We start from the raw sequence: 115343 nt of genomic DNA, 5'->3' as shown, positions 1-115343 counted from the left end.
CCAGAACTGTTCCCGTGTCTCGATCGACAGGCCGGACAGGAACTCGTCCGGGAGCAAGCCCGCGTAGGCCGCTTGCCAGGAGCCTACGTGGACCGCCGCTATGCCGGGCGCGTCCTCCGGGGTCGCGGGGCGGATCGCGAGTTCGGGCACCATTCCTCCAGCGGCTCGGCGACGAATCAACCGCTGGCAGTTCAGCACACCAGCCCGCGAGGGCGCATGCGGTTTACCGAAGTGGCCACAAAGGACAGTCGACGGCGCGGAGACGGGCAAAGGCGTCGAAAGGCGACCCGGAGCAGGCGAGTGTGTTCGGGCAAGGGTTCCGGGACTTCAGGCATCACCGTCGCGCCCCGGCGGCCCCCTGGGCGGCCAGCCGATAGCCTCGGCAGATTGGCGGATCAGGCTCCGCTCTTCGTCATGCCCGCGCGTACCAGGAAATGGGACAAACCGATGACCAACCCGTTGATCGCGCCGGTGAAGGACTCCACGACCGCGATGTCCGGGATTCCTCTGCTGGAGGACGCGACCGGCCTCAAGACCGCGATCGAGAGCAAGAATTGGGCGGCCGTCGCGATCGGGGCGGTGGGGACCGCGCTCGACGTGCTCACCGCGGTGATGGATCCGTTCGGTGCGATTTTCGCCGCGGGCGTCGGGTGGTTGATGGAGCATGTCGGGCCGCTCAAGGAGGCACTCGACGCGCTCACCGGCAAGGCGGACGAGATCCACTCGCAGGCGGAGACCTGGACAAATGTCGCCAAGGAACTCGAGAGCGTTTCGACTGAACTGACCCAGCTGGTCAAGAAGGATCTCCAGGACTGGCAAGGCGAAGCGGCCGACACCTACCGCAAGAAGGCCGAGGACACCTCCGCGCTGATCGGCAGTGCGCAGAAGGGCAGCGAGGGCGCGGCGAGCGGTGTCAAGACCGCGGGCGAGATCGTGGCGGCGGTCCGGTCGCTGGTGCGGGACACGATCGCGGATCTGGTCGGGCACCTGATCTCGTGGGCGTTGCAGGTGGTGTTCACGCTCGGGATCGGGATGGCGTGGGTGGTCCCGCAGGTCGTCACGGCCGTCGCGAAGACCACCTCGACCATCGCCAAGGTGACCTCGAAGCTGGTCAAGGCGCTCAAATCGCTGATCCCGCTGCTGAAGAAGGCCGGGACGCTGTTCGAAGACGCCGGGAAGGCGCTGAAGGGGCTCAAGAGCGGCAAGAGCGCCCCGGCGCCGAAGCCCAAGGACATCAACACCAAGTCCAGGTCCGTCTCCAAAGACGAGAGCACCACAGCGTCCGGCGACCACAGCGGGACCACGCACCCGTCCGGAGAGCACGGCGGCGGACCTCACCAGAACGAGCGGAGCCTGGACCAGGAAGGCACCCCCCACGGCGGGCCGGGCGGGACGGACGGGCACACGTCGGCGTCGGGGGCCCGCGGCGGGCAGGGCGGGGCCCGGTCGCTGGACAAACAGGGCGAGAACTCGCGCTCCATCGACAATATCTGCACCACCGGCGACCCGATCGACGTCGCGAGCGGGCAGATGGTGATGACCGAGACCGACGCGGCGTTCCGCAGCGCGCTGCCGATGGTCTTCGAGCGCGCGCACTTCTCCGCGTTCCGTGCGGGCGGCTGGCTCGGCGGGGCCTGGGTGTCCACTTTGGACGAACGCGTCGAGGTGTACGACGACCAGGTGTGGTTCGCCGCCTCCGACGGCATCGTCCAGGTCTTCCCGCGTCCGCACGGCGAAGAATGGGTGGCCGCCGAGCACGGGCCCGCGCGGTTTCTCGCCCAGGAGCCCGGCGGCGGGTTCGTCCTCGAAGACCGGGAGCGGCAGCGGATCCTCACCTTCGAGCGCGGCAGCCAGCAGGTCCGGCCGATCCGCTCGATCGCCGACCGCAACGACGAGCACATCTACTTCGAGCGCGACCCGCGCGGCACGCCGGTCGCGATCCGGCACAGCGGCGGCTACCGGATCAACATCGCCACCGAGGACGGGCTCGTCACCGGGCTGTCGACGGTCACCGGCGACGGCACCGAGGTGCAACTGGTCCGCTACGGCTACGTCAACGGCAACCTCACCGAGGTCACCAACGAATCCGGGCTCCCGTTCCGGTACGTCTACGACCGCGCGGGCCGGATCGAGGCGTGGTCCGACCGCAACGGCGAGTGGTACCGCTTCCACTACGACGAGACCGGCCGGGTCGTGCGCACCGAGGGCTCGGGCGACTGCCTCACCGTCACGATGGAGTACGACCTGGTCAACCTGGTCACCCACGTCGTCGATTCGCTCGGCCACCGCACCGCCTTCCACCTCAACGAATCCGGTCAGCTCCTCCGTGAGGTCAACGCGCTCGGCGCCTCGCGCAGCTACGAATGGGACTCCCGCGACCGGCTGCTCAGCGAGACCGACGAGCTCGGCCGGACGCAGCGCTACCGCTACGACGGGCTGAACAACCTGATCGGCATGCACCGGCCCGACGGCACGGAATGGTCCGTCGAACGCGACGAGTTCGGCAAGCCGGTGCACCTGGTCGAAGCTCCGGGCGTCGAAACCCGTTGGGAATACGACGAACGCGGCAACGTCACCCGGTTCGTCGAACCCGGCGGCGGCGCCACCGTCTACACCTACGACGAGTGGGGCCACCTCGCGTCGGTCACCGATCCGGCGGGCGTGAAGCTGACCGTGGTGTCCGACGACGCGGGCAACCCGATCACGGTGACCGACCCGCACGGCGCGACGACTGCGTACCGCTACGACTGTTTCGGCAGGCTCTTCTCGACCGTCGACCCGACCGGCGCGGTCGAGGAATTCGGTTACACCGTCAACGGTTCGCTCGCCTGGCACCGCCGCGCGGACGGATCGACGGACGAATGGCATTACGACGGCGAGGGCAACAACCGCCTGCACGCCGACGCGTCCTCCGCGATCACCCAGCAGGAAGTGACGCACTTCGACCTGATCTCGGCCGAGATCCGGCCCGACGGCACCCGGCTCGAATACTCCTACGACACCGAACTGCGGCTGACCGGCGTCACCAACGAACACGGCCAGGTCTGGCGCTACGAGTACGACCCGGCCGGAAACCTCGTCCGCGAAACCGATTTCGGCGGCGCGGCCTCGACCTACCGCTACAACGCGGCGGGCGAGCTCACCGAGATCCGCAGCCAGTCCGGCGACGTCGTGACCATGAGCCGCGACCTGCGCGGCAACCTCGTGGAGGAGGTCGTCGAAGGGCCGTCCGGGACCGTGCGCACCCGGTTCGAGCACGACGTCCTCGGCCAGCTCGCCGCGGTCGACGACGGGACCACCCGCGTCGAGTACACGCGGGACGCGGCCGGTCGCGTGATCGCCGAGACGGTCAACGGGCGCACTCTCCGTTCCGAGTACGACAACGCGGGCAATCTGGTCCGGCGGCGGACGCCGTCCGGGGCGGAAAGCGTGTGGGAGTACAGCGAAGCAGGCGAACTCGCCGCGATGCACGCCTCGGGCCGGACCACGCGCTTCGAGTACGACCCGGCGGGCCGCGAGGTCCGGCGCACATTCGGCAAGGGCGCGGCGATCCTGCGCGCCTGGGACCCCGCCGGGCAGCTTTCCGGGCAGGCCGTGCAGGCCGCGTCCGGCGAACTGGGCCGCGACCGGCGCTACCACTACCGCCCCGACGGGCTGCCCGCCCGGATCGACGACCAGACGTCCGGCTCGCGCTGGTTCACCCTCGACGTCCGCGGCCGGGTCACCTCGGTCCGCGCGGAGGGCTGGAGCGAGCAGTACGCCTACGACGCGACCGGACGGCTCGTCGACGCCGCCTGGCCCGCGCCGGAAGAGGAGGACCGGCTCGGCAGGCGCGCGGGCCCGGCTTCGGTGATCACCGAGGCGGGCGGCGTCCGCTACACCTACGACGACGCCGGCCGGATGCGCACCCGCCAGCACGAGGACGGGCGGACCTGGGAGTACACCTGGGGTCCGCTCGAGCGGCTGGTCGCGGTCGAGGTCCCGGACGGCACCTCGTGGCGCTACGCCTACGACCCGATCGGCCGCCGGATCCGCAAGGAGCACTTCGCCGCCGACGGGAACACCTCGCTCGAACGCGTCGACTTCGTCTGGGACGGCGACACTCTGGTCGAGGAAACCCGTTCCGTCGACGGCGCTTCCGAAACGACCGTGTGGGACTACGAACTCGACAGCTTCCGGCCGCTGCTGCAGCGCCGCCGCCCGGTCTCGAAAGACTCGCAGGACAAGATCGACGCGCAGTTCTTCGCCATCGTCGCCGAACCCTCCGGAACGCCGACCGAACTGCTCGACGACCAGGGCGAGATCGTCTGGCACGCCCGCACCAGCCTGTTCGGCCTGGTGGTCGACGCGGCCGGGGAAACCGGCATCCCGCTGCGCTTTCAAGGCCAGTACTTCGACGCGGAGACCGGCCTGCACTACAACCTGCACCGCTACTACGACCCGGCGCTCGCCCGCTACGTCAGCCCGGACCCGATCGGGCTGGCCGGCGGACCGGACCCGCACGCCTACGTCAGCAACCCGCACGTCCTGGTCGACCCGCTCGGCCTCGCGGGCAGCAACTGCACGAGCCGCAGCCCCAGCCCCGACCCGTACGACCGCGGGCCGAGCCTCACTCCGGATCCGCAGGGCCGTTCCCGGAAGCAGTCGCCGGGCGGGACGGTTTACGTGGAGCACAAGAAATCCGGGAAGAAGAACCGGCGGAAGGACTACGGGTACACCAACCTGTCGCACAGCAGCGGGAAGATGCGGCCGATCTTCCAGCGCAACGCGGTGTCGCCGCCGCCCTCGTTCAAGAAGCGGGGCGAGGACACCAAGTGGTACATGGACTCGAACCGGCGCTATTACACCCGGGACTACCAGGGAAAGCCGACCGGCATCGTCAAGGGTCACAGCAACCTCGTCATGGGGCACAACCCCTCGGCCAGCGCGCACTGGAACAAAACGGGCTACAAGAGCACCTACCCGCAGAACAAGTCGCACAACGAAGACCCCAATTCCTTCGGCTGGCTCGAGAAGCGCGCTGATTCCGACAAGAGCGGCGGCAAGGAGCAAAAGTACCGGGACGCGACCCCGAGCAACGGCGCCAACCGGCAATGGTGGGACCCGAAGGCCCCCAACTACCGCGGCAACCCGGTCGCGGAATACCGGCCGGAGGTCAAGAAGGTCCAGCCGAGCAGCGGGAGCGGCGGTTACGGCGGCGGAGGTTATTCCGGCGGCAGCGGGCACACGAGCTACTCGAGCGGGCATGCCGGGCCGTCGTCGAGTTCGGCGCCTTATGTCCAAACTGTTCATCCGCCGGGTTATTCAAGCGGCGGCCACTACACCAGCGGTGGCGCCTACGGCAGCAGCGGCCACTACAGCAGCGGCGGCTACGGCGGCAGCAGCAGCCATTATTCCGGCGGCGGCAGCCATTCCGGCGGTTATGGCGGCAGCAGTCATTCCGGCGGATCCAGCGGCGTCTATGGCAGCAGCGGGAGAAACGGCACCCAATACGTCTACGGACCCAGCACCGGCAGCCATTCCAGCAGCGGCGGCTATGGCCATTCCGGAGGCGGCGGTTACCCCAGCGGTGGCCATTCCGGCGGGAGCTACGGCACTTACGGCGGCAGCAGCCACTCCGGCGGATCCAGCGGCGTCTATGGCAGCAGTGGAAGAAACGGCACCCAATACGTCTACGGGCCCAGCGGTGGTGGCCATTCCAGTGGCAGCCACAGCGGCGGCGGCAGCTACACCGGCGGCGGTTACAGCGGCGGCCACTCCGGCGGAAACCGGCACGGCTACGACTCGGACGACGACCTCTACGACGCCTGAGCGACCAGCCTGACCAGACACCACCGTCAGCACGGCGAAGGGGCCGGGACAAGAAGTCCCGGCCCCTTCGCCGTCAGCCCGCGCCGTACGAAGTAGCCGACAGCGCGTCAGCTCTTCTCCAGGTACTCCGCCCGCTCCAGGTCGACCACGTCGGCCACCATCTGCGCCAGCCCCGGCAGCGAAGCCAGCTCCGGATCGCCCGTCACGATCTCCTGGGCCTGCTCCCGCGCCTCGGTGATCACGTCCTCGTCGCGCAGCAACGACAACAGCTTCAGCCCAGAACGCTTGCCCGACTGCGCCGCACCGAGAATGTCGCCCTCGCGGCGCAGTTCCAAGTCCAACCGGGACAGTTCGAAACCGTCCGTGGTGGACTCGACGGCGGCCAGCCGTTCGCGGGTGGAAGTCCCGTCCAGGGTTTCCGTGACCAGCAAGCACAACCCGGGCACACTCCCCCGCCCGACGCGGCCGCGCAGCTGGTGCAGCTGGCTCACGCCGAAGCGGTCGGCGTCGAGGATGACCATCGCCGTCGCGTTGGGGACGTTCACGCCGACCTCGACCACGGTCGTCGCGACCAGGACCTCGACCTTCCCCGCGCCGAACGCCTGCATGACGGCGTCCTTCTCGTCGGTCGGCATCCGGCCGTGCAGGGCGGCGATCTTCAAGCCCTTCAACGCGCCGTTGGCGAGATCCGGCGCGACGTCCAGCACCGCGAGCGGCGGCCGTTTGTCGCTCTTGTCCGACGGCGGCTCGTCGCCGATGCGCGGGCACACGACGTACGCCTGATGCCCCTTGCCGACTTCCTCGCTGACCCGCTGCCACACCCGATCGAACCACGCGGGCTTCTCCGCGACCGGCACGACCGTCGTCTTGATCGGCGAACGGCCGACCGGCATTTCGCGCAGCGCCGAGATTTCCAGGTCGCCGTAGACCGTCATGGCGACCGTGCGCGGAATCGGCGTCGCCGTCATGACCAGCACGTGCGGGCTCGTCGAATCGGCACCGCGCGAGCGCAGCGCATCCCGCTGCTCCACGCCGAACCGGTGCTGTTCGTCCACGACCACGAGCCCGAGGTCGGCGAACTGCACGGTGTCCTGGATCAGCGCGTGCGTGCCGACGACGATGCCCGCCTCGCCGCTTACCGTCTCCAGCAACGCTTTCTTGCGTTCCTTCGCGCCCATCGACCCGGTGAGCAGCGTGATCCGGGTGGCGTTCTCCGCGGCGCCAAGCTCGCCCGCCATCCCGATGTCACCGAGCATTTCGCGCAGCGAGCGGGCGTGCTGTGCGGCCAAAACCTCGGTCGGCGCGAGCATCGCCGCCTGCCGTCCGGAGTCGACGGCCTGCAGCATCGCCCGCAACGCGACCACCGTCTTGCCGGAACCGACTTCGCCCTGCAGCAGCCGGTTCATCGGGTGCTCGGACGACATGTCGGCGGCGATCTCGTCACCGATCGCACGCTGTCCCGCGGTGAGGTCGAAGGGCAGCCGCTTGTCGAACGCGTCGAGGAGTCCGCCGTCGATGTGCGGGCTCGCCTTCGCCGGACGCGACACAGCGGAATGCCGTCGCTGCGCGAAAATCAGCTGCACGGCCATCGCTTCGTCCCACTTGAGCCGGTGCCGCGACGACTCCAGGTGCGCCCAGTCCTCCGGCCGGTGGATGCCGCGCAACGCCCGCTCGAGGCCGGGCAGCCCGTGCCGCTTGAGCAGTTCGTCGGGCATCGGGTCGTCGCCGACCTCCAGCACGTCCAGCACCTGCCGCACGCATTTGGCGATCGACCAGGTCGGCATGCCTTGCGCCGCCGGGTAGACCGGGATGATCTCGGCGAGGAAGTTGTCGACCGCCTCGACCTCGCGTTCGGCGTCGAGCAGCTCGTACTCCGGGTTGGCCAGCTGCAGCGTGTCCCGGAACGCGGTGACCTTGCCCGCGAACAGCCCGGTCTTGCCGGGGGCCAGGTCCTTCTCGCGCCACGCCTGGTTGAAGAACGCGCACGCGAGCCGCCGCTTGCCGTCGGTGATCACCATGTCGAGGATGGTGCCGTTGCGGGATTTCATCCGGCGCTTGCTGATCTTCTCGATCCGCGCCAGCACGGTCGCGTGCTCGCCGAGCTCCAGCCCGGCGATGTCGGTCAGCTCGCCGCGTTCGGCGTAGCGGCGCGGATAGTGGCGCAGCAGATCGGAAACCGTCTCGATGTCGAGCGAGCTCGAGAGCGCTTTCGCCGTTTTCGCGCCCAGCAGCAGCGGGAGCTTGTCGCGAAGCCCGGCCATGATTATTCGACCCCCATCAGCAGCACAGCGTCGCTTTGACCGCCGGCGTAACTCGTCAACTCCACCTCAGGGTGCTCCAGCCGCAGTTGCTCGGCGAGCTCCGCGGCCACCCTCGGCGGAGCGTCCGCCCCGCTCAGGACGGTGACCAGCTCGCCGCCGAGCGCCAGCATCCGGTTGAGCACGCTGACCGCGGCCGCGACGAGATTCGTCGCCGACGCCGGGGCGGGTTCGATCAGCACCACCTCGTCGTCGACCAGACCGATCACGTCGCCGGACTGGGCCCGGCCCACCCAGGTTAGCGACTCTTCGCGGGCGATCCGCAGCTCGCCACGCCTGGTCGCGCCCGCCGCCTCGGCCATCGCGACGACGTCGTCGTTGACCCGGCGCTCGCCGTCGTGCACCGCGAGCGCGGCCAGCACCTGCACCGGCGACGAGCACGGGATCACCACGACGTCGCGCTCGCCCGCCATCGGATGCCCGGCCGCGGCGTCGGCTGCCGCGGTGAGGTCCGGCCCGCCCGGCAGCACGCTCAGGTGCTGCCCGGCCGCCTCGTTGAACAGCCCGATCATGTCCTCGACGCTGGGCAGTTCGCCGTCCGGCACCGCCAGCACGGCGAGGCCCTCCGCCCGCAGCAGTTCGGCGAGCCCGCCGCCGCGCACCACCGCGACCACCGACCGGTCGATCCCGCCGCCAGGTTCGATCGGCGTCGGCGTGAGCAGCGGTTCGACCCGGATCCGCCGCGGCCTGCCCAGCTGCAGCCCGGCCTCGATGGCCGCGCCGATGTCCGCGCAATGGACGTGGACGGCGTGGCTGCCCGAACCGTCGCCCGCCACAGTGACGCTGTCGCCGAACCCGCTCAGTTCCTTCCGCAACGCCGGCAGCCGGGCCTCGTCGACCTCGTCCAGCAAGTACATGACCTCCCACGCGTACGGCACCTGCTCGGGCAGCGAAGCGACGGCCTGCAGGTCGTGCCCGGGTTCCTCGGTTTCGCCGGTGATCACGCCGGCCAGCGCGTCGAGGACCGCGACCAGGCCGCGTCCCCCGGCGTCGACGACTCCGGCCTTGGCCAGCGCGGGCAGCTGCTTGGGCGTCTCCTCCAGCGCCGCCGCGGCCACGGCGACGACCTCGCGCGCGACCTCGGACAGCGTCCGCGTCGTCCCTCGGACAGAGGCGGCCACGGCGTGCAGGACAGTCAGCATCGTCCCGGCGACCGGCCTGCTGACCGCGCCCGTGGCGACCTGGTCCGCGTGCCCGAGCGCGGCGGCGAGACCGGCGCCGTCGAGGTCCCCGCCGTCCGCCGCCCAGTCGGCCATCCCGCGCACGACCTGGGAAAGGATCACGCCCGAGTTGCCGCGCGCGTGCGCGACCGCCCCGCGTGCCAGGACAGCCAGCGCCTCGGCGGCGTCGGCCGGTTCCGCGCTGGTGAGCGCCTCGTGCGCGCCAGCCATCGTGTACAGCAGGTTGGAGCCGGTATCGGAGTCCGCGACCGGGTAGACGTTGATGCCGTCGATGGCCGTGCGCAGCCTGTCCAAACTGCGCACAGAAGCCGCCGCCCAGCCCGACACCGCCGCCGCGTCCAGCACCCGCACCCCGTAACCTCCTAGCCGGTCCCCGCGAGGGTAACGACCCCGCGGCAAGGGCCCCGAGACCACTCGTTACTATGGTCGAGTTGCCTGGCAAGTTCAGGCGCGCATTCTTTGTCCCATATCCAGAGGAGTTCGACGTGGCTGCCGTGTGCGACGTCTGTGGCAAGGGACCCGGCTTCGGCAAGTCGGTCTCGCACTCCCACCGGCGTACCAACCGCCGGTGGAACCCGAACATCCAGGTTGTGCACGCGAAGGTCGGCGTGTCCCAGCGCAAGCGCCTGAACGCCTGCACCTCGTGCATCAAGGCCGGCAAGGTCGTGCGCGGCTGAGTCGGAAAACGAACGGTGGCGAGTGCTCGCGGAGAGCGCTCGCCATTTTCGTTTTCCGGGTGTCTTCCGGGGGTCGAACCCCCGGGCCCCCGCCAGGGGGCAAGCCCCCTGGACCCCCGCGTTGGGTCACCTTGAGGTCGAGAACTTGAGTTGGGACTCGAGAAAGGGGCGAGTGCTTCGGCACTCGCCCCTTTTTCGTCACCTCAGGAAGCCCGCCAGAACCTCCCGCAAGGACTCCGGCGCGTTCAGCACGCCGTGGTCCTGCCCCGGGATCTCCTCGTACCGCCCATGCGCGACGGCAGCCGCAACGGCCTTGGCAGAGGACGCCATCCACGCCTCCCCCGCGCCGCCCGACAGCGACAGCACCGGGACGGTGATCGCGGCCAGTCGGTCCGTCGGCAGGTGGTTGCCGCGGCCGCAGACGGTCAGGTCGTAGGGCAGCGTGTGCGCCAGCCCGACGAACCAGCCCCACACCGGCGCGGCCTTCATCGAGTCCACGATCTCCGAAGGGGTCCCGGTGCCCTCGACCAGGAACAGCTCGACCGCGCCGTCCCGGTCGCCGTCGGCGAGGGCGGCGCTCACCCGGTCGACCAGGTCTTCGGCGGGACGCGGGCGGTCGTCGCCGATGAACGGCGGTTCGTACACCGACACCTTCGTGATCGGCAGGCCGCGCGCCGCCGCTTCCAGGGCCAGGATCGCGCCGGACGAGTGGCCGAACACCGCGGCTGACCCGCCGACGGCCTCGATCAGCACCTCGAGGTCGTCGATCTCGCGCTCGACCGCGTAGACCGGGGCGTTGCCGCTGTCACCGCGGCCTCGCCGGTCGTAGGCGATCGCGGTGAACCCGGCGTCGGCCAGCACCGCGGCCAAGCCGGCGACGGTCGTGCGGTCGTTCACCGCACCGCCGATCAGCAGCACCGGCGAACCCGAGCCGTAGGTGTCGAAGGCGATCGGGGTGCCGTCGGCGGACGTGACGGTGGCGGTCATGGCGTTCCTCCAGGGTTTCAGTCGTTCCTTACCCTGGTGGTCGGCGCCGGACGCCGGAACTGGACACGCCGCGTCAGGGAAGTTTCCAGTCGAGCGGTTCCGCGCCCTGCTGGGTCAGCAGCTGGTTCGCCCGGCTGAACGGACGCGACCCGAAGAACCCGTTGCGCGCCGAGAGCGGGCTCGGGTGCGCCGATTCGATGCACGGCACGTCGCCGAGCATCGGCCGCAGGTTCCGCGCGTTGCGGCCCCACAGGATCGCCACCAGCGGTCCGCCGCGCGCGGCGAGCGCCTTGATCGCCTGCTCGGTGACCTGTTCCCAGCCCTTGCCCTGATGCGAGTTCGACTTGTGCGGCTGCACGGTCAGCGACCGGTTCAGCAGCAGCACGCCCTGCTCCGCCCACGGGGTCAGGTCGCCGTTGGCGGGCGTCGGGTGGCCGAGGTCCTCGCAGTACTCCTGGTAGATGTTGATCAGGCTCTTCGGGATCGGCCGCACGTCCGGGGCCACCGAGAAGCTCAGCCCGACCGCGTGCCCGGGCGTCGGGTACGGGTCCTGGCCGACGATCAGCACGCGGACGTCGTCGAACGGCTGCTTGAACGCGCGCAGCACGTGCTCGCCCGCGGGGAGGTAGGTGCGGCCCGCGGCGATCTCGGCGCGGAGGAATTCCCCCATCGCGGATACCTGCGGGGCCACTGGTTCAAGGGCCTTCGCCCAGCCGGCTTCGACGATTTCGTCCAGCGGTCGTCCAGTCACGGCCCGCGAGCCTAGCGGCACGTGCCCGAGGTCACTGTGGCGGGTCCAGCCTGCGCAACTCGGCGCGGAACCGGGCCCCGCGCCGGACATAGGAATCCACCACCGAAGCGATCTGGTCTTGCGAAAACGACTTGTTCGGCCGCGTTTTCGCCGGAACCCCCAGCGCGATCTCGCCGGTGCCGACCGTCGAATCGTAGGAAAGCACCGCGCCCGCGCCGACCATGCCGCCGTCCTCGATGACGCTTCCGTTCAGCACCACCGAACCCGACGCGATCAGGCAGCCGGTGCCGATCTTCGCGCCCTCGATGTGCACCGCGTGCCCGACCGCCGACGACGGGCCGATGATCGTCGGATGCCGCGCGGTGCAGTGGACGACGCACCCGTCCTGCACGTTCGAACGTTCGCCGATCTCGATGTACCCGTGGTCGCCGCGCAGCACCGTCTGCGGCCAGACCGACGCGCGCGGTCCGATCCGGACATCGCCGATCACCGTGGCGTCGGGATGGACGTAGGCGTCCGGGTGGATGGTCGGGACCAGGTCGCCGAGCGCGTAGATGGCCAAAGCCGCCTCCGGGGCAGAGTCGTCAGAGTGGTCGGTCGCGGTCGAGATCCTTGCCGTAGTACCGGCTTTCGGGCATGTCGCCGTAATAACCGAAAGCCGGGATCTCGACGTAACCCGACGAACGGTAGAGGGCGATCGCCTCCGGCTGCTCGGTGCCCGTCTCCAGCACGACGCGACGACGTCCGGCGGCGACCGCGGTGCGTTCCAGTTCGGCGAGCATCGCGCGGGCGAACCCGCGGCCGCGCGCGGATTCGATCACGTACATCCGTTTCAGCTCGACGTCGCCGGGCCGGAACGTCGGCGCGGGACCGTCGTGCGCGCGCCACGCGCCGGACGCCACCGGCGAGTTGTCCAGGTAGCCGACCAGAAACAGGCCCCGCGGCGGCGCGAACTCCGCGGGGTCCATCGGGGTCTCGTCCTCGGAGCCGTAGCGGCGCACGTACTCCAGCTGCACCTCGGCCATCAGCTTGGCGGCGTCGGGATGGTCGAAGGCGACGACACGGATGTCCACGAGATCAGCCTAATGAAGGATCACTGCTGCCAGTGCTCCCAGCCGCCTTGCTGGTCGAACTCCTTGCCGTCCACAGTGACCCCGGAGCCGGGCATGGTGACCACGCCGATCTTGCGCCAGCCCTCGGGCAGGTCGTCGAACGGCGGGAACGTCGCGACCAGCGCGTGGTCCTCGCCGCCGGTCAGCACCCACTGCAGCGGGTCCGCGCCCAGCGCGCTGCCGACTTCCTTCAGCCGCGTCGACACTTCAAGCAACGCGGTCTGCACGTCGAGCCCGACTTCGGAAGCCGCGGCCAGGTGCGCGAGATCGGCGAGCAGGCCGTCGGAGACGTCCATCATCGCCGTCGCCCCGGCGAGCGCGGCCTGCGGACCGGCCGCGTACGGCGGTTCCGGGCAGCGCTGCGCGTTCACCACTCCGACCGGCGACCGGAATCCGCGCCGCAGCACCGCGAGCCCGGCGGCGGCCCAGCCGAGCCGTCCGCACACCGCGAGCACGTCTCCGGGGCGCGCGCCGGAGCGGGTCACCGGTTCGCGGTCTTCGAGGTCGCCCAATGCGGTGACGCTGATCACGAGCTGGTCCGCGCTCACGAGATCGCCGCCGGACACCCCGATGCCCGCCGTCTTCGCCTCGGCCCACATCCCGTCCATGATCTCGGTCACGACCCGCGCCGGGGTGTCGGCCGGGCACGCGAGCCCGACGACCACCGACGTCGGTTTCGCCCCCATCGCCGCGATGTCGGACAGATTCACCGCGACCGCCTTGCGCCCGGCCTGTTCCGGGCTCGACCAGTCGAGCCGGAAATGCACGCCGTGCACCAGCACGTCGGTCGTCACGACCACGCGGCCGTCCGGCGCGGCGAGAACCGCCGCGTCGTCGCCGGGGCCCAGCAATGTCGACGCGGGCTGCTCGCGTCCTTCGGTGACCCGCCGGATCAGGCCGAACTCGCCTGTCGCGGCCACCGAGTGCTCGTCCGGTGACACCGGTCACCTCCTGTTTCCCTCGCCTGTGTCGGATCGGCCACCGACTATCGGATCCCCTAGGTTTTTCCCAGGGCTGGCGCTACGTTCCCTACACCGTCTACACCGTTCCTACCTCGACTCACTCGCAACCGACGAAAGGGCACGCCGTGGTCCACGCATACATCCTCATCCAGACCGAGGTCGGCAAGGCGGCCGCGGTGGCTGCGGAGATCGCCGGGGTCCCGGGCGTGACCAGCTCCGAGGACGTCACCGGCCCGTACGACGTGATCGTGCGCGCCGCCGCGGACACAGTGGACCAGCTCGGCCAGCTCGTCGTCGCCCGCGTGCAGAACGTGGAAGGGATCACGCGCACGCTGACCTGCCCGGTCGTCCACCTCTGACGCGTGGTCCACTGATGCGGTGGCAGACACCGACACCGGGGCTCCGCCGAAGGTCGTCCTCGTCACCGCGTCGTTGCTCGTGGCCGCTTTGGCGGTCGCGGTCGCGGTCGTCGCGCTGACGAAGAGCTCCTCCGGACAGCCCGGCCCGAACCAGCCCCTCGCCCTCGTTTCCGTTCCCGCGCCGCAGGCCGGGTCGCCGGACTGCGCGAAGCTGATCGCGGGGGTCCCGGCCACGCTCACCTCGAACGGCAAGGAACTGTCGCCGCGCACGCTCGCCGAGCCCGCGCCGAAGGCCACCGTCGCGTGGGGCGAACCGGATCCGGTCGTGCTGCGCTGCGGCCTCGAACGCCCGCCGGACCTCACCCAGACCTCGCCGCTGCGCGTGGTCGACAAGGTGCAGTGGCTGCAGGTCGAGCAGGGCGATTCGGCCACCTGGTACGCGGTCGACCGGCCGGTCTACCTGGCGCTGACCGTGCCGAAGAGCGCGGGAACGGGTCCGCTGCAGACCATTTCGGACGCCATCGCGGCGAAGCTGCCGGTCAAGCCCTTGAAGTTCTAGCCGCGATCGTCTCCAGCGATTCGCCGGTGGTGCGCGGCCCGAGCACCGCGACGTCGATCATCAGCAGCACCATCGCGCCCGCGACCACGGCGAACATCGTCGTCGCGCCCGCCGAATGCAGGACCGGCAGCAGCACGAACGGCATCGCGGCCGTCGCCAGCCGGGACAGCGCGTAGGCCGAACCGGCCGCGGTTCCGCGCAGCGACGTCGGGAACAGTTCGCCCTGGTAGGTGTGGAAGGCGTTGGAGAACACGTTGCTCGCCGCGGTGTAGCAGAACCCGAACACCGCGATCAGCACGCCGGCGGTGGCGTAGCCGAAGGCCAGCCCGAACACCGCCATCGCCGCCGCGCTCGCGACGATCAGCCACTTGCGTTCCAGCCGTTCGATGATCGGGATGGACAGCGCGGAGCCGATCGGATAGCCGAGGAAGGTCAGCGCGGCGAAGGTCAGCGAGCTGACGAGGCCGAAACCCTTGGCCGCCAGCACAATCGGCACCAGCGAGCCGAAACCGTAGTAGCCGAACGACTGCAGCAGCTGGAACACGTACAGCATCGCCGTGCGGCGGAACCACGGCGGACGCAGCAATGCCGACGCGCGCACCGGTTCGGGCGCGGGCGGTTCCGGCTCCGGTTCGGGCAACGGCTGCGGCGCGCTCGCTTCGAGCTTGCGCACGATCTCGTCTGCTTCGCCGATTCTGCCTTGTGCGGCAAGCCAACGCGGCGATTCCGGCAGCGTGAACCGCAGCGCCCACACGATCGCCGCGCCCAGCGCGCCGATGATGAACAGCCAGCGCCAGCCGTCGATGCCGAGCGGCGCGTGGCCGACGAGCGCGCGGGCGAGGAATCCGGCGGCCGGAACACCGCAGAAGCCGATCGTGTAAGCCCACGCCGTCGCGCGACCACGAGCGCGGGCGGGCAGCAGGTCGGCGAGATAAGCGTCGGCGACCGGCAGTTCCGCGCCGATGCCGATCCCGGCGATGAACCGGCAGATCACCAGCATCCACACGTCGGTGCTGAACGCGCCGAGCAGCGTGAACACCGAGTACAGGCCCAGCGTGAGCAGGAACGCGCGCCGCCGGCCGAACCGGTCGGCCAGCCTGCCGAGGAACACCGCGCCCACGAACGCGCCGACGAACGCCGACGCCAGGACGTACTTCAGCGTCGTCGGGGTGACGCCGAACTCCTTGGTGAGGACGGTGCTGATGGTGGCGGCGAGGAACAGGTCGTAGAGGTCGAAGAAGGTGGCGATGCCGACCACTGCCACGAAGTACCGGTGCCGCCGGGTGACCGGGAGCCGGTCGAGGCGGGAGGCGATCTGCACGCGCTGGGGTCCGTCCGGTCGATCGTCAGCGCAGGCCGGTGCCCCGGGCGAGCGCGGTGTCGATCAGCGTCGACAGCAACGTCGGGTAATCCACCCCGGTCACCTCCCACATCTTCGGGTAGGCGGACTTCGTGGTGAAGCCGGGCATCGTGTTGACCTCGTTGATCACCAGGTCGCCCTCCTCGGTCACGAAGAAGTCGACGCGGGCGAGGCCCTGGCAGTCGAGCGCGCGGAACGCCTCGACGGCCATCGCGCGCAGCCGGTCGGTGAGCGCGTCGTCCAGTTTGGCCGGGATGTCCAGCTCGGCGTCCTCGCCGAGGTACTTGGTTTCGAAGTCGTACCAGGCGTCCTCGCCCTCGGCGAGCACCCGGATCTCCGCCGGGAGCGACGCCTCGACGCGGCCGTCCGGGAATTCCAGCACGCCGCATTCGACCTCGCGCCCGCGCACCGCCGCCTCGACGAGCACCTTCGGGTCGGTGCGCCGGGCCAGTTCGATCGCGGCGTCCAGGTCGGCCCAGTCGGCGACGCGGGAGATGCCGACCGACGAACCGGCGCGCGAGGGCTTCACGAACACCGGCAGGCCAAGGCGTTCGCGGTCCTGTTCGGCCAAAGTGGACTGTCCGCGGCGCAGCGCGGCGTAGGTGCCGACCGGCAGCCCTTCCGCGGCGAGCAGCTTCTTCGCGTATTCCTTGTCCATCGCCGCCGCGCTGGCGAGCACGCCGGGGCCGACGTACGGGATGTCGGCGAGTTCGAGCAGGCCCTGGATGGTGCCGTCCTCGCCGAAGGCGCCGTGCAGCACCGGGAAGACGACGTCGACGGCGCCGAGCACCTCGGTGGCCTGGCCCGGGTCGACCGTGCGCAGCTCGTGGCTGGTCGGGTCGCCGGCGAGCACGAGCGCGCGGCCGGACTCGACCGTCGGCAGCTCGCGGCCCTGGATGCTGAGCTGCTTCGGGTCGCCGGTGCCGAGCACCCAGCCGCCGCTCGGCGTGACGCCGACCGGGAGCACCTCGAAGCGATCCGGATCCAGGTTCGAGATCACACTGCCCGCGGACAGGCACGAAATGGTGTGCTCGCTGCTGCGGCCACCGAACACGACCGCGACCCGGATCTTTTCAGCGCTCATAGCCGGTCACCGTACCGGGTGAGCATCGCCAACAGCGCGTGCCGGGGGTGTCCGCGCTGGTCGCGAGGGTCGAGCCGCTGGTCGGCGACGCGACGAGGCCAGCGCGAACCACGTCACCCCGCGGACCACCAGGAACGCCATCCCGGCCAGCACCAGGACGGTGAAGTCCGGCAGCGTCTGGAACGCCACGTCCACCGGCAGCCAGCCGCCGTAGCTGAGCATGCCGACACCGACGAACACCGCCGCGTACAGCACTGCTGCCGCCACCAGATGTCCGATCAACGGGCGCACGGCCACTCGACCGAAACCCTTGTCGCGCACCAGATCCGGCAGCTTCCGGGCACGACGAACCTGTCGGCGGGTCGCCAAAACCATCGCAAGCAGGACTAGGAGAGCGAGACCATCGATGACGCCATAAGTCAGCAGGAAGCCGTTGCCGATTTCCGGGGCCGGTGCGCCCGCGAGCATCGCGAGGGTGTGGTGGAACGGTGCGCCGTTGTCCAGCAGGACCGGGTTGCGCGAGGTCAGCACCACCAGGCCGACGTGGCGGTCCGGCAGGTATCCCAGGTTGGCGTGGTAGCGGGTCAGGTCGCCGTCGTGCTGGACGACCGGCTGGCCGTTGAGGGTGCCGGTTCCCCAGCCGAATCCGTAGTGGTCGATGCCGTCGATCGCGTGGTCTTCACCGGTCGGGACCGCCGCGCTGTGCATCAGCCGCAGGCTTTCGGCGGACAGCGGCCGGGTGCCGCGGTAGGCGCCGGTCATCTGGAAGGTCAGGTAGTGGCTGAGGTCCTCGGCGGTCGAGACCAGGTAGCCGTCCGGCAGCGCGCCGGGGAAATCCGGCGTTTCGATTGGCACGTTCAGCCCGAACAGCACCGATGAGCCCTCGATCAGGCCCTCGCGGCGGGCGTCGGCGAGGGTGGTGAAGGTGCGGGTCATGCCGAGCGGGGCGAGGACGTGCGCCTTGAGGTAGTCGGCGTAGCCCTGGCCGGAGACCTGCTCGACCATCAGGCCCAGCGTTGCGTAGTTCTTGTTGCAGTAGTGGAAAACCGTGCCGGGCCGGGACACCGGGACGACGTCGGCGAGTGCGCGGACACGCTGCTCCAGCGTGGTTTCCGGCTCGTAGAGGTCGACGGTGCCCGCTTCGGTCGGCAGGCCGCTGGTCTGGTTCAGCAGTTGCCGCACGGTGATCGGGTCGTTCGACCCGGCGGTGCGGAACCACGGCAGGTAGGCGGTGATCGGCGTGTCCAGGCCGACTTTGCCCGCTTCGACGAGCTGCATGACGGCCAGCGCGGTGAACGATTTGCTCAGCGAGCCAAGGAGAAACGGAGACTGCGGCGTCACGTCGGAGCCGACCGCGCCCGTCGTCACCGTGCCGTCCGCGGCCACCAGCGCGTATGACGACGGCGGGCCACCGGCCAGTTCTTCGCGCAAGTGCGACACCGCAGTGTCTTGTGTTTGTGCCGAGGCCGGTGCGGCGAACACCGCCAACGTCACAGCCGCGATCGCTGCCGCCGCCCACCGAATCCGCCGAGTCATCCCGCGCTCCTCCGTGCTCCGAACTGATCGGCAAAAGCCTCGCCGAGCAGCGGATCCCGCACCATGAAGCTGACCGGCGGACCAAAGGTAGGGCTGGCCCCCCGGAGTCGGCTCCAGGTCAGCGGAGAAGGTCGACCAGCGTCGGCACCGCGGCCATCAACGCCTCCCGCGAGCAGCCCGCGTACCCCAGTGCGATGCCGTGCATCGTCGGCGTTCCGGCGAAATGCCGGGCCAACCCGTCGAGCCGGATCGAGTGCTTTTCCGCCGCGGCGATCAGCTGCGCCTCCGCCTCGGCGCTTTCCGTCGGCACCACCAGGTGCGCACCGGCGTCGTCGCCGACGAACGGGATCCCGGCGTTCGACAGCGCGGCCACCAAAACCGTCCGGCGTTCGGCCATTTCCCGGCGCAGCTTTCGCAGGTGCCGTCCCAGATCGCCGGTACGCGCCAGCTCGACCAGCACCCGCTGCCCCGCTGGCGACGGACGCGTGCCGGTGAGATCCCGGTACGCCAGCACGGAATCCGCGACGGCGGCGGGCGCGACGAGCCAGCCCGCGCCGAGCGTCGGCGTGAGGATTTTGCTGGTGGTCCCGAGGTGCACGACGACGTCCGGGGCGAGCGCGGCCAGCATCGGCAGCGGGGCGACGTCGAAGCGCAACTCGCCGTCGTAGTCGTCCTCGATGACCAGCATGCCTTCCGCGCGAGCGCGTTCCACGAGCTGCACACGCCGGGCCGCGCTCATCCGGCTGCCCATCGGGTACTGATGCGCGGGCGAGCAGTAAACCGCGCGCGCCCCGGCGGGAATCGCGTCCGGACGCAGGCCTTCCTCGTCCACCGGCACCCCCACGACGGTGAGCCCGGCCTGTCGGAACGCTTGCACCGCACGCTGATAACCCGGTTCCTCGAAGGCAACGACCGCGCCTCGACGCAACACCGCGGCGGCAAGCTCCACGACAGCCGCAGTGGTACCGCCGGTCGCCAGCACCGAGCCCGCCGCCAGACCGCGGTGGCGCAGCAGGTGTTCCGACACGGTCGCGCGATATTCCGGCAGCCCGGCGCGGTGCGCGCGCGTGAGCGGCTCGGGATCGGCAGCTGCCCGCCAAGCCCGTCGCCACGCCGCGCGGTCGAGCCCGCCAGCCCACGGCGCGCCTGGCGTGAGGTCGAGCACCGGACTCGGTTCCGGCTCCGCGAGCAGCGAACCAGGCACCGTGACCGACGCGGCGGCGCGGGTCGGCGGAGTCGTCACGTACGTACCGGAGCCGTGCCGTCCGGCGATCCAGCCCTCCGCGTGAAGCTGCTCGTATGCAGCGGAAGTGACTGTGCGCGAGACACCGAGCCGTTCAGCCAGCGCGCGCGTGGACGGCAGCCGGTCGCCGCCGCGGAGATGTCCGCCAGCCGCGGCTTCGCGCAGCGCGTCGGCCAGCTGCACGGCCAGCGGAGTGGCCGCGTCGCGGTCGAGACTCACCGGCAGGGCGGTGTCGGCGTAGGACACGGCGGACCTCCGATACAGCGAAGTGGACTTCTCAAGTGTAGAAGAAGTGGACATTCAACGTAGCCACTTGCCCGCCGCACACTGAACGCATGAGCAGCCTTTCGCCCACCGAACGCACCACGCTCGGCCGCAAACGCCACCGCGCCGCCAGCGAGCGCGCCGCGCTGCACGCAGTGCTCGACGAGGCGCTGATCTGCCACCTCGGCGTGGTCCGCGACGGCGTCCCGCTGGTGCTGCCCACCGGATACGGCCGCGACGGCGACACCCTGTACTTGCATGGTTCCACGGGCGCGGCCAGTCTGCGAGCCGCCGCCGGGGAAACGGGCGTCTGCGTGACGGTCACCCTGCTCGACGGCATCGTCTATTGCCGCTCGGTGAACAACCACTCGGTGAACTACCGCAGCGCGGTGATCCTCGGCAAGGCCCGCCTGGTGACCGACCCGGACGAGAAGATGCGCGGCCTGCACGTGCTCACCGACCACCTCTCCCCCGGTTCGTGGGAACACGCTCGCGCGGTGAACAAGAAGGAGTTCGCGGCGGTTTCGGTCATCGCGCTCGATCTGGCTGAAGCGTCGGTGAAGCTCCGCGCCGAAGGACCGGACGACGAACCCGAGGACGTCACCGCGAACGCCGCTTGGGCTGGGGTCTTGCCGGTGCGCACGGTCTTCGGCGAACCGGAACCCTCCGCTGACCTGCCAGCAGACTGGACCGTGCCCGAACACGTCGCCGCACGCGTCACGAAGACAGCGGCAACCGCACCGTGAACACCGTCCGCCCGGGGCTGCTGTCCAGCGAAACCGTCCCGCCGTGCTCCACCACCAGCGAATGCACCACCGACAACCCCAGCCCGGTGCCCCCAGCGGCTCGGGTGCGGGAGTTGTCGACGCGATAGAACCGGTCGAAAATCCGCTGCTGGTCCTCCAGCGAAATCCCCGGCCCAGCATCAGTGACGGTGGCAACGGCCATCCCGTCCGCCACCGTCACCGCCAGCTGGACCGGCGTTCCCTCGCCCGTGTGCACGGCCGCGTTCGCGAGCAAATTGTCCAGAACTTGCCGTAGCCGCGCCGGATCCGCGTGCAGCACCACCGGTTCCTCCGGAATCGACACCGTCAGCGGATACCCCGGACGACCAGCCCGGAAAGCGTCCGCGGCCGCCGCGGCGACCTCGGTGAGATCCATTCGCTGCGGGCGCACCGGCGGTTCGACATCCCGCGCGTCAAGACGGGCGAGGAGCAGCAAATCGTCCACCAGCACGCTCATCCGCGCGGTCTCGGCCCGGATCTTCTCCAGGTGTGCCTCGCGCTCCTCAGGCTCATTCGCGGCGGCGTAACGGAAAAGATCGGCATAGCCGCGGATCGACGTCAACGGCGTTCGCAGTTCATGCGAGGCATCAGCGACAAACCGGCGCAGCCGATCGTTCGCCTCGGTGCGCGCGGCCAGCGAAGACTCGATGTGGCTCAACATCACATTGAACGCCGTCCGCAACTCCTCGACCTCCGCACCGCCGCCAGTGCCGGACGCGCGCACCGGCAAATCCGCGGTTGCGGTGAGGTCGTGCGAAGCGATGTCATGCGCGGTACCGGCCATGTCCGACAACGGCCGCAATCCGCGTCGCAGCACCACTCGACCGGCGACGACGAGAATCGCCAGCGCGATCAGGAACGCGATCACTTCGATCAACATCAACTGCTGCACAGTGTTGTCGAGGTCGGCTTGCGGCGCGGCGCTCAGCAACACCGTGCCGGTCCCGTTCTGCGAAGTCTCCACCGGACAGGCCCGCACGCGGTAAGAACCCTGTCCCGGCAAGGCGATCGTGCGGAACTGGTCGCCGCCGGTCGCTTCTTCGGCCACCTGCGCCAGCGGCCGGACGTCGTTCGGCAACGTGCTGCCCGGCTGCGGGACGGCATGCCCTTCCCGGACGTCGAAAACCGCCGAATACCAGGAGTAGACGACTTCCGGGTTGTCCTTCGACTCGCGCAGATGCGGCACCTGCGCGACCTGGCTGGTCTTGAGCTGCTCGTCGAGCCGCCGGTTGAGGTAGTCGTGCATCAGCTCGACGGTCAGCGCGCCGACGATCGCGAACACCACCAGCGAAAGCGCGCCCAGCCCGAACGCCAGCCGGGTGCCCAGCCTCGAGGCGCGCCAAGCCCGGTACCACCGGCGAGCCGAGCGCCCGATCCGGTTCACCGGTCCGCCTGTCGCACGGAGTACCCGACGCCGCGCACAGTGTGGATCAGCGGTTCGGCCTCCGCGTCGAGCTTGCGCCGCAACCGCGAGATCGCGAGTTCGACCACATTGGACCGTCCGCCGAAGTCGTACTCCCACACGTGGTCGAGAATCTGCGCCTTCGTGAGCACCGCCGGCGAGCGTCGCATCAGGTAGCGCAGCAGCTCGTACTCGGTCGGCGTCAGTTCGGCGAGCTGACCACCGCGGCGGACTTCGTGCGTCTCCTCGTCCAACGTGAGATCGCCCACCTGCAGCACTACCGTGCGGGCGTCCGGCTTTTCCGACGTCCGCCGCAGCACCGCGCGCAGCCGCGCCATCAGCTCCTCGACGGAGAACGGCTTGACGAGGTAATCGTCACCCCCACGGGTGAGGCCGGCGATACGGTCGGCGGTCGCGTCCTTCGCCGTCAGGAAAACCACCGGGACCTCGTCGTGTTTCTCGCGCAGCTTGTCGAGCACGGTGAAACCGTCGAAATCCGGCAGCATGAGGTCGAGTACGACGATGTCGGGAGCGAACTCCGCGGCGCGCGCGAGCGCGTCGGCGCCGGACCCGGCCGTCACGGCCTGCCAGCCCTCGTAACGGGCGACGGTCGCGACCAGGTCGGCGATGTGCGGCTCGTCGTCCACGACGAGCAGCCGCACCGGGTTCGGGTTCTCCACCCCGCCATCCTCCGCGACGTCCGCGCGGGCGCGCGAGCCGAACCCCCGGCTGACAGCCACTCGACAGGTTCGCCGCCGCGGCGAAGATCCGGAAACCTGTCGCGCGCATCGGGCATTCCGGGCAGACTCCGAACCGGCATCCGCCCCCGAGCCCAAGGAATCCGATGACTTCTTACGTGGACAACATCACCGTCGACTGCGCCGACCCGTGGGAGCTGGCCCAGTTCTGGACCCAGGTGACCGGCCGCCCGGTCGGCGAGGGCGACAAACCGGGCGAGGAGGAGATCGGCGTCACGCTCGACTCCGGCGTCACCCTGCTGTTCATCGCCGTGCCGGAGCCCAAGACGATCAAGAACCGGCTGCACGTCTGCCTGAAGCCGGACAACGGGACCCGCGACGAAGAGGTCGAGCGGCTGCTCAAAATCGGCGCGACGCTGCATTCCGACCATCGTCGCGAGAACGGCAGCGGCTGGGTCGTCCTGCAGGACCCGGAAGGCAACGAGTTCTGCGTGCAGCGCAGCGTGGCGGAGACGGCGTGACGGATTCGTTCGAGATCAACCGCGCCAACTGGGACGACCGGGCGCCGATCCACGCGCGCTCGGCGTACTACGAGTTCGACAAGTTCAAGGCCGATCCCGCGCACCTGAGCCAGATCGTCCGCTTCGACCAGCCGCGCCTCGGCGACGTTTCCGGGCTGCGCGCCGTGCACCTGCAGTGCCACATCGGCACGGACACGCTGTCGCTGCACCGGCTCGGCGCCAAGGTCTCTGGTCTGGACCTTTCCCCGGCGTCGCTCGCCGAGGCGCGCAAGCTCGCGGACGCCGCCGGCGCTGACATCGACTACCACGAGGCGAACGTCTACGACGCGGTGAAAGTGTTCGGCGAGAACGCGTTCGACCTGGTGTACACCGGAATCGGCGCGCTCTGCTGGCTGCCGAAGATCGCGCCGTGGGCGGAGGTCGTCGCGCGCTTGCTGCGGCCGGGCGGACGGCTGTTCCTGCGCGAAGGCCACCCGATGCTGTGGACGCTCGACGAAGAATCCGAACGCGCGTGGCCGAAGTACGACTACTTCGAGCACGACGAACCGCTCGTGTTCAGCGACGACACCACCTACGTCGACACCGACGAAACGGTGCACACGACGACCACGCACAGCTGGAACCATTCGCTCGGCGAGATCGTCACCGCGCTGCTCGACCAGGACCTGGTCCTGACCGGGCTGACCGAGCACGACACCGCGGCGTGGAACGCGCTGCCGAACGAAATGGAAGAGGCCGGGGGCGGCGAATGGCGGCTGCGCGACAACCCGCGCCGGATCGCCGCCAGCTACACCTTGCAGGCGCGGCGGCCCGCATAGAGTGCGGGCATGACTCGCATCGCCGTCGCCGCGCTGGGCGGCACCATCTCGATGGCTCCCGGACGTTCGATCGAAGACGGCGTGGTGCCGCGGCTGAGCGCCGAGGACCTGCTGGGAGACCTCGGTTCCCGGCTGCCGATGGAGGTCTCCGCGGCGACGCTCGCCGGGGTCTCGAGTTCGTCGATGGACTACGCGACGCTCGCGCGGACGCGGCAGTGGGGCGTCGAGCAGATCGAGGCGGGCGCGGACGGTCTCGTGGTGGTGCAGGGCACGGACACGCTGGAGGAAACGGCGTACCTGTTCGACCTCACGTGGCCGTCCGACGCGCCGGTGGTGGTCACCGGCGCGATGCGAAACCCGAGCCTGCCCAGCCCGGACGGACAGGCGAACATCCTCGCCGCGCTCACCGTCGCCGCCGATCCGCGCAGCCGCGGCCGGGGCGCGCTGGTCGCGTTCAACGACGACGTGCACGCGGCGCGGTGGGTGCGGAAGACGCATTCCAGCCACGTCGAAACGTTTTCGTCGCGGCCCGCGGGTCCGCTCGGCATGGTCGCCGAGGGAGCGGTGCATTACTTCCACCCGTCGCCGCCGCGCCTGCCGGTGCTGCCCGGAGCCGAGAATGTCGATCTCGTTCCGCTGCTGGAATCCGGCCTCGACGATTCGGGCGAACTGCTGTCGATGGTTCTCAAGGGCGGTGCGCGCGGCGTCGTGGTCGCCGCCAATGGCGTCGGGCACGTATCGACGGGCACGGCGGACGTGATCGCGGCCGCGGAGGTGCCGGTTGTCGTCGCTTCCAGGACCGGCGCGGGCCCGACTTTCCGCAGCACGTACGGGTTTCACGGCTCCGAATCGAGCCTGATCCGGATGGGCGCGACGATGGCCGGGTGGCTGTGCCCGCGGAAATCGCGGATCCTGCTGCAGGTTCTGCTGGCCGCGGGCGTCGGCCGGGAGGAGATCGAACGGCAGTTCAGGCTGCGCGGCGACCTCGACCGCTGATCACACCCGGGTCGGACCGTCCACCGGATTCGCCTGGTACGACCGCATCTGCCGGCCGCCCTGGCGGTAGACGTGCACGCTGATCGCCGGGTCCGGGCCGTCGTTGCGCACCTCGTGCACGTAGCCCGGCCCGAACACCCGAGACTGCCCGGCGGACAGCCCGTGCACCTCGGTCACCGCGCGCCCGCCCGGGGCACGCCGCGCGACGGTTTCGGTCAGCCGCCCGGACACGACGGTGAACGCGCCGGTCGCGAAGGCGTGGTCGTGCAGGTCGGTGTACTGGCCGGGAAGCCAGCTGAGCAGCCAGATCTCCTGGTCCGCAGTGCGTTCGACCAGCGCCGAGAACCGCTCGTCGGGGTCGTAGCGCAGCAGGCTGCCCCAGCGTTCCCGGTCGGCGGCCACGTCGACGGCGACGCGGACCGGGTGGCGCAGGGCGGGGTTCTCGGGACGCAGCAGGGTGTTGTCCGGAACGGCGAACATGAAAGAAAGTCCTCACGGGAAGAAGATGGGTGTCGAGCTGGGCCGGGCTGGGTTCACCGACAACAGCGACACGACATGCCCATGACGGGGCGGAGGTCGGCAGACCCCGGCCGCATCGTCATCTCGCACGTCAGCATGCCGCACAGAGAACCAGCCCTGGACCGCCCGGTCAACCCGTCCCACCCCCTGGACCGCGCCTGGCGAGGGCGGGTTCACACCCTGGCGCTCTGCGGGTTCGGGTTGTGCGGTCTTCAGCCGGGACCGGGCGGCCTCGCACTCCCGGCCAACGTCCGTGAAGGGCTCCCTGAGGGAATCAGATTCCCTCAGGGAGCCCTTCACGGACCTCGATACCGCGCGCCAGGCCCATCGACGGCGAGGGTCCCGCGCACTGCCGACGCCACCCTCACTGCGGAGAAGACCCCAATGTGGCATTGGGTGCGTCCCACGCACCCAATGTGGCGTTCGGTGCGTCAGATGCACCCAATGCCACATTGGGGCGCTTCCCACCGCAGGCAGTCAGCGCGGTGTCCGCCCTAACCGGCGTAGGCACTCACGAGGCTCAACTCCACTCCGGCTTCCGCGACCGTCCGAGCAGTTCCGCGCCCGCCTGCCGCGGGTCGACGCCCTCGTGGCACACCCGGAACATCGCGTCCGTGATCGGCATGTCGACCCCGGCCCGCTGCGCCAGTTCGCGGATCGACGAGCACGACGCGACGCCCTCCGCGACCTGGCCGCCGGTCGCCGCCTGCGCCTCGGCCAGCGTTTCGCCGCGGCCGAGCCGTTCGCCGAAGGTGCGGTTGCGCGACAACGGCGACGAGCACGTCGCGACCAGGTCGCCGAGCCCGGCGAGACCGGCGAAGGTCAGCGGGTCCGCGCCGAGTTTCGCGCCGAGCCGCGCCATTTCGGCGAGACCGCGCGTGATGAGCGTCGCCGTCGTGTTCGCGCCCAGGCCCATTCCGGCGGCCATCCCGCAGCTGAGCGCGATCACGTTCTTGCACGCGCCGCCCAGCTCGCAGCCCACCACGTCGGTGTTGGTGTAGGGCCGGAAATACTGGTTCGACGTCGCCTGCTGCACCGCTTTCGCCCGCTCGTGATCGGCGCACGCGAGCACCGCGGCGGCAGGCTGTCCGTCGGCGATCTCGCGGGCCAGGTTCGGCCCGGACACCACCACGATCTCGCCCGGATCGACGCGGGCGAGTTCGGCGATCACCTCGCTCATCCGCTTGAGCGTGCCCAGTTCGACGCCCTTGGCCAGGCTGACCAGGATCGCCTCGGGCGGCAGCAGCGGCTGCCAGCCGGTCAGATTCGCCCGCAGGCTCTGGCTCGGCACCCCGAGCACCACCGCCTGCGCGCCGTCCAAAGCCGCGGCCGCGTCGGCCGTCGCGGTGATCCGCTCCGGCAACGACGTCCCCGGCAGATACGACTCGTTGGTGTGCCGCTCCCGGATCTCCTCCGCGACGCTTTCCCGGCGCGCCCACATCGTGACGTCCCGGCCCGCGTCGCCGAGCACCTTCGCGAACGCGGTGCCCCACGAACCCGCGCCGAGCACGGTGACCCGTTGCACGTCAGCGGCGAAACCCGCCATCAGGCACCGTCCTCCGGCTTCTTCGGCTCCGACGCGGCGTCGGTCTCCGGCTTCTTCACCGGCGGTTCCTCCTGCCGGATCTCCGCCAGCAGCCGGGTCACCTCGTCCATCAGCACGGCGGTGACCTCGCGCAGCATCGAGGCGCTGCGCGGGTTCCCGCCCCGGTACGCGGACAGGTCGATCGGGTCGCCGACCAGGTGCGTCACCGTCTTGCGCGGGAACGGCGTGAACTTCTTGGTGTAGCCGTTGAAGATCTTGTTCGTGCCCCAGCGCGCGATCGGGATCACCGGCACGTCGTTCTGCAGCGCCAGCCGCGCCGCGCCGCTGTAGGCCTCCTTCGGCCAGCCCAGCGGGTCCTTCGTGATGGTGCCCTCGGGGTAGATCACGATGACCTTGCCCTCCTCGAGCGCCTGGTGCGCGGCCTTGAGGCTGTCGCCGGCCGCGCTCGACCCGCGCGCCACCGGGATCTGCCCCGACCCGGTCACGATCCGGCCGAAGACCGGCACGTCCTTCAGGCTCGCCTTGAGGAAGAACCGCGGCACCCGCTTCTGCCGGTGCACGAACACCGCGTCGACCGCCGGGTCCAGGTGCGAGATGTGGTTCATGACCAGCACCGCGGGCCCTTGCCGGGGGATTTTCTCCGCGCCGAGGTACACCCGCTTGCCGATCGCGGTCAGCGGGTAGAACGCGGCGGCGGCCAGCCCCACCCAGAATCCGCCCTTCTCACGCCGTGCCACAGTTCTCCTCCTCGGGTCGCCTCTGCTCCGGTTGATCCTGCCGCCCGCCGGTTCGCGCAGTCCAGGGAGGGTGCGCTCACGCACGCGTCCGGCGGGTTTCGGGTAAAGATGGACAGGTGGACGCAGACCTGGTCATGCCGATGAAACCGCCGCGCACGGGCAAGTCCCGGCTGCGCGGGGCGGTCGCCGAGCACCGGCACGCGGAACTGGTGCTCGCGCTGGCCTGCGACACGCTGGCCGCGGTCACCTCGGTCGCCGGGGTCCGGCGCGTGCTCGTCGTCACCGCCGATCCGGCCGCGCTGTCCGAATTGGCCGGTCTCGGCGTCGAACTGGTCGCCGAGCCCGCGGGCGGCGGGCTCAACGAAGCGCTACGGCACGGCGCGGAACTGCTGCGCGTGGACGCGCCGGACGGAGTAGTCGGCGCGCTCCAAGCGGATCTCCCCGCGTTGCGCGCGGTGGATTTGGAGCAGGCGCTGACCGAAGCCGCGGGCCGCCGCGCGGTGGTGTTCGACAGGCAGGGCACCGGGACCACGCTGTTGCTGTCCGCGCCGGGAAAACCGCTCGACCCGCGGTTCGGCGCCGGCTCCGCGGAACTGCATCGCGCGTCCGGTGCGATTCCGCTCACCCAAGCGCTGCCGTCGCTGCGCAGCGACGTCGACACCGAGGATGATCTCCGCCACGCCGCGAAGCTCGGTCTGGGGAAGCGCACGGCGGCATTGCTCCCGGCCGAACGGGCGCAATTGCGCTGACGTGTTCACTCGACCTTCATCGCGGCCTGCGCAAACCGCGGCTTCGTAGTGAACAATGGGCAGCGTGAGCACAGAAGACGGCAGCACTCCGGCCCGGCGGCGCGTGAAAAGCGGCAGCAGCGCGACCCCCTCGTCCCCGGCCCCGCGCTCCGCGGGCAGGAAGGCGACCTCGCGCGGGAACGCCGACTCCGCCGCGGCCCGTCAGGCGAAACCCAAGGCGGCTCCGGCGGAAGACAACGCCAAACCGGCCAAGCGCAAGACCGCCGCGTCGAGCGCGCTGCGCACCGCGGCGAAGAAGCCCGCCGCGCCGCCCGCCGTCTCCAAGGCCGCCGTGCGGCCGCGCCGGACCACGACCGAGAGCGGCGAGGAATTCCGCTCCGTTCCGTCGGCCCCGCCCGCCGTCACGTCCGCGCCCACCGCCGTCGAGTCGCTTCCCGACGACCGTTATTTCAACCGCGAGCTGTCCTGGCTCGACTTCAACGCCCGCGTGCTCGCGCTGGCCGAGGACGAATCGCAGCCGCTGCTCGAGCGCGCGAAGTTCCTCGCCATTTTCGCGTCCAATTTGGACGAGTTCTACATGGTCCGGGTCGCCGGGCTGAAACGGCGCGACGGCACCGGCCTGTCGGTGCGCAGCGCGGACGGGCTCACGCCGCGCGAACAGCTGGACTACATCGCCAAGCGCAACCAGGACCTGGTCGAGCGGCACACCGCGGCGTTCAAGGAGCACCTGCGCCCGCAGCTGGCCGAGCAGGACATCCGGATCGTCGGCTGGGCCGACCTGTCCGGCGCCGACCAGCTCCGGCTGTCGAGCTACTTCTCCGAGCAGATCTTCCCGGTGCTCACGCCGCTCGCGGTCGACCCGGCGCACCCGTTCCCGTACATCTCGGGGCTGTCGCTCAACCTCGCGGTCACGGTGCGGGACCCGCAAGGCGGGCTCGAACGGTTCGCGCGCGTGAAGGTGCCGAGCAACGTGTCGCGGCTGATGCGTGTGGAAACCGAACGCGGCAGCCGGACCGCCACCTTCCTTCCGCTCGAGGAACTGATCTCCGCGCACCTGAGCGATCTGTTCACCGGCATGGAGGTGACCGAGCACCACGTCTTCCGCGTCACCCGCAACGCCGACTTCGAGGTCGAGGAAGACCGCGACGAGGACCTGTTGCAGGCGCTGGAACGCGAGCTGGCGCAACGCCGGTTCGGCCCGCCGGTGCGGCTCGAGGTCGCGCAGGACATGAGCGAGCACATGCTCGAACTGCTGCTGCGCGAGCTGGAGGTCGACCCCGAGGACGTCGTCGAGGTGCCCGGCCTGCTCGACCTCACCTGCCTGTTCCAGCTGTTCGCGGTCGACCGCAAGGAATTGAAGGACCGGCCGTTCGTGCCCGCGACGCATCCGGCGTTCGGCGAACGCGAGACGCCCAAGAGCGTTTTCGCGACGCTGCGCGAGGGCGACGTCCTGGTGCACCACCCGTACGATTCGTTCTCCACGAGCGTGCAGCGGTTCATCGAACAGGCCGCGGCCGATTCGAAGGTGCTGGCGATCAAGCAGACGCTGTACCGGACGTCCGGCGATTCGCCGATCGTGGACGCGCTGATCGACGCCGCCGAGGCGGGCAAGCAGGTCGTGGCGCTGGTGGAGATCAAGGCGCGGTTCGACGAGCAGGCCAACATCACCTGGGCGCGCACGCTGGAACGCGCGGGCGTGCACGTGGTGTACGGCTTGGTGGGCCTCAAAACGCACTGCAAGGTGTCGATGGTGGTGCGGCAGGAGGGTTCGACCATCCGCCGCTACTGCCACATCGGCACCGGCAACTACAACCCGAAGACCGCGCGGCTGTACGAAGACCTCGGCCTGCTCACCGCGGACCCGAGCATCGGCGCGGACATCACGGATCTGTTCAACGTCCTCACCGGCTACTCGCGCCAGGACACCTACCGCACGATCCTCACGTCGCCGCACGGCATCCGCCGCGGCATCGTGCGCGCGATCGGCGAGGAGATCGAACTCGCGCGCGCCGGGCTCGACGCGGGCATCCGGATCAAGTGCAACTCGCTCGTGGACGAGCAGGTGATCGACGCGCTGTACCACGCTTCCCAGGCCGGCGTTCCGGTCGACGTGGTGGTGCGCGGGATCTGCTCGCTGAAGCCGGGCGTCGAGGGCTTGAGCGAGAACATCCGCGTCCGCTCGATCCTCGGCCGGTTCCTGGAGCACTCGCGGGTGTTCAACTTCCGCGCGGGCGGCACGCACTGGATCGGCAGCGCGGACATGATGCACCGCAACCTCGACCGCCGGATCGAGGCGCTGGTGCGGGTCAAGGACCCGCGGCTGACGCGGCAACTGGACGACGTGTTCGATTCGGCGCTCGACCCGCACACGCGCTGCTGGGTGCTGAGTTCCTCGGGCGAATGGCAGCCGTTCCCGGCCGCCGGTTCGCAGGTGCGCGACCACCAGCTCGAACTCGCGAAGCGGCACGGGGCCGTCGGATGAGCGTGGACGTCCGGGCCGCCGGCGCGGTGCTCTGGCGCCGCGCCGGCGCCGGGTTCGAGGTCGCCCTCGTGCACCGGCCCCGCTACGACGATTGGTCGCTGCCGAAGGGAAAGGTCGACCCCGGCGAGACGATCGCGGCCACCGCGGTGCGAGAGATCGCCGAGGAGACCGGATTCCGCGCGGTGCTGGGCCGCTATGTCGCGCAGACGAGGTACGAGGTGCCCGCGAAGAACAACGGGCGGCTGCTGCGCAAGAGCGTCGACTACTTCAGCGGCGAAGCCGTTTCAGGGGCCTTCGAGCCCAACGAAGAGGTCGACGAACTGCGCTGGCTGGACCCCGTCACAGCCGAGCAGTTGCTCACGCGACCGGCGGATGTCCGGGTACTGCGCGAGTTCTGCGCCCTCCCGCCCGCGCCGACGACCGTGTTGCTGGTGCGCCACGCCAAAGCGGGCAAACGCGAGGACTGGACCGGCGACGACGACCTTCGCCCGCTGTCGGAAGCCGGTCAGCGCCAAGCGGCCGCGCTGCGGGACCTGCTGCCGCTCTTCGGCCCCGACCGGGTGTTCTCCGCGCCGCGGCTGCGGTGCGTGCAGACCGTCGGCGGAGTCGCGGACGCACTCGGCGTCGAGGTGGCGCACGAGCCGCTGCTGTCGGAGGAGGGCTACTGGCCCGATCCGCTGCTGGGAATCCGCCGCCTGCTGTCGATCGCGGCCGAGGGAGGCACTCCCGTCATCAGCAGCCAGGGCGGCGTGATCCCGGACCTGGTGAGCGCACTGGCGGACCGGGACGGCCTGGAGCTGCCCGCCGCCCGCGACGGAGTGGTGCCGAGCAAGAAGGGCTCGCTGTGGGTCCTGTCGTTCTGTCCCGGCGACGACGGACCGGTTCTGGTGGGCGCGGATTATTACCCGAGTCCCCTTCCCTCCCCGGTGCCTTCGGCGAGCTGATCTTTTTCGCGGGGCCCGGCGTCGCTTCGGCCGCGCCGGGCCCTTCTCATAAGTGCAGCTCTCCGCCATTCGCCGGGCCGCGGATTCTATAGAGACCGATAGTGCTGAGCGGCGCTCAGGACTTATCCCCGGTCCCGGCATAAGCGACGTCCGAGACAGCCGCCGAGGGGTTTAATTACCCCCGGCGGGGATTTATCTCCGGCCGTCGGATTAGCCCTCCCGGACGGGTCCGTGAAGGACTCCTTGCGGGAATCAGATTCCCTCAAGGAGCCCTTCACGACCCGCTTGAGTGCGCGATCACGGCCGCCGAATCTGTTGTTCTGTCAGCAATCCGGCGGGTTCTTTTCGCCGCCCTCGCAGGCCGCCGACCTCGGGAAACGCTGCCACGGCCGCATTCGGCTCAGCACCACGCCATCCCCCTGGCAGGCAGCGGATTCTCGGGTCTCCGTGCGCGTCGCCCGCCCAGGATCCAGCCGCTACAACAGCTCTGCGACCCGGTCCTCCCGCTCCCTCGCAGCGGCTCGCCGACCCGCCACCTCGCCCCGCCCGGAAACCCTGCGGCCACAACGGCTCAGCCACCCCCGAACCCGCTCCCACCAGCTCGACAACACCGCCCCGCACCTCGCCCAGCCGGAACCCGAGCCCCCGCAACACCTCCGCCCATCCCCGCGAACCCCGCCCCCAATACTTCGCCGCACCCCCGCGAAACCCAGCCCGACACCCCGCCCCCAACTCCTCGCCGCACCCCCGCGAAACCCCGCCCGACACCCCGCCCCCAACACTTCGTCACTCCCCCGCGAAACCCCGCCCCGCCACACCGTTTTCCACCCGTCCAGCCGATCAAGCCCCGCAAGCCCCCGGAAACGCGGCAGGGCCCCGACCTCACCCGAGGTCGGGGCCCTGCCGCGAAGCAACGAATACCGGGGCTACTTCTTCTTGGCCGCCGAAGTCCGCTTCGCCGGGGCCTTCTTGGCCGCGGCCGTGGTCTTCTTCGCTGCCGCAGTGGTCTTGGCGGCAGGCTTGGCGGCTGCCTTCGCCCGCGTGGTGGCGGCGGCCTTCGGGGCCGCCTTCGCCCGCGTGGTGGTCGACTTCGCGGCCGTCGCACGCGTAGTCGTCTTGGCCGCGGCGGCCTTGGCGGGAGCCTTGGCTGCGGTGGCGCGAGTGCGCGTGGCAGCGGGCTTCGCCGCCGTGGCACGGGTGCTGCGCGTGGCGGTCGTCGACGCGGCGCGGGTGGTGGTGGCGCGCGCGGTGGTGCCGGTGGCCCGCTTCGCCGCCGTGGCCTTCGGCAGCTTCTTCGAACCGGAAATCACGTCCTTGAACGTGGTGCCCGCGCGGAACGCCGGAACGTTCGTCTTCTTCACCCGCACGGTTTCGCCGGTGCGCGGGTTCCGCGCGGTGCGGGCTGCCCGAGCGCGCTTCTCGAACACCCCGAAGCCGGTGATGTTCACCTTCTCGCCCTTGTTGACCGTCCGGATGATGATGTCGACGAGACCGTCGACGGCCTCCGAAGCAACCTTTTTGTCGCCCAAACGCTCCGACAGCGCCTCGATCAGCTGGGCCTTGTTGGCCATTCCAGTCCCTCCAAGAAGAACTCTTCGTCCACGGCCAGGTCGGCCGGCTAACGCACACGGTATTACCAAGACAGCACAAATTCCAAACGGCACGCGAAATTTTCCCTTGCGGCGGGAACGGTTCCGCCCTCCCGAAGGACCCGATTCCGGTCCGGGGAGGTGCCGTTTGGCGTGGGCGAAGAGCGGGTCCGCCGGGGCCGGATTCCCTTTCCGAGCAGGGAATCCGCCCCCGGCGGCGCAGGTCAGGAGGTCGCGGCGGGAAGCGTCGCGGGCTTCCACGAAGGCCGCTGGGACTCGAACGCGTCGATGTCCCCCGCGTGGCGCAGAGTCAGCGCGATGTCGTCGAGCCCTTCGAGCAGCCGCCAGCGGACGTAGTCGTCGATCTGGAACGGCGCGGTGAAGTCCTTGGCCCGCACGGTCTTGGCTTCGAGGTCCACCGACACCTCGGTGCCGGGCTCGTTCTCCAGCAGCTTCCAGAGCAGTTCGACATCCGACTGCTCGCACTGCGCGGCGACGAGGCCGCCCTTCCCGGAGTTGCCGCGGAAGATGTCGGCGAAACGGGACGAGACGACAACCCGGAAGCCGTAGTCCATCAACGCCCACACGGCGTGCTCGCGCGACGAGCCGGTGCCGAAGTCCGGTCCGGCGACGAGCACCGAGCCGTTCTTGAACGGTTCCTGATTGAGGATGAAGTCGTCCTGGGCGCGCCAGGCGGCGAACAGCCCGTCCTCGAATCCGGTGCGGGTCACGCGCTTGAGGTAGACGGCCGGGATGATCTGGTCAGTGTCCACGTTGGACCTGCGCAGCGGGACCCCGATCCCGGTGTGCTGGGTGAACGGTTCCATGGTGGGAGCTCCTCTCCGGGAGGTCAGGCGGGCAGGTCGGCGGGCGAGGACAGCGTCCCGCGCACGGCGGTGGCGGCGGCCACGAGCGGCGAGACGAGGTGCGTGCGCCCGCCCTTGCCCTGCCGTCCCTCGAAGTTGCGGTTGGAGGTGGACGCGCTGCGCTCGCCGGGGGCGAGCTGGTCCGGGTTCATCCCGAGACACATGGAGCAGCCCGCCTGCCGCCATTCGGCTCCCGCCTCCGAGAAGATCTTGTCCAGGCCTTCCTCCTCCGCGGTCTTGCGCACCCGCATCGAACCGGGCACCACGAGCATCCGGACCGAATCGGCCACCTTCCGCCCGCGCAGCACCTCCGCCGCGGCGCGCAGGTCCTCGATCCGGCCGTTGGTGCAGGAGCCGAGGAAGACCGTGTCCACGGCGATCTCGCGCAGCGGGGTGCCCGGCTCCAGATCCATATAGGACAGCGCCTTCTCGGCGGCGAAGCGCGCGTTCTCGTCGGGGATCGCGGCCGGGTCCGGCACGGAATCGCCCAGCGGCAGGCCCTGTCCGGGGTTGGTGCCCCACGTCACGAACGGCGTCAGCCGGTCCGCGTCGAGGTGGACCTCGGCGTCGAATTCCGCGCCCTCGTCGGTGCGCAGCTCGCGCCAGTTCGCGACGGCGGCGTCCCAGTCCTCGCCCTCCGGCGCGTGCGGACGGCCCTTCAGGTAGGCGAAGGTCGTCTCGTCCGGCGCGATCATGCCGGCGCGCGCGCCCGCCTCGATCGACATGTTGCAGATGGTCATCCGGGCTTCCATCGACAACTCTTGGATGGCCTTGCCGCGGTACTCCAGGACGTAGCCCTGACCGCCGCCGGTGCCGATTTTGGCGATCACCGCGAGGATCACGTCCTTCGCGGTGACACCCGGCTGCAGCGAGCCGTCGACGTTGATCGCCATCGTCTTGAACGGCCGCAGCGGCAGCGTCTGGGTGGCGAGCACGTGCTCGACCTCGGAAGTGCCGATGCCGAACGCCATCGCGCCGAACGCGCCGTGCGTCGAGGTGTGACTGTCGCCGCACACCACGGTGGTGCCGGGCTGGGTCAGCCCGAGCTGCGGTCCGATCACGTGCACGATGCCCTGTTCGGCGTCGCCCATCGGGTGCAGCCGGACGCCGAACTCCTTGCAGTTGCGGCGAAGCGTGTCGACCTGGGTGCGGGACACCGGGTCGGCGATCGGGAGGTCGATGTCCACCGTGGGGACGTTGTGGTCCTCGGTGGCGATGGTGAGGTCGGGGCGGCGCACCGGCCGCCCGGCCAGCCGCAGTCCGTCGAACGCCTGCGGGCTGGTCACTTCGTGCACCAGGTGGAGGTCGATGTAGAGCAGATCCGGTTCGGCGCCTTCGCCTCGGCGCACGAGGTGGCTGTCCCACACCTTCTCCGCCAGCGTACGAGCCTTGCCGGTGGGGCTGGTCATCTCCGGCTCCTTCCACGGGATCGGCCGGGAGCACGGAACCCGGACGGTGCCGGTGAGGAGGGGGCAGCCGCGGCTGTCCGCGGCTCCGGGTTTCGTTTTTCCCAGATTCTGGACTTCCCACAGTGCGGGAAGATAGTATCGCGTCGTGGGACAGCATAGCGGTATCGGAGTACTGGACAAAGCCGTGGCCGTGCTGCAGGCCGTCGCCGAGGACCCGTGCGGGCTGGCGGAACTGTGCACGCGCACCGGGCTTCCTCGCGCGACCGCGCACCGGCTCGCGGTCGGGCTCGAAGTGCATCGCCTGTTGCGGCGAGGGCCGGACGGACGCTGGCGGCCGGGCACCGCGCTCGCCGAACTCGCGGGCGGCTCGACCGACCCGTTGCTCGACGCGGCGAGTTCGGTGCTGCCGAAGCTTCGCGACATCACCGGCGAAAGCGTTCAGCTTTACCGGCGCGACGGCGTGCAGCGCGTGTGCGTTTCGACCGCGGAACCGCCGAGCGGTTTGCGCGACACGGTTCCGATCGGTTCGCGCCTGCCGATGACGGCGGGCTCGGGCGCGAAGGTCCTTGCCGCGTGGTCGGATCCGCACACGCAGCGGACGATCCTCGCCGACGCGGTTTACGGCGAACGCACTCTGCTCGAAGTGCGCCGCCGCGGCTGGGCGCAAAGCGTCGCCGAACGCGAGCCGGGCGTCGCGAGCGTTTCGGCCCCGGTGCGCGATTCCTCCGGCACAGTCGTGGCGGCGGTGTCGGTCTCCGGCCCGATCGAACGCATAGGGCGCAAGCCCGGCGCCCGATGGGCGGCCGACCTCCTCGCCGCCGCCGACGCTCTCCAGGAACGCCTCTGACGCCCCGCTCCCACCACGCCCCCAGGCCGCCTCCCCGCCATACCGGTGGGAGGCGGCCTTTTTCGTACCGGCGATCCGCACTGCGAACGCACTCCGCTCGAAGCTCCCCGCCGTGGGGCCCAAAGCGTCGCCGACCCCGAACCGGACCCCGCGAACGATTCCGCCCCCGTACGCGATTCCCCCGGCACAGCTGTCGCCGCAGTCTTGTACTCCAATCCCCGGCTGCCTCTCCGCCACGTCAGAGGGAGGCGACCTTCTCGGCACGCGGCCGAACACACTCCCCTCAAAGCACCCCGCCGCCAAGCCCCAGCGTCGCCGAACCCGAACCGGACCCCGCGAACGATTCCGCCCTCGCACGCGATTCCCTCGGCACAGCCGTCGCCGCGGCATCGGTCTCCCGCCCGATCGGACCCATCGGCCGCGAACCCGGCGCGCGACGGGAGCCCCGGGAACGTCTCCGGCGGTCGGCTCCCGCCGCGCCCCAACCCCGGACCGGCTCACGCCACGCCCGTGGGGGACAGCCTTTTTCGCGCGGTTTTCGATCGTCCTCAGTAGACCGTCCGGCCGCTTCGGGGGTCGTCCGAGCGGCCGTGCACGAGAAGACCGGAGTACCTCAAGAAAAGGCAAAACCGCAGGACAACGGGTGTCTACATGCGACTTTGCCGATGCCGCAAGCACTCTCGCGGGTCTTCCGGCCAGTGAAAGAATCCGGAGCCGCGAGCCCCGCGGGGGTCGTCGGCAATCCGGGCGCGGCAACGAAAAAGGCAGGTCCCGATTGGACTTGCGAAGTCTATGGGTGATAATGACTTCGTTCGGCCTGTATGGCCGTATAAAACAAGTTCTGGTTGGAGGAACTGGAATGGCCAACAAGGCCCAGCTGATCGAAGCTCTGTCGGAGCGCATCGGCGACAAGAAGGCAGCCGCGGAAGCCGTCGACGGTCTCGTCGACATCATCATCCGCACCGTCCACAAGGGCGAAAAGGTCACCATCACCGGCTTCGGTGTCTTCGAGAAGCGCGCGCGTGCCGCCCGCACCGCTCGCAACCCGCGCACCGGCGAAGCCGTGCGGGTCAAGAAGACCAACGTTCCGGCGTTCCGCGCGGGCACCACGTTCAAGGACGTCATCTCCGGCTCGAAGAAGCTGCCGAAGGCGACTGCCGTGAAGCGTGCGACCGCCAGCGCCCCCAAGGCGACCGCCACCCGCGCCACGGCGACGACCACCACTCGCGCCAAGGCCGCCGCTGCCAAGCCGGCCGCGACCCGCACCCGCGCCACCGCGGCCAAGGCTCCCGCCAAGGCCACCGCCGCGAAGGCCACCACCACCCGCGCCAAGGCGACCGCCACCAAGGCCACCGCGGCCAAGGCGGCTCCGAAGGCCACCACCACGCGGGCGAAGGCCGCTGCCAAGCCGGCCGCCAAGAAGACCACGGCGACCGCGAAGAAGGCTCCGGCCAAGCGCACCTCGGCCGCGAAGAAGAAGTAACTCCGGCTTTCCGGAACCTGAAGACAAGCCCCGCCCGGCTTCTCCCCGGGCGGGGCTTGTCGCGTCTCTGCCCTTTTTTCCCGCCCCGGAGGCACTCTCCGACCGCGGCGCCGACGAAGTCCGCGCCCGCACCGCAGGATTTCGAGGCGCCAGAAGAGCGTTTCGGCGACCGCCTTCAAGATCCGTTGGCACGCTTACCCGTCCGGATCCCGAAGCCGCACTCAGGACCGTGAGCGGCCCTGGAGCCCCTCCGCCGTCCCGGCCGCGGGCATTGTCCCCGCCGGACCACATCCGCGCAGCGCGAAGGAAATCGGCGGAAGACCGAAGCGTTTTCCCGATCACACCGGCCATCTCGCGCGCGTCTCCAGTCGATCACCTGTTCCCCCAAGCAACTGCGAACGCCCGCGCGGAGCGGCCTTCGGGGTTTCCTTGCCGTGTCCGGATCGCCACCTTGCGTGGCCGTCAGGTGTCGGCGATCACCCAGGCCACGCAAGGTCCACAACAGACTTTCGGGTTGTTATGCGAACGTGACAACCACACACTGTGGCCACGCGTAATCCAGTCGGGCGAACGGGCGAATCCGGACTGGTTTCGCCAGCGCACACCGTCTTTTCCCCGTTGCCTCAGCAGTGTCTCGCGGGCGGGCGCGCCGCGTCGGCGAAAGTGGGTGCCGGGCCACGAAAACCGGCCGTCATCGGTGAACCGGTCGCGCGATCGGCTCCGAGCAGTGTTGGTCTATGCAATCATGTCGCCCGGCAAGGACCCCGAATGCGAGAACATGAGACGACTGTGCCGATAGTTCGTGTGGAGAAGCTGTACAAAGTGTTCGGCCGCCGGGTGGAAGAGGCGGTCGGCAAGCTGGAGAACGGCGCCGATCGCGCCGAATTGGAGCTGCCCGGCGTGACCGCGGCGGTGATCGACGCCTCCTTTACCGTGGAGCGCGGCGAAATTTTCGTGGTGATGGGGCTGTCCGGTTCGGGCAAGTCGACCCTGCTGCGCACGCTGAACGGATTGCTCCCGGCCACCTCCGGCCGGGTTCTGGTGGACGACATCGACCTCACCGACAAGTCCGCCGCGCAGGTGCGCGAACTGCGCCAGCGGCGGATGAGCATGGTGTTCCAGCACTTCGCGCTGTTCCCGCACCGGACGGTCGCGGAGAACGTCGCCTACGGGCTGAGCGTGCAGAACGCGCCGCGCGAGCGGCAGCGCGAACGCACCGCCGAAGCGCTGGAGATGGTCGGGCTCACCGGATGGGAGGACCGGTTGCCCGGTCAGCTTTCCGGCGGGATGCGCCAGCGCGTCGGCCTCGCCCGCGCGCTGGCCGCGGACACCGAGATCCTGCTGATGGACGAGGCGTTCAGCGCGCTGGACCCGTTGATCCGCAAGGAGATGCAGGACCAGCTCCTGATCCTGCAGCGGCAGCTGGGCAAGACGATCGTGTTCATCACGCACGACCTCAACGAGGCCATGCGCCTCGGCGACCGGATCGCGATGATGCGCGACGGCCGGATCGTGCAGGTGTCAACCGCGCAGGAGATGCTCACCGAACCGGCCGACGACTACGTCGCGAAGTTCGTGCGCGACGTCGACCGCAGCCGGGTGCTCACCGCGTCCGCCGTGATGCGGCCCGCGGAAATCTCGTTCACCCCGGCGACAACGCCCGCCGAAGCGCTGGAAACGATGCGCCGGAACGAACTCGCCGGCGTGCTGGTGACCGAGGACGGCAAGTTCGCCGGCGCGGTCGACCGGCGCGCGGTGAGCGAAGCCGCGGACCAGGGCACGGAAACGATCGCCGGGATCGTCGACCGGTCCGCCGCGCGCACCGGCCCGGAAACGCAGATGGCCGACCTGTTCGGCCACGCCGCGTCCGCGCCCGCGCCGCTCGCGGTGGTCGACGCCGACGGCGCGCTGCTCGGCATGGTGACCCGCGAGGCGCTGCTGAACGCGCTGAGCACAGGAGAAAACGACGAACAGGAGGTGAACGCCCGTGTCTGACAACGTCCTCGTCGGCGACCTGCCGCAGATTCCCGTCGGCACCTGGTTCAAGGCGATCATCGACTGGCTGCAGGGCAACATCGGCCCGTTCTTCGATTTCGTCGACAAGATCGTCAACGGCGCGGTCACCGGCCTCGCGTCGGGACTGACCTGGCTGCCGTGGCCGGTGCTGGTCGTGGTGTTCGCCGGGCTCGGCTGGTGGCTGCGCGGCTGGAAGTTCGGCCTCGGCTCGGCGATCGGGTTCGCGCTCATCGACAGCCTGCGCGAGTTCCCGTCCGCGATGCAGACGCTGTCGCAGGTGCTGATTTCCGGCGTGGTCGCGGTGGCGATCGCGGTGCCGGTCGGGATCGCGGCCGCGCGCAACGAAACGGTGAGCCGGATCGTGAAGCCGGTCCTGGACTTCATGCAGACGCTGCCCGCGTTCGTCTACCTGATCCCGGTCATTTTCTTCTTCTCGATCGGCCCGGTGCCGGGCGTGGTGGCGACCGTCGTGTTCTCGCTGCCGCCGGGCGTGCGGCTGACCGAACTCGGCATCCGCCAGGTCGACCCGGAAATGGTCGAGGCGGGCGAGGCGTTCGGTTCGCCGCCGGGGCGGATCCTGCGGGAGATCCAGATCCCGCTCGCGATGCCGTCGATCATGGCCGGCATCAACCAGATCATCATGCTGTCGCTCTCCATGGTCGTGATCTCCGGCATGGTCGGCGCGCCCGGGCTCGGCGCCGAGGTGTACGCCGCGGTCACGAGCCTGAAGCTGGACCTGGGTTTCAACGCCGGTCTCGGCGTCGTCGTGCTGGCCATCTACCTCGACCGGCTCACTTCCTCGCTGGGGGCGCGCTCCGCGGTGGGCCGCGCTCTTCGCCGGGCCGACGCGGCCTGATCCACCTCCACCGCAACGAGAAAGGACGAACGAGTGCGCACTTCGAAACGGCTCAGCCGGATCTTCGCCGTGGGCGCCGCCGTGACGGCCCTGGTCGGCCTCACCGCGGCGTGCGGCGGCCGGGAGTCCCAGTCGAACAACAGCCAGGAAGCCAAGAGCGTCACCATCGGCTACATCAACTGGGACGAGGACGTCGCCCTCACCAACCTGTACCAGGCGGTGCTGGAGGAAAAGGGCTACAAGGTCAAGACGCAGATGCTCGACGTCGGCCCGATCTACGCGGGCCTCGCGAAGGGCGACGTCGACCTGTTCCTCGACTCGTGGCTGCCCGCGACGCACAAGCTGTACTGGGACCAGTACAAGGACAAGCTCGAAGACCTCGGCGTCTGGTACGACAACGCGACCCTCAACCTCGCGGTGCCGGACTACGTGAGCGACGTCAACAGCCTCGCCGACCTCAAGGACAAGGCGAGCATGTTCGGCGGCAAGATCACCGGCATCGAGGCGAGCGCGGGCGAGACCGGCATCGTGCAGAAGAACGCGATCCCGCAGTACGGCCTCGACGGCGCGATGACCCTGCAGAACTCGTCGACCACCGCGATGCTGGCCGCGCTCGACAGCTCGATCAAGGCGAAGAAGCCGATCGTCGTGACGCTGTGGCACCCGCACTGGGCGTACTCGCGCTACCAGCTCAAGGATCTCAAGGACCCGAAGGGCGCCATGGGCAAGGGCGAGCAGATCCACGCGCTGGGCCGCAAGGGCTTCGAGAAGGACTTCCCGGCGCTCGCCGGCGTGGCCAAGAAGCTGAAGATGTCGGACGAGGACCTCGGTTCGCTCGAGGACGCGATCCAGAAGGCCCCGAAGGGCCAGGAAAAGACCGCCGCGAAGCAGTGGGCGGATCAGCACAAGCAGTTCGTGGACCAGGCTTTCGCCGGTCTCTGAGCCAGCGTCTCCCGGGTCGGATCGACCCCGCCTCCCGTTCTCCGGGACGGCGGGGTCGTTTCTTTTTCAACCGCGCGGGGCAGTTGATGAGGCCCGATTCCCCCTGATTCGTTGCCCAGCACCGTTATCGAGCGGAATCCGCCGCGGGATACGGCACACTGGTCGCATGTCTCGCGCGCCGATTCCTGCCCGCACCGACGTACCCGACGACGTCGACGCGGTCACCGAAGCCGTGCTCACCGCTTCCCGCCTGCTGGTCGCCGTGTCCGCGCGGTCCATCGCCTCGGCGGGCGATCTCATCACCGTGCCGCAATTCCGGCTGCTGGTGGTGCTGCATTCCCGCGGCCCGCTCAAACAGGCCGCGCTCGCCGAACATCTCGGCGTCACGCCCTCCACCGCGAGCCGGATGATCGACCGCCTGGTCGCGGTCGCGCTGGTCGCCCGATTGGGCAATCCGTCGTCCCGGCGCGAGGTCGTCATCGAGCTCACCCAGGAAGGCGACCGAATCGTCCGCGTCGTCACTCATCGACGGCGTCGCGAAATCGCCGCCATTGTGGAGAAAATGCCCGAAACGGCCCGGCGTGGCCTGGTAGCCGCCCTGACCGCTTTCGCCGAGGCTGGCGGCGAACCCCCAGCCGGAAGTCCCGCTGACGCGGTCTGGGTCTAAATTTCCGCCGCCACCGCACGAATCCCGTCGGTCACCTCTTTCGCCGACGGTGCTTCCTCCGGGTCAAGCAGCCACTGCACCATCAGCCCGATCACCAACGCGCTCTGCACCGCCCCGCCGACCCCTTTGCGCGCCTCGCGCAGTCCTTGGACGAGATGCTCGCGCACGTCCGGCGACCGTTCCGCCTGCACCAGCGCTTCAAGCTGAGCCACCCACAACGCCCGATGCTCGCCGAAGCTGCCGATCATCCGCTTCAGCCCCTGCTCGGACAGGTCGAACGACGAATCCGCGACTTCCCCGCCGAGCTCGTCGACCGCCGCCACGAGCGCCTGCGTCAGCAACGCGTCCCGCGACCCGAAGTGATACCCGATAGCCGCGTGACTGACCCCCGCCGCGGCCGCGATGTCGCGCACCGTCGTGTTGCCCCAGCCCCGCTCGACCAAGCACCGCTTCGCCCCGGCCAGCAGATCCTCGCGATTGCCCATGGGCACAGCCTATCTTGCCCGCTTGGTTTGACCAAATGGTTTGACCAAATGGACAAGACGGGTCTACCGTGGCCTCATGACCTCCCTGAACGTCCTCATCTCCGGCGCAGGCGTAGCCGGCACGACCCTCGCCGAACTCCTCACCCGCTCCGGCCACCGCGTGACGCTCGTCGAACGCGCCCCCGCCCTCCGGCACACCGGCTACGCCGTGGATTTCCGCGGTGCCGCCTTCGATGTCCTGTCCGAGCTGGGCATCCTCGAGTCAGTCCGCCGCCACGACACGAAAATGACCGGAACCGCCATCCTCGACCGCGACGGCACGCAGGTAGACCACCTCCCCGCCGAAGCTTTCGCCGGTGAGCTAGAGGTCCCCAAACACGTCCTGAACGAGCTGCTGTACGCCCTGACTGTCGATCATGTCGAGTACCGCTTCGGCACCTCGATCACGTCCCTGACGCAAACTGAGACCGCCGTGACCGCCGAACTAACCGACGGCTCCGTCGAGACCTACGACCTGGTCTTCGGCGCCGACGGCGTGTACTCGAAAGTCCGCCAACTGGCCTTCGCCCCACACTCGGCGGCCCTGCAACACCTAGGCCTCTCCGGCGCGGGTTTCACCATGCCCAACTTCCTTGCCCTGGACCACAGCGGACTCCTCCGCGCTGTAAACGGCACCGCGGTCTACCTGTTCAACTCAGCGGATCCGGACCGTCTCACCGTGAGCCTGTCCTTCGGAACGCCTTCCGGAGCCCTGGACCGTCTCACCCGAGCCGACCAGGAAGCCGCGACGCGCACCGCTTTCGCCGGTGACACCTGGCACACCCCTAGGTTGCTGGAGGCGATGTCGGAAGCTTCGGACTTCTACTTCAGCTCGAATGCGCAGGTACATTTGGACAGCTGGGCAACGGGCCGAATCGCCCTGCTGGGAGACGCCGGATACTGCGCCGCACCCGCCGCAGGCATGGGCACGTCCCAAGCCCTGCTCGGCGCGCGCTCGCTGGCCCGCCACCTGGCGACTGCGGATCACGCGGAGGCTTTCGCTCGGTATGAAGCCGAACTCCGCCCGTATGTCACGGAAAACCAGACCAACGGCCGCTCCGCAGCCGCGCTGTTCGGCGGCGCACAGGAGGATTGAACTGGACTTCCCTGCGTGCGGCCGGTGGCTTCCTTGCTCGCTTCCTCGCAGGCCCGCCGCGCCTACGGCCTTCGCTCGCCTTCAAGTCTCGGCTTTTGCTGGCCCGCAGCGCATTGCGTGCGCCGCCCCGGCCATCGCCCGCCTGCAACACTCGGCCTTTGCTGGCCTGCAGCGCTTTGCGCCCGCCTCCCCCGGCCACCGCTCGGCTGTAGGTCTCAGCTTTGCTGGCCCGCAGCGCTTCGCGCACCCCGTCCCCAGCCACCGCTCGCCCACAACTCCCGGCCTTGCACCGGCCTGCGGAACTTTGCGCCCCCGGCCACGCCCGACCCACTCCTCGTCGGCCCGGACACCACTCGCACACCGCAACCCGCGTCACACACCGCAATCCCGCGCGGAACCCGGCCTCATTCCCACCAGCCCCGCCCACCCCATCAACCCCGGGCTTTCCCCATAAACACAACAAAGCCCGGTTGATCCAAAGATCAACCGGGCTGGCTGTACCCCCGATGGGATTCGAACCCACGCTACCGGCGTGAGAGGCCGGCGTCCTAGGCCGCTAGACGACGGGGGCTTAGGAACTTCCCCGTTTCCGGGGCTTTTCTTGCGAGAGAGAACTTACCAGAAGCGATTTCGCACTTCCGAGAGGGGGTCCTCTCCGCAGCTGGGGTACCAGGACTCGAACCTAGACTAACTGGACCAGAACCAGTCGTGCTGCCAATTACACCATACCCCAGTGAGGTACTTTCCCGGTTGCCCAGGTCAGTGCCGCACGAGAAGAAATACTAGAACATCCCGCCGCGGACCGTCGCAGCGGGGGTCCCCGCCGCCCGCGGGGCGGGCACACCGACGGTCGCGTACTCCGAAACCAGCAGCTCAGGAAGCTCATCGAGGCCCGTCACCGTGTGTACTCCCTCGGGCGCGCGCTCGCCGGTGCGACTGGTCCCGTCGCGATCGAGCCACACCGCGCCGAGCCCGGCGTCGAACGCGCCGATGGCGTCGGTGTCGAGCTTGTCCCCGACGTGCACCGTGCGCTCCGGCGGGCAGTCCAGCGCCAAGCACACCGAGTGGAACATCACCGGATCGGGTTTCGCGACCCCGACCTCGCCCGCGATCGCGACATGGTCGAAAAACGGCGCGAGCCCGAGTTCCGCGATTTTCTGCCGCTGATGAACCCCTGAGGCGTTCGTCACGGCGGCGAGCTGCAGTCCGGCGGCGCGCAGCCATTCAAGGCAAGGAAGAACATCATCGAATAACCGCCAGGACCGCGCCAAAATCTCCCGCCGGCGCGCCTCGAACGCGCTCACTTGCGCGGAGTCCCCGAAGATCCCCAACTCGGCGAGGAAACATTCAGTACGCCGGTGATGCATCACGTCGTAGCCAAGCTTCCCGGCGACAACGAGCGCGACGTGCTCCTCGGTGATCAAATCCCACAACGGCCAGAGGTCGTCGCGCCCGGTAAGCGCGTGCAAGGTACGGCGGATCGCGGCGGTGCAATCGATCAACGTGTCATCGATGTCGAGGCAAACCAGGCTCAGCTCAGGAGGCGCCCACGGTTCGCGGCCGGCAGCGGCCGGCGGGGCAGTACGAGCGCGCGACAGAGCGGCCGGGGCGAAATCCACCCCGTGAGGCTAGGGCACTCGCCGCGTTCGCAACGCGGCCAAAAAGGTGATTACCTCCGAGCCGTTGCCGCTGACCGGCTCTACTGCCGGTGCACAAAGTGTCCGCCCGGTGACGTTCACCACCACCCCAGAGGGCCGAGCGGGTGAAAGACGGTTACTCCACACTCCCCCGAGAACTTGCAAATTCCGAACGATCTCCTCAGCCGCCCACGCCAGCCCCTGTTGCCCTGTCGCCGAAAAACCCTGTCGCCCCAACCCTTTCCCGCCACAGAGCCGTCCCTCCTGGACTCTGCCGCCCGCCGAAGCAACAACAACCACGCATAGCTTCCGCCACCGAACTAACCGCCCGAAATCTTTTCCCGAAAATATCGGTACTCCGCTCTTTCCATCCGGACGGCAGTGCCCCCAGCACTCTCTCGAGATCCACATACGCGGACCACACACCATTACGCAAACTCCCCACATTCTGGTCCCCGCACGACAACATCAACTCCTCCGCTGACACCAACCAGTCGCACTTCCCGCCTCCACAATCCCCCTCTGCGGCGCCCCTCCCCCGCTTCCGTCTCACGACTTCGCCGCCCACGCACCATCAACTACCCGCACTCACCGCGCCCGACTGCCGCCAACACTTCCGCAGCCACCGCCCCCCCGAGGGCTCCCGGCAACACCCCCTTGAAGCCTTCGCCAGCCCCCAGTTCGACCACGGTGCCCAAGCGCACCTCCCGACCGTCGGCGACCACGAACACACCCCATCGGCCGACTTGACGCCCCGTCCGCCCAGGTGCATCCTCAAATTATTCAACAAACGATGAATAAGAGGGGAGCTGGGAAAGATGACCGAACACACGGGGTGCGTCATCGTCGGCGGCGGACCGGCAGGCATGGTGGCGGGACTGCTCCTGGCCCGAGCGGGCGTAGAAGTCACAGTGCTGGAGAAGCACGCGGATTTCCTCCGCGATTTCCGCGGCGACACCGTCCATCCGTCCACCCTCGCGCTCCTGGACGAACTGGGCCTAGGCGAGAAGTTCGAGGCTCTGCCCCACACGAAGGTGACCACCGTCGGACTCCCGACCCCCGACGGCGACCCCCTGACCATCGCCGACATGTCGCTGCTGAAGGTCCCCCGCCCCTACGTAGCGATGGTCCCCCAATGGGACTTCCTTGACCTGCTCTCCGAAACAGCGCAGAAAGAGCCGACCTTCACCCTGCGCCTCGAAACCGAAATGACCGGCCTCCTCCGCTCCGGCCGCCGGGTCACCGGCGTCCGCTACTGCGCCGCCGCCGGCTCCGAAGGCGAACTGACGGCCAACCTGGTAATCGCCGCCGACGGCCGCTGGTCATTGGCCCGCCGCTCGGCCGGCCTCACCCCGCGCGAGTACTACACCCCGTTCGACGCTTGGTGGTTCCGCCTTTCCCGCAAGCCCGAAGAGCGGGAAGCCACGCTGATGCCGAGGATGAGCAAGCGCCACTTCGCCGTGCCGTTGCCGCGCAAGGGCTACTACCAGATCGCCTACCTCGCGCCGAAGGGCAAAGACCTGGGCGAGGCAGGCATCGAAAGCTTCCGCCGCGACGTCGTCGAGGTCTGCCCGGAATTCGCCGACCGAGTACACGAACTGAAATCCATGGACGACGTCAAGGTCCTCAACGTCCGCCTCAACCGCTTAAACCGCTGGCACGTCGACGGCCTGCTCTGCATCGGCGACGCCGCCCACGCGATGTCCCCGGTAGGCGGCGTCGGAATCAACCTGGCGGTACAAGACGCCGTCGCCGCCGCGAGGCTACTGGCCGACCCGCTCCTGCGAGGCAGGCCGACCGAAAAGGATCTCGCCGCCGTCCGCAGCCGTCGCCTCCTGCCGACCGTCGCCGTCCAGGGCCTGCAACGCCTTCTCCACCGCCGCGTGATGGGCCCCGTAATGACCGGCCGCGCCGACGGACCCCCGCGTCAATTGATCACGCTGCTCAGGCGCTTCCCGAAACTCTCCCGTGTCCCGGCATTCCTCATCGGCGTAGGCATCCGCCGGGAATCCGCACCAGCCTTCGCCCGCCGCCCGGCAGAACCAGCACGCCGCTAGCCCCCACAACCGATTCGCCACCAAACGGCAACGCCTCTTACCCGCGACCTGCCACCCACCGCCCACCGGCACGCACCCGCCGGTGGGCCATGGCCAAACAACGGCAACCCGTTTCGCCACTGCCCGGCAACAACAGCACCGCCCACCCGACGCGGACCCCCCAAGCCATCAACTGGTAACGGCGAGTCGCCCGCTCAGCAGCCGACCGCCCTCGCCACTGAACGGCAAAACTCCCACCGCCCAGCAGCCAAGAGTCTCCCAGATGCCGTCGCCACCCATCGGCAACAGCACCAACCACCAGCCCAGCGGGCCCCGCCACCGTTTCGCCGCTAAAGGGCGACAACCCCGACGCCTAGCCAACCGAGCATCAACGACTCTCTCGCCACCGACCGACAAGAGCGTCCACTCACCAGCCTCGAGCACCAAGTCGCCATTCACCGCTCAGCGACGACAGCGAGCCGACCACTCACCAACCCAAGCGCCAGCCACCATTCGCCGCTCACTGGCAACAGCACCGACTGCCCAGCACGAGCACTAAGTCGCTTCTCGCCACTCAACGGCAACAGCGCCCACCGCGCACCAACGCGAGCACCGACTCACTTCTCGCCACTCAGCGACGACAGCACCCTCTACTCACCAACGCGAGCGCCAAGTCGCCTCTCGCCACGGATCGGCAACAGCGCCAACCGCTCACCAACCGAGGCGTCGAGCACCATTCGCCATTCAGCGGCAACGACACCGCCAACCCCAGCAACCCGGCACCGGCCCCGTGCCTCGCCGCTCAGCAGCAACGGCCCGAGCTACGCCCGACCCTCCCCAACGGCCAGAAAACCAACCCGACCAGGGATTCGCCACTAAACGGCAACGCCCAAAACCACCCGCCGAGCCGCTGTCGCCGAAAAACGGCGACAGCCAGCTCAGAGGCTTTGCACCGGGTTCGTCAGGGTCCCGAGGCCGTCGATCGTGATGGACACCGACTGCCCGTCGACGATCGGACCGACCCCCTCCGGCGTGCCGGTGAGGATCACGTCGCCGGGAAGGAGCGTCATCACCCGCGACACGAACTCCACCAGTTCGGGCACCTTGTGCACGAGATCCGAAGTCCGGCCGTCCTGCTTCAGCTCTCCGTCGACCTCGCTGCGGAGCGCCAGGTCGGACGGGTCGATCGACGTGTCGATCCACGGACCGAGCGGGCAGAAGGTGTCGAACCCCTTCGCTCGGCCCCACTGGCCGTCGGACTTCTGCAGGTCGCGCGCGCTCACGTCGTTCGCGACCGTGTAACCGAGGATCGCACTGGCCGCGCGGGCCGCGGGCACGTTCTTGACCGGCTGTCCGATGACGACCGCGAGTTCGCCCTCGAAGTCGACGCGGCCGACATCCGACGGACGGCGGATCGGAGCGTTCGGCCCGACCACCGTCGTGGACGGCTTGATGAACAGCATCGGCGCGGACGGCACCTCGTTGCCGAACTCCGCCGCGTGCTTCGAGTAGTTCCGGCCGACGGCGATCACCTTCGACGGCAGGATCGGCGCGAGCAGCCGGACGTCGGCGAGCGGCCAGCGCTTGCCGGTGAAGTTCGGCTGGCCGAACGGATGTTCCGCGATCTCGAGGACCTGGGCGTCGTCGCCGTCCCCCTCGATCGAAGCGAACGCGACACCACTGGGATGAGCAATACGAGCTAGACGCACCACACCAGTCTACGTATACCCACCGACTGTCGCGCACCCCGAGCGTGCGCGACAGTCCCCATCGCTCAATTCCGCGCGAAAGGACCCTCGCACCGGCTAACCGGCCGTGACCGAAATGGCGCGAAAGGACCGTTCACCCCAGCAAGAAACGACGACCTGCACGACCACTCCCCGCAGCACCAACACGAACGGTCGTCAACAGACCCGACTGTGAGCCGCAATACCCACCACACGAAGGACACCAGGCGCAGACATCCCAACGCGACTCATCCGTCAGCCCGACTCACCCGCCCACAGCAGCCACTCCCAGTTCAGGCACCGACTGCTCCCGCTCCGACGCGACTGTCAGGCTCTTGTGGACCAACGCGTCACACAACGCCAGCCAGCTCGCCTCGACGATGCTGCCGTGCACCCCCACCGTCGTCCATTCGTGTTCGCGGTCACTAGTTTCGAGAAGCACCCGTGTGACAGCGTTAGTCCCTGGGTTCGACGGCAGGATCCGCACCTTGTAATCGGCCAGTTCCATGCTGTCCAACCAGGACAGATACGGCGTCAACGCCTGCCGCAGCGCCGCGTCGAGGGCATGCACTGGGCCGTTCCCTTCCGCGGTCGCGATGACCCGCTCGCCCGCGACATGCACCTTCACCGTCGCCTCGGAAACAACCTCGCCGTCCGGCCGGTGGTCCAGCACCACCCGATACGACTCGAGCTCGAACGGCGGCGGATCCGACTTCTCGCCGGAAACCTCCTCGACCTCGCGGCGCAGCAACAGCCCCAGCGAAGCGTCGGCCGCCTCGAACGACCAGCCCTCCGATTCGAGCGCCTTCACCTTCCGCACCGCGTTCGTGAGTGCGTCAGGCCGGCCGGCAAGGTCGACCCCGAGTTCACGTCCCTTGAGCTCGAGACTGGCCCTGCCGGCCATCTCCGTGACCAGTACTCGCATGCCGTTGCCGACAGAAGACGGATCGATGTGGTTGTACAACAACGGATCCACCTTGATCGCGCTCGCGTGCAGCCCCGCCTTGTGGGCGAAAGCGGACGACCCGACGTAAGCCTGATGGGTGTCGGGTGCGAGGTTGGCGATTTCGGCCAGGGCATGGGAGACGCGAGTGAGCTCGGCGGTGCCTCCGGTCGGGAGGACCTCCATTCCGAGCTTGGTCACGAGGTTTCCCGCTACGGCGAACAGGTCGGCATTGCCTGCCCGTTCCCCGTAGCCGTTCGCGGTGCACTGCACGTGCGTCGCGCCGGCCTGTACCGCGGCGACAGAGTTCGCCACAGCACAGGAAGTGTCATCCTGACAATGGATTCCAAGCCGGAATCCGGTCTTTTCCTTGATCTCGCCTACGGTTTCAGCAAGTCCTAGCGGCAACTGGCCGCCGTTGGTGTCGCACAGCACGAGAACGTCCGCGCCCGCGTGCGCCGCCGCGTCGAGCACCCGCAGGGAAGTTTCGGAGGAGAAGGCGTAGCCGTCGAAAAAGTGTTCCGCGTCAAGGAAAACTCGACGTCCTTCGCCGACGAGGAACGCGACCGTGTCCCGCACCATCGCGCACGCCTCGTCGACGTCGACCCGCAGTGCCCGCTCGATGTGCCGGAGGTCCGATTTGGCCACCAAGGTGATGACCGGAGCCTCCGAATCCAGAAGCGCCCGGACCTGCGGGTCTTTGTCGGCCGTCGTTCCCGCCTTGCGCGTGGATCCGAACGCGACGAGCGCAGCGTGCTTGAGTGGCAATTCTCCCTTTGCCGCGCGGGAAAAGAACTCCGTGTCCTTCGGCAGCGCACCCGGCCAGCCGCCCTCGATGAACCCGACACCCAGCTCGTCCAACAGCCGCGCCACGGCCAGTTTGTCCGTGACGGAGTAGGTGATTCCTTCGCGCTGAGCACCGTCGCGCAAAGTGGTGTCGTAGAGGTGGAAGGCGTCGCCGAGCGGCGTGCCAGCGGGTTCCGTGCGGGTCACGGTGTTCTCCTTGTGGCGGGGCAGAACCTGGTCCAGGCAACAAAAAAACCTCCCGCATGGGTGCGAGAGGTTGCGCGCCGGTAGCTCTTGTGGAGCGTCTATCCGGCGCGCAAGGCAATAATGATGGAGATGGCGGTCATGCCGGACATCATGCCACAGCTTCGCCCGGCGTCCAAGCGCCGGGCGAAGCTTCCCACCTTCTGAGAGCCGTCAGCCGGGCAGATTCGCCAGGTAGCGACCGAATTCTTCGACCGCGGCCGCATTTCGCGGCCCCTCCACCAAAGCCGCGTACGGCAGCGCGAAGAAGCGTCCTTCCTTGACCGCCGGGATGTCGCGCAGGCCGGGACGCGAGCGGAGGAAGGTCTCCTTGTCGGCCACGCTGCCGACCTCGCCGCCGTAGTCGTTGATGAGGATGACGTCCGGCGCGCGCTGGATCACGGCTTCCCAGCTGACGCTCGTCCAGCTGTCGTTGAGGTCCGCGAAGATGTTGGCACCACCCGATTTGGTGATGATTTCGTCCGGGCCCGCGTTGCGTCCGGAGGTGAATGGCTGGTCACGGCCGTCGTCGTAGAGGAAGACCTTGGCCTTCGGCCGTCCAGCCGGAACCGCGTTCGTGACAGCGGCGACCCGTGCGCGGTACTCTTCGATCAAACGTTCTGCCCGATCACTGATTCCGAAAATTTTCCCCAAATTGCGCACATCTGTGTACAGCGCGTCGAGCGGCCGCATGATGCCCCGTTGCTTGCCATTGCCGTTGCGACAAGCCTCGGTGAGCAAGTAGCTGGAGATGCCCAGCTTCCCGAGGGAGTCCGGGGTGAACCCGGTCGCCTCTGAGAAGCCGTAGTTCCAGCCCGCGAACACGAGGTCCGCTCCCGCGCCCTGCACCACCTCACGGTTGATCTTCTCCGCGAGCTTGGGCACCTTGGCGAAATCGGCTTTCCAGGGCGACGATGCCACCCCGCTGGACTGTCCTTTGTCGACCACGTAACCGGCCATCCGGTCGCCCAAGCCGAGAGCGAACATCAGCTCGGTGATGCCGATGTCATTAGTCACGACCCGAGAAGGAGGTTTGGACACGGTCAACGACGAACCGCAGTTGGTCACCGTCACGGGAAATCCGGCCGGCGACGCCGCGCTGTCTCCTTCGGACACTTGAGCGCCGCATCCGGTGGCGACGAGGGCGACCGTCACGATCAACGCGACTGTCCTACGCATGACTGTCCTCCTGGGACTCGAGCCGGTCGAACAACAACTGCGGACGCCCCGTTGCGGGATGCGGCACCACATGGCCGCGCACCCCGAACACGTCGGCGAGCAAAGCAGGCGTGAGCACCTCGGCCGGGGTTCCGCTCGCGACAAGGCGGCCGTGGTCGAGCACGTGCACCATGTCGCAGGTTGCCGCGGCCAGGTTCAGGTCGTGGAGCGCGGCCAGCACCGTCGGCCCGCTGGCGCGGGTGAGCGCCAGGACTTCGAGCTGGTGCCGGATGTCGAGGTGGTTGGTCGGCTCGTCGAGCACTAGGAGCCGTGGCTGCTGGGCGAGTGCGCGCGCGATCAGCACGCGTTGCCGTTCGCCACCGGACAAGGTGAGCACGCCTCGGTCGGCCAGGTGCGCCAAGCCGACTTGATCCAGCGCGGCGGCGCACAGGCGATGGTCGGCTGCGCTCATGCGGTCGAGCAGGCCGTGATGCGGCATTCGACCCATCGCCACCACTTCGGCGACGGTGAAGTCGAACTCCGCGTGCGATTCCTGCGCTACGGCGGCGATCGCGCGTGCCCGCTTTCGCGGTGCCATGCCGTCCACCGGCTGACCGTCGACCAGCACAGCTCCGGCTGACGGCTTGAGCACCTGGTAGACGGCGCGCAGAGTCGTCGACTTTCCGCTGCCGTTCGGACCGAGCAGCCCGACGAATTGGCCCTGGCGAGCTTCAAGGGTCACGTCGTTGACCAGCTTGCGACCGGCCGCGGTCACGCTGACGCCATTGAGCGAGAGGTCCATTCACGCACCCCCGAATACGTATGCGCGACGGCGCATCAAGAGCAGGAAGGCCGGTACCCCGACCGCCGCGGTAAGCACCCCGATCGGCAACTCCTCGGGCGCGGCGAGCACCCGCGCCGCGACGTCCACCCACACCAGGAAAACCGCACCGGCAAGCGGCGCGACCGCAAGCACCCGGCGATGATCAGCACCGACGACCAGCCGCACCAGATGCGGAAGGATCAGGCCGACGAACCCGATCGCTCCGCTCACCGCGACCAAAACCCCAGTCATGGCAGCGCAAACAATGAACAGGAGGACCCGCAGCTTCCCGACGTCGACGCCGAGAGTCGTCGCCGCTTCGTCGCCCATGGCGAGCGCGTTGAGCCGGCCGGCCAGCGCCAGCAACAACAAAACCCCGCCGGCCACCACGATCGCGGCGATTGGCAGCGTGCCCCAATTCGCGCCGGCGAGACTGCCGAGAAGCCAGAACAACGCCGATCGCGCGGCCTCGCCGTTCGGTGCTTGGAAGACGATCACCGTGGTGATCGCGAAAAACCCGTAGGACAACGTCGTTCCGGTGAGCACCAGACGCAGCGGCGTAAGCCCTTGCCGCGTACGGGCGACGAGATAGACGATCAAGGTCGCGGCGAGTGCAGCCACAAACGCCCCGACAGACAGCGCATAGATCCCGAGCGACGCGAACACTCCGAACAACGTCACCGCTGTCGCCCCGACGGATGCACCCGAGGAAATCCCCAGCACATACGGCTCGGCGAGCGCGTTGCGCACCATGGCTTGGATCGCGACGCCGACCGTCGACAACCCAGCGCCGACGACCACCGCCAACAGCACGCGAGGGAGCCGGAGGTCCCAGATGATCCGGTACTGCCCGACCTCGTCCGGACCGATCGTCCCACCGAACAACCCAGCGCGGAGAAAGGACCAGGTGTGAGTGACCGGCACCGCCACCGTCCCAATCCCGACCGCGATGACAATCGACCCGAGCAACGCCACGCCAAGCCCGATGACCACCGGCGTCACCGGCCGTCGCCGCTGAACGGCAACCGCCGTGACCTGGGATTCGCCACTCAACGGCGACGCAATCCGCTGGTTCTCGGATTTGCCGACCCGCGGCGAAACAGGCCCTTCGCGCGCGGATTGGTCGTCCAGGGGCGAGACGACGCGAGCGCCGGAGCCGCTCAGTTCACGCTCGACCGAGCCGTCGGCCCGCGTCTCGTCGATCGGTGGCTCGTCGCGACGGGGCACCTCGTTGCCGCGAAATGGCGAATTCCCTGCCGTCGCACCGCCCGGCCGGGCCAGGTCAGGCGTGCCGCCATTGCCGCTGGATGGCGAAGCCGCTGAACCGCTTTCGCCGTTCAGCGGCGAAACGTTTCGCGCACCGTCACTGGACGAACCCGAACCATCCAAGGCACCATCGCCGCCCAGCGGCGAAAGAGGGCCACCCCCGACAATCGCCGACGAATCCCCATCGACAGCAGGAGGCGAAACCCCACCAGAACCGCCGTCGCCAAAAACTGGCGAATCCCCAGCCCCGCCGACCACGGATCCAGCACAAGCTGAACGTTCTTCAGACGAAGACGAAGACCAAGGCGAAGACACCACCGGCGACGACCCAATCAAGACATTGGGCCCGCAAAAGACGGCAGCCGCCGGCGGCGGGAGTGTCGTCTCCCGCAGACCACGACGGGAGGGGACGAGGTTCGAGGAACCTCCGCCGGTATCGGGCTCGCCTTCGGCTCCGGAGAAACAGGAGCCGAAGGCCTACCGTTGCGGGTCAGCGCCGGATTTCGACCGGCTTCCGCGGCGGGGGTCCGAAAAACTCAGGACGGGGTCTAGCCGGCCTGACGGGCGTTCGACGAGACCAGCGCCGCGAGACGGTCGCCGATCGCCTGGGTCGCACCCGGCGACGACTGGTCGCGCGTGGCGAGATCGAAGGCCACCGAAGCCTCGATGCGCCGCGCCGCTTCCTTCTGGCCCAGGTGGTCCAGCAGGAGCGACACCGACAGCACCGCGGCGGTCGGGTCGGCGAGACCCTGGCCGGCGATGTCCGGCGCGCTGCCGTGCACCGGCTCGAACATGCTCGGGTTCCGGCGCGTGATGTCGAGGTTCCCGCTGGCCGCGAGGCCGATGCCGCCGGTCACCGCGGCCGCGAGGTCGGTGATGATGTCGCCGAAGAGGTTGTCGGTGACCATCACGTCGAACCGCGACGGGTCGGTGACCAGGTGGATCGTGGCGGCGTCCACGTGCGAGTACGCGACGGTGACGTCCGGGTGCTCCAGCGAAACCTCTTCGACGATCCGCGACCACAACGAACCCGCGTGCTCCAGCACGTTGGTCTTGTGGACGAGCGTCAAGTGCTTGCGCGGACGCTCTTCGGCGCGGTTGAACGCGTCCGCGACCACGCGCCGCACGCCGAAGGCCGTGTTGACGCTGACCTCGGTGGCGATCTCGTGCTCGGTGTCCTTGCGCAGCAGGCCGCCGTTGCCCGCGTACGGGCCTTCGGTGCCTTCGCGCACCACGACCATGTCGACGTCCCCGGCGTCGGCCAGCGGGCCGCGCACCCCGGGGTACAACCGCGCCGGGCGCAGGTTCACGTGGTGGTCCAGTTCGAACCGCAGCCGCAGCAGCAGGCCGCGCTCGAGGATGCCGCTGGGCACTGTCGGGTCGCCGACCGCGCCGAGCAGGATCGCGTCGTGCTGGCGCAGTTCGCCCAGCACCGACTCCGGGAGCAGCTCCCCGGTGGCGTGCCACCGCGAGGCGCCGAGGTCGTAGTTCGTGATCTCCGCCGCCGGTGCTACCTCACCGAGCACCTTGAGCGCCTCGGAGACCACCTCGGGCCCGATCCCGTCCCCTGGGATCACCGCGAGCCGCATCCACACACCTCCGTAGCCCAGGCCACCGGGCGCACCGATGGCCCATTCGCACAAAAACGCCAGCAGCGGAAGGTTACCGGCCGTAGACAAGGTGCCGTAGCCGCACCACCCTTATGCCGCATCCTCCCACAGGGTGAGACACCCGTTCGGGCGAACGGAAACGGGGGCTTGCCCAGGCCGGACAGCCTTGGCAAGCCCCCGCGTCCCGCGATGCGGCCGCTTCCGCGGCTCACCTCAAGTTCCCCTCAAAGGGTGAACCAGGTCAGCCGCGCGGCACCTCCGATTCGATCCGCACGACCGAGGCGCGCTGCCCGGTCGCGTTGTGGTGCTCGATGGCCAGCAGGCCCTTCGCCTTGTCCCCGGCGACGGCGTCCTTGTTGCGGTTGACCACCAAAGCCGTGCCCGGCTTGGCGACGTAACCCAGCGCCGCGTCGCCGCCGCCCTGCGCCGAGAACGCCGGTGCGAGCGCGTCGAACGACAGCGGAGTGCTGACCTGGTCGATCAACCCGTTCGTGGTACCCGGCGCGACGTAGTACCCGCTGGTGCCGACCGTGTAGCTGATCCGGTGCGACGCCTCCTTCGGGTCGATGCCGAGCGCGGCGATGCTGACCGGCAGCACCATCACGTTCGAGTCGAACACGTTGGTGTCGACGTCGCCGAGCTGCCCGTTGATCGCCTGCAGGTCCACCGACGGGTTGCCCGGCTTGGTCAGCGACACCGTGTTGACGAGCAGCACGTCCGACCCCGTCGCCTTCGTCACGAAGGTTTCGAAGTCCGGCTTGCCGTCGCCGTTGGTGTCGATGTCCACGAACGGCACCGTGTTGCTGCCGAGGTTCGCGAAATCGCTCCAGGTCGTGATCCCGAACGCCAGCGTCGCGTTCTCCGGCTCCCCCTGCGCCTTGGCGAGCGGGGCCGTCGACGCCGCGCCGATGTAGCGCAGGTCGCCGCCCTTCGCGGTGCGGTTGAGGGTGCAGTCGGACGTGACGTGCGAGTCGCATTCCGGCAGCTGCGGCGATTCGGCCTGCAGTTCGAGGACGCTGATCAGCGAGCGGTACCGCTGGGAGCCGCTGCCCTGGTCGATGCCCTTGCCCGCGAGGTTCAGCACGGCCTGGTCGGCGTTCGCGCCGAAGCGCACGCCGCCCGGGGTGGTGATCGCCGAAACCGGCTTCGGCGACGAGTACACGGCCACCCGCAGCGGAACGGTCGCGCCGTTCTTCGGGGTGAACGCGACCCGGCCCGAAGCGTCGGCCACGAACTGGCGGGCGAGCCCGGCCTGCGAAGCCGCCATGGTCGGGTCGAGAACCTTGCGCAGTGCCTTCGGGTCGGTGATCTTCAGCGTCACCTTCACCGTCGCGACGCCGCGCGGGTTCAGCTTCACCGAACTCTTGTCCACTGTGTACTCGACACCGGGCAGATTGTTGACCGCCTCGTAGCCCACCGAGTACTCAGCCGCCTTGACGCCCTTGTTGACCACCTTGATCGTCTTGCTCAAGGTGACCGGACCCGCCGCCTCGACCGTGCCGAACGTGACGCTGACCGCGCCCGGGTCGTCCTGCACATACGCGAGAACCTGGTTGTCCAGCGCGGCTTTCGCGTCGATCCGGCCGGCGCCCACGCGCTGCGGGCCGTAGGTGTGGCCGGCTCCGTCAGTGATGTCGTGCACCGCGGTGCCCACGACGTCAGCCTTGACCTCCTCGACGCTCCAGTCCGGATGCGCCTGGCGGACCAGCGCCGTGATGCCCGACGTGTGCGGCGCGGCCATCGACGTGCCCGAGATGACCAGACGCTCGTTGCCGCTGCCGCGGAACGCCGACGTGATCGTGTCGCCAGGCGCGGCGAGGTCCGGCTTCACCGACGGACCGCGTCCGCCGCGCGAGGTGAACGAGCTGGGAGTGTCCACGATGGACTGGTCGTACGTCTGCAGCGTGGTCCGCCCGGCTCCGTACAGCCGCACGGTGAGCGTGCCCGCGGTCAAGCCCGCCCGCACGGTCTGGGTGGCCTTGCCGGTGAGCTGGAACATCGGAACCGCCGCGTTGCCAGCGATACCCGCGCCGAAGTGCTCCACAGTGGACGAAAGCAGGACGCCCTTGGCACCGGCGGCCTGCGCGTTGTTGGCCCGCGCCGCGGAACCGCACGGCCGGGTGGCGTCGTTGTCGTCCCACTCCAGCCAGGCGATCTTGCCCGCGACCTTTGCCTTGTCCTCAGCCGAATAGGCGGCGCACCCGGCGTTGTTGCCCGCCGAAATCGGCACCACCGGCGCGGTCAGGTCGAGGGTGTCGTAGCCGGTGTACTCCTGGCTGTACTGACCCGGCTGCTGTCCGGCGGTCGGGGTCTTGACCTCGACCGCGTCGCGCAGTTCGCCCGCGTCGCGGCTGCTGGCCACGGTGAGCGCTTCCGGGGTGTTGCCCGGCGAACCGGCGATGTCGTTGATGTCGCCGCCGTTGCCCGCCGAGATCACCGGCAGCACGTTGTTCTGCGCGAGCTTGCGCACGAACAGCGAGTCCGGGTCGTCCGGCGCGCCGAAGTCGCTGCCCAGCGACAGGTTCACGACGTCGAGGTGGTCGGTGAAGTCACCGTCGCCGTCCGGGTCGAGCGCCCAGTCGAGAGCCTGCGACGTGACATTCGTGGAACCCTTGCAGCCGAACACCTTGATCGCGTAGAGCAGCGCCTTCGGCGCGGTGCCCGGCCCGATCCGCATGGCGTCGAGCTTCTTCTTGTTCAGCTTCTGGTAATCGCCGGTGAACGTGCTGCCGTCGGCGTTCACGCCGTAGCCGCCGATCGTGCCCGCGACGTGCGTGCCGTGCTCGCCGCACGCGATCGGGTTCGGGTCCGGTTTCGGCGTCGGCGACCCGGTCTTGCCCGCCGAGTCGTAGTCGTCGCCGACGAGGTCGGTGCCGCCGACCACCTTGGCGCTCGGGAACAGCGGGGACGGCTTCGTCCGGTCGACCGCCTTGTACGCCTCGGGCGTGCCGGGGCCGCCGAAGTCGGCGTGGGTGTAGTCGATGCCGTCGTCGATCACGCCGACGCGGATGTTGTCGCCGAACTTGCCGGTTTTCTGCCAGCTGGCAAGTGTGTTGGTGAGCTGTTCGGCGCTGGCGTTGGTGCGGTTCTTCGGCACGACCGTGCGCACCGAGACGACGTCCGGCCGTTCCGCGAGCTGGCGGATCTTGGCCGCGTCGGCGGTGACGACAGCGCCGGGCACCGCGTTGGCCGTCTGTGTGACCAGCTTCGTGCCCGCGTCCGCGGACCGCAGCTGTCCGACGACGGAGCTGACCGCCGCGGCGACGTCGGCCTTAGCCGCCTTCGCCGCCTGCTTGGCCTTCTCCTTGCCCTTGCCCTGCTCTTCCTTGAACGCGTCCACCGCGGGTTTCTTGGCCAGCTCGACGAACGCGGTGATCTGCCCCTGCGCCGCGCTCAGCCGGGGCGAAAGCTTGCCCTGGACCTTGCTCGCGTCGACCTTCGCCGGAGCGACCGGCTCGGCCAGCGGCGCGCTCTGCGCGGACGCCGCGGGAATGGCGACGGCCGCCGCCAGCACCACCGCGGAACCCACGACCACCGAGCGGGCAGCCCACCCGGGCAACCGGGTTCTGCTCATGTGAGTAACCCCTTCTCGAGGCCCGGATCACGAACCTGCCCGCGCGCGCCACTCGTACCCCCGACGGTGCGCACCGGCGCCGCACCGTGCTCTCACGGCGCGTGGTTCAGCCTCGCGGCAAGAACCTAGCTGTCCGAAACCCCTACTTTCGTGCGGAAAAAGCTCCGTTACCCGAATGTTGCCGCTGCGGATGAACAACGGAACGGCCCCTCTCCCGAGGTCCGGGAAAGGGGCCGTTGCGCGGAATACGGACTAGCTGAAGTCGACGGCGCGGATAGTGTGCGCGCCCACCGTCGCACCGATCGGCTCGAGCACGTTGGCGTCCACGTGCCGGTCGACGCGCAGCAGCATGATCGAGTCGGAACCGTCGGTGCTCTGGCTGATCTGCGCGGCCTCGATGTTGATGCCCGCCTCGCCGAGCAGCGTGCCGACGCGGCCCATGACGCCGGGACGGTCCGGGTACTCGATGACCAGCACGTCGCCCTCGGCGCGCAGGTCGAAGTGCCTGCCCTTGACCTCGACGATCTTCTCGACCTCGTCCTTGCCGGTGACCGAACCGGACACGGTGAGCGTCGCGCCGTCGCCGTGCACCGCGCGAAGGGTGACCAGGCTGCGGAACTTCGGGCTCTCCGACTCAGCAACCAGCTCGGCCCGCACGCCGAGCTCCTCGGCCAGCCGCGGCGCGTTCACGAAGGTGACCTGGTCCTCGACCACGCCCGCGAACAGCCCGCGCAATGCCGCCAGCTTCAGCACCGCGGTGTCCTCGCTGGAAATCTCGCCCTTGACCTCGACGGTCAGCGACGTCGGGGCCTTCGGGTTCAGCGCGGTCAGCACCTGGCCGAGCTTCTGGGTGAGCGACAGGTACGGCCGCACGTGCTCGCCGACCGCGCCGCCGCCGGACACGTTCACCGCGTCCGGCACGAAGTCGCCGCGCAGCGCCAGCAGCACCGAGCGCGCCACGTCTGTGCCCGCGCGGTCCTGCGCCTCGGAGGTGGACGCGCCGAGGTGCGGCGTGACGACGACGTTCGGCAGGTTGAACAGCGGGCTCTCGGTGGTCGGCTCGGTGACGAACACGTCGATGCCCGCGCCGCCGACGTGGCCGCTGCGCACAGAGTCGGCCAGCGCCTCCTCGACGATGAGACCGCCGCGGGCGGCGTTGACGATGATCACGCCGGGCTTGGTCTTCTTGAGCGCCTCGGCGTCGATGAGGCCCTTGGTCTCCGGCGTCTTCGGCAGGTGGATGGAGATCGCGTCGGCGCGCTCCAGCAGCTCGTCGAGGGTGACCAGCTCGATGCCCAGCTGGGCGGCACGCGCGGCCGAGACGTAGGGGTCGTAGGCGATGAGCTTGGCCCCGAAGGCAGCGAGCCGCTGGGCGAACAGCTGGCCGATCTTGCCGAGCCCGACGACGCCGACGGTCTTGCCGTTGATCTCGACGCCGGAGAACGAGCTGCGCTTCCACTCGCCGCCGCGCAGGCTCTGGTCGGCGGCGGGAACGCGGCGGGCGACCGCGAGCAGCAGCGCGACCGCGTGCTCGGCGGCGGAGACGATGTTTGACGTCGGCGCGTTCACCACGAGCACGCCGCGCTCGGTGGCGGCCGGGACCTCGACGTTGTCGAGCCCGACGCCGGCCCGTGCGACGACCTTGAGCTGAGTGGTCGCCCCGAGCACCTCGGCGTCGACCTTGGTGGCGGATCGGACCAAGAGCGCGTCGGCGCTCTTCACCGCCTCGAGCAGAGCGGGACGGTCGGTGCCGTCCACGTGCCGGACCTCTACCTCTTCACCGAACACACTCAGCACGGAGGGCGCGAGCTTCTCCGCGATGAGGACTACGGGTTTGCTGGGCTTGGTCACGATGCGGCTCCCACTATCTGGTCACGAAATCGAGGACGCTCTCTCGCGGCGCACGTCGTTGTGCCCGGACTCGCGGGAGTTTAACGCGGTGCGCTGACAGCCCGCTGCCCCCGCTGTTCACTTGTTTGTAATCCGGTGAAGACAAGCGCCATCAGGCGCTCTGTACCGCCCGTGCCCGGCAGGTGGGATCCGGCCCAGGAAGCGCCGTGCAGCAACAAAAGCAGCTCTTGGACGGTCACGTCGGTGCGGAAAACGCCGGCCGCCTGCGCCCTGTCCACCAGTTGGGACGCCGCGTCGCGCATCGCGTCACAGGACGCGTGCAGCCGCGATTCCGGATCGTCGAAGGCGTCGGCCAGCATTTCGGTAAGGCCACGGTAAACGGCGGAGGTCTCTCCGAAGCCGATGAGCCAGGCGTACAGGGCCTCAAGAGGATCTTCGGCGACGAGCAGTTCGCGCGCTTTTTCCGCTTGAGTGTCGAACCGCTCCCGCAGCAGCGTCTCGACCAGGTCTTCCCTAGCCGGGAAGTGGCGGTAGAGGGTGCCGATCCCGACGCCGGCGTTGCGGGCGATGTCCTCGAGCGAGGCATCGACACCGCGCTCGGCGAAGGCACGCCTCGCTTCGGCCAGCAGGCGTTCGTAGTTGCGGCGGGCGTCCGCGCGCATCGGCTTGGCGTCGGTCATCTCGGTCCGAGCTTATCCCGTGACAAATCGGAGGGTTCCTCCGTATAGTAACCGGAGGCGGCCTCTGTTTCTGGAGTGCGTCCTCAGTGGACGCACCAGCCGGGCTGCGCCGAGATCGATGCCGCACCTTCGCGGCCACGGAACCTTCTTGGAGTCTGTTGTGGATGTGTTCGCAAAACTGACCGCCAGCGCGGAAGGTGGCGCACGATGACGATCGGAATCTGGACGTTCGCCTTTGACGGCAAGGAAATCGGCGAGGTACGCGCGGCTGCGGCCGAAGTCGAGTCGCTGGGTTTCGCCGCGCTGTGGTTCGGCGAGTACCGCGGACGGGAGGCGTTCACCCAGGCGGCGCTGCTGCTCGAGGCGACGACGAAGTTGACTGTGGCGACCGGCATCGCACGCTTCTCCGAACGGTCGGCAGCTGCCGCTGAAGCCGCTGGACGCACGTTGGCCGAGGCGTATCCAGGCCGGTTCACGCTCGGGCTAGGCGGACATCGGCCCGGCGGCGGAGGCAGCGCGATGCAGGACTATCTCGACGCCATGGATGCGGCAGACCTGGACTTCCCCGCTGAGGGCGCTTCGAGTGCTCGGCCGCGTCGGCTGCTAGCCGCCCTCGGACCAAAGATGCTGAAGCTCGCGGCGACCCGTACCGATGGCGCGCACACGTACTTCGTCCCTCCGGAACACACAGCGTCCGCCAGGGAAACGATGGGACCCGACGCCTACCTCGCCGCCGAACAAGCCGTGGTCCTCGATCCGGATCCCGCGCGGGCACGGCAAATCGCCCGCGAACACGTCGCGACATACGTGCGGCTGGCCCCACACCAACGAGCGAATCTGCGCCGCCTCGGCTACACCGAGGAAGATCTGACCGACGGCGGCAGCGACCGTCTCGTCGACGCGATCGTGGCCTACCGCAGCGAGAAGGAAGTCGCCGACCGAGTCCGCGCACACCTCGACGCCGGCGCGGACCACGTCTGCGTCCAGGTCCTCGGTTCCGGACCGGAGATTCCGCTCGACGGCTGGCGTCGCCTCGCATCCCTGGTGCTCTGATTCCCGGTGGGGCTTTCGGACCTTCTCGCGAAAGCCCCACCCCGGCTTGTTCCCGACGCCTCGCCAAATCCGGCTGACGTCTCGCCAGGATTCGGCTACTGGAGGACCCGCAGGTTGCCGACGCCATCCCGCCAACCGTGAGAAAACCCAGCTCACCACTGATTCGCCACTGAGCGGCGAAACCGCCCGCCTCCGCTGTACGGACACTTCTACCTCTACCGGAGACATCCCCCGCGAACACGGAACTTCCCCTGAACAGGCGACCTGGCCGACCCCGTTTCGCCGCCCAGCGGCCACAACCCCGCTGTTATCTTCGCGAGACGCCTCGCCCGCGTTCGCCCCGGGAGCCGCCGGTGTTCACGAAACTCGCCATCGCCGCGTCCCGGATGGTCGAACTCGTCCTGCTGATACTGGGGATCGTCACCCTCGTCAAGGACGACAACGTCCTGGCCCTTCTCTCCTGGGATCTGCTCGCGCTGATCTACCTCGGCATCCGGATCGCGCGAGTGTCCCGTAGCCGAAAAATCGACCACACCGACGCCCGGTGGCTGAAAGGCGTTCTCGGCCGTCGGCTCGGATTGCTGTTCACGCTGTTGACCAGCCTCGTCGGCGTCACCGGCGGATTGTCGATCGTGTTGCCGGAAACGACCGGCATCGACCCGACTGCAGCGAAAGTCGTCGGCGTCCCCGCGGTCCTGCTGGCCTGGGCGATCCTGCACTTCGGTTACGCGGAACGCTACGCCCAGACGTACTACGACAGCCTCCCGACCCAGCACTTCCGCTTCCCCGAAACCGAACGTCCCACGCTCGCCGATTTCACCTATTTCGCGTTCACCATCGGGACGAGCTTCGCGGTCTCGGACGTCGAAACGCGGACGACGTCGATCCGTTCCCTGGTACTCGCGCACAGCGTCCTGTCGTTCATGTACAACACGGCCACGCTCGGCATCGCGGTCAGCGTCATCACCGGCGGACGTTGACCCTTGTGAGTTACAGTGTTCTCGCGCGGCAGGGGCCGCGTCCTGTCCGCGGAAAGGGCCGAGCCCACCCCCGTACCACGAGTTGCCGAGCTTTCCTTCTTCCCTGCCCGGTGCCGGCGGACCACGGGGCGCGCAAGGGAAGGAAGGACTCCCTGATGACGGCCTTGCCCGCCAAGCCCGACCTGGGCCAACTCCGCAAACAGGCGAAAGAACTCGCCCGCGCCGACTCGATACCGCTGTCGGAAGCGCAGTTCCGACTCGCTCGCCGCTACGGATTCCCCAGTTGGCCACAGCTGCAGACGTACGTCCGCCGAATCGCCGAGCACGGCCCGGACGTCCAGCACGCCTACCACCAGGACGTCGAGTACTACCGAGGCCGCGCCGTCGGCCTCCTCGCCTCAGCCGAAGACGGCACCCCAGCCGCCCGCGCCGCCTTCGACCGCCACGACCAATCGCTGACCCGCACCGGTGCCTCAACCGTCATCGCCCGAGAGCACGGTTTCCCCACCTGGCGCGCGTTGAAGGCCCATGTCGAGGATTTGCCGAAAAACGGCGAACCGTTCGCCCGGGCCTATCAGCTGGTAGAAGCCCGAGATGTGGACGGCCTGTCAACACTGCTGGCCGAAGCTCCGCACCTGGCCCACGCCCGAGGCACCAACGGAAACGATCTCCTCGGCATGGCGTCCGCGACCCACGACGAACGCCTCGTCCGCATCCTGCTCGACCACGGTGCCGATCCCGCTCGAGCCAACGCGCACGGCTGGACTGCCTTACATCAAACCGCCTACAGCAATTTACCACTGATCGCCGACATGTTGATCAACGCCGGCGCGCCCTTGGCCGTCTCAGGCCGCGGCGACGGCGGAACCCCGCTCGTTGTGGCCCTATTTTGGGGAAATCGCGCTGTTGCCGAAAAACTGGCAACGCACGAACGGTCCCCTCGCAACCTGCGCGTCGCAGCCGGTCTCGGCGACGCGGCTCTACTGGATGAACTAGTCAGTCCAAAGGGGACTCTTTCTCCAGCGGCCGGCGCACACCGTGAGTTCTACCGCCCGCACAGCGGTTTTCCCTTCTGGCAGCCAACAAACGACCCCACCGAAATCCTCGACGAATCCCTAGCCTGGGCCGCCCGCAACAACCAAACAGCCGCACTCCGCACCCTGACCTCACGCGGCGCGAACCTGGACGCCGACGTCTACCGCGGCACCGCCCTCACCTGGGCAGCGACGTGTGGCCACTCAGCGGCAACAGAAACCCTGCTGTCGCTGGGCGCGAACGTCAACCACGTCGGCACCTTCGGCGGCCCACGCCACGGCGTCGGCGTCACCGCACTGCACCTGGCCGCCCAGAGCAACCGCCTGGACGTCATCGAAATCCTGGTGAGCGCCGGCGCAGACCTCACCGCACGCGACGCCCTCTGGGACAGCACCCCCGAAGGCTGGGCGGAAGCGTGCGACAGCCCCGCCGCCCAAGAACTGCTGCACCGCCTCCGTCGCCATTAATCGGCAACTCCCTCCCACTGGACAACCGGAGTCTGTAGTCCGTATCGTAACGGACTAAAGACTCCGGTTAATCCACGCCCTGCGGAGGCCCTCATGCGAACTCCACGCGACCTGTTCGACCAGCTCTCCTCTGGAATCACTGACGGCCGCTTCGCCGACCTCGCGCACCTCTACGCCGAAGACACCGTCGTAGAACACCCCACCGCGATACCCAGGCCCGGGCAATTGGAAGGCCGCGCCGCACTACACGACCGTTTCGTCAGCGGCCTCGGCCAAACCCTCCGCCTCAAACACCACGACGTGACCATTCACGAAACCGCCGACCCCGAGGTCATCGTCGCCGAGTACCAGTACACCGCCGAGTCACGGAACACCGGCCAGACAACCGAAACGGCCAACATCCAAGTCCTCCGCGCCCGCGACGGACTCCTCATCCACACCCGCGACTATCACGACTACCTGCGCCTGGCCGCCATCCAAAACGCGACCGCCGGTCTAGCCGAGGCATACGCCCAAGCGCCCGCTTACGAACCTCGCCCCATCGCACCACGCCCAGCTAGACTCTTCCCCGCGAACAGCCGCGAAGGCGTATTCCAACGAGTCGTCTTCGGCGTCGCCGACGGCCGCTGGTCCGAACTCCCCGACCTCTATGCGGCGAAAACCGATATCCGACACCCGTTCCTGCCCGGTGCCCCCATCCTCCGCACCCGAGACGACTTGCGCGCCCACTTCGCCGCCGGTGCCGCGCTGGCCCTCCGCGTCGAAGCGACCGATCTGGTGCTTCACCTGAGCACCGACCCAGAAGTCATCATCGGCGAGTCGACCTATGTGGGCGAAACCAGCGCCGGAGTGCCGTTCCAGGTGAACAACATCTTCGCGATGCGCATCCGAGACGGAGAGATCATCGAATCCCGCGACTACGGCGACCACCTCGCCCTGGCCGCAGCCACTGGCCGCCTACCGGAACTCATCGCCCGCGTCGCCGAATAGCGGCAACTCCTCCACGGTGTCGCCACCAAACGGCAACGCCTCGGCCAGCACTGACCGCCATCGCCCTAGACGCCACACCCCACCAATGCCAGCCACACTGGCCGCTCCACAGCACCCGAGTAATGCGTCGCCACTAAACGGCAACATCCTCACCAGCGCTGGACACCGTCATCGCACAGCAACGGTTCAACACAACCTCGCCCTAACGGGCACTCAGCTTCACGTCGCAGGGCAACAGCCAACCGACCGTGGAAACCACCGTCGCCGTTCAATGGCAACATCCACCACCGGTCCCCGGCTCAATGCGCAGCAAGAATTCAGCCCAGCCCTCGCCACTAAGCGGCAAATGCCCGCCATCGCAGCTCAGCCACGTCCCCCGCAACTCTCGCCACTGGTCGGCGAATCCCCGCCCTGCTTTCTGGCGGTACCCCATCCCGACGGCTTTCGCCGCCCAACGGCAATTCATCCCGCAGGCCGCCGCGACCCAATCGGCCACGCCAGTCGCCGCTGAACGGCAACGCGCCCCGCAGCAACTTTCGCCGTTAACTGGCAAATGCCTCTGACCAGCACCGATCCCCCGAATCTCTACCAGCCAACCGCGCGCGACCTAGGCGCTTCCAGAGACCTCACCAGCGCTATCCCGCTCTTCAACAACCTTCACAAGCGCCGAAGCCACCAACGCCACAGCCGGATCCTCATCCCCCGCCAACCGCCGCAACGCTCCCTGCGCAAGAGTCCCCGGCATCTCCGCGAGCGCCTGCGTCAACCGGATCCGTACCGCGGAATCCGCAAGATGCGCCGCCACCGCATCCATCAACGCGCCGACAATCCCGCCCACGCCCCCATCCGCCAACGCGCCCAAAACCTCAGCCGCCTCGACGTCGTTTCGTCCCTCAACGACCATTTCGACAAGCGTCGGCACAGCCTCCTCGACACCGCGCGCCCCCAAAGCGAGCGCCGCATGCCGCCGGACCACAGCGTCCGAGCCAGCGAGCGCGTCCATCAACACCGAGGTCGCCTCGTTGCCGGGCAACTCGATGAGCGCCAGGACCGCGCGTCGCCGGATCTCGGCGTCGTCCGAGCGAAGACCGGGCGCCACATTCGCCACTATGTCGCCACCGGTCCGGGCAAGCGCCCATCGCAAGGCACCGGCGACGTTCGGATCGGATTCGGCGAGAACTGCTTTGGCCAGCACCTCAGCGGGGACCGGCACATCGTCGGCAGGGGCCAAAACGGTCTGCTGCCGACGCACGGCACCGGATGAATTGAGCCCGCGCAGCAGTTCGACGATGCGCAAGGCACCCTCCCAACCGGAAGGTGCCGAGGCATCGACCGCACGGAGCCGGTCGAGCAGTTCCTGCTCCCGCTTCAGCCGGTCTTCGGTCCGCCGGATGAGGTCGCCGACCAGCTCCGCCGGCACGAAGGCAGGGTCTTCCAGCGCCCGGCCGATCTGCCGCAACGACATCCCGAGCGACCGGAGACTTTCCACGTGGAAGATCCGGCGGATGTCGTCGGCGGAGTACTCGCGATAGCCGCCCACGGTGCGGCCGGTCGGCCGCACCAGCCCGAGGGCGTCGTAATGCCGGAGCATCCGGGTGCTCACCCCCGAGCGGCGGGCGACCTCGCCGATCAGCACGCGGTTTCCTGAGCCCGCTCCGGACCGAGCGCGACGATCCGTTTCGCCTCGTCCACAGCCTGGTCGAAACCGGTGTCCGGGTCACCAAGTAGCCGTTCAGTGGCGACGGCGTGCGCCCGAACGGTCGCGTCGGTGCTCGTCAATGCGGGCTCCAGCGCCGGCTCGATCACGGGACCGAGCGCGACCAACGCCCGGCTGAGGCTGAGCTGCAGCGTCCGGTCACCGCGGCCGAGTTGTGTCGCCAGTTCCACGGCCAGCCCGGCCTTGTCCTCGTCGGGCACGAGGATGACAGCCGCCCGCCAGGCGCTTTTCGCGACCTCGTCGTCGGCGTCGCGCAGCAACGATCGGGTGATCGCTGGCCACACGTCCCGGTCGCCGATTTTGGACAACGTGTGCAGCGACTGGCTCCTGGCCTGCGCCACCGGGGACCGCAGCTCCGCGAGAAGCCGTGGCACCGTGTCCTCCGCCGGGAACCGGGTCAGCGCCCAGGTGAACATGTCGCGCACGAAAAAGTCCGGCTCGATGGCGCACCGTGCGACGAGCGCCTCGACGAGACCAGGGCCGTCCGGGTGCGTTCCGATCGTCAGCGCGACCTGCAGCCGCGTCGACGAGTCCCCGGCGCCCAACGCCTCGATCAGCCGCGTGAGCTGGGAATTCATCTGTGTCGAGTTCATCGGGATCACCTCCGCCGACCAGTGAAGACCTTGTCACAATGTCAATGTCAAACCCGGCGGGCAAAAGATCGGCAAAAGAAGCCATCGCCGTTCAGTGGCGAAACCCGGTCTCCGCCCGATCCGCGCCGACAGCGACGCCGACGATCGTGCACGGTTCGGCGCCCTGGTTTCGCCAGGCGTGCCGCGTGCCGTTCTGGACGAGGACATCGCCTGCCCGCAAGACCGTCTGGTCCCCGTCGTCCAGCTCCAACGTGACCTCGCCCGAGACGACCAGGACGTAATCGAGGCTGTCGGTGGTGTGCATGCCAGGTGCGTCGGGCTCCATCGCGCCGGCCGCGCCCGGTGCTTGCCGCTCCAGCTTTTCCCAGGCTGCTGGCAGGTCGAGATCCGGCGACGGCGTCAGCTCGCCGGGCGCGATCGTGTTAATCATGAACCGCGAACCGTCCCGCGGCGGGTAGTGCGCCTCGGCGCGACGCGGCGAACCGTCGTCCGGGAACACCGGTCGTTCGTCCCGGCCCCACAGCCGGTAGATCGCGCAGCCAGGCATCAGATCGGAAGTGATCGGCTCGACAGCGCCGTCGGCGACCACGCGGGACTTGCCGTCGGAGTTGTGTCCGGTGACTACTCGGCGAACCTTCGTGTGTGCCATTTCGATCGCCCCTCAGTACGGCAGCGTATGGATACGGTTACGTATCCATACGCCACCGTATCCAGCGCGAGTGGAGTCGTCAATACGGTGGCGTATTCTCCGCGCATGGTGAACGATTCGCCCCGGCTATCCGCCCAGGACTGGACGCGGGCCGCGCTGAAGGCGATCGCGGACGGCGGTCTGGCCGCGGTCGGAGTCGAACCGCTCGCGCGGACGCTCGGCGTGACCAAGGGCAGCTTTTACGCGCACTTCCGCAACCGGGACGAGCTGATCACAGCGGCTCTCGCCGATTGGTGGCGAAACCACGGCGAGGCGGGACTCGCCGAGTACGCCGCGATCGCCGATCCGGGGCAACGGCTGCGCGAACTGCTCACTGCCGTCGTGCGTTCCGTGCAGCCGCTAGCGCCGTCGGTGCACCTGAGCCTGCTCGGCGATCGCAACGACCCTCGGGTCAAAGAAGCGGTCAGCCGCGTCAACCAAGCTCGGCTGAACCTTCTGACCAACACTTACCGCGAACTCGGCCTCCCGCCGGACCAGGCGGTGAACCGTGCGCGAGTCGCTTACGCGGCCATTCTCGGACTGCTGCACCTGGCTCAAACCGAGGCGGACTCGCCAAACCCCGACGCACTCGCGGACGCAGCGGCCGCGATCTTCCTGCCCTCCTGACAGTCAGTCCGCCCATACCGGCCGCGGCAGCACTTGCCTCCCAGCGGCGAATCCGCCGGGACACGCTCTCGTCCGGTAATGGGCAGATTCGCCACGAATCGGCTAACCCCTGGTCAACCAGGCATTCACAGACCCGGGGACCCACCCGCACGAGCAAGCCGACTACCACCGGACCGCTCGATAAGGTGGCATTCCTGGCCGCCCGTCGCCGAGGAAGGTGTGATGGAGATGCGGGTGCTCGTCTCGGTCGACATGGAGGGAATCGCCGGGGTGGTCCACGGCGAAGAGGTCATTCCCGGGCACAGCGAATACGAACGCAACCGCAGGCTGCTCACCGCGGAGGCCAACGCCGCCGTCCGCGGGATCTACGCCTACGACGCGGCCGCGCAAGTACAGGTCACCGAAGCGCACGCGAGCTTCCGGAATCTTCTGCCCGAACTGCTGGACCGACGTGTCGAGTTGCTCCGCGGCACGCCCAAGCCCGACGGGATGATGGCGGGACTTGCCGAGGAGACCGACGCTGTGCTGTTCATCGGCTATCACGGCAAGGCCGGCACGCCCCGTTCGGTCATGGCGCACACCATCTCCGGCGGAACCATCGCGGACGTGCGCTGCAATGGCCATTCGTTGGGCGAACTCGGTCTGAACACCGCACTCGCGGCGCACTACGGCGCGCCGCCCGTGCTGGTGAGCGGCGACGACACCGTGGCAACCGAGGCGGCCGAGGTAGCGCCGGGCATCCGCTCGATAGTGGTCAAACGCGCGCTGGGTGCTCTCGCGGCGGCGATGCTGCATCCCGATGAGGCGTGCGACCGTATCGAGCAAGCGGTGCCCGAAGCGCTGGCCGGTCGAGAGGACATCCGTCCGCTGCGCTTCGACGGACTGGTCCAGCTGGAAGTCCAGGTACATCGGCCCCGGATGACCGAACACGCGCTGCTGGTGCCGGGAATGGAACTCGCCGACGGCTGTACCTTGCGCTACCAGGCACCGGACTTCCCGACGGCCTACCAGGTCATTGAACTCATAGCGACGCTCGGAGCCATCTGATCCCGGCCGACCGGACCCATCCGACAGGCTCGTCCACGAGGACGCGCTCAACCTGAGCCGCTGACCTGGGCAATCGTGCAGCGGACTTCGGATTCGCCATTAATCGGCAACCGCCGTCCACCAAGCAGATCAGGCCGATTCACCAGCCCGAAATCCCCCACGAAAAGCGGAGACCTACGACTCCCCCGGCAACTCGAACTCACCATCCCGAACCCCGCGCGTGAACGCCTCCCATTCCGACGGCGTGAACACCAGCACGCTCCCGTCCGGGTCGGTCGGCTGCCGGATGGCCACGTAGGTCACCCCGTCCGCATGGGGAACGAACGCGTATTCCGCGCAGTGCTCCAGGGTCACGCCCGCCGGTTCGGCGCGGATCCAGGTCGCGCCGGTCAGGTCGAGTTCGTGCCTGATGTGCGCCTTGTCGTCGGTCGGGCGGCTCATCGGCACAGCGTATCCGCCGTTCGGCGGCACCGCCTTGGAACGAAAAAGAGGCCCTGCCGTCCGGCGAACGGACGGCAGGGCCTCTTCTGAGATACCGGTCAGGCGGTCTCGGTGATCGGCCGGTCCACCCACGACATCAGGTCGCGCAGCTTCTTGCCGGTCGTCTCGATCGGGTGCTGGTTGCCCTGCTCCTCGAGCTTCGTGAAGTTCGGCCGTCCGGCCTCGTCCTCGGCGACCCACTCGCGGGCGAAGGTGCCGTCCTGGATCTCGCCCAGGATCTTCTTCATCTCCTCCTTGACGGCCGGCGAGATGACGCGCGGGCCGCGGGTGAGGTCGCCGTACTCGGCGGTGTCGGAGATGGAGTAGCGCTGGCGCGCGATGCCGCCCTCGTACATGAGGTCGACGATCAGCTTCAGCTCGTGCAGCACCTCGAAGTAGGCGATCTCCGGGGCGTAGCCGGCCTCGGTGAGCACCTCGAAACCGGTCTGCACCAGCGCGGACGCGCCGCCGCACAGCACGGCCTGCTCGCCGAAGAGGTCGGTCTCGGTCTCCTCGGTGAAGGTCGTCTTGATGACGCCGGCCCGCGCGCCGCCGATCGCCGCGGCGTAGGACAGCGCGAGTGCCTGGGCGTTGCCCGAAGCGTCCTGCTCGACCGCGATCAGGCAGGGCACGCCCTTGCCGTCCACGAACTGGCGGCGGACCAGGTGGCCCGGGCCCTTCGGGGCGACCATGGCGACGTCGACATTGGCCGGCGGCTTGATCAGGTCGTACCGGATGTTGAAGCCGTGGCCGAAGAAGAGCGCGTCGCCGTCCTTGAGGTTCGGCGCGATGTGCTCTTCGTAGATGAAGCGCTGCTTCGTGTCCGGCGCGAGGATCATGATCACGTCGGCCTCGGCGGCCGCCTCGGCGACCGACAGCACGCGCAGGCCCTGCTCCTCGGCCTTCGCCCGGGACTTGGACCCCTCCTGCAGGCCGATGCGGACGTCGACGCCCGAGTCGCGCAGGCTGAGCGAGTGCGCGTGGCCCTGGCTGCCGTAGCCGATCACGGCGACCTTGCGACCCTGGATGATCGACAGGTCGGCGTCGTCGTCGTAGAAGATTTCCACTGCCATGGGGGGTACTACTTCCTTCCGTACTTACACGAAATCTGGGTGTTCAGCGGGGAGAGGTGGCGGTGATCGAGCGGGCCCCGCGGCCCACCGCGACCATGCCGGACTGGACGAGTTCGCGGATGCCGTACGGCTCCAGCATCCGCAGCAGCGCGCCGATCTTGTCCGACGTCCCGGTCGCCTCGACGGTGAGCGCCTCCGGCGAGACGTCCACCACCTTGGCGCGGAAGAGCTGGACGGTCTCGAGGACCTGGCTGCGCACGGTGGCGTCGGCCCTGACCTTGACGAGGAGCAGTTCGCGCTGCACCGCGCTGCCTGCTTCCAGCTCGACGATCTTGATCACGTTCACCAGCTTGTTGAGCTGTTTGGTCACCTGTTCGAGCGGTAGCTCCTCAACGGCGACCACGATCGTCATCCGGGACACCTCGGGGTTCTCCGTGGGCCCGACAGCAAGGGACTCGATGTTGAAGCCGCGGCGGGAGAACAGTCCGGAGACCCGGGCGAGCACACCGGGCTTGTTCTCGACCAGCACGCTCAGCGTGTGGACAGTCATGCTTGCTCCCCCTCCGCGGCAGCGGCCTCGGCGGCCTCGGCGGCTTCCTGCGAAACCTCGTCGTCGTCGAACAGCGGCCGGATGCCGCGCACGGCCATGATCTCGTCGTTCCCGGTGCCCGCGGCGACCATCGGCCACACCTGGGCATCCTTCCCCACGACGAAATCGATCACGACGGGGCGGTCGTTGATCTCCATCGCGCGCCGGATCGTCGCATCGACGTCCTCCTTGGCCTCGCAGCGCAGGCCCGCGCAGCCGAGCGCCTCGGCCAGCAGCGTGAAGTCCGGGATGCGGTGCTTGTGCGTGCCGAGGTCGGTGTTGGAGTACCGCTCGGAGTAGAAGAGGTTCTGCCACTGGCGGACCATGCCGAGGTTGCCGTTGTTGATCACGGCGACCTTGATCGGCGCGCCCTCGATGGCGCACGTGGCAAGTTCCTGATTGGTCATCTGGAAGCAGCCGTCGCCGTCGATCGCCCACACCTGCGTGTCCGGCAGGCCGAACTGCGCGCCCATCGCGGCCGGGACGGCGAAGCCCATGGTGCCGAGGCCGCCGGAGTTGATCCAGGTGCGCGGCTTCTCGTACTTCACGAACTGCGCGGCCCACATCTGATGCTGCCCGACGCCCGCGGCGTACACCGCGTCCGGGCCGACCAGCTCGCCGATCCGCTCGATGACGTACTGCGGCGACAGGGAACCGTCGTCGGGCCATTCGTAGCCCGACGGGTAGTCGTCGCGCCACGAGTCGACCTGCGTCCACCAGTCGCTCAGGTCGGGACGGTCGCGCTCGAACTCGGTCTTCACCGCGTCGATCAGCTCGCCGATGATCTCCTTGCAGTCGCCGACGATCGGCACGTCCGCCTTGCGGTTCTTGGAGATCTCGGCCGGGTCGATGTCCGCGTGGACGATCTTCGCGTCCGGCGCGAACGACGACAGCTGGCCGGTGACCCGGTCGTCGAACCGGGCGCCGAGCGCGACCAGCAGGTCGGCGCGCTGCATCGAGGCGACAGCGGCGACGGACCCGTGCATGCCGGGCATGCCGACGTGCTGACGGTGCGAGTCGGGGAACGCGCCGCGCGCCATCAGCGTGGTCGCGACCGGGATGCCGGTCAGCTCGGCCAGCTCGAGCAGCTGCTCGGACGCCTCGGCCTTGATCACGCCGCCGCCGACGTACAGCACCGGCCGCTGCGCCTGCGCGATCAGCTTCGCGGCTTCGCGGACCTGCTTGCCGTGCGGCCGCAGCGTCGGGCGGTAGCCGGGCAGCCGGAGCTCGGGCGGCCAGGAGAACGAGGTCATCTCCTGCAGCACGTCCTTGGGGATGTCCACCAGCACCGGGCCGGGTCGTCCGGTCGCGGCCAGGTGGAACGCCTCGGCGATGGCCCGCGGGATCTCCGCCGGGTCGGTGACGAGGAAGTTGTGCTTGGTGACCGGCATGGTGATGCCGCAGATGTCGGCTTCCTGGAACGCGTCGGTGCCGATCAGGGCACGTGACTGCTGTCCGGTGATGGCGACGACCGGGACCGAGTCCATGTTGGCGTCGGCCAGCGGGGTAACGAGGTTCGTGGCGCCCGGGCCCGAGGTCGCCATGCACACGCCGACCTTGCCGGTCGCCTGCGCGTAACCGGTGGCGGCGTGCCCGGCGCCCTGCTCGTGGCGGACGAGGACGTGCCGGACCTTCGTCGAGTCGAGCAACGGGTCGTAGGCGGGAAGGATGGTGCCACCCGGAATGCCGAACACGACCTCCGCGCCGACCGCCTCGAGGGAGCGGACGAGCGACTGCGCGCCGGTGACGCGCACCGGCGTACCCGCCGGCGGGGCGGGTTTCGGACGTGCTCCTGGGACACCGGGCGCGGTCGGCCCGGGCTTCGCGTCGCTGCGCGACGTGGCACTGGTCATCGGTTCTGCCTCGTGGGTTCTCGGTGTCACTCGTTCGGGTTGTCTGGGCCGTACTTCCGGTCGGGGAACCGGTTTCACGCAACAAAAAACCCCCGCCGACCGTAAGGTCGCACGAGGGTCGCGCGTCGACGCAGAGGACTCTTCCTAAGCGTCGGCGCGCTGAGGAAGTACGAGACCGGTCTGCGTAATCACGGCCCCGACGTTAGTCGCGCGCCCGGGCGAGTGTCAACTCTACGGGACGGCGGTTCCGCATCGTGGACGGCCAGTACTGCTCCCGCGCGACCCGGACGCAGGTCGCTCCCGGCACCGGTGCACCATTCCTGCGTGGCCAAGAAACAGCAGGACCAGCGTGCGGACGAGGGCCGGAAGGCCGTGTTCCGGATCCCGACCACGGCATACCTCGCGATCGGTCTGCTGACCGTCTGTGTGACACCCATCGCACTGGGCGAGATCGGCGGATTCCAGTGGCTGTACGTCTTCCCGCTCGCGCTGCTCGTGTTCGTCGCGCGCACGCGCACCGTCGCGAACCGCGAAGGCCTGCAGGTCCGCACGGTTTTCGGGCAGCGCGACCTGCCGTGGTCGTCGCTCAAGGGCCTGGCGATCACGAACAAGGCCCGCGTGCGCGCGGTCCTCGGCGACGACACCCAGGTCGCCCTTCCCACGGTGCGGACGCGGCACCTTCCGGTACTGGCGCTGGTGAGCGAGGGCAAGATCAAGGACCCGTCGGGCGTGCTGAGCGACGAGGAACTCGCCGGGCACAAGCCGGCCGCCGAGGCCGCGCCGGAGCCCTCTCCCGAACCGGCTGAACCGAAGCCTTCCGCCGACGCGGAACAGACCAGTGGCGGCGACGGCAAACCAGCCGAGTAGAATTGGTAGGACCAGTTTGCGGAGCCACAGTTCCCCTCCGCCTGGTTCAGCCTTCTGACCTGGGAGAATGCCGTGCCGCACCTCCGTTCCCGGACCACCACCCACGGTCGCAACGCGGCGGGCGCACGCTCGCTCTGGCGTGCGACCGGAATGACCGACAGCGATTTCGGCAAGCCGATCGTCGCGATCGCCAACTCCTACACCCAGTTCGTGCCCGGCCACGTGCACCTCAAGGACCTCGGCGAGATCGTCGCCGAGGCGGTCGCCGAAGCCGGCGGCATCGCCCGCGAGTTCCACACGATCGCGGTCGACGACGGCATCGCGATGGGCCACTCGGGCATGCTCTACTCGCTGCCCTCGCGCGAGATCATCGCGGACTCGGTGGAGTACATGGTCAACGCGCACCAGGCCGACGCGCTGGTGTGCATCTCCAACTGCGACAAGATCACGCCGGGCATGCTCAACGCCGCGATGCGGCTCAACATCCCGACCGTGTTCGTCTCGGGCGGTCCGATGGAGGCAGGCAAGGCGGTGGTCGTCGAAGGCGTCGCGCACGCCCCGACCGACCTGATCACCACCATCGCGGCGTCCGCGAACTCCGCTATCGACGAGGCCGGCCTGTCCGAGGTCGAGCGCTCCGCCTGCCCGACCTGCGGTTCCTGCTCCGGCATGTTCACCGCGAACTCGATGAACTGCCTCACCGAAGCCCTGGGTTTGTCGTTGCCGGGCAACGGTTCCACGCTCGCGACGCACGCCGCCCGGCGCGAACTGTTCTCCGACGCCGGACGCACGGTGGTCGAGCTGTGCAAGCGCTGGTACGGCGATGACGACGAGTCGGCGCTGCCGCGTTCGATCGCCACGAAGGAGGCGTTCGAGAACGCGATGGCTCTCGACATGGCCATGGGCGGGTCGACGAACACCGTGCTGCACATCCTCGCCGCCGCGCAGGAGGGCGAGGTCGACTTCACGATCAGCGACATCGACGCCATCGGGCGGCGGGTGCCGTGCCTGTCGAAGGTCGCGCCGAACGCCGATTACCACATGGAAGACGTCCACCGGGCCGGCGGAATCCCCGCCATCCTGGGCGAGCTGTACCGCGGCGGGCTGCTGAACACCGACGTGCACGCGGTCCACGCGCCGGACATCACCACGTGGCTGAACGAGTGGGACATCCGCGCCGAGTCTCCGTCGGAGAAGGCGCTGGAGCTGTTCCACGCCGCACCGGGCGGGGTCCGGACCACTAAGGCGTTCTCGACGGAAAACCGCTGGTCGTCACTGGACACCGACGCCGCCGTCGGCTGCATCCACGACGTCGAACACGCCTACACGAAGGACGGCGGCCTCGCGATCCTGCGCGGCAACCTGGCCGAGAACGGCGCCGTGATCAAGTCCGCGGGCATTGACGAGGACCTGTGGCACTTCCAGGGCCCGGCGCGGGTGCTGGAGAGCCAGGAGGAGGCCGTCTCGGCGATCCTCAAGAAGGAGATCCAGCCGGGCGAGGTCCTGGTCATCCGCTACGAAGGCCCGGCAGGCGGCCCCGGCATGCAGGAAATGCTGCACCCGACGGCGTTCCTCAAGGGCTCCGGCCTCGGCAAGAAATGCGCCCTGATCACCGACGGCCGATTCTCCGGCGGTTCCTCGGGCATCTCGGTCGGCCACATCTCGCCGGAAGCCGCCGCGGGCGGCCTGATCGGCCTGGTGGAGAACGGCGACCAGATCGTCCTGGACGTCCACGAGCGCCGGCTTGAGCTGCTGGTCGATCCGGAGGTTCTGGCCGAACGGCGGGCGAAGATGGACGCTTCGGAACGTCCGTGGCAGCCGAAGGACCGGCAGCGCCCGATCACCGCGGCGCTGCGGGCCTACGCCCGGATGGCCACGTCAGCCGACACCGGTGCGGTCCGGGACCCGAACCGCTGATCCTCTCCTGTTCCGGTTTTTGCTTTGCTGGGAGGGGCCCGCGTGTGGTTGCGCGGGCCCCTCTCCCTGTCTCGGCCAGTCGGCTTCAACCGCTGAAATCTCGGGTCCGCTGCCGTCGGAGCCCTGGTCGACGCGATTCGCCACTAAACGGCTAACGATCACCGCGCCTGCTCGAAGACCCGAATCTCCGACCGCTGCCACACGCCTCGACGCAGGGTCACCGCCACACGTGGAGACCCTTCCCCCGGCTACGAGCCCACCCCACCGGCCGAGTCCGACCAGCCACGCACACAGCACCCACGCCACCCTGGCCCTCGGCTGTCGAGTCCCTGCCGATCCCTCACCGGCGCCCTGCCAGGGCAATCAACCCCAGACTGCTGTTGGCTGCGATTAGCCTCCAGCCGCCGAGCCGTTGCCGCTCACGAGCCAATCCCGTCGGCGACAAACGAACTGCCACCGCCTGAATCATGCCCTTGACCAGGCATTCGCCGCTAAACGGCAACACCCCAACGGCCCGTTGAGCGGCGGAACGACTCACCAACTCGGCGCTGCCTCCAGCCGCCTCCGGCGTGCCAGCAACGTCGGTCCCGGCAATCAGCCACGCCAGTCCCGACGGCCCGCCACGCCGATCCGGACGGTCAGCCACGTCGGCGCTGAACGCGTCAGCGAGTCAGAACAATGACCACCACAGACGCAGCCGCGGCCAGCAGCAGCGAAATGAGCCCAAGAGGCAACGGCCGCTTCCGCCACGGCGTGTTCCGCTCCAGCGAGATGGTGCCCGCACCGGTGAAGATCAGCGTCAGCGCACAGAGCCCGAGCAGCAGCTCGTACTCCCATCCCTGACCGGTGCCCTCGAAGAAGCCGCCGTGGAACTTCGCGTAGACGATGTTGGCGGCCACGCCCAGCAGCCCCGCCGCGGCGAGCGGCGTGAACAGGCCGACGATCAGCAGCGCACTGCCCGCGACCTCGGTGATGCCGGTGATCCAGGACAGCAGCGTCGTCTGTTTGTGGTACCCGAACATCTCGAGCACGTGCGCGAACCCGCCGACGCCCGGTCCGCCGAAAGCGCCGAACAAATGCTGCAGGCCGTGCGCACCCATGATCACGCCGAGCCCCAGGCGCAAGACGAGCAGGCCGAAGCCGAGACCGCCCTGCCGCGGTTCGTCGTAGTCGTTGCCGGCAGAGTCCTCGACACCGGACAGCACGCTGGTCTGGTAGTCGTCCCCTTGAGTGGTCACGCGGCGAAGATTAGGGGATTCAGCCGTGACCCGCGAGCGAGCACGCCGAGGTCAGGGGCTCTTTCAGGGTTCACCCTGAGTGCCGGGCCGACATTCGGGAAATGATCAGTATTCGCCGCGCACGAGATTGCCAGGTAGCTCTCCGCCAGCGTACCGGGCGATTTCCGCCGCGGCCACCAAATAAGCGCGCCGCCGGACGCCCCGAACCGCACCCGCCACGTGGGGCGTCAGCACGAAACCAGGCGCAGTCCACAACGGATGGTCCGCTGGCAACGGCTCGGGATCGGTCACGTCGAGCGCGGCGCGAAGCCTCCCCGCCGCGAGCTCCGCCGCAAGCGCGTCAGTGACCACAACAGGCCCTTGAGCAGCATTGACCAGCACCGCATCGTCACGCATCGCCGCCAGGAAGCCAGCGTCGACCATGCCCCGCGACCGCGAAGTAAGCGGCACCATCATGACCACCACATCGTGGTGCGGCAGCAGATCCGGCAACTCGTCGACACCGTGGACGCCTTCGCGCGCCGACATCCCGACCATCGTGCAGCGGACGTCGAACGGCTCCAACCGCCGACGCAGCTGCCGCCCGACGTCCCCCGCCCCGACGATCAATACGCGCTGGCCCTGCAAAGTGTCCGACGGCAACTGCTCCCAACGCCCGGCACGTTGTGCCGCCGCGTAAACGTCCAGATTCCGGTACATCGACAGCAGGACGCCGACAACCCACTCCGCCAGGCTGCCGCTGTGCGCGCCGCGGCAGGTGGACAACAGGACGCCGTCCGGGACGCGGCCGACCCAGTCTTCCGCGCCCGCGGTCAGGAGCTGCACCAGCTTGAGATTCGGCAGGTCGCTCCAGATGTCGTCGCCCGCCGAATCCATGGCCGGAACGAGCACCTCGGCTTTCACGGCCTCCGGCGGCAGCGGACGGCCCCATTCGTAGCGCACCGCGTGGACGAGGGGGATTTCGGACAGCACGGCGACGCCCTCGTCGTCCGGGACCAGCACGGTGACTGTCATGATCACCACGGTAGCCACTTACCAGTGGCTCACGCCGCGCCACCTAGGCTGGGGCATCATGCGTACCCGGTACCGGTGGTCGGCGCCGCTGGCCCTCCTCGCCTGCGGCGGCCTCGTGCTTTCCGGCTGCGCCCGGTTCGACGACACCGCGGCCGGCCAGACGTTCACCCCCGCGCCGGTGCCGAGCCCGGAATCTCCGCCGCAGGTCCAGGAGCACGGCGACGGCTCCGGCAACGGTCCCCGCACCGGCCCCGCGCAAGCGCCGCCCTCGCCGGTTCCGCCTCCGCAGGGCTGCAAGGACTTCGACAAGGCTGTCATCGCCACCTGCCTGGACACAGTCGCCGCCGTCGCCGGACTCCCCGGCGAGGGATCCGCGCCCGCCGCTCTCGCCGGCGAACGGAAAACCGGCCGCGTCATGCTGGCCAGCTCCGGACACGACGCGACGTCGTTCGCGCAACTGGACGTCCAAGCCGACGGCGACGGCGGGCTCACCAGCCTGGCGTTGTCGCCTAGCTACGTCGAGGACCAGCTGGTCTTCGCGTACGTCACCACGGCTTCGGACAACCGAGTCGTGCGCTTCGCCAAGGGCCAGGCCCCGAAGCCTGTGCTGACCGGAATCCCGAAGGGCTCGACCGGCAACCGCGGCGCGCTGGCCAGCGACGGAAGCGGCGCACTGCTCGTCGCTACGGGCGATGCCGGCAATCCGGCCGCGGCCGCGGATCCGAATTCCCTGGCAGGCAAGGTCCTGCGCATCGACGTGTCCGGAAAACCGGCGACCGGAAATCCGACGTCCGGGTCCGCCGTCTACGCCTCGGGCCTGCACTCCCCCGGCGGCATCTGCCGTTCGTCGGACGGGAAACGCACCTGGGTGACCGACCACCCGGCCAGCGGACCGGACGCCGTGTACCGCCTCCAGTCCGGACAGCCGCTCAGCACGCCCGCGTGGACCTGGCAGGACAAGCCCTCCCTGGGCGGCTGCGTCGATTTCGTCGACGCGAACGGCATCCTCGGCATCGCGTCGTCCACCGGCATGCAGAACGTGCCGGTCAACAAGGACGGAGCGGTCACCGGCAAGCCGACTGTCACCCTAGACGGCAAAAGCAAGGCCGCCACGACGTACGGCCGGCTCTCTTCCATGAGCATGATCAACCCCCAGCTGGCCGTCGCCGGGACCGTCAACAAGGACGGCGGCAAACCGGTCTCCAGCGATGACCGAGTGGTCCTGATCGTGGTGAGCGACACTGGCGGCGGTCCGGGCAAGGACTGACGCCGGGCGCGCCTGGTTGAGCCCTTCCCAGAGTCGGCAGGCAGGTTGACCTGCGGTTAGCCGTTTGATGGCGACAGCCGATCCGGGCCGCTGCGATCGGCCATGTTCAGTCTCAGGCGAGCGCCCCGTCTGCCCTTCCGGGCGCTCAAGGCCCGCATCGATTCTGGCCGGAGTCGCCACTAAACGGCGACGTTCACCGACCCGCCAATGACGCTGACGGGCTCCGCCCAGGCCGACTTCGCCCCGGCATCGCCACCAACATCGGCATCGGCATCGGCCCATCGCCGTTCAACGGGCTGCCCCGGGAGATTCGCCGCTATCCCTCGCGCCGACCAATCGCAAGACTCGGCGGCAACGGCGGCCCGCCATCCGTTCGCCGCCCAACGGCAAAACTCAGTAGCAACGGCAGCCCCCGCTCAGAACGTCCCGCCGCTCAGAAGCAAGTCCGCGAAGAACTGCCTCTCAACCAAGTGCGCCCCGTCGCCGCTCAGCGGCGAATCCCCAAACCGCCTCTCGACTGAGAGCACCCAGCCGCCCCTCAACGGCGAATCCGTTCAAAGCCGTCTCCCAGCGGAGAGCGCCTAGTCGCCCCTCAACGGCAAATCCGCTAAGAGCCGCCGCTCACCCGGGAACGGCCGTCGCCACGCAACGGCGAATCCACTCAAAGCCCGCACCAGCAAGGAGCCGGGCCCCGTCGCCGTTTAGCGGCGAATCGGCCAGAAGCTCCCCGGTCAGCAACCACCGTGTTGCCGTTCAGCGGCGACGACGCGAAGCCCGGCTCTCCGCCCGAGCAGCCCGGATGTCCACAATCGCCACCACAAGCGACCCGACCGCGAAGGCCATCCCCAGATACCGCCCGATCCCACCAGAGATCGACACCCCGGCAGCGTCCAGGAACGCCCGCTGATCGCTGTCGAACACCCAGTCCAGCGTCGTCCAGCCGATCACCATCAGCAAAACCGTCGCCAGCCCGCCGACCAGCCACAGCTGCGGCAGGCCACTCACCCGTGCCTTGGTGACCTGCCCGAACAACACCACCGCAAGCCCCACCACCGCAAGCAGCAGCGGCGGACCCCACGAGAAGAGATCCGAATGCCACGCCGTACGCACGACGTCGCTGTGCGGCAACGTCCCGAACGCGTCGCGGACATCGGACGTCGCGGTATCCGCTGACAGCACAGTCCAGGGCAGCGGCGTCGACCCGACCGCAAGCAGCCCGGCCGCCAGGCCGAGCCACTCGCGCCAGGTGACGCGTCGGAGCGAGAAACCCACTCAGGAACCGACGCGCTCGATGATCAGTTCGCGCACCCGCTTGGCGTCGGCCTGGCCCTTGGTCGCCTTCATGACCGCGCCGACGATCGCACCTGCCGCGGCGACCTTGCCACCGCGGATTTTGTCGGCGATGTCCGGCTGCGCGGCCAGGGCTTCGTCGACAGCGGTGAGCAGCGCCGAATCGTCGGAAACGACCTTCAGACCGCGCTTCTCGACGACCTCGCGCGGCGAACCCTCGCCCGCGAGAACGCCCTGCACGACCTCCTTGGCGAGCTTGTTCGTCAGCTCGCCGGAGGACACGAGCCCGATCACCTCGGCGACCTGCGCCGGCGTGATCGCCAGTTCGGTCAGCTCGACCTCGCGCGTGTTCGCTTCCTGCGCCAGCGTGTTGACCCACCAGCCGCGTGCCTCGTCCGGCTTCGCGCCAGCCTCGACCGTCGCCGCGACGAGGTCGACGGCACCGACATTCAGCAGGTCGCGCAGCGCTTCGTCGGAGAGCTTCCACTCTTCCTGGATCCGCTTGCGCCGCTCCGCCGGCATCTCCGGCAGCGTCGCGCGCAGTTCCTCGACCCACTCGCGCGACGGCGCGATCGGCACGAGGTCGGGCTCCGGGAAGTACCGGTAGTCCTCCGCGGTTTCCTTGGTGCGCCCGGACGACGTGGTGCCGTCGGCCTCCTGGAAGTGCCGCGTTTCCTGTCGGATCGACCCGCCTTCGGCGAGAATCGCCGCCTGACGGGTCATCTCGTACCGCACCGCGCGCTCGACGCTGCGCAGCGAGTTGACGTTCTTCGTCTCGGTGCGCGTGCCGAATTCCGTGGCGTCCTTGGCCATCAGCGACACGTTCGCGTCGCAGCGCACGGAGCCCTGGTCCATCCGGACGTCGGACACCTCGAGCGCCAGCAGCAGATCGCGCAGCGCGGTGACGTACGCGCGCGCCACCTCGGGCGCCCGCTCGCCGGTGCCGGTGATCGGCTTGGTGACGATCTCGATCAGCGGCACGCCGGCGCGGTTGTAGTCGAGCAGCGAGTGCTCGGCGCCGTGGATCCGGCCGGTCGCGCCGCCGACGTGCAGCGACTTGCCGGTGTCCTCCTCCATGTGCGCGCGCTCGATCTCGACGCGCACGACCTCGCCGTCGTCCAGCGTCACGTCGAGGTAGCCGTCGAACGCGATCGGCTCGTCGTACTGCGAGGTCTGGAAGTTCTTCGGCTGGTCCGGATAGAAGTAGTTCTTCCGGGCGAACCGGCACCACTCCGCGATCTCGCAATTGAGCGCGAGCCCGATCCGGATCGCCCCCTCGACCGCCTTGCCGTTCACGACCGGCAGCGAGCCGGGCAGGCCGAGGCAGGTCGGGCACGTCTTGGTGTTCGGCTCGCCGCCGAACTCGTTGACGCAGCCGCAGAACATCTTCGTGTTCGTGTTGAGCTCGACGTGGACCTCGAGCCCGAGGACGGGGTCGAACCGCTCGATGACCTCGGCGTAGTCCATCAACTCGGCCACGGCGGTCACTTCGTTCCTCCCAGTTCGGGAACCTGGTGCACGAGCGAGCCGCCGGCAGCGGCATCGCGCGCGGCCTCGTACGCGGCGCCGACGCGGTACAACCGGTCGTCGGCAAGCGCCGGGGCCATGATCTGCAGGCCGACCGGCAGCCCGTCCTCGTCGGACAGTCCGCTCGGGACGCTCATGGCGGCGTTGCCCGCGAGGTTCGACGGGATGGTGCACAGGTCGGCGAGGTACATCGCCATCGGGTCGTCCACGCGCTCACCGATCTTGAACGCCGTGGTCGGCGTCGTCGGCGACACGAGCACATCGACCTTCTCGAAGGCCTGCGTGAAGTCGCGCGTAATAAGCGTGCGCACCTTCTGCGCGGAGCCGTAGTAGGCGTCGTAGTAGCCCGACGAAAGCGCGTACGTGCCGAGCATGATGCGACGCTTCACTTCAGCGCCGAAACCCTTTTCGCGCGTCAGCGACATGACTTCTTCGGCACTGTGTGCACCGTCGTCCGAGACGCGCAGGCCGTACCGCATCGCGTCGAAGCGCGCGAGGTTCGACGACGCTTCGCTCGGCGCGATCAGGTAGTACGCAGGCAGCGCGTACGTGAAGTGCGGGCACGACACCTCGACCACTTCGGCACCGAGAGCGCGAAGCTGCTCCACAGCCGCCTCGAACGACCGCAGCACGCCCGGCTGGTAACCGTCGCCGCCGAACTCCTTCACGACACCGACGCGTACGCCGGTCAAGTCGCCCTTCGCGCCTTCGCGCGCCGCAGCAACAACAGGCGGCACAGGTGCGTTGATGGACGTCGAGTCCATCGGGTCGTAACCAGCGATCGCTTCGTGCAGCAGTGCGGCGTCAAGCACCGTACGCGCGCACGGGCCGGCCTGATCGAGCGAAGACGAGAACGCCACGAGGCCGTAGCGCGACACTCCGCCGTACGTCGGCTTCACGCCCACAGTGCCCGTGACAGAGCCGGGCTGGCGGATCGAGCCGCCAGTGTCGGTACCGATAGCGAGAGCCGCCTCGAAAGCCGAAATCGCCGCTGAGGAGCCGCCTCCCGAACCGCCCGGGATGCGCGCGTGGTCCCACGGGTTGTGCGTCGGGCCGTACGCCGAGTTCTCCGTGGAGGAACCCATCGCGAACTCGTCCATGTTCGTCTTGCCGAGGATCACGACACCGGCTTCGCGCAGCTTGCGCGTGACAGTCGCGTCGTACGGCGGCAGCCAGCCCTCGAGCGTGCGAGACCCGCAGGTCGTCGGCACGCCCTTCGTGGTCAGCACGTCCTTCAGCGCCAGCGGGACGCCCGCCAGCGGCGACGCCGGCTGCTTTCCCGCGGCCAGCTGCTCGTCGACCGCCTTGGCCGCGCCGAGCGCGCCTTCGGTGTCGACGTGCAGGAACGCGTGCACGTGGTCGTCCACCGCGGCGATGCGGTCCAGGTGCGCCTGCACGACCTCGACGGCGGACACCTCGCGCGTGTGGATCTTCGCCGCCAGCTCGGCGGCGGTCAGCTTGACGAGTTCGCTCACTGTTCTTCTCCCAGGATCCGCGGCACCCGGAACCGGCCGTCCTCGGCGGCCGGCGCGGCGGCCAGCGCGTCCTGCTGTTCGAGGCTGGGCCGGACGGTGTCCTCGCGGAAGACGTTCGTCAGCGGCACGGCGTGCGAGGTCGGCGGGACGTCCTCCGCGGCGACTTCGCTGACCTTCGCCACCGAGTCGAGGATCTGGTCGAGCTGGCCGGCGAAAACGTCCAGCTCGTCGTCGGTCACGGCCAGCCTGGCCAGCCTGGCGAGGTGTGCGACCTCGTCTCGGGAAATGTTGGGCACGCGGGTGACTCCCGGGGTGTGCTGTGCGGGTGCTCTCGGAAGCTGCAAGTCTATGGTGACGGCGTCGGACGGTTCGACCGGGTTATCGGGCCGCGGGCGCCGGGCAGGGTGTCCCGCGTGCCGGACAGCGGGCCCCCGCGGGTACCCGGTCTGTCACAATCGGCGCCCGGCAAGCGCGTCCCACGACAGGGCTGGGACGCCTGAGGCGAGAGGGGCGCGTGGTGTCGTTCCTGATCCGGGTCCAGCTACCGGACTCCCCCGGCACTCTCGGCGCGGTCGCGACCGCGCTCGGCACGGTCGGGGCCGACATCCTGAGCGTGGACGTGGTGGAACGCGGCGGCGGGCTCGCGATCGACGACTTGGTGGTCGAACTCCCGTCGGGCCGGCTCCCGGACGCGTTGATCACCGCAGCCGAGAGCGTGGAAGGCGTCGAGGTCGACGCGGTGCGGCCGTACGCGGGCATCCTCGACACGCATCGCGAACTGGAGCTGGTCGAGGAGATCGCGGCCCAGCCGAAAGCCGGGCTGGACTTGCTCGCCGAGGGTGTGCCGAAGATCATCCGGGCCGGGTGGGCGGTGATCGTCGAACATTCGGAATCGGGACCTCGGCGCTTGGCCTCGTCGAGCGCGGCGCCGGAGAACCCGTTCACGGACTTGCCTTGGCTGCCGCTGGAACGCGCGACTGTCCTGGACGGCGAGGATTCCTGGGTTCCGGAGACGTGGAAGGAGCTCGGCACCGAACTGGCCGCTACTCCGCTGGGAAAGCCGGGGAAGGCGATGCTTGTCGCTCGGCCGGGCGGGCCTAACTTCCGTGCCGCCGAGGTCGCTCGGCTGGCGCATTTCGCTGGGATCGTCGCGGTGGTTCTGGACGGGTGATCCAGAACTTGGGTCGGCTGTCCTAAACGGTTCGGAGCCAGCTGCGTTGAGCGCGTTTGGCTTGGCGTTTCGGATGCTGGTACTCGACTGTTCAGGCCGTCGTTGGAGGCCGACGTGAGGCTGGCTCAGCGATTCATCGCGTGTGGGCTTACTCGCGATCCGCTGTCCTCAAGTGCAGACAATCTCCCCCGAGAAGGGGAACCTGCCCGGTCAACCGGTTCCCTTGGCGTGCCAGGCGACGCTAATCAGCACTTGTCGGCATAGAGCGTGACGCCTGTGCCAGCAGAAACTACGGCACCAGGCTTGAGATCCCGGCCGGTGTGACACCAGTTCCGGTCGGTGATCATCATCCGCTTCTTCCGGACGAATCGACCTCGCGCAGGTTCTACAGCCGAGCCGCCCGCATGGCGTCCTGTGCGTCCTGATGATGCATGCCGGACACGTCAGGGACTTTGATCGTCACCGGCCGTGCGGCACTAATCGGCGAAGTCACGGTCGCCGTCGCGGACTCGCCTACCGTCGCGGTCACAGTCGCCGCCGTGACCGTCGTTGAGGTGCCACCAGGTTGTGGTGCCGCCTTGCACGCGACAGCAAAACGCAGCAACGCCAACGACCGGAACGGCAGCTTGAACGAACTTCGCCATCCTCACGCTTCCTCGATACGAGTCGGTACCTCACGCGTGACAGCTTGAGTCGAAGCCAGACATCTACACGTCACAGCTCATAGCCGGTCGAAGCTCGCCAAACAGGCGCGCCCGACGCAACCGTCCACCGGCGACGGCCGTGACAGTTCAACACCGGGCAGACGCCTCACAGCCCAGGCACGCCAAGCACCCGACGAGCGGCAAGACGAGGCTCACCAAACCGTCGCCACTCAAAGGCGAATACCGGCGATGAACCCCGCCCAACGCTTTCGCCGAAAAACGGCAAAAGTCTCTGACCTGCGAAAACGAGACGTCAGAAGCCGTACTCGTAGGCGATCAGGTTGACCCCCGGATGCGGATGCCAATCCCGCCCCGGCAACCGCCGGAACCCGATCCGTTCGTAGAGCCGGTGCGCCTTCCGCATCACGTCGAGGCTGCTCAGCACCACCCGGTCGACGCCGAGTTCCCGGCCACGTGCCAGCACAGCTTGGGTAAGCGCCTCCCCAACCCCTCGCCCGCGCGCCGCCGCCGAGACGGCCAGCATGCGGAACTCCAACTCCCCCGGCTGCGAAATCTCGGACAGCTTGCTCCCCGGCTGAACAATCGCGACCGACCCGACGACCTGACCGTCCGGATCGACCGCGACCAACAACTCGGCGTGCTGCGCCCGCCCCGAGACGTCCCGAAGTTTCGCCTCGTACGCGGCATCAGTGTCGAAGAATCCCTCGATCCGGTAAGCCTCGACGGTCACCTCGCCGAGCGCATCGAACTCCTCCCGCCGCGCCGGGCGGATCTCCACGTCACTCATCGCCGCCCTCAGCTTCCTCGTCCGCACCGGTGTCGAGCGCCAGTTCCGCAGCCGCTTCCAGACCGCGCTCCAGCAACGCGCGGAACCCGTTCTCGTCCAGCACCGGCACCTTCAACTGCACAGCCTTCTCGTACTTCGACCCCGGCGCGTCGCCCACGACGACGAACGCCGTCTTCTTCGACACAGATCCCGCGGCCTTGCCACCGCGCGCCATGATGACTTCTTTCGCCTCATCACGGGAAAACCCGTCGAGCGAACCGGTCACCACGATCGACAGGCCCTCGAGATTCCGAGGGATGGACTCGTCGCGCTCCTCCTCCATCCGAACCCCGGACCGTCGCCATTTTTCGACGATTTCCCGGTGCCAGCCGACCTCGAACCATTCCTGCACCGCGTGCGCGATGGTCGGGCCGACACCGTCGACGTCCGCGAGTTCCTCCTCGCTCGCGTCCTCGATCCGTTGCAGCGAAACGAATTCCCGCGCAAGCGCTTGCGCCGCAGTCGGCCCGACATGCCGGATCGACAGCGCGACAATCACCTTCCACAGCGGACGGTCCTTCGCCGAATCGAGGTTCGCCAGGAGCTTCCGCGCGTTCGCCGACAGGTCGCCTGCCTTGGTACGGAACAACTCCACCTCGGCGAGGGACTCCTCGTTGAGGTCGAACACGTCGCCCTCGTCGGCAACTACCCTCGCGTCAAGCAACGCGACCGCCGCCTCGTACCCGAGCACCTCGATGTCGAACGCACCGCGCCCGGCGAGGTGGAACAGCCGCTCCCGCAGCTGCGCGGGACAGAACCGGGTGTTCGGGCACCGGATGTCCTTGTCGCCTTCCTTTTGGTAGGCGAGTTCCGTCCCGCATTCCGGACATTCGGTGGGCATCACGAATTCCCGCTCGGCACCGGTGCGCGCGTCTACGACGGGACCAAGCACCTCAGGGATCACGTCGCCGGCCTTGCGGATCACGATCCGGTCGCCGATCAACACACCCTTGCGCTTGACCTCTTCCTGGTTGTGCAGCGTCGCACGCGCGACCGTCGAGCCCGCGACTTTGACCGGCTCGGTGACGGCGAACGGCGTGACCCGTCCCGTGCGCCCAACACCGACCTGGATGTCGAGCAGCGTCGTGATCGCTTCTTCCGGCGGATACTTGTAAGCGATCGCCCACCGCGGCGCGCGCGACGTAGTGCCGAGGCGACGCTGCAACGCGACCTGGTCGACCTTGATCACCACGCCGTCGATCTCGTGCTCGGCGTCGTGCCGATGTTCACCCCAATAGGCGATGTGATCGGTGAGTTCCTTGCCGGTCCGCAGCACCCGCGTGTGCGGCGACACCGGCAACCCCCAGGCCGCCAGCGCGTCGTACGCATGCGACTGCGTGACCGGCTCGAAGCCGTCCCGCTTGCCGAGACCGTGACAGATCAGCCGGAGCCAGCGTTCCCTGGTGATCTTCGGGTCCTTCTGCCGCAGCGACCCGGCAGCGGTGTTGCGCGGGTTCGCGTACGGCGGCTTGCCCGCCTCGACCATCTTCGCATTGAGCTCAAGGAAGTCCTCGACGCGGAAGTAGACCTCGCCGCGCACCTCGACGAGCTTCGGCACAGGGAACTCGTCAGTGCCGGTGAGCTCGTCCGGTACCTGATCGAGAGTGCGGATGTTGAGCGTGACGTCCTCGCCCGTACGCCCGTCGCCACGGGTGAGCCCCCTGGTGAGCTTGCCGTTTTCGTAGAGCAGGTTGATGGCCAGGCCGTCGATCTTCAGCTCGGCCAGGTACTCCGTCGACCCGATTTCCTTCTCGACGCGCTCGACCCAGGTGAGGAACTCGTCGGTGTCGAACACGTTGTCCAGGCTCAGCATGCGCTCGAGGTGGTCGTGCGCGGTGAAGTCGGTGGAGAACGTGCCGCCGACGTTCTGGGTCGGCGAATCAGGCGTGACCAGCGCCGGGTACTCGTCCTCGATCTCTTGGAGGTCGCCGAGGAGCGCGTCGAACTGGCCGTCGGAGACGATCGGCGAGTCCAGCACGTAGTACCGGAACTGATGGCCGCGGATCTCCTCGGCCAGCGCGCCGTGCCGCTCGCGCACGTCGGCCGGTACGTCGGTCACGTCCTGGGCGGCCTCCACGGCCACCTGGTCTTGGGGAAGGTCGGTGCTGCTCACAGGTGGTGAGCCTAGTCGGACGCACCGACGCTTTCGTCCGGTTGCTCCGCCAGCCCGCGGACCAGCTCCCGGAACTCCAGAAGATCAATCGTGCCTTCCGGCGCGGCCTCGGCGGTCTCGACCCGGCCCAACCGCTCGGCGGCCAGACGCTCGCCCAGCGTCGCGTCGAGCGGCAGGAACGTCATCGTGGTGCGCGAAGCCTCGTCCAGGTCAGCGAACGCGGGGTGATGCACCGCGACGTCAACCACGCCGTCGTCCACCTGCGCGACGACCCGCACGTCAGCCAGCGAGATGCGATGCTCGCCCAGGTTCACCGTCACCCCGGTCGGATCCGGGACCGGGGGCACCGAATCGTGGTACTCCCAGATCGCGTCATCCGGCGGTCCAGCAGCTTTCCACGCGTCCGTGTACGGGCGCAGCTCCGGGTCTTCCTGTCCGCTGACGACCAACGCGTAGATCGCCATCCGGCCGCGCTCCAGCGAGAAGTGCAGCCGAGGGTGCAGCGTCTCGACCAGCACGCACAGATCGTGCTCGACGCGATGCGGCTCACCCTCGCCCAGCGCGGCACTGACCTCGGGCAAGAGGTCGTACCACCCTTCCCAGAACGCAGCCGCCGCAGCGGCAGCGTCGGACGGCACTTGCTGTTCAGGCCACGGCGTACGGGGATCTGGCGGCGCGGCTTCGGTGTCGGCTTCCGAGCGACGACGACGGAACAAACGCATGATTCGGAATTTCCCCCGGTTGTTTCTCTTCACCAGCCACGGTACGCGTCACGGCCGCCGCACGTCCGCGAAATCACCAGTTCTCGGGCGGCTCCACGAACCCTTTGCCCAGGTCGCGACTAAGAGCGAGCGCCCGGCGCATCCACTCGTTCGTGGCACCTGCCAGACCACACGCAGGCGTCGGAACAGCGCGCTCGGCCAGGATCGAACGGTTGAAGCCCAGCCGGTCCACGAGCCTGAGCGCCGGCGACGCGACGTCCTTCAACCCCGGAGCCGTCGCGGGGTCGGTGGCCGGTACGAGGCCAAGGAAGAACGAAATACCGCTGTCCCAAGCCTCGCCAATCTCGTCGAGAAGCTCGGCAGACGCCCCGGCGAGCATGCTGAGGTCGAACGCAACGGCCCCGGCACCCGCAGCGCGGCAGAGCGCGATCGGCGGCCGCGGAGCGCAGCAGTGGACGATGACCGGCTGCCCAGTCATCGCTCCGATCCGTTCGATTGTCGTCGCAAGCAGCTCCCGAACCTCGGGCTCAGGCACCGCGGGGACGTTGCCGTATCCCGACGGAGTAGCCAGTTTTCCGGCGAGAACAGCGGGCAACGACGGCTCGTCGAGCTGCACGACCACCGGCGCGCCGGTCCTCGCGGTCAGCTCCGCGACGTGCTGGGAAAGCCCGTCGAGCAGCGACGAGGTGAAGTCCCGCAACGCCCCGCGGTCGGTGAGCACCCGATGCCCCCGGGCGAGCTCGATCCCCGCGCCGAGTGTCCACGGCCCTGCGATCTGGGTCTTGAGGACTGCCGGCGCACCAGCGTTCTCGCGGGCGGCCTGTACGGCATCGAGGTCCCATTGGAGCAGGTCACGTCCACGACGATGGTCGTGACCGGGCCGCCCGGCGACGCGGTAACCGCTGGGCACGACCTCGACGGCGAGGTCCACGAGCAACGCGGCGGTCCGGCCGAGCATGTCGGCACCGACGCCGCGGGCCGGCAATTCGGGCACATACGGGAAGCTGGGAAGCTCTCCGAACACGACGGCGGCGGCCTCGACGGGATCGGTCCCCGGCATGGACCCGATTCCCGTCGCCGCGCCCGCGGGCCAAGGTCGTTCACTCACAGGCCGGATTGTCGCGGAACGGGCGGCCGCGGTCCGCACCGCCCCTCGGGACAAGCTTCACCCGACCGCGCGGCAATAGCCGGACATTCGCCGCATATCCCTTTGCCTGCACCGAATTCGCGGTCACCGCGTTAGTCTGGATCGTCATGACCAGCTCCGCCCCGCCACCGCCCGGCAAAACACCCGGTGACGCATCCGCCCGGGAGCCGCAGCGGGGCACTATGCCCGGAGCACCGTACCGCCGGGCTTCAAGCCGCTCCTTTGAGCGGACTCTCTTCACCGAGCCGGTCCTTTACGTCAGCCGGGAGGCGAAGCCGACTGCCGCCGGCCAGGAGTACGGCGTGTTCGACCGCCACGGCCTCCACATTGGCGGAGTCGCTGTCACTACCCTCAGCTTCCTGCGCAAAGTCATTCAGCTTCTGTGGAAATCCGACCAGTACGTCAGCCGCAGGTTCGAGGTCCGCGACGCGAACCAGAGCACTGTCCTCAAGGTCGAGAAACCGTCGAAGGACCCGCTGGCCCGCTTCGTGGTCACTCGCGCGGACGGAACGCCGATCGGCGAAATCATCCCGGCCAACGCGGGTGGCGTCCGTTTCACCCTGCGTGCCGAAGGCAAGACAATCGCCAGGGTCGTCGCCAGTGGCAGGCAACGATGGGAAGTGACCGTCGAGGACCCGGTCGGCACCGAGGTCGCGCACGTCGGCCGCCCGTCGCCGGAGCTTTCGCCGATCAGCGGCAACGCCTGTCTCGTAGAGATCCCGCTGCAGGTCCCCGAGCCGCTGGCGAGCATGCTCGTCGCGACAACGTTGACCATCGACATCGCGCTGACCGCACAACCCGGCTGATCCACGTGACCGGTGTCTCAGCGCCGCCAGGTGGACAGCGACCGGAATACGGCCCAATGTAAGGAAAGTCCGGGACGCCGAGGTCCCGCCTGGACGGAGGTCGCCGTGGAGCCGTTGCCCGAAGGCAGTAACTCGAACTGGGCCGATCCCGGTGTCTACGAAGTGGCCGCGGGCGTCTACCGGATCCCATTGCCGCTGCCGAACGACGCCCTGCGCGCGGTCAACGTCTACGCAGTCACCGACGGCACGAACCTCGTGCTCGTCGACTCGGGGTGGGCCCTCACCGAATCTCGCCAGCTACTGGCCGACGCACTCAAGGCGCTCGACGCCGAGCTCGGCGATGTCCGAGAGTTCCTCATCACCCATGTCCACCGGGATCACTACACGCAGGCAGTCGCGCTTCGGCGCGAATTCGGCAACCGGATCGCCCTCGGGAAGCTCGAGCAGCCTTCGCTCGACGCGAGCGCCAACCCGAACCAGTTCCCCATGCAAGCCCAACTCGACCTCCTCCGCCTCAGCGACGGACAAGAGGTCATCACCGCGCTCAGCAAGCTGTTCGGTTCGGAACCTCGCCACACCGAGGCGAATCTCTGGGAAGAGCCGGACGAATGGCTGACGCCCGGCCGGCGTGCGGTGCTGCCCGATCGCGAGTTCGACGTTGTCCACACCCCAGGACACACCAATGGGCATGTGGTTTTCGTAGACGGCGCAGCCAATCTTTTGTTCTCCGGCGACCACGTGCTCCCGCACATCACTCCGTCGATCGGCTTCCAGCCGGTTCCGGCTGAGTTGCCGCTGAACGACTACCTCGACTCCCTCCGTCTGGTTCGAGGCATGCCGGACCGGCGCATGTTGCCAGCTCATGGGCCAGTCACAGACAGCGTGCATGCCCGGATCGACGAGCTTCTCGAACACCACCGGCAACGTCTCGAAACGATGGCGGCTCAAATCGAAGCCGGAGCGAGCACCGCTTTTGAAGCTGCCAACCGCCTCGGCTGGACACGCCGCGGCCGCAAACTGTCCGAAATGGACGCCTTCAATCAGATGCTCGCCGTCCTCGAGACCGGCGCACACCTGGATCTCCTGGTCTCACAGAACAAGCTCGCAGCAGAAGACGTCGACGGCATTCGCCGCTACAAGACCACGTAGCAGCCAACCGTCCATCGCTCCCCAATGGAGTACTGATCCGCCGTGCCTCCCATGACTGTGAGACGAGCTCGTCCCGACGACGTCGAAGCAATCGTCCAGATGCTTGCGGACGACCAACTTGGCGCAACCCGCGACTCGCCCGCCGACCTTGAGCCCTACCTGCAAGCGTTCAAAACCATTGCTGCAGACCCAAATCAGCTGCTGGTCGTCGCAACATCAAACGATCGACCGATAGCCACACTTCAGCTCACGATCATCCCCGGCCTCGCACGGCGCGGGGCCCTTCGCGGGCAGATCGAAGCTGTGCGCGTACACCGCGACCACCGCGGCTCAGGCTTGGGTGCGGAGCTCGTGCAATGGGCCATCGACGAATCAAGGCGACGCGGCTGCAACCTAGTCCAGCTCACCTCGGATACGACGAGGACGGCAGCGCACCCCTTCTACGAACGATTAGGCTTCGTCGCGAGTCACACGGGTTTCAAGCTGCATCTCTGACCACCTCCTTCACGCAGCTTCGGCCGTCCACGCGTCGATCACCCGCCATTCACCGTGCCAGAGTTGTCACGCAAAAGCCAAGCGATCGCACGATGGGTCCCTTCGCGCAATTTAGCTGACGGTACTCGAATCAATGCGTATCGTGACGATCATGAGCAAGTCGACCACGCCGGCGGACCACGCCGATCAGGCCAACAAGACCACCGAAACCGCAGACCTCGCCTTCCTGCTTCGCACCATGCATGCGAACCTCGACCTCTTCAATCGCCTGCAGACTGGCCAACTGATGGCAGCCGTGAAAGACGCGAACCGCCAGATCGCCCGCTTGCAGGCTTTGCAGCTGCATTGCATGGCAGGCATGCGAAGACGAAGATCAGACCCGCACGAGCTAGCGTGCGAACTCGCGCTTGCCTTGCACATCACCGATACCCGCGCCGGAGCGATGATCGCCGCCGCCGAAGCTCTGTCCCAACGTCTCCCTCGAACCTTCCGGCTGATGGACGAGGGCAAGTTCGACCTCTATCGCGCCATGAAGGTCACCGACGGCACCGGCCAACTGTCCGACCGCCATGCACGGATGGTCGACTACCTGCTCGAACACCGGTTAGAGGACAAAAACCCGACCCAAGTCCGCAAGGCAACCGCTTACGCCGCAACGAAAATCGACCCGGACGGTGCGATGGACCGCCTGGCCCAGCGGAAAGCCGAGCGCCGCGTCACCCTGCAGCACCAGAGCGAAGGCATCTCGCGGATCTCAGTCGACAACGCCTCGACCGACAAAGCTACGGCGGCCTACCTCCGCGTCGACAAGATTGCTCGATCGCTCAAGACCGGCGATGAGAAGCGAACCCTCGACCAACTGCGCGCTGACGTCGCGATCGATCTTTTGCTCAGCGGCAAAGGCGGCGTTCCGGAGCAGACCGAGGTGTATCTCTATGTCGATCTGCAGACCTATCTAGGGCTCAACGACAATCCCGCTGAGCTGGCCAGTCACGGTCACATCCCGGCCGAGCTCGCGCGCCACATCGCCACCGGTCCCGACACAATCGTCCGCCGGGTCATCACCGACCCGCTGACCGGACAAGTGATCGAGGTCGGCAAGTTCCGGTATCGGCCGAGCATCGACGTGGACGAGTTTGTGCGGGTCCGCGACCGTGAGTGTCGGCAGCCCGGCTGCCCGCGGCCCGCACAGAACTGCCTGACGGAACCAACCGGGCCCGATTCCGCGGACGCAGACTCGACGTTGAGCTACTGCCTACGCCATCGCCGTCTCAAGAATCGAGCCGACTGGAGCTACGAGGTCCTGCAGGACGGGAAGCTCATCGTCACGACACCGACCGGCGAGAAAGCTGAAAGCGCACCTCCGCCACTGCACGATCCCCAACCCACACCAGAACAGCCTGGAGAGGAACGCCTAGGGGCATAAGGAAGTTCAGCGCGTGCCAGAGATCTTGGCGCTCCCGAGTACGAGGTCGCCAGCCTGGTCGTCTTGCCGATAAAGGACAACGACCTGACCCGGTGCCACACCGCGCAACGGCTCGCGCAGCTGAATGGAGACTTGCCCGTCTTCATCCACTTCGGCGACCGCATCGGCGATGCCTCCGTGCGCGCGAACCTGGACGGTGCATTCAGTCGGTCCGTCCAAGGCCCGTCCGCTCGGCCAGATCGCCCGGTCCGCGTCGATGGCCTGGACACCTAGGTCTGCCGACGAACCAACCTTCACCGTGCCCGAAACAGGTTCGAGCGAAAGGACATAACGAGGTCGCCCGTCAGCGGCCGGCGCGTCGATGCCGAGGCCCTTCCGCTGGCCCACGGTGAATCCGTGCACGCCGGTGTGACGCCCGAGCACCGCACCCGTCTCGGCATCGACGAGTTCGCCAGGACGCTCGCCGAGCCGTTTCTCCAAGAACTTCTTGGTGTCGCCGTCCGGGATGAAGCAAATGTCGTGGCTGTCCGGCTTCCGTGCCACCGAAAGCCCACGCTGCTCCGCCTCGGCGCGCACGTCCGACTTCCAAGAGTCGCCCAGCGGGAACATCGCATGGCGAAGCTGCTCTGGCCGCAGTGAAGCCAGCACGTACGACTGGTCTTTGCCGTCGTCCGCGCTCCGGCGAAGTTCCAACTCTCCGTCGACAGTGGCCAGGCGCGCATAGTGGCCGGTCGCGACAGCGTCGAAGCCAAGAGCGAGCGCCTTCTCAAGCAGCGCCTCGAACTTGATCTTCTCGTTGCAAGTCACGCAAGGGTTCGGCGTACGGCCGGCGGCGTACTCGCCGACGAACGTCTCAACGACCTCTTCGGTGAAGCGCTCTGCGAAATCCCAGATGTAGAACGGGATACCGAGGATGTCCGCGGCCCGGCGAGCGTCGTGTGAATCCTCGATTGTGCAGCAGCCGCGTGAACCCGTGCGCAGCGTGCCAGGTTGAGCCGAAAGCGCCAGGTGCACTCCGACGACGTCGTGGCCAGCGTCGACTGCACGCGCAGCGGCGACGGCCGAGTCGACTCCTCCGCTCATTGCGGCCAATACCCGCATTGCTTTACACCTCTTGCTTCTGCATCTGCTTGCGCATGCCGGCGAGACCGGCCTGTCGGGCACGAGTGACGACGCCACTGATCTCTCGGGCCAGGGTATGTACGTCGTCCAGTGTCGACGTGTGGCCAAGCGAGAATCGGAGCGAGCCGCGGGCTGCGGCGGCGTCTGCCCCCATTGCCAGGAGGACGTGACTTGGTTGCGCGACTCCCGCGGTGCACGCCGAACCGGTGGAGCACTCGATGCCCTTGGCGTCCAAGAGCATCAACAGGCTATCGCCCGCGCAGCCGGGGAAAGTGAAGTGAGCGTGGCTCGGCAAACGCTCACCGTCGCGGCCATTGAGAATCGCGTCCGGGACTTCGCGCAGGACCGCGGCGACAAGCTCGTCACGCAACTTCTCGACCCTGGCGGCATACTCCGCGCGGCCGCTGATCGACGCTTGCACCGCAGCGGCGAAGCCGGCGATCGCTGGGACGTCGAGAGTGCCCGAGCGAACGCTGCGCTCCTGGCCACCCCCGTGAAGGACAGGGACGCACGAGGTGTCTCGGTCGAGGAGAAGCGCGCCGACACCGTACGGGCCGCCAAGCTTGTGGCCAGTCAGTGTGAGTGCGGCTGCGCCGGAGGCGGTGAAGTCGACGGGAACCGCACCGACCGCCTGGACGGCATCGGTGTGCAGCGGGATCGCGTACTCGTTGCAGACTTCGGCGAGAGCGGCGACCGGATTGACAGTGCCGACCTCATTGTTCGCCCACATCACCGTCGCGAGGGCAACCGTCTCCGGGGCCGACTCAATCGCGGCGCGGAGCGTTTCCGGCGACACCCGGCCCTGGTCGTCTACCTCAAGCCAGGTGATCTCAGCATCGGAGTGCTGCTCCAGCCACTCGACGGTGTCGAGGACCGCGTGATGCTCGACGGTGCTGCAAAGGATGCGACGCCGAGCCGGGTCCTCGCCGTTTCGAGCCCAGAAGATGCCCTTGACCGCGAGGTTGTCACTCTCAGTACCACCGCCAGTGAAGATGACTTCCGACGGCCGCGCGCCCAAGGCGGCGGCGATCACTTCGCGTGCTTCCTCGACGGCCCGCCGAGCTCGCCGTCCCGAAGAATGCAGCGCGGAGGCGTTGCCCACGGTGGACAAAGCCTCAGTCATCGCCGCAATGGCTTCGGGCAGCATTGGAGTGGTTGCCGCGTGGTCGAGATAGGTCATCGCTCTATCAGGGTAGACCGATGCGGCCTGTGACGAAGCTCGCCCCAGGCCGCAGAGTGGCACGTCACACCTGTTTCGGCCACCGGCTCGTGAGTCGGACACCGAGCAGCGCGAGCAGGACGAGGGCGATACTGAGCAGTCCCATCGCGGCAGAAGGCTGAGCGGCGGAGGCGACGGCGGCCAGGAGCACCCCGCCGAGGCCGATGAGCAGCGCTGATCCGACCCAGTCGGCGAGCTGCATTGCGGACGTGTTGAACCCCCGCTCTCCCTCCGGCGAGTAGCGCAGCAGGAGGACCGAGACGGCGGGCATCGCGATCCCCATCCCCGCGCCGCCGACTGCGCAGACAGCGAAGGCCACCCAGGCGGGGAACCACGGTTGGGCGACAAAGCCGAAGCCAATCAGACCCACGGCTACGAGAACGAAGCCGGTGCGCAGCGATGCCTCCCGCGACCAGTCGAGGAATCGGCCTTGGAGAGCCGACGCGGCGGACCAGCCAAGCGCGGTGATGGTCAGCGGCAAGCCAGCGAGAGCGGGGCTATAGCCGTGGACGGCAGTCATGGTCAGCGGGAGATAGGCCTCCATGCCCGCATATGCGCCGGCGAGCAGGGCGCGAGAGGCGACCACCGTGGGCAATCCGGGGCGAGAGGTCATGGTTCCGACAGGCAGGAGCTTGCGTAATGCGACGGCTAGCGCGACAAGACCCACGGCCCCGTAGGCAAGCACGGCAGGCGATGGGTGTTGGGCGGCCCAGCTCAGGGCGGCGACTCCAAGCGCCGCTACAACAGCGGCGAGGACGCCTGCGCGACGTCCGGCCGGCAGTGGCACATGGGCGGGCAAACCGCGGGTGATCTTGTAGAGGAGGGCGACTCCGATCCCGACCAGCGGGAGCAGCCCGAGAAAGACCCATCGCCAGCCGACGGTCACGGTCACCAAGCCGGCGACGGACGGGCCGATGACCGCTGGGAGGACCCAAGCAGCGGCGTTGGCCGCATAGATGATGGGGCGTTCGCGGTCGGTGAACGTCAGGGCGATCAACAGCGAGACGGACACCAGCAGAAACCCTGAACCGAAGCCCTGCAGCGCACGGCCGACTAGGAGCATCGGCATTGTGGTGGCGATACCTGCGACAGCTAGTCCCGCGGCGAACAGCGCCGGCCCCACTAGGAGAGCTGGCGCTGGTCCTCTGCGGTCGCCTAGTCGTCCGGACAAGACAGTCGCGACGACGCTGGCCACCAGGAACGTGGTGAACGGCCAGGAATAGAGGGCGAACCCGTGCAGTTCGGCGACCAGCGTCGGCATCGCAGTGGCGACGCCCATGTTTTCGAAGGCCACCAGCGTGACCACAAGCAGCAGGCCGACGGTGACAAGACGATGCTCGCGACTCCAGAGGACGCTTTTTCGAGGCTGTGCTTCGACGGTCTGGCTCATGATCGCGAGCTTGCAACCTCTAGTGCTCTGGAGGTCAAGACATCCGCTGCCCCTCCGGGGTGGGCAGTGGGGCACATCGCATCGGGATGAGATTCGCCGTGTCAGTACGAGGTTCCGCGGCTCAAAGCTGGAGAAGCCGGATCTGCGGACTCCCTGCGGATTCCGCGTCCGGGTAGTCGAGGGGCGATTAGCGCAGGAGGTCGATGACGCCAGGTAGTCGCAGGCGTCGGAGTGATCGCCTAGACCGATGAACCGGAGTTCTTGCATCCCACCGTTCGGGCACTGTCTGCGTCACGACGCCGGGTCAGGCGAGGGTGATCGAGTGCGACAGGGCGACAGTGTTGCCGTTTACTGGCGAATCGAGCGTGCGGTTCGGAATGCACCGGATGCTGGTTGGCTTTAAGTAGGACGTACGGCGACCGAAGGAGAGTGCGAACCGAGATGCGAGCCATCACATTCGCCGAGTACGGCGGGTCCGAAGTGCTGCAGCTGAAGGATGTGCCGACGCCAGAGCCTGGCCCGGGGCAGGTCCGGGTCGCTGTCCGCCGCGCGGGGATCAACCCGATCGACTGGAAAATTCGTTCTGGGGCGATGGCCGGCGGCGCGGCGCTCAAGGGTCAGCAGATCCCGGGGCTCGAGATCGCGGGGGTGGTCGACGCGGCGGGCGACGGCGCTGAATTCGCCGTCGGAGATGAGGTGTTCGGCTGGTCGGCGACCGGCGGGTATGCGGAGTTCGCGCTCGGCGGAGCGATTGTTCGCAAGCCGGCCAACCTCTCCTGGGATGACGCGGCGGCGTTGCCGGTTGCTGCCGAAACCGCGCTGCGTGTGTTGCGTCTGCTCGATGTCAAAGCCGGCGAACTGTTGGTTGTCCACGGAGCGAGTGGCGCTGTCGGCCGGTTCGCGACACAAATCGCGGTCGCGTTGGGCGCGACGGTGATCGGAACGGCTGGACAGCACAATCTCGATGAGGTGAAAGCACTGGGCGCGATTCCGGTGCGTTACGGCGACGGGTGGCTGGAGCGGGTCCGGGAAGCGGCGGACCGTCCAGTCGATGCGGTGTTCGACGCGTCTGGGCATGGCGTTTTGCCGGAATCGGTCGAGCTGCGAGGGGCGAAGGAGCGCATCGTGACCATTGCCGATGGCGCGGCGTTCCAGCTCGGGTTGCCTTTCTCGTCTGGCGGCCAGGATGGGCAGACGCAAGAGGTGCTGAACAAGATCCTCGAATATGTACACAATGGACTGCGGATTGCGCAGGGGAAGACCTTTCCGCTAGAGGAAGCGGCAGCTGCGCAAGAGGAGAGCCGGAACGGGCACCCTGGAGGGAAGCTGACTATTGCCGTTTCCTGACCACGATTGTCGGCTAGACTCGAAGATAGTGCGGCTCGAGTGATCTGACGGATCGGTGTCGCCGGTTTGCGGCAACTGCGGCGAGTGGCCGTTGCCGCTCAATGGCGAAAAGGCTGAGCATGGGGAGTGGGCCCATGCGGCTGTCGCCACTCAGCGGCGACGAAAGCGGGGCGCGGCAACCAGGTGCACCGACGCGAGCGGATCCGTCGCCGTTCGGCGGCGACGGATGGTGGACTGCGGTTACAGATGGCGGGACGGGAAGTCGTGGCCAATCGGCGGCGAGGCGAGTTGGGTGGCTGTTGCCGTTGAGTGGCGAATGGGCTGGCCGGGGTCGGTCGGAAGACCAATCGGCAGAGGGCGGAAGACTGCGGAGGGGTGTCGCCAAAAAACGGCAACACCCCTCCGAGAGCCCGTGACCAGGTAGTTCCTCAGTGCGCAACCGGCTGGGAGGGCGTACGGCGGCCAACCAGAACCCGGCGACGCTGCGGCGGGATGCGGACTGTGCCGAGGGCCGAGTGGACAGCGGCCTCGGCGAGGGCCGCCAGCGAACGGCGGTCTTCGGCGCGGCCGGGAGCGATCTCTGGGCACACGTGCACCTCGAGAACCAGACCGCGCAGCGCGGCGACCCGGCGCAGGGAGGCGATGAGCGACTCCGGCCCGATGAACGCCGGCTGGCTGGTTTCGCGACCGTCGGCGAGGCGGTAGCGAAGGGCGATCGGCCGGACCGGGACGCCGCCGTCGATCGCGGCTTGGAAGGTGGCCGTCGTGAAGCGGCCGGAGGCCAGGCCGCACCAGGTGGTGCCCTCGGGGGTGACGTTGACGAGCGCGCCGGAGCGAAGGCTGTCGGCCAGTTCGGACATGGTGCCCGGCAAGGTGCGCAAACGGTTGCGGTCCAGGAAAATACTGCCGCCGCGACGCACCAGCGTGCCCAGGATCGGCCAGGAGCCGATTTCGATCTTCGCTAACGCGCGCATCGGGCGCAGAGCGTTGATGGCGATGATGTCCAGCCACGAAATGTGGTTGTTCACCACGAGCGCGCCGCGGCCAGCCGGAGCGGCGAGGAAGTCCGCACCGCCCACGACGGACATCCGCACGCCGAATGCCCTCAGCACCGCCCGGAAAATCCGGCGCAGCAAGCGTTCCCGGCTACGGCCTCGAATCACCAGCAACGCCGGCGCGACCAGCAGCGCCGCCAAGACCACGGAAATCGCTGCAGTGAAACGCAAAATTCGCCGCGACAAAGCAACTGTCGGTGCGCCTTCGGTGAGGCAACCGTCACCGCAGGGCGACGTCGGCATCCAAGCGTGACTCATCCTTGCGCTCCGAGGAAGAACTTCAAGTACCGCTCGTCGACCTGCTGCAGATCAAGAAGGACAAAGAAGTCCGCGACCCCGAAGTCGGCGTCGAGGGCCGGCGGGCCGCACACTTTGGCGCCGAGCCGCACGTAACCCTTGATCAGCGGCGGAAGCACGGCCCGGTCGGGACGCGCGATCGCGTCCGGGTCCCAAGGATTCAACGGTGAGACGCGCAACGAGTCGTCCGCGTGATGCTTGGTGCGCAAGACATCCCAGACGCCCGCCGCGTAACTGCCGCCGTCGTTCAGTTGGACCGAGGCGCAGCCGGCGAGATAGCGGTGTCCCGAGAGAAGCATGTAGCGCGCGATCCCGGCCCACACCAGGCTCACGACCGCGCCGCTGCGGTGGTCGGGGTGGACGCAGGACCGTCCGGTCTCGACCAAGGACGGTCGCAGGGCAGCGAGCGTCGTCAGGTCGAATTCGCTGTCGGAGTAAAGCTTTCCGGCCTGCGCGGCGCGTTCCGGCGGGAGCATGCGGTAGCAGCCGACGATCTCGCCGGTGTTGTCGTCGCGGACGACGAGGTGGTCGCAGAATTCGTCGAAGTAGTCGACATCCCGGCCGGGCTCCGGGGAATGCAGTTCCGCCCCCATCTCCTCGGCGAAAACCCGGTATCGCAGTTTCTGTGCGGCGAGCACTTCATCGTTCCCGTTGGCGACCAGAAGCGAATACCGCGGCGCGCCTGCGGGAAGGTCGGCACCCGCCTGATCAGTACTGACGAGGAGCTGTGACGACGTCATGGTCAAGGTGTACCTGCCGGTAAGCGGCCTCGGAGAGTGCCAATCGATGACCGGTCAGTGCACGTTGAGTTAATTGCGGGTTCTCAGGTTCCTCTCAGACAGACGAGAAGGTTCCGGAGAACGCGGAAGGCCGCCGCGTGGCGAGCACGCGACGGCCTTCCGGGCGAAAGAAAACGTCAGCCCTTGCGCTTGTCGACAGCGTCGGTCAGCTGCGGCGCGACGTTGAACAGGTCGCCCACCACGCCGAAGTCGGCGATCTCGAAGATCGGAGCCTCGGCGTCCTTGTTGACCGCGATGATCGTCTTCGACGTCTGCATGCCGGCGCGGTGCTGGATCGCGCCGGAGATGCCGAGCGCGATGTACAGCTGCGGCGACACCGTCTTGCCGGTCTGGCCGACCTGGAACTGCGCCGGGTAGTAGCCGGAGTCGACGGCCGCACGGGACGCGCCGACAGCCGCGCCGAGCGAGTCGGCCAGCTTCTCGACGACGTCGAACTTCTCCGCCGAGCCGACGCCGCGGCCACCGGACACGACGATCGACGCCTCGGTCAGCTCCGGACGATCGCCGCCGACGACCGGCTCGATGCCAGTGATCTTGGCGGCCTTCGCCGGGTCCTGCGCGGGAATCTCGACGGTCTCCTCGGCAGCCGCGCCATCGGCAGCCTCCGCCTCGACCGCGCCCGGACGCACCGAAACGACCGGCGCGCCCTTGGCAGCCTTGGCCTTCACGGAGAAGGCACCACCGAAGATGGACTGGTCCACGGTGCCGTCGGCGTTGATGCCGACCGCGTCGTAGAGCAGACCAGAGCCCAGCCGCAGCGCGACCCGCGCGGCCACCTCTTTGCCCTCGGCGCTGGCGGCGACAAGCACCGCGGCCGGGGAGACCTGCTCGGCGAGCTTCGCGAGCACGTCAACCTTCGGGGTCACCAGGTAGCCGGCGGCGTCGTCGCCCTCGGCGACGTACACCTTCGCCGCGCCGTGGCCGGCGAGCGCTTCCTTGGCCTTCGCCGCGGTGCCGGTCGGGCCCACCACGACGGCGGAGGGCTCGCCGAGGGCGCGCGCAGCGGTCAGCAGCTCGAGCGTGACCTTCTTGACATCACCGTCGACGTGGTCGACGAGGACGAGTACTTCAGCCATTTTCTGGAATCCTCCTCGAAACCGTGTCTCAGATGAGCTTCTGCGCGACCAGGTACTCAGCGACCTTCGAGCCGCCGTCGCCCTCGTCCTCGACCTTTTCGCCCGCAGTGCGCGGCGGCTTCGGCGAGGCTTCGACGACCGTCGACCACGCGTTGCCGAGACCGACCTCGCCCGCGTCGATGCCGAGGTCGGCGATGGTCAGCGTCTCGACCGGCTTCTTCTTCGCGGCCATGATGCCCTTGAACGACGGGTAGCGCGGCTCGTTGATCTTCTCGCTCACGCTCACCAGCGCCGGCAGGTTCGCCTCGAGGTGGGTGATGCCGTCTTCCGTCTCGCGGTCGGCCTTCACGGAGGAGCCCTCGACGGTCAGCTGACGCACGTAGGTCAGCTGCGGCACGCCGAGCAGCTCAGCGAGGATCGCGGGCACGGCGGCACCGCGGCCGTCGGACGCCTCGTTGCCGGCCAGGATCAGGTCGAAGCCCTCGACCTTGCCGACAGCGGCGGCGATGACCTTCGCGGTGGCGATGGCGTCAGAGCCGTGCAGTGCCTCGTCGGACACGTGGATGGCTTTGTCGGCGCCCATGGAGAGCGCCTTGCGGATCGCGTCGGTGGCGCGGTCCGGGCCGACCGAGATCACGGTGACCTCGCCCTCGCCTGCTTCCTTGATCTTGAGGGCCTCTTCGACGGCCTTCTCGTTGATCTCGTCGAGCACGGCGTCGGCGGATTCGCGGTCAAGGGTGTTGTCGGAACCGGAGAGCTTCCGCTCCGAGTAGGTGTCCGGTACCTGCTTGACCAGGACAACGATGTTCGTCATGGGTCTTCTTCGACCTCCCGGTTGGGGCCGGCTCTCGGCCGCGGGACAGTGCTCTACTGAGCGGTAGATTAGGGGCAATTCTGCGGCCGGACCCCTCGAGGTGACGGCATTCACCTGGATGAGCAATCTATTGGGACCATCGTCCCGGTAGTTGACCAGTTAGCCCGTCCAGCGCGCCGCTCGCCCGATCGGAGCAACGGTCACTTACTCGCAGTAGGCCGTTAGGGGTTACGCTCCGGCACCATGTCCGCGCACATCGCCGTAGTCACCGACTCGACCTCGTGCCTGCCCGAGCAGCTCGCCGCTCAGTGGCGAATCAGTGTCGTCCAGGTCCAGCTGCACGTCGGGGACCAGACGGACGACGAGCACCGCTTCGACCGGAGCGAGCTCATCCAGACCATGAAATCCGGCGCGGCCGTCACGACTTCGCCGCCCGATCCGGGCGCGTTTTTCTGGACCTACCAGGACGCGGCCTCGGCAGGCGCGTCCGCCATCGTGAGCCTGCACATCTCCGGACGGCTTTCGCAGACCGTCGAAGCCGCCCGCGAAGCCGCCCAGCAAGTCCGGATTCCGGTGCACATCCTCGACAGCGGGACGGCCAGCATGAGTCTCGGCTACGCAGCGGTGTCGGCCGCCCGCGTCGCCGGGGCCGGCGGACAGCTCGAGCGAGTCCTGGACGCCGCGGAACGGCGAGTGCGCAACTCGACCGAACTGATCTACGTGGACACCCTTGAGTACTTACGGCGATCGGGGCGGATCGGTGCTGCCCAGTCGATGCTCGGAAGTGCGTTCGCGATCAAGCCGCTGCTCACCGTCCGCAACGGGGAGGTGAGCCCGCTCGCCCGTGTTCCCGGCACTAAACGAGCGATGAACCGGCTCGTCGACCTGGCCGCGAAGGCAGCCGGCGACCAACCCGTGGACCTCGCCGTGACTCGATTCGGCTCTGACGAGAGCGAGATCGTCCGGAAGTTGCGGGAGCGCGTGCCCGGCGCGGGCGAGATCGTGGTGGGCGACGCGAGCACCGTGATAGGCGCTCACGTCGGCCCGGGTGCGCTCAGCATCACGGTGTCGCCGTCGAACTGACCTCGATTCGCCGTCCCGGGACCAAAAGCACCACGAGCGGCAGCAGGACCGTCACCGCGAGCCCGCCGATGATGAGCACCTGGTCGAGCTGCGGAAAGTGCCCGACGTGGCCGGCGTGGTAGATGAGGTGCGGCACGGCGAACAGCAGGGCCGCGACCGCCACCAGCCGCGCGATAGTTGTGGTGCCCATCACTGCGGCGCCGACCAGCATCGCGCCGAGCGCCAGGCTGAGGCCGCCGAAATCGATGATGAAGTGCTCGTTGTAGGGCCCGTCCATGGAGACCCAGCCGTGCCGGAAACCGGGAAAGTCCTGGTAAAACCCCATCGGGTCGAGCAGCGGCCAGAGCCCCTGCACCAGGGTGTAGAGACCGAGCAGGATCAGGAGGATGCGCGTGATCGTCCGTTGCATGCGACTGGAACGAGACGGCTGCGCGGAACGTGACAGGCGCTAGGGTCGCGCAGGTGACCAACGCAGCCACCCGGGCCGAGGCACTGCACCTCACCGGCGAACGGACCGTCCCCGGCATCCCCGAGGAAAATTACTGGTTCCGCCGCCATGAAGCCGCATATCTCGCCCTCCTCCCCCACTGCGCCGACGCGACGGTGCTCGAAGCCGGCTGCGGCGAGGGCTACGGCGCCGGGCTCATCGCCCAGCACGCCCGTCGAGTGCTCGCGCTGGATTACGACCAGCCAACCACCGAGCACGTCGCACGCCGGTATCCAGATGTCGCCGTCGCGCGGGCGAACCTGGCATACCTCCCGCTGCGGGACGGTGCCGTCGACGTGGTGGCGAACTTCCAGGTGATCGAGCACCTGTGGGACCAGGACAGTTTCCTCGCCGAATGCTTCCGTGTCCTGCGCCCGGGCGGAAAACTGCTGGTCACGACCCCGAACCGGCTCACTTTCACTCCGGACAGCGACACCCCGCTCAACCCGTTCCACACGCGCGAACTGGCACCGTCCGAATTGGACGGACTGCTGCGCGCGGCCGGGTTCACCGTCTCGGCCCTGAACGGGCTGCACCACGCTGAAACCCTGCGTACCACCGAAACCCGCTACGGCGGTTCCATCATCGACGCGCAGCTGGACGTCGTCATGGGCTCCCTTCCCGGACAAGCCACCTGGCCCGCGGACCTCCTCTCGGACGTCGCGGCGATCCGGGCGGACGACTTCTCCGTGCACGACGACGACCTCGACGCGAGCCTCGACCTGGTCGCCGTGGCGGTGCGCCCGTGAGCGCCCGAAATCCCGCACACGAAGGCACGTTCTGCCTCGTCCTGCACAGCCACCTGCCGTGGCTGCCACACCATGGCAGCTGGCCGGTCGGCGAGGAATGGCTGTACCAGGCGTGGACGCATTCGTACCTGCCGGTCGTCGACCTGCTGCGCCGTTTCGCCGCTGAGGGGCGACGCGACGTCTTGACGCTCGGCATGACGCCAGTCCTCGCCGCGCAGCTTGACGATCCGTATGCCATCCGCGCCTGCCACGACTGGGTCGGCCACTGGCAGCTGCGCACGCAGCACGCATCGACGCTCTGGCACGGCGATCCGTTGCTGCGCGACCTCGCCGCCGCCGAGCACCAAGCCGCGATGCACGCCACCGAGGAACTGGAAACGCGCTGGCGGCACGGTTTCTCGCCGATCCTGCGGTCGCTTGTGGACAGTGACACGATCGAGCTGCTCGGCGGGCCGCTGGCACATCCGTTCCAGCCGTTGCTGGACCGGCGGGTGCGACGGTTCGCCCTCCAAGCAGGGTTGGAGGACACCGCGCTGCGCATTGGCCGCGCACAAGAGGGTATTTGGGCACCTGAATGTGGTTATGCACCGGGAATGGAACAAGATTATCACGACGCTGGCGTGCGACGCTTCCTTGTCGATGGCCCTTCACTCCATGGTGACACCTCGGCCGCGCATCCCGTCGGCGACTCCGATGTCGTCTGCTTCGGCCGCGATCTCGAAGTCACGTACCGGGTTTGGTCGCCGAAAGCAGGCTATCCAGGCCATGCGGCGTATCGCGATTTCCACACCTGGGCGCACGAAGTCGGACTGAAGGCGTCGCGAGTCACCGGAAAAACCGTTGAGCCACAAGACAAAGCCCCGTATGACCCCGCGCTCGCCGCAGACGTTCTGGGTTCACACGTCAAGGACTTCGTCGAAACAGTCGTCGCACGGCTGCGATCGCTCCGTGAACAACACGGCCGCGAAGCGCTGGTGGTTGCCGCCTACGACACGGAGCTCTTCGGGCACTGGTGGCACGAAGGTCCCGCGTGGCTCGAAGGAATCCTGCGCGCGCTGCCCGAGGCAGGCGTCCGCGTGACCACACTGCGCGGCGCGCTCGAGGCTGGCCATCTGGGCGAGCCGGTCCAGCTGCCCGCGTCCTCGTGGGGCTCCGGCAAGGACTGGCGAGTCTGGGACGGCGAACAGGTGGCGGACATGGTGCAGGACAACACCGCGCTGCAGACCCGACTGCTCGACTTGGTCGACAAGCAGGATGGGACCACTCGCGACACCGTCGCCGATCAGGCCGTCGCCGAGGCGATGATGGCGCTGTCCAGCGACTGGGCGTTCATGGTCACCAAAGACTCCGCCGCCGACTACGCCCGCCGGCGCGCCCGCGTGCACACCGAACGATTCGACGCCCTGGCAGGGTTGCTCCGCAGCGGGGATCGAGCTCGCGCGCTTGCCCTGGCCGAGGAATACCGCCGGGCCGACGGCCCGTTCGGACATCTGGATGCGCGCGTCCTGCGCCGTCCTTCCGTGTGACGATCGAAGGGAATTCCATGGGAATCCGCGACCTGCCGCTCAAGACCTTGTCCGGCGACGACGCCACTCTCGACGGCCCGCTGGCCGGCAAGACGCTGCTCGTGGTGAACGTGGCGTCGAAGTGCGGGTTGACGCCGCAGTACACCGGTTTGGAGCGACTGCAGGAACGCTACAGCGACAAGGGCTTCTCGGTTGTCGGGTTCCCGTGCAACCAGTTCGCCGGTCAGGAGCCAGGCACCGCGGAGGAAATCCAGACGTTCTGCTCCACCACGTACGGAGTTTCGTTCCCGCTGTTCGAGAAGATCGACGTCAACGGCGAAGGTCGGCACCCGCTCTACGCGAGCATCACGGGAACCCCCGACGCGGACGGCGAAGCCGGCGACGTGCAGTGGAACTTCGAGAAGTTCTTGATCAGCCCGGACGGCTCGGTGCTCGGTCGGTTCCGCCCGCGTACAGAGCCTGAAGACGAGACGATCGTCGCGGCCATCGAAGCGGCGCTGCCTGCTTGAGCTTCGGTCGTGCTCTCCGGCCTGCGTTTTTCCTGGCCGGAGAGCATTCGCCGTTTTTCGGCAACTGACTACCAGCGTCGCGTCAGCCGGGTTCTGCGGAGGAGATACCGCTGGCCGTTGACTTGTGCCGTTGCCGTTCAGTGGCGAAAGGTCTGGCGTTCCTCACGCCTGCTCGCCCGCGGCAGTTATCGCCTCTCATCGACAATTGCCGACCAACGACATAAGCCGCCACGGATCGTCTTCGCCAGGCGCAGCAAAGTCAGCCTTGGGGACGCCGGGCACCCCGATGCCGTCGCCGTTCACAGGCAAATTCGGCACCACTGGGTCGCCGCAGCGCTGTAGCCGCTGACCGGCGAGGGCGCGAAGCAGCACCTCCGCTCCGGGCGGCATCACGTCACCCTCGATATGCCGTCGGCCAGTTCGTCGCCGGTGAGCAGCGAACCGCAAGGTGGCCTGGTTTGCCCCCAGGCCACAGCCCCTGTGCAGGGCTGCATATCTTGTCTTGCCGCTCAGTGGCGAATCGCAGGTCAACGGCTGTCCGGAGCCTCGTCAGCCAACTCGGCAGCGGTCTTCACCTCGGGGTACGAACCACGCGCGATCACCGCTCGGTTGTGGTTCGCGGCGTCGGCGAAGTCGAGCTTCTGCACTCGGCGGTCGTAGGTGAGGAGGCCGTTCACTTCGTTCTCCACATCAGTGGTCTGAGTGTAGATCGCGCCGGACAATCCCAGCTCGGAAACCAACCCTTCGAGGCGTTCGCTCACCTCCGCGTACCGGCGAGTGAGGTGTGCCGAATCGGTCGTCATTTCGTAGGCATTGGGCTGACCTGGCCAAATGTGGTCTTCTAGGACTAAGCCCAGGCCGCCGTATTCGCCGTCCACTAATGCGCGATGGTCCCCCTCACGCGGCTCCCCCGGCCCGACATACGTGTGGTCGTCGTAGATGTCGCCGGCCCCGGCGTCCGGGCGGGAGAAGCAACAGTTCACGCCGCTGTTGGCGATCACCAGCCGGGTCGGGTCGAGTTCCTTCACGAGTGCTGCCATCCGGGCCGTATCGAATTCTCCCCAGCCTTCGTTGAACGGCACCCAGGCGACGATCGACGTGACATTGCGCAGCTGGGCGATCATTTCCCGCAGCTCGGCCTCGAATCGCCGCTGTCCTTCGGGCAAGGGATCCGGCGCGTGCCCGGGCGGGCCAGCGAACGAGACGACCAGCGACGGCATGTCCTGCCAGACAGCCAAACCCAGCCGGTCCGCCCAGTAGTACCAGCGCGCGGGCTCGACCTTGACGTGCTTGCGAACCAGGTTGAACCCGAGTTCCTTCGTCTTCTCGAGATCGAACCTGAGCGCCTCGTCCGTCGGAGCCGTGTAACCGCCGTCCGGCCAGTAGCCCTGGTCGAGTGGTCCGTGCAGGAAGGTGATCCGGCCGTTCAACGCGATTCGTGGCCGTCCGTCGACATCCGGGACGATTTCTACCGTTCGCAGGCCGCAGTAACTGGCAACCTCGTCCAGGACATCACCGTGCGCATCCAGAAGGCGGACAGTGATGTCATAGAGAAACGGATCATCCGGAGACCACGGATGGGGTTCCGGAAGGTTAGCCCGCAACAGTGCGCCGGCGGTGCCCCGAACACGCGCCGCCTCGTTGCCGTTTTGCGGCGAAACGATCAACTCCACTTGAGTGCCACCAGCGACCTGCGGAAACACCGAGACACTACACAGGTCCGAGGTGACTTCGAGGCCGGAAATGTGCTCGTTCGGCACCGGCTCGACCCACACGGTCTGCCAGATTCCCGACGTCGGCGTGTAGCAGATACCGCCAGGTTCGTTGCGCTGCTTGCCGATCGGGTACGGCTCGATGTCCGTACGGTCCTCTGCGCGAACGGTAATTTCCTGCGGTCCTGATGCACGGAGCGCATCCGTGATGTCCGCTGAGAACGACGTGTACCCGCCCTCATGGGTGACCACCGTCTGGTTGTTGACCCGCACTTCGGCTTTCTGGTCGACTGCACCGAAATGCAGCAATACCCGTCGCCCGCTCCAGCTTTCCGGAACCTCGAACAGCCGCCGGTACCACAGCACTTCGTCGCGTCGGCCGATTCCGGAGAGCGCGGATTCCGGCGCGAAGGGAACCAGGATGCGTTCGCTGTAGCCGACGGGCCGCGGCTCCGTGGGCGAAGCAGGCCAGCCCGCGTACTCCCAGATGCCGTTGAGGTTCAGCCATTCCGGCCGGCGCAACTGGGGACGCGGGTACTCGGGCAGCACCGCGGCCGGGTCGACTCGGTCGGTCCACGGTGTGGTCAGCGGCGGATCCGCGCGCTGCCATTCGGGCTCTGTTGGAGTCATCACCGATCATGGTGGCAGAGAATCGCGATCCGCGGCATGGCTTGAGGGATGCTCGGGCAGCCGGTGAACGGGTTCTGATCGATGGCCGATGTCGACTGCCGACGGTCGGCGGCTGATGGCTGGTTCTCGGCGGAGCCTCCTGCGACGACATCGTGGAGCTGGTGTCGACGACCGTTTCGCCGTTCAGTGGCTAATAGCTGGTCAGCCGCTGGCGAGCCCGCTTCAGCGCGAGGTAGCAACGGGTGCCAGCAGCGAGTGAAGGCTGCAGTCTCAGCAGGTGACTGCGGTAGGAACTCGTGCATCGGCTTGGCGGTCGTTACCGGCTTGGAACAGCAGTGCTGAGCTGCGCGGATACTGTCGTCGCAGGCTGGCCAACCGGCCGATTAGAGGCTGTTGCCGTTTTTTGGCGAAACGCTCTGAACAGCGGATTCTCCACTGCTCGGGCACTTTTCAGCCGGATGTCGACGCGGCTTTCCGGCGGTCGTTCGGGCGGCCGCCCCAGGGTAAGCGACTGGCGAGTAACCTCGGGCCATGCGCGTGCTGATGTTGTCCTGGGAGTATCCGCCGGTGGTCATCGGCGGGCTGGCCCGGCACGTTCACGCGCTGGCGCGGCACCTCGCGCTGCAGGGCCACGAGGTAGTCGTCCTCTGTCGGCACACCGCAGGCACCGACGCGTCGACGCATCCGCGCAGCGACCGGGTCATCGAGGGGGTCCGGGTCGTCCGCGTGGCCGAGGATCCGATGCACCTGACCTTCGAGCGGGATCTCGTCGCGTGGACGCTCGCTATGGGCCACGCCATGATCCGGGCGGCGCAGGATTTGCTCCGCACGTGGCAACCCGACGTCGTCCATGCCCACGATTGGCTGGTCACGCATCCGGCGATCGCTGTCGCTGAGGCTGCTCGGGTGCCGCTCGTCGGGACGATCCATGCGACCGAAGCGGGCCGGCATTCGGGTTGGCTGTCCCATCCGCTCAACCAGCAGGTGCATTCGGTCGAATGGTGGCTGGCCAATCGCGCCGACGCGGTGATCACCTGTTCGCAGGCTATGTGCAAAGAGGTCGCGCACCTCTTCGAGATCGACCCGGCCGACGTCGCGGTGATCCACAACGGCATCGAGGGACGCAGTTGGCGCGTGTCGTCCGGCGAAGTCGCGAGGATGCGGGCGCAGCACAGTCCGGACGGTGATCCGTTCCTGCTGTTCTTCGGTCGGCTGGAGTGGGAAAAGGGCGTGCAAGACCTGCTGGCCGCGCTACCCCGGATCCGCCGTCAGTTCCCCGGGACGCGAGTGGTCGTTGCCGGGAAAGGGCGACATCACGACGAACTCGTCGCGCAGGCCCGGAAGCTGCGGATTCGCCGGGCGGTGGACTTCGTCGGTCATCTCTCCGACCGCGACTTACGCGCTCTCCTGGCCGCTGCCGACGCGGTCGTGCTGCCGAGCCGGTACGAGCCGTTCGGGATCGTTGCGCTGGAGGCTGCGGCTGCGAAGGCACCGTTGGTGGCTTCGACCGCAGGCGGGCTCGGCGAGGTTGTCATCGACGGGGAGACCGGTCTGGCGTTCGCGCCGGGTGATGTCTCCGGGCTCGCCTCGTCCGTGACAACTGTCTTGAGCGACGTTCCGGCCGCGACCCGGCGGGCGCGTGCGGCGCAGGCTCGGCTCGGCGCGGACTTCGATTGGGGGCGGATCGCGGAGGCGACCGTCGAGGTTTACCGGCGGGCGCGTCTCGGCGAGCCGGTAGAGTTGGGGCGGCCGAAGATCGCGACTGGCAACGCGTTCGAGGTGTAGGACGCGCCGCTCGGCGGAGGCTCGCGAGATTCGCCGTTCAGTGGCGAATCCCTGATCAGGACACTTGTCAGCGGGGGTCGACGGCGGCGATCAGGTCGCGGTAGTCGGGGTCTGCTGCCACGCGGTCGAAGGCGCTCGCCAGGGCAGCTTCGTAGACCGGGACGGCTTTGCGCAACGTGACGCGTCCGGCGTCGGTGATTCCGGTGTAGACGCCGCGGCGGTCGTATTCGCAGAGACGTCGTTCGGTCAGACCGGTACGCTCAAGGCGGCCGACGAGGCGAGTCGCGGAGCTCTGGTTGAGCGACGTCGCGTCAGCCAGTTCCTGCATGCGGAGCTCGCCGTCGGGGCGGTCGGCTAGCGACATCAGGGCGACGAACTCCGAGAAGCCCAGGTGCAACTGCCGTT

97 protein-coding genes, 2 tRNA genes and 1 riboswitch (2 of these 100 running past the window's edge) are annotated in these 115343 nt (G+C 68.3%); of the genes, 39 read left to right on the top strand and 60 right to left on the bottom strand.

What is annotated here, in order from left to right:
* On the bottom strand, nt 1–153 hold the start of the coding sequence (locus ABZX37_RS13970) for a GNAT family N-acetyltransferase (protein ID WP_354739332.1). The gene continues 378 nt to the left of window position 1, outside the view; 153 of the gene's 531 nt are visible here — the first part of the coding sequence; its start codon is at nt 151–153; its stop codon lies beyond the left edge, outside the window.
* 234 nt (nt 154–387) lie between these two features.
* Between ABZX37_RS13970 and ABZX37_RS13965 the strand changes: the two genes are divergently transcribed.
* A complete protein-coding gene (locus ABZX37_RS13965; RefSeq protein WP_354739330.1) occupies nt 388–5811 on the top strand; it encodes an RHS repeat-associated core domain-containing protein in 5424 nt (1807 codons plus the stop codon).
* 107 nt (nt 5812–5918) lie between these two features.
* On the opposite strand, the gene recG is transcribed toward ABZX37_RS13965, so the two are convergent.
* Nucleotides 5919–8072, bottom strand: coding sequence for an ATP-dependent DNA helicase RecG (gene recG, locus ABZX37_RS13960; RefSeq protein ID WP_354739328.1), 2154 nt, complete (start codon nt 8070–8072; stop codon nt 5919–5921).
* Nucleotides 8073–8074: 2 nt separating this feature from the next.
* Nucleotides 8075–9661 (bottom strand): DAK2 domain-containing protein, encoded by a 1587-nt coding sequence (locus ABZX37_RS13955; RefSeq protein WP_354739326.1) that lies wholly within the window; start codon nt 9659–9661, stop codon nt 8075–8077.
* A gap of 134 nt (nt 9662–9795) precedes the next feature.
* Between ABZX37_RS13955 and rpmB the strand changes: the two genes are divergently transcribed.
* Nucleotides 9796–9987 (top strand): 50S ribosomal protein L28, encoded by a 192-nt coding sequence (rpmB, locus tag ABZX37_RS13950; protein ID WP_009074135.1) that lies wholly within the window; start codon nt 9796–9798, stop codon nt 9985–9987.
* A gap of 198 nt (nt 9988–10185) precedes the next feature.
* Here the strand turns inward: rpmB and ABZX37_RS13945 are convergent, their stop codons facing one another.
* The 5 genes from ABZX37_RS13945 to ABZX37_RS13925 form a co-directional block, all read right to left on the bottom strand.
* Nucleotides 10186–10974, bottom strand: coding sequence for an alpha/beta hydrolase (locus ABZX37_RS13945; protein WP_354739324.1), 789 nt, complete (start codon nt 10972–10974; stop codon nt 10186–10188).
* 73 nt (nt 10975–11047) lie between these two features.
* A complete protein-coding gene (locus tag ABZX37_RS13940; RefSeq protein ID WP_354739322.1) occupies nt 11048–11725 on the bottom strand; it encodes a uracil-DNA glycosylase in 678 nt (225 codons plus the stop codon).
* Nucleotides 11726–11756: 31 nt separating this feature from the next.
* Nucleotides 11757–12287, bottom strand: coding sequence for a gamma carbonic anhydrase family protein (locus tag ABZX37_RS13935; RefSeq protein WP_354739320.1), 531 nt, complete (start codon nt 12285–12287; stop codon nt 11757–11759).
* Between the two features lie 22 nt (nt 12288–12309).
* Nucleotides 12310–12798: a GNAT family N-acetyltransferase gene (locus ABZX37_RS13930; protein WP_354739318.1), complete on the bottom strand. Its 489-nt coding sequence runs from the start codon at nt 12796–12798 to the stop codon at nt 12310–12312.
* A 20-nt stretch (nt 12799–12818) separates the two neighbouring features.
* Entirely contained in the window at nt 12819–13778 is a 960-nt protein-coding gene (locus tag ABZX37_RS13925; RefSeq protein WP_354739316.1) for a thiamine-phosphate kinase, read from the bottom strand.
* Nucleotides 13779–13924: 146 nt separating this feature from the next.
* On the opposite strand from ABZX37_RS13925, the gene ABZX37_RS13920 reads away from it, so the two are divergent.
* Entirely contained in the window at nt 13925–14158 is a 234-nt protein-coding gene (locus ABZX37_RS13920) for an Lrp/AsnC ligand binding domain-containing protein (protein ID WP_009074118.1), read from the top strand.
* 19 nt (nt 14159–14177) lie between these two features.
* Nucleotides 14178–14717, top strand: a complete 540-nt coding sequence (locus tag ABZX37_RS13915) for a DUF3515 domain-containing protein (protein ID WP_354739314.1) — start codon at nt 14178–14180, stop codon at nt 14715–14717.
* Here ABZX37_RS13915 and ABZX37_RS13910 read toward each other — a convergent pair.
* From ABZX37_RS13910 to ABZX37_RS13895, 4 genes are all read right to left on the bottom strand, one after another.
* Complete coding sequence (locus tag ABZX37_RS13910; protein WP_354739312.1) at nt 14698–16038, bottom strand: MFS transporter; 1341 nt, start codon at nt 16036–16038, stop codon at nt 14698–14700. The two genes, ABZX37_RS13915 and ABZX37_RS13910, sit on opposite strands and share 20 nt — an antisense overlap.
* Nucleotides 16039–16063: 25 nt before the next feature.
* Complete coding sequence (locus ABZX37_RS13905; protein WP_354739310.1) at nt 16064–17161, bottom strand: D-alanine--D-alanine ligase family protein; 1098 nt, start codon at nt 17159–17161, stop codon at nt 16064–16066.
* A 6-nt stretch (nt 17162–17167) separates the two neighbouring features.
* Nucleotides 17168–18697 (bottom strand): serine hydrolase domain-containing protein, encoded by a 1530-nt coding sequence (locus tag ABZX37_RS13900; RefSeq protein ID WP_354739308.1) that lies wholly within the window; start codon nt 18695–18697, stop codon nt 17168–17170.
* A 118-nt stretch (nt 18698–18815) separates the two neighbouring features.
* Nucleotides 18816–20186: a PLP-dependent aminotransferase family protein gene (locus ABZX37_RS13895; protein WP_354739306.1), complete on the bottom strand. Its 1371-nt coding sequence runs from the start codon at nt 20184–20186 to the stop codon at nt 18816–18818.
* Nucleotides 20187–20275: 89 nt separating this feature from the next.
* Between ABZX37_RS13895 and ABZX37_RS13890 the strand changes: the two genes are divergently transcribed.
* Nucleotides 20276–20950, top strand: a complete 675-nt coding sequence (locus ABZX37_RS13890) for a pyridoxamine 5'-phosphate oxidase family protein (RefSeq protein WP_354739304.1) — start codon at nt 20276–20278, stop codon at nt 20948–20950.
* On the opposite strand, the gene ABZX37_RS13885 is transcribed toward ABZX37_RS13890, so the two are convergent.
* Both ABZX37_RS13885 and ABZX37_RS13880 read right to left on the bottom strand, forming a co-directional pair.
* The gene (locus tag ABZX37_RS13885; RefSeq protein ID WP_354739302.1) at nt 20922–22373 is read right to left on the bottom strand and encodes a HAMP domain-containing sensor histidine kinase; all 1452 of its coding nucleotides are present in this window, start codon (nt 22371–22373) and stop codon (nt 20922–20924) included. The genes ABZX37_RS13890 and ABZX37_RS13885 overlap by 29 nt on opposite strands.
* Nucleotides 22370–23071, bottom strand: coding sequence for a response regulator transcription factor (locus ABZX37_RS13880; protein ID WP_354739417.1), 702 nt, complete (start codon nt 23069–23071; stop codon nt 22370–22372). The genes ABZX37_RS13885 and ABZX37_RS13880 overlap by 4 nt, the downstream gene beginning before the upstream one ends.
* Before the next feature lie 164 nt (nt 23072–23235).
* Here ABZX37_RS13880 and ABZX37_RS13875 point away from each other — a divergent pair, with 164 nt between their 5' ends.
* The 3 genes from ABZX37_RS13875 to ABZX37_RS13865 are packed head-to-tail and all read left to right on the top strand — an operon-like array spanning nt 23236 to nt 25424.
* Nucleotides 23236–23610: a VOC family protein gene (locus tag ABZX37_RS13875; protein ID WP_354739300.1), complete on the top strand. Its 375-nt coding sequence runs from the start codon at nt 23236–23238 to the stop codon at nt 23608–23610.
* Complete coding sequence (locus tag ABZX37_RS13870) at nt 23607–24428, top strand: class I SAM-dependent methyltransferase (RefSeq protein ID WP_354739298.1); 822 nt, start codon at nt 23607–23609, stop codon at nt 24426–24428. The genes ABZX37_RS13875 and ABZX37_RS13870 overlap by 4 nt, the downstream gene beginning before the upstream one ends.
* A gap of 9 nt (nt 24429–24437) precedes the next feature.
* Nucleotides 24438–25424: an asparaginase gene (locus ABZX37_RS13865; protein ID WP_354739296.1), complete on the top strand. Its 987-nt coding sequence runs from the start codon at nt 24438–24440 to the stop codon at nt 25422–25424.
* Here the strand turns inward: ABZX37_RS13865 and ABZX37_RS13860 are convergent, their stop codons facing one another.
* The 3 genes from ABZX37_RS13860 to ABZX37_RS13850 all read right to left on the bottom strand — a co-directional run bounded on the left by ABZX37_RS13860 (nt 25425) and on the right by ABZX37_RS13850 (nt 28226).
* Nucleotides 25425–25904: a cysteine dioxygenase family protein gene (locus ABZX37_RS13860; protein ID WP_354739294.1), complete on the bottom strand. Its 480-nt coding sequence runs from the start codon at nt 25902–25904 to the stop codon at nt 25425–25427.
* Between the two features lie 559 nt (nt 25905–26463).
* On the bottom strand, nt 26464–27489 hold the full coding sequence (locus ABZX37_RS13855) for an NAD(P)H-dependent glycerol-3-phosphate dehydrogenase (RefSeq protein ID WP_354739292.1): 1026 nt from the start codon (nt 27487–27489) through the stop codon (nt 26464–26466).
* Nucleotides 27489–28226, bottom strand: a complete 738-nt coding sequence (locus ABZX37_RS13850; RefSeq protein WP_354739290.1) for a lysophospholipid acyltransferase family protein — start codon at nt 28224–28226, stop codon at nt 27489–27491. The genes ABZX37_RS13855 and ABZX37_RS13850 overlap by 1 nt, the downstream gene beginning before the upstream one ends.
* Before the next feature lie 116 nt (nt 28227–28342).
* Between ABZX37_RS13850 and cofC the strand changes: the two genes are divergently transcribed.
* The 3 genes from cofC to ABZX37_RS13835 are packed head-to-tail and all read left to right on the top strand — an operon-like array spanning nt 28343 to nt 32401.
* Entirely contained in the window at nt 28343–28975 is a 633-nt protein-coding gene (gene cofC / locus ABZX37_RS13845) for a 2-phospho-L-lactate guanylyltransferase (protein ID WP_354739288.1), read from the top strand.
* A gap of 55 nt (nt 28976–29030) precedes the next feature.
* Nucleotides 29031–31457, top strand: coding sequence for an RNA degradosome polyphosphate kinase (locus tag ABZX37_RS13840; RefSeq protein ID WP_354739286.1), 2427 nt, complete (start codon nt 29031–29033; stop codon nt 31455–31457).
* The gene (locus tag ABZX37_RS13835) at nt 31454–32401 is read left to right on the top strand and encodes an NUDIX hydrolase (RefSeq protein ID WP_354739284.1); all 948 of its coding nucleotides are present in this window, start codon (nt 31454–31456) and stop codon (nt 32399–32401) included. Before ABZX37_RS13840 ends, ABZX37_RS13835 begins: the two co-directional genes overlap by 4 nt.
* A gap of 926 nt (nt 32402–33327) precedes the next feature.
* On the opposite strand, the gene ABZX37_RS13830 is transcribed toward ABZX37_RS13835, so the two are convergent.
* From ABZX37_RS13830 to leuC, 3 genes are all read right to left on the bottom strand, one after another.
* Nucleotides 33328–33972, bottom strand: coding sequence for an HU family DNA-binding protein (locus tag ABZX37_RS13830; RefSeq protein ID WP_354739282.1), 645 nt, complete (start codon nt 33970–33972; stop codon nt 33328–33330).
* Nucleotides 33973–34214: 242 nt separating this feature from the next.
* Nucleotides 34215–34817 (bottom strand): 3-isopropylmalate dehydratase small subunit, encoded by a 603-nt coding sequence (gene leuD / locus ABZX37_RS13825; protein WP_354739280.1) that lies wholly within the window; start codon nt 34815–34817, stop codon nt 34215–34217.
* A gap of 23 nt (nt 34818–34840) precedes the next feature.
* Entirely contained in the window at nt 34841–36265 is a 1425-nt protein-coding gene (gene leuC / locus ABZX37_RS13820; RefSeq protein ID WP_354739278.1) for a 3-isopropylmalate dehydratase large subunit, read from the bottom strand.
* A 145-nt stretch (nt 36266–36410) separates the two neighbouring features.
* Between leuC and ABZX37_RS13815 the strand changes: the two genes are divergently transcribed.
* The 6 genes from ABZX37_RS13815 (at nt 36411) to ABZX37_RS13790 (ending at nt 43076) form a co-directional block, all read left to right on the top strand.
* The gene (locus ABZX37_RS13815; RefSeq protein ID WP_009074079.1) at nt 36411–37112 is read left to right on the top strand and encodes an IclR family transcriptional regulator; all 702 of its coding nucleotides are present in this window, start codon (nt 36411–36413) and stop codon (nt 37110–37112) included.
* An 859-nt stretch (nt 37113–37971) separates the two neighbouring features.
* The gene (locus tag ABZX37_RS13810; protein ID WP_354739416.1) at nt 37972–38595 is read left to right on the top strand and encodes an HU family DNA-binding protein; all 624 of its coding nucleotides are present in this window, start codon (nt 37972–37974) and stop codon (nt 38593–38595) included.
* Nucleotides 38596–39363: 768 nt separating this feature from the next.
* Nucleotides 39364–40590: a glycine betaine/L-proline ABC transporter ATP-binding protein gene (locus ABZX37_RS13805; protein ID WP_354739276.1), complete on the top strand. Its 1227-nt coding sequence runs from the start codon at nt 39364–39366 to the stop codon at nt 40588–40590.
* Nucleotides 40583–41467, top strand: a complete 885-nt coding sequence (locus tag ABZX37_RS13800) for an ABC transporter permease subunit (RefSeq protein WP_354739274.1) — start codon at nt 40583–40585, stop codon at nt 41465–41467. The genes ABZX37_RS13805 and ABZX37_RS13800 overlap by 8 nt, the downstream gene beginning before the upstream one ends.
* A 33-nt stretch (nt 41468–41500) precedes the next feature.
* The gene (locus ABZX37_RS13795) at nt 41501–42409 is read left to right on the top strand and encodes a glycine betaine ABC transporter substrate-binding protein (RefSeq protein ID WP_354739272.1); all 909 of its coding nucleotides are present in this window, start codon (nt 41501–41503) and stop codon (nt 42407–42409) included.
* Nucleotides 42410–42575: 166 nt separating this feature from the next.
* Nucleotides 42576–43076, top strand: coding sequence for a MarR family transcriptional regulator (locus tag ABZX37_RS13790; RefSeq protein ID WP_354739270.1), 501 nt, complete (start codon nt 42576–42578; stop codon nt 43074–43076).
* Here ABZX37_RS13790 and ABZX37_RS13785 read toward each other — a convergent pair.
* On the bottom strand, nt 43073–43561 hold the full coding sequence (locus ABZX37_RS13785; protein ID WP_354739268.1) for a TetR family transcriptional regulator: 489 nt from the start codon (nt 43559–43561) through the stop codon (nt 43073–43075). The two genes, ABZX37_RS13790 and ABZX37_RS13785, sit on opposite strands and share 4 nt — an antisense overlap.
* 76 nt (nt 43562–43637) lie before the next feature.
* Here ABZX37_RS13785 and ABZX37_RS13780 point away from each other — a divergent pair, with 76 nt between their 5' ends.
* A complete protein-coding gene (locus ABZX37_RS13780) occupies nt 43638–44696 on the top strand; it encodes an FAD-dependent monooxygenase (protein WP_354739266.1) in 1059 nt (352 codons plus the stop codon).
* Nucleotides 44697–45194: 498 nt separating this feature from the next.
* On the opposite strand, the gene ABZX37_RS13775 is transcribed toward ABZX37_RS13780, so the two are convergent.
* The 3 genes from ABZX37_RS13775 to ABZX37_RS13765 all read right to left on the bottom strand — a co-directional run bounded on the left by ABZX37_RS13775 (nt 45195) and on the right by ABZX37_RS13765 (nt 46315).
* Nucleotides 45195–45267: transfer RNA gene (locus ABZX37_RS13775), tRNA-Glu, on the bottom strand.
* 90 nt (nt 45268–45357) lie between these two features.
* Nucleotides 45358–45429 (bottom strand) — tRNA-Gln (locus ABZX37_RS13770).
* A 49-nt stretch (nt 45430–45478) separates the two neighbouring features.
* Entirely contained in the window at nt 45479–46315 is an 837-nt protein-coding gene (locus ABZX37_RS13765; RefSeq protein ID WP_354739264.1) for an HAD family hydrolase, read from the bottom strand.
* 836 nt (nt 46316–47151) lie between these two features.
* On the opposite strand from ABZX37_RS13765, the gene ABZX37_RS13760 reads away from it, so the two are divergent.
* Nucleotides 47152–48390, top strand: coding sequence for an FAD-dependent oxidoreductase (locus ABZX37_RS13760; RefSeq protein WP_354739262.1), 1239 nt, complete (start codon nt 47152–47154; stop codon nt 48388–48390).
* Nucleotides 48391–49307: 917 nt separating this feature from the next.
* Here the strand turns inward: ABZX37_RS13760 and ABZX37_RS13755 are convergent.
* The 9 genes from ABZX37_RS13755 to ABZX37_RS13715 all read right to left on the bottom strand — a co-directional run bounded on the left by ABZX37_RS13755 (nt 49308) and on the right by ABZX37_RS13715 (nt 63030).
* The gene (locus tag ABZX37_RS13755; RefSeq protein WP_354739260.1) at nt 49308–50078 is read right to left on the bottom strand and encodes a fumarylacetoacetate hydrolase family protein; all 771 of its coding nucleotides are present in this window, start codon (nt 50076–50078) and stop codon (nt 49308–49310) included.
* Nucleotides 50079–50361: 283 nt separating this feature from the next.
* Complete coding sequence (gene cimA, locus ABZX37_RS13750; protein ID WP_354739258.1) at nt 50362–52032, bottom strand: citramalate synthase; 1671 nt, start codon at nt 52030–52032, stop codon at nt 50362–50364.
* A 210-nt stretch (nt 52033–52242) separates the two neighbouring features.
* Entirely contained in the window at nt 52243–53247 is a 1005-nt protein-coding gene (locus tag ABZX37_RS13745) for an ABC transporter substrate-binding protein (protein ID WP_354739256.1), read from the bottom strand.
* The gene (locus ABZX37_RS13740) at nt 53240–54028 is read right to left on the bottom strand and encodes an ABC transporter ATP-binding protein (RefSeq protein WP_354739254.1); all 789 of its coding nucleotides are present in this window, start codon (nt 54026–54028) and stop codon (nt 53240–53242) included. The genes ABZX37_RS13745 and ABZX37_RS13740 overlap by 8 nt, the downstream gene beginning before the upstream one ends.
* On the bottom strand, nt 54029–55102 hold the full coding sequence (locus tag ABZX37_RS13735; RefSeq protein ID WP_354739414.1) for an iron ABC transporter permease: 1074 nt from the start codon (nt 55100–55102) through the stop codon (nt 54029–54031).
* Nucleotides 55103–55725: 623 nt separating this feature from the next.
* Nucleotides 55726–55877: riboswitch (cobalamin riboswitch) on the bottom strand.
* Nucleotides 55864–56904 carry a 3-isopropylmalate dehydrogenase gene (locus ABZX37_RS13730; protein ID WP_037811756.1) on the bottom strand — a complete coding sequence of 347 codons (1041 nt, stop codon included), beginning with the start codon at nt 56902–56904 and terminating at the stop codon, nt 55864–55866. (Overlaps the previous riboswitch by 14 nt.)
* Before the next feature lie 262 nt (nt 56905–57166).
* The gene (locus ABZX37_RS13725) at nt 57167–60499 is read right to left on the bottom strand and encodes a S8 family serine peptidase (protein ID WP_354739252.1); all 3333 of its coding nucleotides are present in this window, start codon (nt 60497–60499) and stop codon (nt 57167–57169) included.
* A 252-nt stretch (nt 60500–60751) separates the two neighbouring features.
* Complete coding sequence (serA, locus tag ABZX37_RS13720; protein ID WP_354739250.1) at nt 60752–62350, bottom strand: phosphoglycerate dehydrogenase; 1599 nt, start codon at nt 62348–62350, stop codon at nt 60752–60754.
* Between the two features lie 80 nt (nt 62351–62430).
* Nucleotides 62431–63030, bottom strand: coding sequence for a helix-turn-helix domain-containing protein (locus ABZX37_RS13715; protein WP_354739248.1), 600 nt, complete (start codon nt 63028–63030; stop codon nt 62431–62433).
* Nucleotides 63031–63237: 207 nt separating this feature from the next.
* Here ABZX37_RS13715 and ABZX37_RS13710 point away from each other — a divergent pair, with 207 nt between their 5' ends.
* From ABZX37_RS13710 to ABZX37_RS13695, 4 genes are all read left to right on the top strand, one after another.
* Nucleotides 63238–64083, top strand: coding sequence for a TIGR03620 family F420-dependent LLM class oxidoreductase (locus ABZX37_RS13710; protein WP_354739247.1), 846 nt, complete (start codon nt 63238–63240; stop codon nt 64081–64083).
* Nucleotides 64084–64436: 353 nt separating this feature from the next.
* Nucleotides 64437–65063: a DUF1345 domain-containing protein gene (locus tag ABZX37_RS13705; protein ID WP_354739245.1), complete on the top strand. Its 627-nt coding sequence runs from the start codon at nt 64437–64439 to the stop codon at nt 65061–65063.
* Nucleotides 65064–65218: 155 nt separating this feature from the next.
* On the top strand, nt 65219–66565 hold the full coding sequence (locus ABZX37_RS13700; protein ID WP_354739243.1) for an ankyrin repeat domain-containing protein: 1347 nt from the start codon (nt 65219–65221) through the stop codon (nt 66563–66565).
* 93 nt (nt 66566–66658) lie between these two features.
* The gene (locus tag ABZX37_RS13695) at nt 66659–67555 is read left to right on the top strand and encodes a nuclear transport factor 2 family protein (protein ID WP_354739241.1); all 897 of its coding nucleotides are present in this window, start codon (nt 66659–66661) and stop codon (nt 67553–67555) included.
* 607 nt (nt 67556–68162) lie between these two features.
* Here ABZX37_RS13695 and ABZX37_RS13690 read toward each other — a convergent pair.
* The 3 genes from ABZX37_RS13690 to ABZX37_RS13680 form a co-directional block, all read right to left on the bottom strand.
* On the bottom strand, nt 68163–69191 hold the full coding sequence (locus tag ABZX37_RS13690) for a HEAT repeat domain-containing protein (RefSeq protein ID WP_354739239.1): 1029 nt from the start codon (nt 69189–69191) through the stop codon (nt 68163–68165).
* Nucleotides 69185–69865, bottom strand: coding sequence for a HEAT repeat domain-containing protein (locus tag ABZX37_RS13685; protein WP_354739237.1), 681 nt, complete (start codon nt 69863–69865; stop codon nt 69185–69187). Before ABZX37_RS13685 ends, ABZX37_RS13690 begins: the two co-directional genes overlap by 7 nt.
* Before the next feature lie 91 nt (nt 69866–69956).
* Nucleotides 69957–70514, bottom strand: coding sequence for a cupin domain-containing protein (locus ABZX37_RS13680; RefSeq protein WP_354739235.1), 558 nt, complete (start codon nt 70512–70514; stop codon nt 69957–69959).
* Between the two features lie 105 nt (nt 70515–70619).
* Here ABZX37_RS13680 and ABZX37_RS13675 point away from each other — a divergent pair, with 105 nt between their 5' ends.
* Together ABZX37_RS13675 and ABZX37_RS13670 are read left to right on the top strand one after the other, a co-directional pair.
* Entirely contained in the window at nt 70620–71180 is a 561-nt protein-coding gene (locus ABZX37_RS13675; RefSeq protein WP_354739234.1) for a TetR/AcrR family transcriptional regulator, read from the top strand.
* Between the two features lie 222 nt (nt 71181–71402).
* Nucleotides 71403–72227 carry a M55 family metallopeptidase gene (locus ABZX37_RS13670; RefSeq protein ID WP_354739232.1) on the top strand — a complete coding sequence of 275 codons (825 nt, stop codon included), beginning with the start codon at nt 71403–71405 and terminating at the stop codon, nt 72225–72227.
* A gap of 174 nt (nt 72228–72401) precedes the next feature.
* On the opposite strand, the gene ABZX37_RS13665 is transcribed toward ABZX37_RS13670, so the two are convergent.
* The 4 genes from ABZX37_RS13665 to ABZX37_RS13650 form a co-directional block, all read right to left on the bottom strand.
* Nucleotides 72402–72668, bottom strand: a complete 267-nt coding sequence (locus ABZX37_RS13665) for a DUF397 domain-containing protein (protein ID WP_354739230.1) — start codon at nt 72666–72668, stop codon at nt 72402–72404.
* A 98-nt stretch (nt 72669–72766) separates the two neighbouring features.
* On the bottom strand, nt 72767–73780 hold the full coding sequence (gene ilvC / locus ABZX37_RS13660; RefSeq protein ID WP_354739228.1) for a ketol-acid reductoisomerase: 1014 nt from the start codon (nt 73778–73780) through the stop codon (nt 72767–72769).
* A 43-nt stretch (nt 73781–73823) separates the two neighbouring features.
* Nucleotides 73824–74330 carry an acetolactate synthase small subunit gene (ilvN, locus tag ABZX37_RS13655; protein WP_184780531.1) on the bottom strand — a complete coding sequence of 169 codons (507 nt, stop codon included), beginning with the start codon at nt 74328–74330 and terminating at the stop codon, nt 73824–73826.
* Nucleotides 74327–76222: an acetolactate synthase large subunit gene (locus ABZX37_RS13650; RefSeq protein ID WP_354739226.1), complete on the bottom strand. Its 1896-nt coding sequence runs from the start codon at nt 76220–76222 to the stop codon at nt 74327–74329. The genes ilvN and ABZX37_RS13650 overlap by 4 nt, the downstream gene beginning before the upstream one ends.
* Before the next feature lie 324 nt (nt 76223–76546).
* Here ABZX37_RS13650 and ABZX37_RS13645 point away from each other — a divergent pair, with 324 nt between their 5' ends.
* Both ABZX37_RS13645 and ilvD read left to right on the top strand, forming a co-directional pair.
* On the top strand, nt 76547–77089 hold the full coding sequence (locus ABZX37_RS13645; protein ID WP_354739224.1) for a PH domain-containing protein: 543 nt from the start codon (nt 76547–76549) through the stop codon (nt 77087–77089).
* 72 nt (nt 77090–77161) lie between these two features.
* Complete coding sequence (gene ilvD / locus ABZX37_RS13640; RefSeq protein WP_354739222.1) at nt 77162–79006, top strand: dihydroxy-acid dehydratase; 1845 nt, start codon at nt 77162–77164, stop codon at nt 79004–79006.
* 662 nt (nt 79007–79668) lie between these two features.
* Here ilvD and ABZX37_RS13635 read toward each other — a convergent pair.
* Nucleotides 79669–80244, bottom strand: a complete 576-nt coding sequence (locus ABZX37_RS13635; protein ID WP_354739220.1) for a DoxX family membrane protein — start codon at nt 80242–80244, stop codon at nt 79669–79671.
* 105 nt (nt 80245–80349) lie between these two features.
* Nucleotides 80350–81258 carry a 2-hydroxyacid dehydrogenase gene (locus ABZX37_RS13630; RefSeq protein WP_354739218.1) on the bottom strand — a complete coding sequence of 303 codons (909 nt, stop codon included), beginning with the start codon at nt 81256–81258 and terminating at the stop codon, nt 80350–80352.
* 58 nt (nt 81259–81316) lie between these two features.
* Between ABZX37_RS13630 and ABZX37_RS13625 the strand changes: the two genes are divergently transcribed.
* A complete protein-coding gene (locus tag ABZX37_RS13625; RefSeq protein WP_354739412.1) occupies nt 81317–82525 on the top strand; it encodes a PQQ-dependent sugar dehydrogenase in 1209 nt (402 codons plus the stop codon).
* 753 nt (nt 82526–83278) lie between these two features.
* On the opposite strand, the gene ABZX37_RS13620 is transcribed toward ABZX37_RS13625, so the two are convergent.
* The 4 genes from ABZX37_RS13620 to gatC are packed head-to-tail and all read right to left on the bottom strand — an operon-like array spanning nt 83279 to nt 87113.
* Complete coding sequence (locus tag ABZX37_RS13620; protein ID WP_354739216.1) at nt 83279–83797, bottom strand: hypothetical protein; 519 nt, start codon at nt 83795–83797, stop codon at nt 83279–83281.
* Nucleotides 83798–85303 (bottom strand): Asp-tRNA(Asn)/Glu-tRNA(Gln) amidotransferase subunit GatB, encoded by a 1506-nt coding sequence (gene gatB, locus ABZX37_RS13615; protein ID WP_354739214.1) that lies wholly within the window; start codon nt 85301–85303, stop codon nt 83798–83800.
* Nucleotides 85300–86817: an Asp-tRNA(Asn)/Glu-tRNA(Gln) amidotransferase subunit GatA gene (gene gatA / locus ABZX37_RS13610; protein ID WP_354739213.1), complete on the bottom strand. Its 1518-nt coding sequence runs from the start codon at nt 86815–86817 to the stop codon at nt 85300–85302. Before gatA ends, gatB begins: the two co-directional genes overlap by 4 nt.
* Complete coding sequence (gene gatC / locus ABZX37_RS13605; protein ID WP_009073996.1) at nt 86814–87113, bottom strand: Asp-tRNA(Asn)/Glu-tRNA(Gln) amidotransferase subunit GatC; 300 nt, start codon at nt 87111–87113, stop codon at nt 86814–86816. Before gatC ends, gatA begins: the two co-directional genes overlap by 4 nt.
* Before the next feature lie 221 nt (nt 87114–87334).
* On the opposite strand from gatC, the gene ABZX37_RS13600 reads away from it, so the two are divergent.
* The gene (locus ABZX37_RS13600; protein ID WP_037367388.1) at nt 87335–87988 is read left to right on the top strand and encodes an amino acid-binding protein; all 654 of its coding nucleotides are present in this window, start codon (nt 87335–87337) and stop codon (nt 87986–87988) included.
* 957 nt (nt 87989–88945) lie between these two features.
* Here the strand turns inward: ABZX37_RS13600 and ABZX37_RS13595 are convergent.
* The 4 genes from ABZX37_RS13595 to ABZX37_RS13580 form a co-directional block, all read right to left on the bottom strand.
* Nucleotides 88946–89440, bottom strand: a complete 495-nt coding sequence (locus tag ABZX37_RS13595; protein WP_354739210.1) for a GNAT family N-acetyltransferase — start codon at nt 89438–89440, stop codon at nt 88946–88948.
* Complete coding sequence (gene ligA / locus ABZX37_RS13590) at nt 89433–91592, bottom strand: NAD-dependent DNA ligase LigA (RefSeq protein ID WP_354739208.1); 2160 nt, start codon at nt 91590–91592, stop codon at nt 89433–89435. Before ligA ends, ABZX37_RS13595 begins: the two co-directional genes overlap by 8 nt.
* A gap of 11 nt (nt 91593–91603) precedes the next feature.
* On the bottom strand, nt 91604–92314 hold the full coding sequence (locus tag ABZX37_RS13585) for a hypothetical protein (protein WP_354739206.1): 711 nt from the start codon (nt 92312–92314) through the stop codon (nt 91604–91606).
* A 73-nt stretch (nt 92315–92387) separates the two neighbouring features.
* Nucleotides 92388–93422 carry a methionine synthase gene (locus ABZX37_RS13580; protein ID WP_354739205.1) on the bottom strand — a complete coding sequence of 345 codons (1035 nt, stop codon included), beginning with the start codon at nt 93420–93422 and terminating at the stop codon, nt 92388–92390.
* A gap of 221 nt (nt 93423–93643) precedes the next feature.
* Here ABZX37_RS13580 and ABZX37_RS13575 point away from each other — a divergent pair, with 221 nt between their 5' ends.
* The 4 genes from ABZX37_RS13575 to ABZX37_RS13560 all read left to right on the top strand — a co-directional run bounded on the left by ABZX37_RS13575 (nt 93644) and on the right by ABZX37_RS13560 (nt 97337).
* Complete coding sequence (locus ABZX37_RS13575) at nt 93644–94267, top strand: hypothetical protein (protein WP_354739203.1); 624 nt, start codon at nt 93644–93646, stop codon at nt 94265–94267.
* A gap of 105 nt (nt 94268–94372) precedes the next feature.
* The gene (locus ABZX37_RS13570) at nt 94373–95416 is read left to right on the top strand and encodes an MBL fold metallo-hydrolase (RefSeq protein WP_354739201.1); all 1044 of its coding nucleotides are present in this window, start codon (nt 94373–94375) and stop codon (nt 95414–95416) included.
* Between the two features lie 51 nt (nt 95417–95467).
* On the top strand, nt 95468–95911 hold the full coding sequence (locus tag ABZX37_RS13565; RefSeq protein ID WP_354739199.1) for a GNAT family N-acetyltransferase: 444 nt from the start codon (nt 95468–95470) through the stop codon (nt 95909–95911).
* Nucleotides 95912–96062: 151 nt separating this feature from the next.
* A complete protein-coding gene (locus ABZX37_RS13560) occupies nt 96063–97337 on the top strand; it encodes a DUF222 domain-containing protein (RefSeq protein ID WP_354739197.1) in 1275 nt (424 codons plus the stop codon).
* Nucleotides 97338–97343: 6 nt separating this feature from the next.
* Here the strand turns inward: ABZX37_RS13560 and mnmA are convergent, their stop codons facing one another.
* The 3 genes from mnmA to ABZX37_RS13545 all read right to left on the bottom strand — a co-directional run bounded on the left by mnmA (nt 97344) and on the right by ABZX37_RS13545 (nt 101068).
* A complete protein-coding gene (mnmA, locus tag ABZX37_RS13555) occupies nt 97344–98438 on the bottom strand; it encodes a tRNA 2-thiouridine(34) synthase MnmA (RefSeq protein ID WP_354739196.1) in 1095 nt (364 codons plus the stop codon).
* A 4-nt stretch (nt 98439–98442) separates the two neighbouring features.
* A complete protein-coding gene (locus tag ABZX37_RS13550; protein WP_354739194.1) occupies nt 98443–99639 on the bottom strand; it encodes a cysteine desulfurase family protein in 1197 nt (398 codons plus the stop codon).
* A 64-nt stretch (nt 99640–99703) separates the two neighbouring features.
* Nucleotides 99704–101068 carry an MFS transporter gene (locus tag ABZX37_RS13545; RefSeq protein WP_354739192.1) on the bottom strand — a complete coding sequence of 455 codons (1365 nt, stop codon included), beginning with the start codon at nt 101066–101068 and terminating at the stop codon, nt 99704–99706.
* A 441-nt stretch (nt 101069–101509) separates the two neighbouring features.
* Between ABZX37_RS13545 and ABZX37_RS13540 the strand changes: the two genes are divergently transcribed.
* Nucleotides 101510–102415, top strand: coding sequence for an NADP-dependent oxidoreductase (locus ABZX37_RS13540; RefSeq protein WP_354739190.1), 906 nt, complete (start codon nt 101510–101512; stop codon nt 102413–102415).
* A gap of 428 nt (nt 102416–102843) precedes the next feature.
* Here ABZX37_RS13540 and ABZX37_RS13535 read toward each other — a convergent pair whose 3' ends face one another.
* The 4 genes from ABZX37_RS13535 to ABZX37_RS13520 all read right to left on the bottom strand — a co-directional run bounded on the left by ABZX37_RS13535 (nt 102844) and on the right by ABZX37_RS13520 (nt 106457).
* The gene (locus tag ABZX37_RS13535; RefSeq protein WP_354739188.1) at nt 102844–103728 is read right to left on the bottom strand and encodes a lysophospholipid acyltransferase family protein; all 885 of its coding nucleotides are present in this window, start codon (nt 103726–103728) and stop codon (nt 102844–102846) included.
* Nucleotides 103725–104507, bottom strand: a complete 783-nt coding sequence (locus ABZX37_RS13530; RefSeq protein ID WP_354739186.1) for a GNAT family N-acyltransferase — start codon at nt 104505–104507, stop codon at nt 103725–103727. The genes ABZX37_RS13535 and ABZX37_RS13530 overlap by 4 nt, the downstream gene beginning before the upstream one ends.
* 176 nt (nt 104508–104683) lie before the next feature.
* Complete coding sequence (locus ABZX37_RS13525; RefSeq protein WP_354739184.1) at nt 104684–105643, bottom strand: electron transfer flavoprotein subunit alpha/FixB family protein; 960 nt, start codon at nt 105641–105643, stop codon at nt 104684–104686.
* Nucleotides 105644–105671: 28 nt separating this feature from the next.
* Nucleotides 105672–106457, bottom strand: a complete 786-nt coding sequence (locus tag ABZX37_RS13520; protein ID WP_354739182.1) for an electron transfer flavoprotein subunit beta/FixA family protein — start codon at nt 106455–106457, stop codon at nt 105672–105674.
* Between the two features lie 243 nt (nt 106458–106700).
* On the opposite strand from ABZX37_RS13520, the gene ABZX37_RS13515 reads away from it, so the two are divergent.
* Nucleotides 106701–107540 carry a DegV family protein gene (locus ABZX37_RS13515; protein ID WP_354739180.1) on the top strand — a complete coding sequence of 280 codons (840 nt, stop codon included), beginning with the start codon at nt 106701–106703 and terminating at the stop codon, nt 107538–107540.
* On the opposite strand, the gene ABZX37_RS13510 is transcribed toward ABZX37_RS13515, so the two are convergent.
* Entirely contained in the window at nt 107518–107949 is a 432-nt protein-coding gene (locus tag ABZX37_RS13510) for a hypothetical protein (RefSeq protein ID WP_354739178.1), read from the bottom strand. The genes ABZX37_RS13515 and ABZX37_RS13510 overlap by 23 nt on opposite strands.
* Before the next feature lie 53 nt (nt 107950–108002).
* On the opposite strand from ABZX37_RS13510, the gene ABZX37_RS13505 reads away from it, so the two are divergent.
* Genes ABZX37_RS13505 through ABZX37_RS13495 form a run of 3 tightly spaced genes read left to right on the top strand, consistent with a single transcriptional unit; the run spans nt 108003 to nt 110811 of the window.
* Nucleotides 108003–108776 carry a class I SAM-dependent methyltransferase gene (locus ABZX37_RS13505; protein WP_354739176.1) on the top strand — a complete coding sequence of 258 codons (774 nt, stop codon included), beginning with the start codon at nt 108003–108005 and terminating at the stop codon, nt 108774–108776.
* Nucleotides 108773–110302: a glycoside hydrolase family 57 protein gene (locus tag ABZX37_RS13500; protein ID WP_354739175.1), complete on the top strand. Its 1530-nt coding sequence runs from the start codon at nt 108773–108775 to the stop codon at nt 110300–110302. Before ABZX37_RS13505 ends, ABZX37_RS13500 begins: the two co-directional genes overlap by 4 nt.
* Nucleotides 110303–110319: 17 nt before the next feature.
* On the top strand, nt 110320–110811 hold the full coding sequence (locus ABZX37_RS13495) for a glutathione peroxidase (protein WP_354739173.1): 492 nt from the start codon (nt 110320–110322) through the stop codon (nt 110809–110811).
* A 527-nt stretch (nt 110812–111338) separates the two neighbouring features.
* Here the strand turns inward: ABZX37_RS13495 and ABZX37_RS13490 are convergent.
* Entirely contained in the window at nt 111339–113153 is a 1815-nt protein-coding gene (locus tag ABZX37_RS13490) for a sugar-binding domain-containing protein (RefSeq protein WP_354739171.1), read from the bottom strand.
* A 531-nt stretch (nt 113154–113684) separates the two neighbouring features.
* Here ABZX37_RS13490 and ABZX37_RS13485 point away from each other — a divergent pair.
* Nucleotides 113685–114938 carry a glycosyltransferase family 4 protein gene (locus ABZX37_RS13485; protein ID WP_354739169.1) on the top strand — a complete coding sequence of 418 codons (1254 nt, stop codon included), beginning with the start codon at nt 113685–113687 and terminating at the stop codon, nt 114936–114938.
* Between the two features lie 67 nt (nt 114939–115005).
* On the opposite strand, the gene ABZX37_RS13480 is transcribed toward ABZX37_RS13485, so the two are convergent.
* A protein-coding gene (locus tag ABZX37_RS13480; RefSeq protein WP_116198813.1) for a MarR family transcriptional regulator crosses the window boundary here: on the bottom strand, nt 115006–115343 show its 3' portion. The gene runs 124 nt beyond the window's last position; the window shows 338 of its 462 coding nt (coding positions 125–462); its start codon lies beyond the right edge, outside the window — the gene reads right to left on this strand; its stop codon occupies nt 115006–115008.

Source organism: Amycolatopsis sp. NPDC004079 (assembly GCF_040610415.1).
GTDB lineage: Bacteria > Actinomycetota > Actinomycetes > Mycobacteriales > Pseudonocardiaceae > Amycolatopsis > Amycolatopsis halotolerans.
This window is presented reverse-complemented; position numbering and strand designations above follow the sequence as displayed.

What these genes read in the sequence shown, in the direction of transcription:
- ABZX37_RS13680 (WP_354739235.1), bottom strand. Translation starts at nt 70,514, where the DNA reads ATGGCACACACGAAGGTTCGCCGAGTAGTCACCGGACACAACTCCGAC.
- ABZX37_RS13595 (WP_354739210.1), bottom strand. Translation starts at nt 89,440, where the DNA reads ATGAGTGACGTGGAGATCCGCCCGGCGCGGCGGGAGGAGTTCGATGCG.
- ABZX37_RS13905 (WP_354739310.1), bottom strand. Translation starts at nt 17,161, where the DNA reads ATGAGCGCTGAAAAGATCCGGGTCGCGGTCGTGTTCGGTGGCCGCAGC.
- ABZX37_RS13700 (WP_354739243.1), top strand. Translation starts at nt 65,219, where the DNA reads ATGACGGCCTTGCCCGCCAAGCCCGACCTGGGCCAACTCCGCAAACAG.
- ABZX37_RS13650 (WP_354739226.1), bottom strand. Translation starts at nt 76,222, where the DNA reads ATGACCAGTGCCACGTCGCGCAGCGACGCGAAGCCCGGGCCGACCGCG.
- ABZX37_RS13565 (WP_354739199.1), top strand. Translation starts at nt 95,468, where the DNA reads ATGACTGTGAGACGAGCTCGTCCCGACGACGTCGAAGCAATCGTCCAG.
- ABZX37_RS13630 (WP_354739218.1), bottom strand. Translation starts at nt 81,258, where the DNA reads ATGACAGTCACCGTGCTGGTCCCGGACGACGAGGGCGTCGCCGTGCTG.
- ABZX37_RS13540 (WP_354739190.1), top strand. Translation starts at nt 101,510, where the DNA reads ATGCGAGCCATCACATTCGCCGAGTACGGCGGGTCCGAAGTGCTGCAG.
- ABZX37_RS13695 (WP_354739241.1), top strand. Translation starts at nt 66,659, where the DNA reads ATGCGAACTCCACGCGACCTGTTCGACCAGCTCTCCTCTGGAATCACT.
- ABZX37_RS13760 (WP_354739262.1), top strand. Translation starts at nt 47,152, where the DNA reads ATGACCGAACACACGGGGTGCGTCATCGTCGGCGGCGGACCGGCAGGC.
- recG (WP_354739328.1), bottom strand. Translation starts at nt 8,072, where the DNA reads ATGGCCGGGCTTCGCGACAAGCTCCCGCTGCTGCTGGGCGCGAAAACG.
- ABZX37_RS13785 (WP_354739268.1), bottom strand. Translation starts at nt 43,561, where the DNA reads ATGGGCAATCGCGAGGATCTGCTGGCCGGGGCGAAGCGGTGCTTGGTC.
- ABZX37_RS13670 (WP_354739232.1), top strand. Translation starts at nt 71,403, where the DNA reads ATGGAGATGCGGGTGCTCGTCTCGGTCGACATGGAGGGAATCGCCGGG.
- ABZX37_RS13485 (WP_354739169.1), top strand. Translation starts at nt 113,685, where the DNA reads ATGCGCGTGCTGATGTTGTCCTGGGAGTATCCGCCGGTGGTCATCGGC.
- ilvN (WP_184780531.1), bottom strand. Translation starts at nt 74,330, where the DNA reads ATGACTGTCCACACGCTGAGCGTGCTGGTCGAGAACAAGCCCGGTGTG.
- ABZX37_RS13810 (WP_354739416.1), top strand. Translation starts at nt 37,972, where the DNA reads ATGGCCAACAAGGCCCAGCTGATCGAAGCTCTGTCGGAGCGCATCGGC.
- ABZX37_RS13830 (WP_354739282.1), bottom strand. Translation starts at nt 33,972, where the DNA reads ATGGCCAACAAGGCCCAGCTGATCGAGGCGCTGTCGGAGCGTTTGGGC.
- ABZX37_RS13550 (WP_354739194.1), bottom strand. Translation starts at nt 99,639, where the DNA reads ATGACCTATCTCGACCACGCGGCAACCACTCCAATGCTGCCCGAAGCC.
- mnmA (WP_354739196.1), bottom strand. Translation starts at nt 98,438, where the DNA reads ATGCGGGTATTGGCCGCAATGAGCGGAGGAGTCGACTCGGCCGTCGCC.
- ABZX37_RS13515 (WP_354739180.1), top strand. Translation starts at nt 106,701, where the DNA reads ATGTCCGCGCACATCGCCGTAGTCACCGACTCGACCTCGTGCCTGCCC.
- leuD (WP_354739280.1), bottom strand. Translation starts at nt 34,817, where the DNA reads ATGGAACCGTTCACCCAGCACACCGGGATCGGGGTCCCGCTGCGCAGG.
- leuC (WP_354739278.1), bottom strand. Translation starts at nt 36,265, where the DNA reads ATGACCAGCCCCACCGGCAAGGCTCGTACGCTGGCGGAGAAGGTGTGG.
- ilvC (WP_354739228.1), bottom strand. Translation starts at nt 73,780, where the DNA reads ATGGCAGTGGAAATCTTCTACGACGACGACGCCGACCTGTCGATCATC.
- ABZX37_RS13490 (WP_354739171.1), bottom strand. Translation starts at nt 113,153, where the DNA reads ATGACTCCAACAGAGCCCGAATGGCAGCGCGCGGATCCGCCGCTGACC.
- ABZX37_RS13530 (WP_354739186.1), bottom strand. Translation starts at nt 104,507, where the DNA reads ATGACGTCGTCACAGCTCCTCGTCAGTACTGATCAGGCGGGTGCCGAC.
- ABZX37_RS13805 (WP_354739276.1), top strand. Translation starts at nt 39,364, where the DNA reads ATGCGAGAACATGAGACGACTGTGCCGATAGTTCGTGTGGAGAAGCTG.
- ABZX37_RS13675 (WP_354739234.1), top strand. Translation starts at nt 70,620, where the DNA reads ATGGTGAACGATTCGCCCCGGCTATCCGCCCAGGACTGGACGCGGGCC.
- ABZX37_RS13545 (WP_354739192.1), bottom strand. Translation starts at nt 101,068, where the DNA reads ATGAGCCAGACCGTCGAAGCACAGCCTCGAAAAAGCGTCCTCTGGAGT.
- ABZX37_RS13715 (WP_354739248.1), bottom strand. Translation starts at nt 63,030, where the DNA reads ATGACCGACGCCAAGCCGATGCGCGCGGACGCCCGCCGCAACTACGAA.
- ABZX37_RS13575 (WP_354739203.1), top strand. Translation starts at nt 93,644, where the DNA reads ATGCCCGGAGCACCGTACCGCCGGGCTTCAAGCCGCTCCTTTGAGCGG.
- ABZX37_RS13710 (WP_354739247.1), top strand. Translation starts at nt 63,238, where the DNA reads ATGACGATCGGAATCTGGACGTTCGCCTTTGACGGCAAGGAAATCGGC.
- ABZX37_RS13495 (WP_354739173.1), top strand. Translation starts at nt 110,320, where the DNA reads ATGGGAATCCGCGACCTGCCGCTCAAGACCTTGTCCGGCGACGACGCC.
- ABZX37_RS13790 (WP_354739270.1), top strand. Translation starts at nt 42,576, where the DNA reads ATGTCTCGCGCGCCGATTCCTGCCCGCACCGACGTACCCGACGACGTC.
- ABZX37_RS13860 (WP_354739294.1), bottom strand. Translation starts at nt 25,904, where the DNA reads ATGTTCGCCGTTCCGGACAACACCCTGCTGCGTCCCGAGAACCCCGCC.
- ABZX37_RS13945 (WP_354739324.1), bottom strand. Translation starts at nt 10,974, where the DNA reads ATGACCGCCACCGTCACGTCCGCCGACGGCACCCCGATCGCCTTCGAC.
- ABZX37_RS13780 (WP_354739266.1), top strand. Translation starts at nt 43,638, where the DNA reads ATGACCTCCCTGAACGTCCTCATCTCCGGCGCAGGCGTAGCCGGCACG.
- ABZX37_RS13665 (WP_354739230.1), bottom strand. Translation starts at nt 72,668, where the DNA reads ATGAGCCGCCCGACCGACGACAAGGCGCACATCAGGCACGAACTCGAC.
- ABZX37_RS13875 (WP_354739300.1), top strand. Translation starts at nt 23,236, where the DNA reads ATGACTTCTTACGTGGACAACATCACCGTCGACTGCGCCGACCCGTGG.
- ABZX37_RS13525 (WP_354739184.1), bottom strand. Translation starts at nt 105,643, where the DNA reads ATGGCTGAAGTACTCGTCCTCGTCGACCACGTCGACGGTGATGTCAAG.
- ABZX37_RS13585 (WP_354739206.1), bottom strand. Translation starts at nt 92,314, where the DNA reads ATGCGTTTGTTCCGTCGTCGTCGCTCGGAAGCCGACACCGAAGCCGCG.
- ABZX37_RS13725 (WP_354739252.1), bottom strand. Translation starts at nt 60,499, where the DNA reads ATGAGCAGAACCCGGTTGCCCGGGTGGGCTGCCCGCTCGGTGGTCGTG.
- ABZX37_RS13560 (WP_354739197.1), top strand. Translation starts at nt 96,063, where the DNA reads ATGAGCAAGTCGACCACGCCGGCGGACCACGCCGATCAGGCCAACAAG.
- ABZX37_RS13900 (WP_354739308.1), bottom strand. Translation starts at nt 18,697, where the DNA reads ATGACTCGGCGGATTCGGTGGGCGGCGGCAGCGATCGCGGCTGTGACG.
- ABZX37_RS13740 (WP_354739254.1), bottom strand. Translation starts at nt 54,028, where the DNA reads ATGGACCTCTCGCTCAATGGCGTCAGCGTGACCGCGGCCGGTCGCAAG.
- ABZX37_RS13535 (WP_354739188.1), bottom strand. Translation starts at nt 103,728, where the DNA reads ATGAGTCACGCTTGGATGCCGACGTCGCCCTGCGGTGACGGTTGCCTC.
- ABZX37_RS13840 (WP_354739286.1), top strand. Translation starts at nt 29,031, where the DNA reads ATGGGCAGCGTGAGCACAGAAGACGGCAGCACTCCGGCCCGGCGGCGC.
- ABZX37_RS13520 (WP_354739182.1), bottom strand. Translation starts at nt 106,457, where the DNA reads ATGACGAACATCGTTGTCCTGGTCAAGCAGGTACCGGACACCTACTCG.
- ABZX37_RS13745 (WP_354739256.1), bottom strand. Translation starts at nt 53,247, where the DNA reads ATGCGTAGGACAGTCGCGTTGATCGTGACGGTCGCCCTCGTCGCCACC.
- ABZX37_RS13685 (WP_354739237.1), bottom strand. Translation starts at nt 69,865, where the DNA reads ATGAACTCGACACAGATGAATTCCCAGCTCACGCGGCTGATCGAGGCG.
- ABZX37_RS13890 (WP_354739304.1), top strand. Translation starts at nt 20,276, where the DNA reads ATGAGCAGCCTTTCGCCCACCGAACGCACCACGCTCGGCCGCAAACGC.
- ABZX37_RS13510 (WP_354739178.1), bottom strand. Translation starts at nt 107,949, where the DNA reads ATGCAACGGACGATCACGCGCATCCTCCTGATCCTGCTCGGTCTCTAC.
- ABZX37_RS13625 (WP_354739412.1), top strand. Translation starts at nt 81,317, where the DNA reads ATGCGTACCCGGTACCGGTGGTCGGCGCCGCTGGCCCTCCTCGCCTGC.
- ABZX37_RS13865 (WP_354739296.1), top strand. Translation starts at nt 24,438, where the DNA reads ATGACTCGCATCGCCGTCGCCGCGCTGGGCGGCACCATCTCGATGGCT.
- ABZX37_RS13835 (WP_354739284.1), top strand. Translation starts at nt 31,454, where the DNA reads ATGAGCGTGGACGTCCGGGCCGCCGGCGCGGTGCTCTGGCGCCGCGCC.
- ABZX37_RS13855 (WP_354739292.1), bottom strand. Translation starts at nt 27,489, where the DNA reads ATGGCGGGTTTCGCCGCTGACGTGCAACGGGTCACCGTGCTCGGCGCG.
- ABZX37_RS13730 (WP_037811756.1), bottom strand. Translation starts at nt 56,904, where the DNA reads ATGCGGCTCGCGGTGATCCCAGGGGACGGGATCGGGCCCGAGGTGGTC.